Here is a 111,717-nt window from a genome sequence, read left to right as displayed (position 1 = left end):
GGTAACCCCGCCTGACCGTTGTCCGTCAAGCCCTTCCTCGGACGACGGGCAACGGTCAGGCGTCAGCGTCGGCGCGCCCCCGGAAGGAAGCGGACCTCACCCCAGCCCTCGCCGCCAGGCCTCGCCGTCAGGCCTCGCCGTCAGGCCTCGCCGTCAGGCCTCATCGCCCGTCCGTGCCCGTCAGCTCGACGGGCCGCCCGGTGGGGCGCCGCGGAGGGTGGCCAGCCGTCGCCGGTACTCCTCTTCGTCGATCTCGCCGCGTGCGTACCGCTCCGAGAGAATCTGTTCGGGGCCGGGGCCGGGGCCGGGGCCGGGTCCGTGGCGGGTGACCGGGTGCTCGCCGTGCTCGCCGTGGCCGGGGCCCGTGCGGCCCAGGGCGCGGACGGGCCCGCACCCCGCGCCGCGTGGGAGGTGGAGGTCGATGTTGTGCTGGTACGGCCGTCATGGCGGCGGGTGGGCCTGGCTCGCGATGTCGGTCAGCATGTTCCTGTTCCTGGCGCTGCTCTTCGTCATCGCGCTGCTGATCGGCCAGCAGCATCTCGTAGCCGCTCTCCGAGCTGGCGACGACCTTGGCCACACCACGAGTGAGCAAGAGGACATGCCGGCTCTCGTCACCCTGCTGAAGCAGCTGCCGATGAGCGGGATAGACCATCGGGGTCCCCAGGCTCATGAGGTCTTCCAAGGTGCCGCTCTGCAGCCGCCCGAGGAAAGTCGAGTGCGGCCACGCATGCTTCATCCCTACCCCCGCCTGCTTCGCACTGCGCGCCTCGCGCCCTTTCAACTGGGCTGCTCATGCTGCCGCCGGGGCGGGAGAAGGCAAGTGAGCAGGAGGGATCTGGCTTGATACGCCCCTGAGCCGCCCAGTATTGATCGAACGGGTGAACTTCTCTTCGGGCGTCAGTTCCAGGCCGCTGCCGCCCGGACACGAAGGCCCCGGCGGGAACGCCGGGGCCTTCGGTTGCGGGATCGATTCCCGGGCCGGCTGATGGCGACAGCCGGGTGCGAGAACCTGAGGGTCAGGACGGGCAGTTGGTGGGAGGGGCGTCCGCGATGCGGGGCATCACGACGGACTGCTTTCCGTCAGTGCCGTCCTTCACGGGAATGTTCACGGTTGAGGTGTAGGTCCACTGGGTCGGCTTGCCGGCGTCGAAGGTCCACTTGGTCGTCACCTTCTTTTGCAGCTCACCCACCGCTATCCATCCCCACTTACCCGGGGGAATCGTCACCGCCGTCGCGTTGATGGTGGTTGTTGAAACGTTCTGGGTGCGTGTGTAACTGAAAGCCTGGCTCTGGTTGAAGACCAGCTTGGCTCCCAATTCCACCCCTATCTCCATTCCTGTGGAGATCGTGAAACCGAAGGCGTCCGAATGACCCTGGAGTACCGCTTTGCTGTAGGTTTGGGTCTCCGCTTTCGCGGCGTCGGCAGGGGTGGACCAGAGATTGCTCACGCATCGCTGTTCGCCGACCACTGCTTCTTCCTGCTTCACCATCTCCATCTTGCATTTGTCGCTCTTCGGATCCTGGCAGTCCGCTATGGCAGCGTACTTGGCTGCCAGCTCCAGGTACGCGGAGCCGGCGCCCGGGGCCAGGTCATTCAGCTTCCAGCGCTGGTTGTTCTTCTTCGGGTCGCAGTCATACTGACCGACCGATGCGCCGTTGCTGTTGGTGCCGTTGGAGAGGTCCATGCACTTGCCGGACCCCACGTTGCGGATCAGGAACTCGTCGGGCGCGCCGCCCTCGACCTTCTGGAGATACCATTTCTGGTTTCCCTGTCCCTGACAAACCTTCTGATAGAGGGTGTCCGTCCCTTCGATGCACTTGTCCGTCCGGTTGTTCCGGATGGTGAAGCTGCTGTCGCTGTTGCGCTCCAGGTGCCACTTCTGGTCCTCGTATCCAAGGTTGTCCCAGGTGACAATCTTGCTCTCGTCGAACGAGCCACCGTCCACATAGAGGACTCGGTTGGTCGTCGTGCTCGATATCACCAGGCACTGCATGATCTGGCTGCAGTCCGCCGCCTCGGCCTTCCCCGTGGCGAGGGGTGAGGTGGTGAAGCCGAACGCGGCCGCCCAGACTGCCAGGACGGTGAGCACTATCCGCACGCAGGGTCTGCGGGCGGGGGGATCGGTCGTCATGATGGTCGTCCTCTTCCCTTGTCGGGCCCTTTCCCTTGCCGGGCCCTTCCGGTCGCCGTCGCGCGAGGGAATCTGCCGGGCGCCAAGCGGCGGTCCGCCGTGCGCTCCGCGAGAGAAATCGGCCCTCGGGGCCGGCTCCTGAAGAATTGCGGGTGGGCCGGTCCGCGTGGAGGGGAGAACTACGTGTTTCGGTACCTGTGCCGGCCGGGGAGCGGTGGTCGTGCGGGCCCGCACGGCGGCCACCAGGGTTACGCCGGGAGACGGTCGCAGAAGTGCGCCGGGGTGATGGTCACGGAATTGCGCCGGGGTGATGGCGGCCGCGGGGGTTATGCCAGGGCAGTGCGCTGTTCGACTGCCCAGGTCACGATCTGCGTGCGGGAGGTGAAGCCGAACTTCACGAGGATGCGCTGGACATGGCCTTCCGCGGTGCGCGGGGAGATCACCAGCCGGGCGGCGATCTGCTTGTCCGTCAGTCCTTCGGCGACCAGTGCGACCACCTGGCGTTCCCGCCGTGTCAGGGCCGCCGACAGGTCCTCCTGGTGCGGGTGGGCCTCGGGGGACGGGGGCCGGCCCAGGGCGCGGGCGACGGCCTCGTCGAGAGTGAGCGCGGCGCCCGCCCGTACGGCCGTGGCGAAGAGCGCATCGCCGAGTGAGCGCCGCAGGAGTGCCTCGCACTCGGTGTGATGAATCAGCAGGCGTCCGACCCCGGGGAGCGGTGCACCGACCGCCTGCCAGGCCGTCTGTGCCGCGCCGAGGAGCGTGGCGGCCTGTTCGCCGCCCCCGTCGTCCGCCACGGCCCAGGCCAGCACTTCCAGACACTGGGCGACGGCCAGGTGGTTGTGGGCGGGGGCCTCAAGGTGCAGGCCTTCCTGGAGCAGGGCGATCGCCCGGCCGGTCTCCCCGGTGAGCCACTGCTGGAGCCCGAGCACCCACAGGGCGTACGAGCGGGACCAGCGTGCGCCGTGGGTGTCGCACAGCGCCAGGCACTCCCCGCCCAGCGCGGCGGCCCGGGGGTCCCCGGAAAGGCAGCAGGCCAGAGTGAGGAGGAACAGGGTCGTCCACTGGGCGCCGAGCGCCCCGTTGGCACGGTGGCGATCGAGCGCGTCCTCCAGCAGCGGGACGGCGCGCGGGTAGTCGTCCTCGAAGAGCGCCGCCAGACCGGCGAACTGCACGGCGTGCGCACAGGCCCCTTCGTCGCCCAACTCCCGGGCCAGCGCCCCGCATTCGGCCAGGCGGGCATGCGCCGTGGTCATGTCGCCGTGCAGGAGGGCCAGCCAGCCGTCGACCCACAGGGCCTTCGCCCGCTCCGGGCCGCGCTCGGTGTCCCTCGCCAGGGCCCGGCCCAGCCAGTGCCGTTCCGCCCCCTCGAAACCGCCGGAGCCCAGCCAGTGGCTCCAGAGGGAGGAGGCGAGCCGGAGCCCGGCGCGGGTGTCTTCCGGGGTGCTCAGCCCGAACTCCAGGGCCGCGCGCAGATTCGCCCGGTCCAGGCGCAGCCGGGCGAACCACACCAGCTGCTGCGGGCCGAACCACTCGGCTTCGGCACGGGCCGCCAGCTGCTGGTAGTAGTCGCGGTGGCGACGCCGTACGGCACGCTCCTCGCCACGGTCACGGAGGTGGTCACGGCCGTACTGGCGGATGGTTTCCAGCATGCGGAAGCGCACCCTGCCGGGGTGTTCCTCCCGGGTCAGCACCGACTTGTCCACGAGTCCGGCCACCCCGTCGAGGATCCGGGCGGGGACGGTGTCCTCCCCCGCGGACAGCGCTTCGGCACACAGCGCTCCGGCACACACCGCCTCGGCCGCCTCCAGGTCGAAGCCGCCGCTGAAGACGGACAGGCACATCCACAGCCGCTGCTCGTGCGCCGTGCAGAGCTCGAAGCTCCAGTCGATCGCCGCCCGCAGCGTCTGCCGGCGGGGCAGGGCGGCTCGGCTCCCCTGGGTCAACAGGCCGAAGCGGTCGTCCAGGCGGACGAGGATCTGCTCCAGGGACAGTGCGCGGAGCCGGGCCGCGGCCAGCTCGACGGCCAGCGGTATGCCGTCCAGCCGGTGGCAGATCCTGGCCACCGTCACCCGGTTGTGCGCGCCGACCGTGAACGCGGGAAGCACTGCCGCCGCCCGGTCCGCGAACAGCTGCACCGCCTCGTAGCGTGCCTCGGAGTCCGGCGGCGGCAGCCGGTCCGGCGCGGGTGTCGACAGCGGCTCTATGGCCAGCAGGCACTCCCCGTCGATGCCCAGCGCCTGCCGGCTGGTGGCCAGCACCTGCAGTCCCGGTGCCGCGGCCAGCAGAGTGTGGGTCAACAACGCGCAGGGATCCAGGAGATGTTCGCAGTTGTCGAGCACCAGCAGCAGCTGTCTGTCCGCGAGATGGCCGGCCAGCGCCGACAGCGCGGGCCGGGTGGCGTCGTGGTCAAACCCCAACGCGGCCAGCACCGTCTGCGCCAGCAGATCACCGTCCTCCAGCGGGGCCAGGTCCACCACCCACGCCCCGCCCGGGAAGGAACGCCGCACTTCGGAGGCGAGTCGTATCGCCAGGCGGGTCTTGCCGATCCCGCCGGCCCCGGTCAGCGTCAGCAGCCTGGTCCTGGTGAGCAGGTGTCGTGCAGAGCGGAGTTCGCTCCGGCGCCCGACGAAGCTCGTCACCTCCGCCGGCACATACCCCATGTCTCCTCCTGCAGCAGGCGGCGGACGAACCCCGTCAGAGCGGACCATAGAGCACGCGCGTGCGTGCGGAGTCGAACGGTCCGCTTGCAGGGACAAGGGGGAAGAATTTCACCTGTCGAGGCGGTGTACGGGGGCTTGCGGAGGGGGTGTACGGGGCTTGCGGAGGGGGTGTCGTCGTACGGGGCTGGTAGGCGGGGTTTCCTCCGCGTCCGGGGCTGGTAGGCGCGGGGGTTCCTCCGCGCTAGCCGGCTCGCGTCGTCCGGCGGTATCCGACGTACTCGCGCTCGGCGAAGACGGCGACCACCAGGGCGCCGACGAGCAGGAAGGCGGTCCCCAGGCCGGTCAGGGGCAGTACACCGGTGAAGGTGAGCAGCAGGAGCGCCACGCAGGCCAGGGCGTTGGCGGCGACCACGGTCAGGGCGAGGCCGACGGGCCGGCCACCCGGCTGGCCAACGCCGGTGAGGTCCGCGCCCTGCTCCTGGAGCGGCTGCTGCGCCAGGTCCACGCCACCGGGGACGCACAACTGCGCGCGCTGTACGAGGAGGTGTGCGCGCGGAGGCCCCCGGCCCGTAAACCGTCAACGCGCAGCGGCCCCCGGCCCGTAAACCGTCAACGTGCGGAGGCGGCGGGCGGCGGGGGCACGGACTCGCCCTCCTCCTCGCGCTGGACGGCCGCGTCCACCGCCTCGGAGGGCATCGCGAGCCGCACCGCGGTGTAGTGCACGGCCAGGCTGAAGACGATCACGATCACCAGGTCCCACCAGTCGGGGAGCGCCCCGGTGCCGCCGTAGCGGCCGAACCGGCCGATGAGGATCATGCCGCCCAGCCAGGGCCACACCCAGAGGGCCGACCGGGCGCGCAGGTCGCTGCGTTCGGCTGCCGGGATGCCGCGGCGGGTGAGCGCGAGGAAGACGAAGCCGAGCAGGGCGGCGATGCCGAGCTTCCAGTCCGCCTCGTACCCGGACCAGTAGAAGATCAGGTTGGCGAAGACGAAGCCCACCGGGGCCAGCACCGGTCCGGCGGGCAGCCGGTAGGGGCGGTTCCGGCCGCCGTCCCGTACGCGGAGGGCGTGCAGTGACACCGGGGCGAACGCGTACATGATCGCCGCTGCCGAGGTGACCAGGCCCACCAGGGCCTGCCAGCTGGGGAACGGCAGGAGGGCCAGCTCGCCGACCACGAAGGCGAGGAGGGTCGACATGACGGGCACCCGGCTGCGGCCGACCTGGGTGAGGGACTTGGGCAGAACCCGCTCGCGTCCCATGGCGTAGGAGAGACGCGCAGCTCCCGCCATGTAGACGAGACCGGTGCCGGCCGGGGAGATGACGGCGTCGACGTAGAGGACGGTCGCCAGCCAGCCGGCCCCGACGGCGGTCGCCAGGGTGGCGTAGGGGCCGAAGTTGCCCGCGCCGACGGGGGTGTCCCAGCCGCGGGCCAGCGCGGCCGGGTCCAGGGCGGCGATGAAGGCGATCTGGAGCAGGAGGTAGAGCGCGGTACCGATGGCCATGGCGACGATCACCGCGCGGGAGATGTCGCGCTGCGGATTGCGGGCCTCACCGGCCAGCTGGATGGCCTGCTCGAAGCCCAGCAGCGCGAACACCACTCCGGCGGGCAGTGCCGCGAAGACACCGTGCGCCCCGTGCGGTGCGAAGCCGCCGCCCGCGGTGAAGTTCGAGGGGTGGAAGGCCAGCAGCATCAGGACCACGACGGTCAGCAGGGGTACGGCCGTCTTGAACACGGCGGTGACCGAGTTGATCCCGGACATCAGCCGGACCCCGAGGACGTTGATGACCGTGAAGAGCATCATGAAGACGGTCGCGATCACCAGGCCCGCGGCGGTGAGGGTGCCGTTGGCGTGCAGCATGTTCACCCGGCTGTGGATCCAGCCGATGCGGTCCAGGTAGGAGAGCGTGGCCTCGACCTCGATGGGTGAGATCAGCACCGACCGCAGCCAGGACATCCAGCCCGCGGTGAAGCCGGTCAGCGGCCCGAAGGCGAAGAACGGGAACCGGGCGGTGCCGCCCGCGATCGGGTAGGTGGCACCCAGCTCCGCGTGGGCCAGCGCGAGCACGGCGAGCATCGCCGAGGCGAGTACCCAGGAGATCAGCGAGGCCGGGCCGGCGATGACGGCGGTGGTGAGCGCGCCCAGCAGCCAGCCGGAGCCGATGATCGATCCCAGGGAGAGGAACATCAGCCCCCAGAACCCGACCGCCCGGCGCAGATGCCGGGCACCGCCTCCGTTCTCGCTCCCCGCTACGGCTGCCTTGCTCACGCGCGCTCCTGGTTCACCGAGCCATCTGGTCCTGGGACGCGGACCTCGCGCTGCTGGCGCGCGGTGCGTCGCCTCGTATACGGAGAGTAAACGCGTGGATGCCGGTCAGGTTCCGGTTTGGGCGGCGAGTTCCCCCGTCGGGCCGTGTGGGCCGGTGACCGGCGTGCGGGCGCCGTGTGGGCGGTTATGGGGCGTGTGGGCGGTCACCGGAGGGGGGCGCGGGGTGTGCGCGTGGTGGGCGCGTGGGGAGAAAGGGGGGACCCGCGCCGTACGCGAGCTCGGAAGTACTGCCCGTTACCGCCAGTGACTGCCCGAGGGGTGGGCGAGGGGGTACGGAGAGCCGTTGCGGGGTGGCGGGTGGGTGTGGAACAGCGTGGTGTAGAGGCCGCGGCGGGCGAGGAGTTGGGCGTGGGTGCCCGACTCCACCAGGCGTCCTTCGTCCAGGACCAGGATGCGGTCGGCGTCCGTGGCGAGGTCCAGATCGTGGGTGATCACGATGGTGGTGCGGCCCTCGGCGAGGCGCCGTAGTGGCGCGACGATGCGCTGGGTGGCCAACGTGTCCAGGCCGGTGGTGGGCTCGTCGAGAATGAGCACGGGGGCGTCGCGCAGCATGGCCCGTGCGATCGCGACGCGCTGCAGCTGGCCGCCGGAGAGCCGCGAGGTGCCGGGCGCGATGACGGTCTCATAGCCGTCGGGGAGGGCGTCGATGAACACCTCGGCGTCGGCCGCGCGGGCGGCGCGGACGACATCGCCGTGGGTCACGTGGTCGCGGCCGCAGGCGATGTTCTCCTCCACGGTGGCGTGCAGGACGAGGGTCTCCTGGGGCAGCAGCGTGATGTTGCGGCGGAGCCGGTCGAGCGGCATCCGGTTCACGGAGATGCCGTCGAGCCGGATGCTGCCGGCGTCCGGGTCGTAGAACCTCAGCAGCAGGGCGGCGAGCGTCGACTTGCCCGCGCCGCTGGGGCCGGTGATGACCACCAGCTCCCCGGGCACCGCACTGAACGAGAAGTCCTGGAGGACGTCCGTCTCGCTGCCGGGATAGTGGAAGTGCACCCGGCACGCTTCCACCGCGCCCACCGCGCGGTTCGGCGCCGGGACGACGACGGCGTCGTCCGGGTCGGTGACGGCGGGCCGGGCGTCGAGGATCTCCAGCAGCCGCTCGGATCCGGCGGTCGCTTCGGTGACCGTCAGCCCGAGCTGGCCGAGGTCGCGGATCGGCGGGTAGAGGTAGCCGACGAAGGCGGCGAAGGCCAGCAGCTCGCCGAGCGTCATCCGCCCCGTGGAGATCTCCCACGCCCCCAGCCCGATGATCGCCAGGACGCAGAGCGTTTCGAGGACCTCGACGATCTGCTCGTACAGCTCGTTGAGGCGGGCGCTGGTCACCGACGCCCGCAGCCAGCTGCGGGCCTCGCGGCGGAGCCGCTCCTGCTCGTCGTGCTGCCGGTTGTAGGCCTGGGTCAGGACGACATTGACCAGGCCTTCCTCGACCACCGAGGTGATGGCGCCGTCGGCCGCGCGCTCCCGGCGGGACACCTCCTTGACCCGGCCGGTGAAACGGCGGGTGGCGATCCAGAAGAGCGGGGCCAGGGCGAAGGTCACCAGGGCCATGTCCCAGCGGAGCCAGAAGGCGGCGCCGGCGTAGAAGATGACGCCGAATATGGCCGTGGCCGCCTGGACCAGGCCGCTGACGACCAGCGCTTCGATGGCGTCCACGTCGCCGGTCAGCCGCTCCAGCAGGTCACCGCGGCGATTGCGCTGGAAGAAGTGCGGCGGCAGCGTCTGGAGGTGGGCGAAGACGCGGGCCCGGAGCCGCATCACGAAGCGCTCGGCCGTCCATGCGGCGAGCGAGTTGCCCAGATACCCCACCACCCCGCCGGCGACGGCCACGCCCAGCCACAGTCCGGCCGGTGCCCAGAAGGCGCTGACCGAGCCCTTCGTCAGAGCGTTGTCGGTGAGTTCGGCGAAGACCAGGATGGCCACGGTCTCCGCGAACGCGGCCACGATGGCGCTCAGACAGACCAGGAGGATCCAGCGCCGGTCGCCCCTGGTCAGCGGCCAGAAGCGCCGCACCGATTCCTTGAACCCCACCCGCCTGGTGCGGATCGGGGCATCCGTCACGAGGCCGCTCCCGAGGACCCGGTCCGCACCCGTCTCCAGCGCCGGCTGCGCCGCTGTCCGCGGGCCGTCCACAGGGATGGCGGCCGCGTCACCGGCCTGCTTCGACACGGACGAACCCCGTCCAACAGGCGGTGGTTCGGTGCCTTGTTGAGGCGACGCTGCACGGCGCTCCGGGCGCCGGCGTGAGCTGCGGAGGTGCATGATCGCTACGTCATCTCGTCGCTGCTCGGGCGGTTGACCGGGACCGGGAGGGTCCCCTCAAACCAACGAGGCGGACCCGCGCGGTACGCGAGCCTGCCTCGGACTCAGGTTTTTGAGTCAGTAGAAACGACGCCTGCGCAGATACCTGCGTCCGCGCCTCCTGCGGCGGCGCCTGCGGCCGTCGTGGTCGTGGTCGTAGTCGTCGTCGTGCCTGCGCCTTCTAGGGAAGACCTTGCGGAAGCTCATCCTCGCCTCCTAGGGATTTGTGCCTTGTTGTCGAACCGTTACCGGTGACGACAACTCCCAAGCTACGACGCTCACCTGTCTCCAACAAGGAAATTTGCGTGAAAATTCAGACATAAGCCAAGATTCTTAGCAAATGTGTCAAAGGGTTCCGAATCGTCACTCTCTGGATACCGTGGGAGGAGAGCGCGACAGGCCGGAGCGGGCACCCCTCGGTAACGCCCGCTCCGGCCCGTCTCAGCACCGCAGACCAGCACCGCAGACCGGCAGCGCAGACCAGCACCGCCGCCATCGGTCAGGTCGCGCTGAGCGCCACGGTCGGATGCAGCCGGGAGGCCCGTACGGCCGGGTAGAGGCCCGCGACGACCCCGATCACCAAAGTGGCGCCCAGTCCGCCGGCCAGGGCCCAGGGCGGTACGACGGCGGTCCACCCCTGGGCGTGGGCGAAGGCGACGGTGGCGGCGGCGCCCAGGGCCGCGCCCGCCAGTCCGCCGAGGGCCGACAACAGCAGTGACTCCGTGAGGAATTGAAGCCGGATCGAGCCTCTCGTCGCCCCCAGGGCGCGGCGCAGCCCGATCTCCTGGCGGCGCTCCAGCACCGAGATCACCATGGTGTTGGCCACGCCCACACCGCCGACGAGCAGCGCCACCGCCCCCAGGCCGAGCATCAGCGACGTCATCCCCTTGTCGGTGGCGGCCTTGGCGGCCAGCGCGTCGGAGGGCCGGGAGACCTTCACCGAGCCCTCGTCGCCCGGGTTGACCGTACGGGGCAGGACCCCCCGGACCGCCTCCACCGAGGCGTCCGTGGAGCGCTCGAAGAGCATGGTCGGGTGGCCGTCGAAGCCCAAGTAGCGCTCGGCGGAGGGGTATCCGACCATCGCCGTACGGTCCAGGTTCGGCACCAGCTCGATGGGCGCGAGGATTCCGGTGACGACGAACCAGCGGTCGTTCAGCAGGATCTTGGCGCCGGGTTCGGTGATTCCGAGGCGGTCGGCGGCCACCGAACCCAGCACGGTGGTCGGCAGTCGTTCACCGGCGCCCGTCAGCCAACTGCCCTGACTGGTACGGGCACTGAGAGCTGCCAGCAGATCGGGGCGGGCGGCCTGGACCGTGACACCCGCCGCCATCTCCTCCGGCACGGCATCACTGCGCCGCACCCGGGCGTCGACCGCACCGATGGCGGTGGCGTGCTGGACCGGGCCGATCCGCTCGACCATCGACACCGCGTTCTTGGGGAGTTTGGCTTCCTTGCCCATCACGTCCTTGCCCGCCTCGGCGGTCAGCAGATTGGTGCCGAGCCGGTCCAGCCGGGCGAGCAGGTCGGCGCGGCTGGAGGTGGACAGCCCGATGACCGCGACCATCGTGGCGATGCCGATCGCGATGCCGAGGGCGGACAGCACGACGCGGGTGCGGCGGCTGCGCAGGCCCTCGGCGCCGACCCGCAGCACATCGGCCGGGGAGAGCCGGGCCGCCCGGAGTGCGGGGCCGCTCATCGGGTCACCTCCTCGGTGGGCTCCCCGGGGGAGCCGGGTGCGGCAGGGGCTGCACCGGAGTCGTCGACGATCTCACCGTCGCGGAAGCGGATCCGGCGGGGCAGCGAGTCGGCAATGTCGTTGTCGTGGGTGATGACACAGACGGTCGTTCCGCCGGCATGCAGCTCGCGGATGAGGTTCATGACCATGTCACCGGAGGCGGTGTCCAGTGCACCGGTCGGCTCGTCCGCGAGCAGCAGATCGGGTTCGCCGACCAGTGCGCGGGCGATGGCCACCCGCTGCTTCTCGCCGCCCGAGAGCTGGTGGGCGAGGTGGCCGATGCGGTGTCCGAGCCCCACTTCCTCCAGGGCCGTGCGGGCGCGGGCGCGGCGCTCCCGCAGGCCCGTTCCGCCGTACAGCAGACCGTCGGCGACATTGTCCTGGGCGCTGCGGCCGGGCGCGAGGTGGAATTGCTGGAAGACGAAGCCGATGTGCCGGGCGCGCAGCGCGGAGAGCTGGGCATCGGACAGCCGGCTCACGTCGTACCCGGCCACCCGGACCTCGCCCGAGGTGGCCCGGTCGAGGGTGCCGAGCAGGTTGAGCAGGGTGGATTTCCCGGAGCCGGACGGGCCGACGATGGCGGTCAGTTCGCCCTGCCCCACCCGCAGGTCCACGCCCCGCAAGGCGTGCACCCCGCCCGGGTATGACTTGGTGGCCGCCCGTAGTTCGATCACGGCTGGGGTCATTGCTCGGCCGCTCCGACCTTCATGCCCTCGGCCAGGCCGGCACCACTGACCTCGATCCGGCCGTCGGCCGTCAGACCGGTCTGGACCGGCACCATGCGGGTCTTGGAGCCCTGGACCAGCTCCAGCCCGTAGCCGCCCTCGCGCAGCGCGACGACCGCCTCGACCGGCACCGTCAGCACGTCCTTGCGGCTTTCACTGACGAATTTCACGCTCAGCGTGCCCTGCCGGTCCTCCGGCTTGAGTTTGGTTTCGTCGTCGAGCGTGATCTCCACGTTGATGCTGTCGTCGGACGAGCCGCCGGAGCCGCCGGACCCGCTCTCGGCGGACTCGGAGTCCTCAGGGGTCGCCACACCGCTGACCTTGCCGCGCCGGTTGCCTCCGCTGGGCATGGCGATCTCCACCTTGGTGCCGTTGGCGGCCAGCGCCCGGTCGGCCTGTTCGAGGGAGGCCCGTACGACGGGCTTGGTGGAGGCGACCGTCAGGACCGTTTTGTCCGGGCCCACGGTGTCGGCGAGGGCGGCGCCGGCGGACACCACCCGCACGGGGCCGCGCTGGAAGACGACGTCTCCGTGACCGACCTCGCCGTTGGAGGTCACCTTGCGGGACTTCTGCCACGCCTGCACGGCGGCCTTGGTCGCCCCGTCGAAGCGGACGTCCGCAGACAGCCCGGACCCGAAGCCCAGGGCGCGGAGGTTGCGCTCCAGTTGGAGGACGTCCGGGCCGATGGCGCCGACCTTCATCGCGCGGAACATCGGTGTCGAGCCGTAAAGGAGGACCACCGGCCGGGCGTCGCGCTCGTACAGGCGCTGCCCGATCGACACCGTCTTCCCCGGCTCAGCGGCCTTGGTGATCGTGCCGTCCACCGGCGACTTCACCGCCCGTCGCTGCGCGTAGTCCAGCTGCCCGTCGACGGTCTTGCTCTGGACGAGGTCGGCGCGGGTGATCTCGGTCGTGGTGGGCGGCCCCTTCGGCTTCCCGCCGTCGGCCGAGGCGTCCTTGCCGGGGCCGGCGAGGAACACGACCCCTGCGGTCGCTGCGGTCGCGGTGACTGCCACCGCCAGGGCGATGACCCCCCGACGGCGCTTTCGTGCGGGGCTCACTGCATGCCGTCCAATCCATCGAGGAGCTTGTCCTTGCAGGCGTGTCGGGCCTGCTTGTATGCGGGCGAGTCCAGGGAGATCTCGGGCGAGACGGGGTTCGGGTCACCGCCGGGGATGGCATTGCCGTCCTGCAGCTTCGGGTTGGTGAACTTCGATACGCCGTTGGCACGCATGCACTTGGCGTGCGCGAGCATCGACTCGTAGGACTTCTGCTGGTCGCGGGGCGGCTCCAGCTTTTCGGCGTTCTTTGACTCCTCCGCACAAGTGCCGCCCTTATTAAGGGCCCTGGCTCTCTTCGCCTCATCCATCGAGAGCTCGTCGACTTTCTCCCAGTCGATATGGCCACTCACCTTGGGATCGGGGTAATTCTTGTCAACCTCCCTGCGCATGCACTGGACGAACTTCATCTGCGCGTCGTAGAACGCGCTCTTGCCCTGGGCGCCACCCCCCTTGGACCCGTCGGCATCGTCCTTGGACTGGCTGGTGGAGGGCGCGTCCCTGACGGAGGCAACCCCTTCGTCGGACGACCCGGCACCACCACAAGCAGTGGTCAGCGCGACAGCGGGGAGGGCAATCAGCAGCGCGAGGCGTGCGGTGCGAGAGCGGGAACGTCTCTTTGGCATCATGCGGATAATTTCGGGGCGGTAGATGGTGACCGCTCCATGGCTACATGGTGAAGGCGTAACAATGCCGCCGGTCCAGACATATCAATACCGCCGGTCCGCACATTCGCCCTGTGGATAACTGCTGACCTGCGCGGACCCTCGCCCATCATCGGAATCGGCGGTATGCGGCATGTGCTGCTGATCGAGGACGACACTTCCGTACGGGACGGAATGGAGCTGGTCCTGCCCGGAATCGACGGCTTCGAAGCCTGCCGCCGCATCCGCAGCCGGGGCCAGACCGGGTCGGCCTGACCGTCATCAAACACGGCGCCCCGTCCCCCTCCTGCCCACCGAGCTGCGACTACTGCTGGAACTGTCCGCCGCCCCCGGCCAGGTCTTCAGCCGGGAACAACTCCTCGAACTCGCCGGGGAAGCTGCCGCCAGGGCGACGCCCCCCGCGGCGCTTTCGTGCTGTGCTCACTGCATGCCGTCGAGTCCGTCGAGGAGCTTGTCCTTGCAGGCCTGTCGGGCCTGCTTGTATGCGGGCGAGTCCCGGGAGATCTCGGGCGAGACGGGGTTCGGATCACCGCCGGGCATGACATTGCCGTCCTGCAGCTTCGGGTTGGTGAACTTCGATACGCCGTTGGCACGCATGCACTTGGCGTGCGCGAGCATCGACTCGTATTCCGTCTCGGTGTCGCGGGGCGGCTCGACCTTGGTGGCGTTTCGCATCTCGCTCGTGCACGCGCCGTTCTCGCCGCCCTTGTGGATCCAGGTGTTGCCCGTCTTCTCCACGAGTTCGTCGATCTTCTCCCAGTTGAGATAGCCGGTCACCTTGGGATCGGGGAAGTCCTTGTCGACCTTCTTGCGCATGCACTGGACATACTTCATCTGCGCGTCGTAGAACGCGCTCTTGCCCTGGGCGCCACCGCCCTTGGACCCGTCGGCGCCGTCCTTGGACTGGCCGGTGGAGGGCGCGTCGCTGACGGAGGCAACCCCTTCGTCGGACGACTCGGCACCACCACAGGCAGTGGTCAGCGCGAAAGCGGGGACAGCGATCAGCACGACGAGGCGCGCGGCACGGGAGCGGGAACGAGTCTTCTGCATGCGGCCCAATGTCGGGGCCGCAGGTGGTGGCCGCTCCATGGCTACATGATGAGAACGTAACAATGCCGCCTGCTCCACGCATAACAATACCGACGGTCCGCACATTCGCCCTGTGGATAACTCCTGGCTGCGCGGACCCTCGCCCATAATCGGCAGCATGCCGCATGTGCTGCTGATCGAGGACGACACCTCCGTACGGGACGGAATGGAGCTGGTGCTGCGCCGCCACGGCCACGAGGTCGAGGGCGTCGCCACCGGCGAGGCAGGCCTGGAACTGCTGTCCCGCCCACGCGGCGGTGGCATCGAGATCGCGGTGGTCGACCTGATGCTGCCCGGAATCGACGGCTTCGAAGTCTGCCGCCGCATCCGCAGCAAGGGCCAGCTGCCGATCATCATGCTCACCTCCCGCGGCGACGACCTGGACGTGGTCAGCGGGCTGGAGGCCGGCGCCGACGACTACGTGGTCAAACCGATCACCGGCCGAGTGCTTGAGGCCCGCATCCGGGCGGCGCTGCGCCGGGCCGGCCCGGTCACCCGCACGGACAGCGACGACTTCGCCGGGCTCGTCATCGACCGGTCCGGCCTGACCGTCACCAAACGCGGCACCCCCGTCCCCCTCCCGCCCACCGAACTGCGACTACTGCTGGAACTGTCCGCCGCCCCCGGCCAGGTCTTCAGCCGGGAACAGCTCCTTGCACTCGTCTGGGAACACGATTTCCTCGGCGACTCCCGGCTGGTGGACGCGGCGGTCGGGCGGCTGCGCGCCAAGCTGGAGGACCTCCCCGCCAGGCCGCGCTACATCCAGACGGTGCGCGGCTTCGGCTATCGCTTCGGGCCGGTGTGAGCGCGCGATGAGGCTCCCGACGAGGACCACGGCGAAGTCCGTTCCGAAGACGCCCGCGAGGACCGCGGGGCGGGCCCGTTTGCGGCTCCCGCGCCTCGACGGGCTCCGCGGCCGGCTCATCATCACCGTCGTCGTGGTCGCCCTGATCAGCGCGGTCACCGCCACCGCACTGGCATACCGGGACTCGCGCAACGCGGTCCTCAAGCGGGCCCAGAACGCCGCCGTCGATGACTTCCACAACCGCGTCGAGCAGCTGGCGCCGGAGCTCGATGTCCCGCCCGACCTGCGCTCCCTGACCCGGTTCGCCACCGATGTCTCCGCCGGACTGCGCGCCGCGCCGGTCATCGCCCAGTACCGCGACTACACCGCCTCCTCCGACCCGTCCGCGGACCGCACCCGGTTCACTCCCGAGCTGCGCGCGGCCGTGCACACCCACGACCGGGTCTCGCTCCAGCGGGTGGAGTACGGCGGCGCGCCCTGGCTGGTGCTCGGCGCCCCGGTCGGCCTCGACGGCGCGACCCACGACGGCAGCTCCGCAAACCGGTCCGGGGTCGAGATATTCGCGGTCGTCTCCCTGGAGGAGGAGGAACGCGACACCGCCGACCTGGTGCGCAGTGTGCAGGGCGGCCTGGTGCCCGTGGTGCTGCTGGCCGCCGTCCTGGCACTGCTCGCGGCCCGTACGGTGCTGCGGCCGGTGCGCAGACTGGCACGGGCCACCCGCCGGCTGGCCACCGGCGAGCTGAGCACCCGGGTGGAGGAGAAGGGCCGCGACGAAGTGGCCGAACTCGCCCACACCTTCAACGAAACGGCCGGCGCGCTGGAGCGCACCGTCGGCGAGCTGCGCGAACAGGAGGCCCTGGCCCGCCGTTTCGTCGCCGATGTCTCCCATGAGCTGCGCACCCCGCTCGCCGCCATGACCATCGTCTCCAGCGTCCTGGAGGAGGACGCCGACCAGCTCACCCCCGACACCGCGCACGCGGCCCGTACGGTCAGCGCCGAAACCACCAAGCTGGCCCGGCTCGTCGACGACCTCATCGAGATCTGCCGCTTCGACGCCCGCGCCGTGGCGCTCACGGTGCACGGAGTGGACGTGGCCGAGGCGGTGCGCGCCACGCTCGCGGCCCGCGGCTGGACCGGCCAGGTCGAGGCGGATCTTCCCCCGGGCGTCCGCGCACGGCTCGACCGCCGCCGGATCGATGTCATCGTCGCCAACCTCGTCGGCAACGCCCTCCGGCACGGCGCACCGCCGGTGACCGTCACCGTACGGACTGCGGACGACCAGCTGTCCGTCTCGGTCAGCGACCACGGCCCGGGGCTGGCCCCCGAGGTCGCCCGCCATGTCTTCGACCGCTTCTACAAGGCCGACAGCGCCCGTACCCGCTCCGAGGGCAGCGGCCTGGGCATGGCCATCGCCCTGGAGAACGCCCGTCTGCACGGCGGCACCATCGAGCTCGCGCCCCCGGCGCCGGGCGTCGGCGCCGTCTTCACCCTCCGCATACCCCTCCGTACGGAATCCACCTCATGACGCGTCCCCGCACCGCCACCGCCCTCACCTGTTGTGTGCTCGCCCTGGTCGCCACGGGCTGCGGCATACGTCCCACGGGCGTCATGGACTTCGGCACCGCCCCCGCCGGGATCTCGCAGGGCATGCGGGTCTACTTCGCCTCCGACAGCGGTCCGCGCGGGGTGTCCCGGCCCGACGTCCGGATCGACCGGCTCGACGCGGCCTTCAAGCTGTTGCTCTCAGGCCCGACCGAGGAAGAGCGGGCCGAAGGGCTGACCAATCTCGTCACCGTGGACGACAGCCCCAGCGCCACCTCCCGCCACGGCAACGTCACTGCCCATACCCCGGGCCTTTCCACGGACTCCCCCAAGGACCAGAGCATCGGGCAGTTGGTCTGCACCCTCGCCCGCGCCGAGGTCCTCCTCCACCACACCCGTCCGGACAAGGTCCAGGTGACCATCGTCGGCGAAAGCGGACGGGCCGGGCCGTATCAGTGCCAGCAGTTCCTCTCGCGCTGAGCCCCGGACCGGGGCGCTCTCCGAGGGGCCGGGGCGGGCCCGCGGACCCACCGGGCACGCCCTACGGCGTATCGGCCCGCACGCCTCCGACGCCGCCGCCGGCGTCCAGGCGGGGGATGCGCCGCTGTGCGGCGAACGCGGCGGCCGGGTAGCGCGGATCGGGCCGCAGGGCGTATTCGCGCAGACAGGCCTCGGTGAACTTGATGACGTGCTCGTCGCCGTGATCGGCGGCCCGGGCGCCGAGTTCGCCCAGCGGTGGCAGGTCGCCCACCGCCGACCGCCAGGCCGCCGTTCCCTCGTCGCGCCGGTCGGTGGTGAAGGCCAGCAGGAACGCCGTCTGCACCTGCCACAGCCGCTCCAGCGTCGGCTCGTACAGCTCGTGCGGCAGATGCGGGAGCACCAGGCGTACGGCGGCGGGCGCGGTGACGCCATGGATCAGCGGAACCGGGTACACCTCCGGGTGGCCGAGGTAGACATCGGCGAACTGGGCGGTCATCTCGGACAGCATCCGGGGTGCCTGTTCCGCGGCGGGCCACTCCAGCGCGTCCTGGTAGCCGGGCAGTTCGGTGAGGGTGTCCAGACGGTGGCGGGCGGTGCCCGGCCCCAGTCCGCCGTCCTGCGGCACCCGGGGCAGCGCGGCGAACGCAGCCGGCAGGTCGTAGCGGCCGTGCAGCCGCGGCCGGCCGGGAAGCGCGGTGTAGCGGGCGGCCCAGTACGCCAGCCCGCGGGCGAGTTCGTTCAGCTGGAGCTGCGTGGGCTTGTCGGCGGCGGCGTACAGGCCCCGTACCGCGTGGGCGGTGCGGATCAGGCCGTGGGTGAGGCCGGCGAACAGGCCCGGTATCAGGCGCGGCCACCACCGGACGAGGACCTCGCGCCAGTGCGCCTCGGCCAGCTCGCGGACGAAGAGCCACTCCCAGTCCCCGGCCCGGGGGAAGTCCCCGAGGGCGGGGCGCCAGGAGGACTCGTCCGCGGGGTCCAGGGCGAAGCGCGCGGCGGGCGGCTCATGGTGCTCCATGGCCCGCCGGTAGCGCCGGACCCACGAGGCGACCTCGTCCTCCTGCCCCAGCAGGGCGAGCGCTTCGGCGCCCATCGGGCCGTGGTTGGCGAGATCGACTCCCTGCCCGCGCTCGTATCCGAGGTCGTCCATGCGCTCCAGTGCGTCGTTGAGCGCCTCGTGGTAGCTGATCGACGGCATAAGGGCTCCACCTTTCGGATGTCCCAACAGTTTGGAAATCCAAACCATCTACACTGCGCAGTATGCCGCACACGCACGAAACCGGGAAGGCGCCCCGGGTGCCGACCCCGGACGAGGTCGAAGTCGTCGGCCTGGTACCCCTGTTGGAGCCGTTCTTCCGTGGCGGAGTGGTGCGGGATCTGATGCCGGCGCCGCTGCGCGAGGCGATGGAGACGAACGGGCTGACACCGCGCCATGGCGCCGTCCTCCCGCAGCTGCTGGCCGGGCAGCCGCTGACCGTCAGCGAGATCGCCCGGCGGCTCCATGTGTCGCTGCCCACCGCCAGCGAGCTGGTCGGCGGCCTGAGCCGGGCCGGGATCGTGGAGCGCGCCGAGGACCCGGCCAACCGCCGCCGGATCCTGGTGTCCCTGGCCGAGGACTTCCGCCCACCGCTCGAAACCTTCGTCGCCCGCCGGACCGAGCCCCTGCTGCGCGCCCTGGACGGGCTGACGCCGAGCGAACGGGCAGGCTTCCTCGCCGGTCTGACGGGCTGGGTCCGCGAGGTACAGAGCAAGCACTAGGGGGTGTCGCCCCCCTAGAACCACCGGGCGAGCGCAGAAGTACCGGGCGAGCGCAGGAAGTGCCCGGCCAGCACGGGCAGCAGCACCCGGCCGGCACGGCAGAGACCGGGCGCGCACGGCAGAGACCGGGCGCGCACGGGAGGTAGCCGCCCAGCACAGGAGGTACAGGGCGAGCACGGGGGCCGCCGCGCGGAAGGGATCATTCGGCGCATGGTGCTTGCCGAATCCCTCTCCCTGGCCATGCTGCTCGTCGTGCTGGTGTGTGCCGTCATCCGGCCGTTCCGGCTGCCGGAGGCGGTCTTCGCGGTACCGGCCGCGGCCGTGGTGATCGGGGCAGGGGCGATCACGTCCGCCCATGTCCGCGACGAGGCGGAGCGGCTGGGCCCGGTGCTCGGCTTCCTCGCCGCGGTGCTGGTCCTCGCCAAGCTCTGCGACGACGAGGGGCTCTTCCACGCCTGCGGCACCTGGATGGCACGCTGGTCGGCGGGCCGGCCAGGCCGCCTCCTGGGCGCGGTCTTCGCCCTCGCCTCGGCCATCACGGCCGTACTGAGCCTGGACGCCACCGTGGTCCTGCTGACCCCCGTGGTGTTCGCCACCGCCGCCCACATGGGAGCCCGCCCCACCCCGCATGTCTACGCCTGCACCCATCTGTCCAACACGGCGTCGACGCTGCTGCCCGTCTCCAATCTGACGAATCTGCTCGCCTTCACCGCCAGCGGGCTGAGCTTCACCCGGTTCGGCGCGCTGATGGCGCTGCCGTGGCTGATCGCCATCGGCGTCGAATACCTGGTCTTCCGCCGTTTCTTCGCCACCGCGCTGCGGGCCGTGGCGCCCGGCCCGCACCCCGCCGAGCCGCCCGAACTCCCGCTGTTCGCGCTGGTGACGGTGGCCGGCACGCTCGCCGGCTTCGTGCTGACCTCCGCCCTGGGCATCAACCCGGCCTGGGCCGCGGCGGCCGGCGCGCTCGTCATGGCGGTCCGCGCGCTCGCCCGGCGCGACACCACCGCGGCCGCCGTCGTCCGGGCCGCCGGGCTGCCGTTCCTCGCCTTCGTCCTGGCCCTGGGCATCGTCGTCCGCGCCGTCGTCGACAACGGGCTCGCCGACGCGCTCGGACATCTGCTGCCCGGCGGCACCGCGCTCCCCGCCCTGCTCGGCAGCGCCGCGCTGGCCGCCGTACTCGCCAACGTGATCAACAATCTGCCGGCCGTACTGGTGCTGGTGCCGCTGGCCGCACCGAGCGGCCCCGGTGCCGTGCTCGCCGTACTGCTCGGGGTGAACATCGGCCCGAACCTCACCTACGCCGGATCGCTGGCCACCCTGCTGTGGCGGCGTATCGTCCACCACCACGAACACGACGTCGACCTGCGGGAATTCACCACGCTCGGGCTGCTCACCGTGCCCGCCGCGCTGGCCCTGGCGACGGTGGCGCTGTGGGTCTCGCTCCGCCTGATCGGCACCTGACCCGAACGGCCTTGCCTTCCGCGCCTGACCCGAACGGCCCGCCTTCGGTACCCGCCCCGAACGGCCCGCCTTCGGCACCCGCCCCGAACAGCCCGCCTTCCGCACCTGACCCGAACGCCCGCCTCAGGACCGCTTGGTGCGCATCAGGAACAGCCCCACCGCCGACCCGATCACCACGACGCCGCTGCCGACACTGACCAGCACCTGCTGCACCCCGTCGAAGGCGAAGCTGGTGGTGACATTGAAGGCGACGGCGACCACGAGCACGAACCAGAGCAGGGCTTTCACGGGAGTTCCTTCCGAAGGGTCAGGCGCATCACCTTGCCGATGCGCCGCTTCTCTGCGGTCGAGACGGCCCGCCCCGGGGCGCCGGTTCGAGGGAGCGTCCTCCCGAAAGGGGGGTGTAGCGCACTACACCCCGGCCTGGCGGTCCGGACAGGTAACCGACGAGGCCCCTCGGGTGCCGAGTTGAGACGTCGAGCGTCTCTCGGCACCCTTGGGGCCTCGCCGGTGGTGCCGGCCGCGCAGTCACTCAACTGGTGACACCAGGAAAGGCTCAATCGGTGCCGGCGCTGTTTCCGCAGCCGCCGTCGAGCGGCTGCAGCTTGCCCGTGGCGGAGTAGTAGTGGTCAAAATCGTAGGCGCCGGATGCGTGCCACGTTCCGTCCCAGGTGTCGACGGGGGCGGTGGTGCCGCACTGCAGATCGGGCAGCGGTCCGTCTTCCACGGGAGGCGGAGTGAAGTTCGGATTGGTGACGATTCTCACGATCTTGCCATTTTTATCGATGAGACGCGCGGCCCGGATGAAATGAACGGAAATGGGGAGCGCGGAGAGAATTTCGTGGCGGTCCTGGATGGTACGGCCGGCCATCGACTTCGCGAAGTCGATGCCGCCCGGCATGTGAACCTCGTACAGCCATCGATCCTCCGAACTCTCGGGTGTCCACACCGACTCCACACCATTGACCCGCACCGAGCGGGAGGTGCTGAAGAGTTTGAACCGGGCGTCCTTCACGTCCGGATTGGCGCCGGTGTGCGTGTACTGCAGCAGGTCCCACGTGGCGTTCTTATAGGGCCCAACCATCGCGAAGGGAGTCTCACTCTGGTAGCCCCCGATGCCCCATTTGAACAGCACGCCAGGGTCCCTGGAATCCCACCGCCACAAGGATTCCTGCTGGTCTGTCAACTTGTAGCCGGTGCCCTCCTCCTGCAGAGTCCGCGCCCGGCCCACCGGGACCACCTTGCCCTTGTCGTCGGTTCCTTGCGCGTCAACGAACGGCTTGAGGTGGTCAGGTTCGTCAGTTCTGGCACTGGCGAGCGGACCCATAACAGAACGGGTAGTGAGGGGTTCCACGGAGTCACCCAGATGGAACGGCCGGAAAAGCTTCTTGTTCTCGATGACCTTCATCGCCGTAGCGTGCAGTGGTGTTGCGTCAATCGGCTGCGGTTTACTCTCGTTCAGCTTCGTGGCTACAAGATCGACGGTCCGGTCCGCTCTGGCTTCGAAATCAGGGTCTTGTCCACACGGCGACTCTCCAGACTTCGTCACGACGTTTTCGCAGGAGTGTGCGTCTTTCGCCGCCCATTCACGGATGCGCTTACGGTTGGCGTCCATGTACTGCCGGTTGAACTCCCGGAACGACTCGTCGGTGTTGACCTCGTTGACCGTCTTGTCGATCATCGGGTTCAGGCCGTTGACGAAGGTGGTCCGCGCCTTGGCGACCCGGGTGTTGACGGCCTCCCGCAACGTCCGCTTGGACTCGGCCGCCTTCTGCTGGACGGTGGCGTCCTTGGGATGCACGGCCGCTGCGGCATCGATCGCCGCGATGGACAGCATCGCGTCATCCACCACTCGCCGCTGGTACCGCTGGAACAGCTCGTCAACCGAGGTGACCAGCGCCGGAATCAGCGTGTCCCGTATGTGCGCGGGCATCAGCTTGGTCCACGCCTCGTCCCGCCGGGCGATCTCCGCGTCAAAGGCTCCGCCGGCCGCCACGATCTGCCCGATCACCGACACGAACACCGACACCACGGAGAACAGCATCGCCAACTCCGGTTGGCCCGCCACCGCTGAGACACCCGCGAGGAGATTGATCGTGTTGACCGCGATGTCCACCCCCGAACGGCCGTCCACCACATCGTCGGCGATACCCAGTATCGAATTCACCACCGGGACCGGCGCCAGAACCTCCGTCGCCTTGTCCAGTGCAGTCCCATCGTCAGTGGCCGCTGTGATGATTCCCGCGATGGCCTGCACGACAAAGGCCGGATCCTCCACCAGCCCCTGACCCGCCTCCCGCAACGACCGGGTCAGCTCATTCAATTTCCCCGCGGTCTTCGGCGCGGTCAGCAACACCTGGCCCGGCTCGGCCAACGCCGCCTTCAACGATGGCTCAAACGACCCGCCGGACCGCACCATCTCGCGCACATGCACGCGGGCCAGCGCGGCCAACTCCTCCGGCGCCATCTTCACCCCGGCAGCCTCCATGGCCGGAGCCTGCCGAGCCTTCCCCCCGCTGATCGCCTCCTGAAGCCTGTCCGCCTGCTCCCGCTCCTCCGCCGTCATCTCACGTTCCGCCGGTCGAGGCGCACAATAATTCTGTACAACGCAGTCCGTCGATTCCTTCTGCGGGTCCGGGGCCGGGTCCGGGGCGGGGGCCTGGTCCGGGGCCGGGCCCGGACGCAGACTCGTGCTCGGATTCTCCAGGTCCTCCCGGGTAAGCTCACCCTCAGACACACCGTCCTTGGGAAGCCACGCCCCATTTCTTTGTGTCACCCCGTCCGGAACAGGAAAGTGGTAGTCCGCTCGCATAGGAATATCCGCCTCAAGAGCGTAGGCGATATCAGTCACAGGCTCCTTGGTCACCACATCCCAGCGCAGTGCGAGCGCGTCGCTGACCTCCATATAGCGAGGATCCGTCACCGCCAGGCCACGCAACTCCTTCTTTGCGTAGAGGAAGGACTTCTTCCACGCCTCAGGAGCATGGGCAAGGAACGCTCCGGGATTGTTCGACGGACTGACCTCGCCACCATGAGCGGCGGTCATCCCGTAGAGACCACCATGAGTGGTGAGCTCCTCCGCAGTAGTGGTCACAAGCCGCCGCCCATCCGGGCCCCGATGGGGGTCATGAGCCCCTTGGTTGAAGGGATCCGGAATGGAATACTGCACCTTACGCTCATCAAAGCAGCCGCACAGATTGTGCTCGGCATGGCCCAGCTCGTGAAAAAGCGTCGAAGACTGCGTGTGCCCGTACTCCTTGCCTTCCGCCGTATAGAACCTGGCGATCGTGTCATCGTCGCGCGCCATCACCCAGGAAACCGTCCCTCGACCATCCGATCCCGAGGGAGATTTTTTTAGTGCGATACCTTGGGTCCACGCTCCGGGCCGACTTTTATCCGTCATGGCCACTACCGCGTTGATGTCCGAATACCCCCCTTCGGGGAGTCCGAATCGATCGGTCGACAGCGGGACCGCGGCACCCAAACGCCTGATGCGCTCCCTCCCCACAGCTGTCTTTTCGATCACCCTGAGCCGCTGCTCGATCCGGTCAAGGAAAGCCTGCTGAACGGCATCTGTGTCAAGGACTGGCCAAGCATCAAGAAAGTCCCCCCAGTCATCAAACGGACCCGGACCGGGAAGCACGGCGATTCCGGGCCGCAACTCGTATACCTTGAAGGAGGGATAGGAGCGATACGTAATGGTCTTGACGCGAGGATCAGCGGAGTCTCCCACCTTCGGCGGGGCCTGGGCGGCGGGCGCGGCCCCAGGCGGGGCCGGGTCCGCAAACCCGTCACCTTGCAAGAGGGTCGCCATGAGGGCGCCAGCGAGGGTCAGCACAACCGCTACGACCCACCCGGCAAGAGGAGCCCGCCCCCTCCCGCGCCCGCGTCTACCAGTTTCTGACCGCGACCGTCTCGTGCGCATCTGCATCGTCATCATCAGAGTTGAGACTTTCCGGATTCGAAATGAAGATTGACTGTCAACAACCCATGTCGCGACAAGCGCAGGTGAGGAAATCTCCGGGCCCAAAGACCACCGAACTCATCTGACTTGCAGAAATAGACCTTCTCTGGGCCTGTCGGGGACCCGGCACTAACCGCCGGCTCGCACCCGCCCGTTAGCAGAGGGGCCATCCGGGACCAGAAACCGCGGGCCCACGCGGTACCTCATCTCCCTCCCTCCTCACACATCGATCACGAGTTGCGTGCGGGATTCTCGTTGACGTACTGGGCCGCATACATCCGTCACCTGACGGATATTCCGGAACCGGACCTCCAGCGAAGCCCTCCATGCCGTCGGACTCACCCGCGCGCAACTGCAACTGCAACTGCCGGCCATGCCCGATACGGCGCTGTCCCATCTCCGCACCTTCGCCGGCCTCACGGCAGACGAGATCATCCGTTTCCGCATCAAGGGCCCGGACGAGACCTACGGGGTGAAGGTCCAACGGGTCACCGAATACGAGGAAGCTCTGGGCGCCTTGGCCGCGGCACCGGGCGCCCGCCCGAGCATGAGCTTCAACGGCTCAACGGCTCAACGGGCTGTTGTGGCGGCCTCGTACGGGAGGAGGAAGGCTGGGACGCCGAGCCGAGTGCGTGCGCGCTGGATGCGCAGGGCGTCAAACTCTCCGCGGACAAAACACTCCTCAAATTAGCCTGAGCCCCATGGGGGAGACGATGCGGCGGGCGGGGCGGGCCACGGCCCAGCTGATGACGGCGGGCGGGCTGGCGCTGCTGTCGTACCTCTTCCTCGGGGTGCTGTTGTTCACCGCCGTGGCGACGGTCATCGTGATCGGCGCGGGCGTGCTGCCGGAGACGGTCCTGCTGCTGCGCAGGATGGCCCGGTTCAAGCGGCGGCGGGTGGCGGCCTGGTCGGGTACGGCGGTGCCGGAGGCGTATCTGCCGCTCACCGGGGAGCTGTCCGGGCGGGTGCGTACCGCGCTCGCGGACCCGGGCACCTACCGGGATCTGCGCTGGCTCGCCGTCCACTTCGGCTACGGCTGGCTCCTGGCGTATCTCGCGCTGCCGCTGTGGGCCGTCGGGCTGCTGATCGACGGGGTGTGGTGCGGGCTGCTGCGGCAGCGGGCCGTCGTACTGCCACTGATCGGGCGCCTCGCCGACCTCGACGCGGCCTGGTCGCGTGCGCTGCTGCAGCCGTCACCGGACAGCGGGCACCAGGCCCGGCTCGCCGAGCGGGTCGAGGAGCTGACCGTCACCCGGGCCGGTGCCGTCGCCGCGCACGGCGCCGAACTGCGGCGTATCGAACGGGATCTGCACGACGGCACCCAGGCCCGGCTGGTGGCGCTGTCGATGCGGGTGGGGCTGGCCCGACGGGCCTACGACAAGGACCCCGAGGCGGCCCGCACGCTCCTCGACGACGCACAGAACCAGGCCGAGGAGGCCCTCACCGAGCTGCGTCACGTCGTCCGCGGCGTCCATCCGCCGATCCTCACCGACCGGGGCCTGGTGGGGGCGGTGCGGGCGCTCGCGGCGAGCAGCGGCCTGGAGGTGGCGGTGTGCGCGGACGGGCTGGCGGAGGGCCCGCGCGCCCCGGCGGCGGTCGAGGCGGCCGCGTACTTCGTCGTCGCGGAGGCGCTGACCAACGCCGCCAAGCACAGCGGTTCGGACCGGGCCCGGGTGGAACTCGCCCGCGGGCCCCACCGGTTGACGCTGTCGGTACGTGACGAGGGGCGCGGCGGCGCGGAGACCGGTTCCGCGGGGGCTTCGGGCGGCAGTGGGCTGCTCGGCATCCGGCGCCGGGTCGCGGTGCTCGACGGGACAGTGGAAGTGACCAGCCCCGTCGGGGGCCCGACATGTCTTCGCGAAGCTGGGCCTGCCGGCCGGCGACACCGGCCATCGGCGGGTGCTGGCGGTGCTGGCGTACTTGAACGGGGGGGTAGGGGGCGGGCCGGTGGGCTCGTCGGCGAAGACAAGGCCGGGGCCGGTGACCAGGGCCCGCGCGAGCGCGACCAGGCCGCTCAGGCGGCTCAAGCCGCTCAGACCGCTCAGGCCGTCTCCGGGCGCGTGTCGCCGGGGCCGAGGGCGCGCAGCCCCTGGAGCAGCAGTGTCAGTCCGAACTCGAAGTGGGCGGCGGAATCCGTGCCCGCCAATACCGGCAGCGCGGTGGCGAGATGGGGGTACCGCCCCGGCGTCACGGCCTCCCGCAGCCGTTCCGGGTCCGCCGGGCCGTGCTCGCCCGCGCCCTGGCATGCGGCCTGTTCCTCCAGGGTGTGGCCGAGGGTGAAGTGGACGACGGTGAGGGCGGCCCGTGCCGCGTCATCGGCGGCGAAACCGGCCTCGCGCAGGACGCCGATGAGGGCGTCGGCGAAGCCGAGGGTGTGCGCGCCGGTGGCGTGCGTACCGGCGTAGACCCGGGCACCGTCGCGGCGGCCGAGGAGCGCCGTCCGCATCCGCCGGGCCAGTTCGGCCAGTCGCTCGCTCCAGTCCGGTGACGACAGCGGCCGGTCGAGGCAGTCGGCAAGCAGCACTTCGGCCATCGCGGTCAGCAGGTCGTGCTTGGTCGCGAAGTACCGGTACAGCGCACCGGCCCGTACGTCCATGGCCTCGGCCAGCCGCCGCATGGTGAGCGCGTCCAGCCCGGCCTCGTCCAGCAGCGCCAGCGCCACCTCGACGGTGCGCGCCGGATCGAGCTTCGGGGGCCGGCCCCGCCCGGTGGTCGTGGCGGGCCGGGCGCCAGGAGGGCTGGACGGGCTGGGGGTTGACGCGGCACTCATGGACCTCAGTATAGTGAACAGCGTTCACGTGAACAACGTTCACTAAATCGGGACGGACATGCGGGGAGGCAGCTGATGGACGCCGGTGCCGAGGGCGGGGCCCAGGTCGCTACCGAGGTCGATGTGCTCGTGGTGGGGGCCGGGCCGACCGGGCTGCTGCTCGGTGCCGAACTGGCGCTGGGCGGCGTGCGGGTGGAGATCCTCGAACGGCGGACCGGGGCACAGCGGGATTCCCGGGCGCTGACCCTGCATCCGCGCAGTGTCGAGCTGATGGACCAACGCGGCCTGGTGGAGCGCTTCCTGGCGCGGGGGCGCCCCGTTACGGGCTGGCACTTCGCCGGGCTGGACACCCCGCTGGACTTCGGCGCGCTGGACACCCGGCACGGCTACACACTGTTCCTCGCCCAGGCCCGCACCGAACGGCTGCTGGCGGAGCGCGCCCGCGAACTCGGCGTACCGGTCCGGCGCGGCCACGAGGTGATCGGGCTGCGCCAGGACGACGGCGGAGACGGGGACGGGGACGGGGACGGGGGCGAGCACGGCGACGGCCACGGGGACGGTGCCCTACGTGGCGCCGACGGCAGCGACGGCGGGCGGGGCGGACCCGCGCAGGCGGGCCGGGGCGCGGCGGCGGGCGGGGTCGCGGTGGAGGTGCGCGGGCCCGGCGGCGAGGTGCGGACCGTGCGCGCACGGTATGTGGTCGGCTGCGACGGCGGCCGGAGCGTGGTGCGGCGGGCCGCCGGTATCGCGTTCCCCGGCACCGACGAGACCCTGACCGGCGTACTGGGCGACTTCGCGGTGGTCGACCCGGCGGCCCTGGACCGTGCGCGCGCCCATGGCGTCCTCGTCGCCCCGCTGGAGGAGTCGGACGACCCGGCGGAGGGTCGGGCGGACAGCCCGGCGGAGGGTCGGACGGACACCCCCGCAGCCGCGCAAGCGAACGCCCAGGCAGAGAACCCGACCCGCGGCCTCACCCGCATCGTCTTCGTCGACCCTCGGCGGATGCGGACACCGTCCGCCGAGCCGGTGACCCTGGACGAGTTCCGGACCTCCCTCGCGGAGATCTGCGGGACGGACTGCGGAGTGGCGGAGCCCCGTTGGCTGTCGCGGTTCGGCAATGCGACCCGGCTCGCCGCCCGTTACCGCGCCGGGCGCGTCCTGCTGGCGGGCGACGCCGCCCATATCCATTTCCCGGCCGCCGGGCAGGGCCTCAACACCGGACTCCAGGACGCGATGAACCTGGGCTGGAAGCTCGCCGCCGAGATCAACGGCTGGGCACCGCCCGGACTGCTCGACAGCTACCACGCCGAGCGCCATCCGGTCGGACGGGCGGTCACCGAGAACACCGAGGTCCAGACGCTGCTGCTGGAGCTGACCCTGCTCCCGCCGTATCAGCGCCCGGCCGCCGCACTACGCACCCTGCTGACCGAACTCCTGGGCATCGAGGAGGTCAACCGCCGCCTGGCCGCCCGGATTTCCGCGCTCGACACCGTCTATCCGCCCACCGCCACCTGCACCGGCCCCCTGGTGGGACAGCGGATGCCGGATGTCGGCCTGACGGCGGCCGGTTCAGCGGCCGTGCGCGCCCATGAGCTGCTGCTGCCCGGCCGGTTCGTCCTGCTGGACCTCGCGGGCGACGCGCAGCTGAGCCGGACCGTCACCGCGGGCTGGGGCTCCCAGGTGACCCCCTTTCACGTCACCCGGCATGACCACCGCACCGACCTCGACGGGGTACGGGAGATCCTCATCCGTCCCGACGGCCATATCGCCTGGGCCACCCGCACCCCGGCACTGCCCGCCCGCCGCCGCGAACGCCACCACGCCCTGACCGGCTGGGCCGGCACCCCCGTACAGGGATAGCCAAGGGGGAGGCGGCCGCCCCTCCCCTCACCGGCGGCCCGCGCCCTCACCCCGGCTGTAACGCGGCCGCGAACTGCGGAAGGGCCACCAGCAGCAGCGCGGTTCCCGTCTCGATCCAGCGGTACTTGGAGCGGATGATCGCGCTGGTGCGCCGGACGGAGTCCAGGAGCGGGCCGGTGGGGTCGTGCGCGATACGGGCGAAGGCGTGGCTGAGGACGTCGCCGTCCTCCCCCCGTCCGATGTGCTCGAAGTAGCCGGGGCCCGCCGGGCTGGGCTTCCGTCCCCCGCGCCGCCGGGGGGCGATGGCGGAGACGAAGCAGACGATGGCCAGCAGCGCGGTGCCGACCGCACCCCACCACAGCACATCCGCCTTCCAGGCGGCGGCGGCCTGATGCGTCGCCGCGCCGCGGGTCACCGTGATGAAGGCACCGAGCACCGCGCCCATGAAGCCCAGCAGCACCGCCGCCTTGGTGTCCGCCCGTGCGATCTCCACGCCGTTGGCGGCCAGGAAGCGTTCCATCGCCGCCAGGGTCTCCGGGTGCGGCGCCCCCGGAGCGGCGCCGGGCTCGCGGCGGTCACGCAGGGTCCGGTGCGGCTGCCGGTGCGGGCGCGGCGCCGGGCGCCGGCGCGCCACGGCGGTCCCGGCCCGCGCAACCCGCTGCGGCACGGGGCGCACCGAAGGACGGCGGACGGCCGCGCGCCTCACACCGACCACTCCTTCGCCGTCCCGCGCCGGTGGCCGTTCAGCCCCGGGCCCCCGGGCCCCTTGTCCGCCGGTGCTGCCTGCGGTGCCGACGGCGCGGGCACCCGGCGCCCCAGCCCGGCGAGCCGGTCCCGCAGCACTCCGGAGAGTTCCTGCCGCTCCTCCTCCGTCAACTTGCCGAGGAGTCCGGCCATTTCGTCCTGCCAGTTGGTCTCCTCCTTGAGCAGGTCCCGGTGGTGCACCGACCAGTCCAGCACCTGGCTGACCTGGTCGGGGTGGCGGACCAGCCAGAGCGCCGCCAGCGACACCGGGCCGTTGCGCACGGCCTGCTCGCAGAACTGGAACTCCTCCCGCCGGTTGGCGGTCCAGGAGTACGGCAGTCCGGCCGCGCCGGGCTGTCCGAGCCGCAGCTCACCCTCCGATTCCTGCCCGCTGATGTCCGTCACGCGGTAGGTGAGGCCAAAGCCGTCCAGCTCCTGGGGTGCGGCCAGGTCCTGCATGATCTCGGGCGCGCCGAGCGTCTGCCCGTCGGCCGCGTGGGCATCCTCCAGGTGACGCAGCCGCCGGTCGAGTTCCTTGCGGACCGCGTCCCAGCCGTCCGCGGTCCGCGAGCGCACCACCTCCACCGGGTCGTGCACCCACCACAGCACCCGGAGGTCCACCGACTCCGTGCCGTAGGCGGTGGGCAGTGCCACGCTCCGGGTCTCCGACTGCTCGTGGAGCCGGACGTGGAAGGCGCTGTCGTAGCCGCCCAGCAGCCTGGGCGCGGACGACGCCTGCGCGGCCGCCTCGTCGGCCGCCCCGAGCGGTGTCCGCTGCCGGGAGCCCAGTACCCGGTAGGCGCCGCTGTGCTCCCGCAGCACCAGGGCCCGGTCGAGGCGGCCGGACCAGCGGTGCCGCAGGATCTCCCGCCAAGGGGCCCGCGCGGCGGGGGCGTAGACGGGCTGGTTGCTGTCGGTCGTCATGACGTACTCCCGTTCGGGTGGGTGCTGCCGTTCACCGGCTGCCATGGCTGCTCGCCGTTCCGCCAGGTGTTCAGGGCGTCCCGGGCGATGGCGAGTCCGGCGAGATCCGGGATTTCGGCCCGGTCGATCACGACGAAGAGGCGGAGCACCCCGTGCCGGAAGTCCGCCGCGAGCGCGCTCAGCAGGGTCTCCACGGCCGTCCGCGGCAGGTCGCCCCACGTGGCTGTCCGGCACCACCAGAGCACCGCCTGGCAGGTCGCCGCGAAGCGCTCCTCGTCGTTGAGTGTCCGGTGGACGAGGTCGATGATCTGCGCCGCGTATTCGCCGTCGTTGACCAGCTGTTCCTGACACCACGAGGTGTTCTGGAGCAGTTGCGGAAACGTCCAGATCGCGATGTGTGCCAAGGCCCCCTCGCCGTCGGCCCATTCGGCCAGATGCCGGAAGACCGTGGCCTGGCTGCCGGAGGCGAACAGATCGCCCAGCGCGTCACGGACCGCCCGGTCCACGGTGTGCTCGTGCTCGTCGCCCGGGCCGCGGGGCACATTCCGCAACAGCCGCATGGCCACCTCGGGACGGGAGGCACCGAAGTCCGCACCGCAGGTGTAGGCGACGGTGGAGCGCACCTGCCAGCTCTGCTGCGCGCTCCACCGGCTGAGGCGGTACTTGACCTCGCGGGCCAGGACAGGATCTCCGGCCGCCATGCCCAGCGCGTACGCGGCGATGGTGCGGCTGCTCCGGCGGGAAGACCTGGCGAGGGTGCCGATGTGTTCGAGAGCCCGGCGGCCCCCGCCCCAGCCGGCGGCCCGGCCCATCACCCGGCCCACCGGTTCGGTCAGCTCCTGCTCGTTCTTGAGGTCTGCCATCCACTCGGTCAGCAGACCGGAGAGGTGTCCGTACTCCCGCCAGACATGCCGCAGCACGGCCTCCGCCTGCCGGTGACGGGTGAAGCGCACGGCCTCCACGGCGTAGGTGTAGCCGGAGTTGGAGCGGATCTCCCTGGGGCGGCGCTCGGCCCGGACGCTCCACAGGAGTTCGTCCAGCGACCGCCGGAAGACGAACTGCGGATTGGGCCGCGGCTTCCGCTCCCGGTCCCGCCGCCCGTCCTCGTCGGAGCCGTCGGCGCCCTCCGGAAGTACGGAGCTGAGCCGCCCGTCCGCCAGTTCCAGGAGCCGTTCCGCCTCCTCCCGCACGATCCGGTGGTCCAGGCCCTCGAACACGCAGGTCGCGAGCAGGAAGGCGAGCCCGTCGGCGTCGTCCCGCAGCTGGGCGAGCAGATCCGGCACCTCGCCCTCCGCGAGGAAGCTCAGCCTTTTCTGGATGTCGGCGAGGTCCGGCCCGCCGTCCTCCGCGGTGGCCACCGCGGCCACCAGCTCGGCCACCTGGGCCGGCACCAGCTCGGGGGCGAGCAGCTCGTCCAGCGGGCCGGGCGCCAGGAGAGCCAGCCGCCGGGCGCGCTCCGACGGGTCCGGCACCGCGTCCGCGAAGCGGGCGTCGAACACCGCCCGCGCGGCCGGTGGCGTACACCGGACGGGAGTGACATGGAGCTCGCGCGACAGCCGCCGGACCAGCTCCGGGGCGTCCGGCAGCACCACCACCATGCGGGCGTCGGCCGTGCTCAGAAGGCTCTGGAGATGGCGGACCATCCCCGGCTTCAGGGGGTATTCGGGCAGCAGCCCGTCCACCAGATAGCCGCGGGTGTCGCGGTGCCGGGGGCGCCAGGAGGCGAGGTTCATATCGCCGTCGACCGCCCGCAGACTCATGCTGCCGCCGCTGTGCCGGTGCAACAGGTTGAGCGCCGCGGTGCGGCGGCCGGTACCGGGCTCGCCGGTGAGGAACAGCAGCCGGCTGTCGAGTTCGGCCAGGGCCGCGGGGAACCAGTCGGGCTCCGCGAACCCGGCCTTGGCATCGAGGATCTCGACCGCGGAGATCGGCCCCTCGTGCGCCTCGACGCGCCGCCCGCCGGTGCCGATGGCGCCCCCGCCGTTCTCCACCCGCTGGCCACCGTGCACGGAGCCGGTGTTGATGTTGGCGCGCGGAGCGACGATCACCGGGTACGGCTGACGCCCGAACGGCAGACCGGCGAACTCCCCGCCGTGGAGCGCGTACTCCGCCGCCGCCTCGTCGAAGTCCCCGTCGTCCGGGTCCCCGAAGCCGATATCGCCCTCGGGCGGCTCACCGCCCGCTGTCTGCGGTTCCGGTTCCTCGCGGGACGCCCCGTCGTTCTGCTGCGGGATGTCCGGACGCGCGTCCTCGGCGCTCATCGGCGGCCCTCGTGCTTGTCGCCGTGGACCGTGTCGCCCTGATTGCCGTGCACCGTGCCGGCCTTGTTGCCGCCGACGTAGTCCCCACCGAAGCGGTCGCCACCGACGTAGTCGCCGCCGATGTAGTCGCCCCCGGTCTCGACGTTCTGGACGCGCTGACCGCCGTGCACGGTGCCGCTGTTGACGTTCCCGCGGTCGGCCCGGTTCCGGACCTGCGGGGCGGCCGCCCGTCGCGCGCCGCTCCGGGAGTCCTCAGCGGGCTCGTCACGCCCGGACTCGTGGTCCTCGACCACCCGGTCACCGAGAATCCGGCGGTCGTACAGATTGCCCGACGGGGCCGGGACATACAGCCAGGCCGCCTGGTCGAAATGCTTGCCCTCGACGGTGGCCGGCACCTGGAGGAAGTGGTCGGGGTGCCGCCCGGTGTAGCCGCTCACCACCGCGTCCTGGTAGCAGCGGTCGGAGAGGATGGCCGCGACCTGGGTGATGTTGGCGCTGGAGGCCGCCAGCATCGCCTTGACCGGGCGGGAGTCGAGCAGCCGGTGGGTGTCGTTCCGCGGGGTGCCGTTGCCGTCGTACTCCTGCCCCGCGTCGGGCAGCGGCCCGATGTGCAGGCTCACCCTGAGCCGGATGCGCACCGCGCCCGTGGAGTGCAGATGGAACTCGGTCAGCACGTCCTGGAGGGTGCTCAGCCAGGGGTGGATGACGAACGGCATCTTCGCCGGGTCGAACCCGAAGACATATCCGTCGCCGGTGGAGTCGGGGAACCTCCGCTCCGCCCAGACCTCGGCGATGCCGGCCCGCTCGAACGAGGTCTGGAGGAGCTGCGGGATGGCGCGGCTGATCACGCCGTGCTCGATGGCCGGGTATCCGGTGAAGTCCTTGGCGTCGACCGCCAGGATGCCCCGGTAGGGCGGCAGCGGCCGGCTGCGGGAGTAGGGCTGGGCGCTGGCTTCGGGCAGGTCCGGGCGGGACGGTGACATCGGAACTCCTTGGCTTTCCCGTGCGGTCTTCACCGGGTCCATGGCCGGGCGACGGGCCGTCATGAACCGGGGCTGAATCCGTCGTTCAGCTCCGGACACGAGTCTCGCGAGCGACGGCTCCCCGGTCTGCACCCGTAGTGCGGTGACGGCGTGACGCGCGCCACACCGGGCGGGGCGTCAGCTGCCGGGAGCGGCGGCCATCCGGCGCAGGGCGGTGAGATCGCCGAGGACGATGCGTTTCCGTCCGGCCCGCACCTCGCAGGACTCCAGCTCGGCGAGCGTCGACGAGATGGTGTTGCGGGAAATGCCCAGGTACTGGGCCAGTTCATGACGGGTGAGGGCCAGTTCCAGCGGCTCGCCGGGGCGGCCTCCCGTCTGCCCGGCGATATCGGCCAGTCCCACCAGGGTGGCCGCCAGCCGGGTCAGGGTGTCACCACCGCCGCGGGCTTCGTCCGACTCCCGCATCCTGGTGAAGGCGTACCGCACCAGCACCGGAAACAGGTCGTGGTCCACGACGAACCGCAGGAACTCCGCCTTGCCGACGACCCCCACGGTGCACGACGAGATCGTCTCCACGCTCGCCGACCGTACGTCGTCGTCCAGCACCGCGACCTCGCCGAGCAGCTCCCCCGGCCCCCGGAACGCCAGCAGGGTGAGATCCCCGTTCCGCTCGCGCCGGAGTACCTTGGCGACCCCGCTCAGCACGGCCAGCACATGCGTCCCCGGTTCGCCCTGACGGAGCATCATGGTCCCGGCCGAATGCCGGCGCTCGTAGACCTGGCCCAGCAGGTCCCGCCAGACCGCGTCGCCCACGAAGTGCCGCAGTGTCCGGCCTGCCGCGACCGGCGCTCCCCCTTCGCGCTCACCCATGTGCCGAGCCTAGAAGAACCCCTCCCGCCGTGTCGGCGAAAGCCGGTGACGGGAGCCGGTGACGGGAGCCGGTACCCGCCCGGCTCCCTCGCACCTCAGCCCCCTCAGCCCCCCTGAGCCCCTCAGTCTCCTCAGCCGCGCCTCAGCCCGCGCGGACCGGACGCCCCTGCCGTCCCGGACGCCCCGGGCTCCCCGCGTTCACCGGGTCCACGGGGTGCGCGCTCGCCGAACTCGCGGGCCGCTCCCGGCGCTCCGTGCCGTTCGTGTCCTGCGGGTTCTCCGGGTACTCGGAGTGATCCAGGCTGTCGGAGGGGTCGGCGCTGCCCGTGGTGTCCCGGGCGCCGACATCGTCCGCACGGCCCGGGGTGTCGGAGGCATCCGAGGCATCCGAGTCATCCGAGTCATCCGCGCGGTCCGGACGGTCAGAGGGGTCCTGACCGTCGGAACGGTCCGGACTGTCCGAGCGGTCCTGGTCATCACGACGGTCCTGGCCGTCGGGCCGCTCCTGATCGTCACGACGGTCCTGGCCGTCGGGCCGCTCCTGATCGTCACGACGGTCCTGATCGTCACGACGGTCCTGATCGTCACGACGGTCCTGGTCATCGCGACGGTCCTGATCGTCGGGACGGTCCTGGTCAGCGGCGGTTTCCGGCTCCCGGGGCCCGTTCGCGCTCAGCTGGAGGCTGCCGAACTTGGCGTTGCGCCAGCCGCGGGCGGGCACGACGACCACCACGGAACCGGTGCAGTCGCGGCCGGTGTACAGGACGAGGTCGGTGGGGGTGTCGTTGTCCACCTCGCCGTAGCCGTCCCCCACTCCGTAGCAGTGGTCGTCGCCGGGGTCGAGGATCTCGTGCGGCCGGTTCTCGGGCCGGGTGTGGTACGTGATGACACCGGTGACGGCATGCGCGCCGGAGGGAGCGAACGCGACGAGCCCCCCGGTGAGAGCCAGCGCCCCAAGGAAAGCGGTCTTGCGTCGCACAGTCGGAACTCCTGTCAGCCATGGCGGCGGGCCGGTCCAGGTCGGGCCCTTACGGAAGGTCGCCATGTGGGGTTCCCTACGGCCCCACGGGATATTCCGGTCTCATCGGATATTCACCACGCAGCAGGACATTCTCTACGCCGAGGCGGGCCCCCGGCACCTCCGGCACCTCCCGCCCCGCCGGCGACGCCCGCCGTCAGTCCTCCCGGGGCGGCCGGACGCTGCCCAGCCACAGGACGTCACGGGCCCGGGTCATGGCGACGTAGAGCTGACTGCGGGCCAGTTCCGCGCGCTCGTGGGCGGTTTCGGCGGGGGCAGGACCGTCCGGAGCCCCCTTGGGCAGATGGCTGTCGTGCTGCGGCAGATAGACGCGCTTGAACTCCAGGCCCTTGGCACGGCGGTAGCTGCCGAGTTTGACGGCCTCGACCGGGTGTCCGTCGTAGCGGTCCAGCGAGCAGACAGGCAGGCCCGCCCCGGTGAGGAGGCGCTGGTGGTGCTCAAGGGCGCGCTTCGAGGGGCAGAGGACGGCGGAGCCGGCCAGCTCCTGCGGGGTCAGGGCGCGCAGTGCGGTCAGCAGCGCCTCGTCGTGCGCGGCGGGGGTGGGCAGTACGGCGCGCTGCACCTCGCCGTCGTGGTAGGTCAGATCGATGTCCCGCCGGCCCGGGGTGGGCAGGCCGTCGAGGTCCTCGAAGGCGTCGTCGGCAACCACGGAGAGCGCGGTGTCCACGATCTCCTTGCTGTTGCGGTAGTTGGCGCGCAGCACCTGGCCGCGGTCCCCTCGGATGTCGATGCCCGCGTCCGAGAGGCGGAACCCTCCCGGGTAGACGGCCTGTTGGCCGTCCCCGACCAGGAGGAGGCCGTTGGGGGTGTCGCCCACCAGGGCATGCAGCAGGCGCACCCCGACGAGGGTCAGGTCCTGGACCTCGTCCACGACGACGGCCGTGTAGGCGCTGTGGCCGGTACGGCCGGCCGCCTCGGCGAGCGCGAGGGAGAGCACATCGTTGAAGTCGTGTACGGCGCGCTCGGTGCGCTGCGCCTCGTACGCCTCGTACAGGGACCAGACGGCCTGCCGGTGCGGGCGGCGCAGACCGGCGCGGCGGCGGCGACGCAGGAGCGCGGCGTACTCCTCGAAGGAGGTGATGCCGCGGCCCTTGATGACGTAGTCGATCTCTTCGCGCCAATACGGGTGCTGCGGGTCGATCTCGGTCAGACAGCTGTTCCGGCCGACGTGTTTCCAGGCGAAGCTGAAGGCCGTCTCCGCCTTCTCCTTGTGCAGATGGACCGGGACGCCGCGGTCGCGCAGGTACTCCTGTGCCCAGGAGTGCAGGCTGCGGAAGTCGATCCGGTCGGCCACCGCCGGGGCCATGGTCGTCAGGAAGGTGGCCTGTACGCGGGGCAGGTTGTTGGCGAAGGTGACGTACAGGATGCGGCCGTTGGTGCGCTGGGCGAGGTAGGCGGCGCGATGCAGGGCGACGACCGTCTTACCGGTGCCGGCCGGGCCGCTGATCCGGGCCGGGCCGGCCCAGTTGCGCCGTACCAGCGCGAGCTGGTCGGGGTCGAGGAAGGTCATCCACTGCTCGATGGGGGCCCGGCGCGCCTCGTCGAGGGCGGCTTCCCGCAGCCCGTCGAGGTCGAAGAGGCCGTCGGCCCCGGCGGCAGGTGGCCGGGCGGCGCCGTCCGGGGTGCGGGCGCCGTCCGGAGTGCGGGCGCCGTCCGGGGTGCGGGCAGCGCCGTCCTGGGTGCGGGCAGCGCCGTCCGGGATGCGGGTGGCGCCGTCCGGAGTGCCGGCGGCGGGCGGGGCCTCGTACTCGGGGAAGACCCGCTCCAGATGCTCGGCGAGGGCGCGGACGGACTGCGCGGACAGCCGGCTGCGCTCCGACAGCAGCGCCGGCCCGATCTCCCGCTCGCCCAGCAGCCGCACCCGGCCCAGCTCCGCGTCGACCCGGTGCCCCGCGAAGGCCAGCAGCGGGCGCACCGCCACCGGGGACATGCCCAGGGAGGCCACCGCGCTCTCGGCGGCCTTGGTGACCGCGAGCAGTTTGCGCCGGTGCTCGTCGCGGGAGAAGCCCCCGGCCCGCAGCCGGCCGCCCGAGGCCTCCGGTGCCGCCCGCCAGTTCTTGACGTCGATGACGAAGACCCCGCCGGGGCCGATCAGCAGCATGTCCACATTGGCCGCCCGGGTGCCCGGCCAGCGCCGGTCCACGAACAGCCGCCAGCCCCGCTCGGTCAGCATCAGCAGCTGTGCGGCGACCCGCTGTTCCCCCTCGCTCGCCGCCTCCCAGCGCTCGGCCCGCTGGCGGGCCGCCTGCCACTGTTCGCGTAACAGGCGCTCCTGCCGGCGGGCCTGCTGCGCCCGCCGGGCCGCCGAAGCACCTGCCGACCCGCCCGGTGAACTCCCTGCCACCATCGCTCGCCCCCTCACCGCTCGCCCCCGTAGGCATGGGTCATGAACCATAGGTCGATGACACATGACGCGGAAGTGCGCACGGGAGGGGCACGGGAGGGGCACGGGCGCATGGTGCCGGGAGTCGACGGGTCGGCGGGATGGCGGGATGGCGGGACCGGCCCCGCCGCGGACTGCGAGCCGGCGCCCGGCCCCCTCCCCTCGGCGGAAAGGCGGCCCGGGCCGAGCCGAGCCGGCCCGGGTCGCCGCCGTCCTACCCGGCCCGCGCGACCGACCGGAAGAGGCGCGCCGCCGACGTGCCCAGCCCGGTCGGCGCGCCCACCCGGCCCGGCGAGCCCGCCGGGTGGCGCAGCTCGGAGGCCTGGTAGCGCCGGCAGTCCCGGTGCCAGATGAGGATGCCGGCCATCCAGTGCTCCAGCTCGCGGACATAGCCGTCCAGCGCCTCGCGCGCCTCCGCCGGGAGCTGGAAGTCCTCGCAGACGACGGGGAGTTCGTGGGCGGCGACATGCTGGAACTCGTGCATGCGCGACGTCATGAGGTCATTGATGATGTTCAGCGCGGTCGGGTAGTCGCAGCCGAAGAAGGTCTGGACGACCAGGATGCCGTTGTGGACCTCACCCTCGTACTCGATCTCCTTCTGGTACGAGAAGACGTCGTTCATCAGGCCCGCGTAGTCGGCGGCGGCGTTCTCCAGTGAGCGCAGGGTGCCGGTGCGGTAGATCTCCGGCGGGACCTGCCGGCCGTGGCCGATCCGGCACAGGCTCATCGTGAGGTCCGCGCCGAAGGTCGCCCGGCGCATCTCGATGTAGTCGACCGGGTCGGGGATGCGGTTCTGGATCTGGTTGTCGATCTCCCAGAGCCAGCTGGCCGTCATCGTGTCGATGGCTTCACGGAACGCCCGGCGCGCCTCGGGAGCCATGGAGAGCGTCGTACGGGGCCACAGGTCCGCCAGGCCGCGTTCGAGAGCGTTGACCGGCTCCGGTGCGGACGTCGTGGTGTCGAGCGGCATGAAGGCCGACAGCCGCTCGGTGCACACCCTGGCCGCGGCGATGTCGCGGGTCCGGCCGAAGACCTGGGGGTAGTAGTCGTCCGCATAGGTGCCCCAGGCCAGCCACGCGGAGCTCAGGTCGAGTTGGTCCGGGGTGGCGTCCGGGAAGATGCCGGCCGCGCACAGCGCCAGATCGTGCCGGACCATCGCGGGCTCGTCCCAGACGTCGGACAGCGGCACACCGGGCTGCGGCTGGAGGATGCCCATACGGTGCGCCCAGTCGATGACCCGCCGGCGGGCGCCCTCCAGGTGCGGGCTGAGGGTGGTGGTGAACGGCAGGTAGAAGTCCGGCAGTTGGGACGGTCCGACCTTCTGGTGCGGGATGTGGGTGCCGCTGCGGAAGCGGAGCGCACCGGCCGTGGCCAGGGCGGTGTCCAGGTCCGCCGCCGAGGCGCCGAGGCCGCCGAAGGAGAAGGGCGACCAGGGCCGTGAGCGGTCGGCCGCGGCCCCGCCGCCGTTCATGTAGCGGCTGGAGCGCATATGCCATTCGTGGCCGCCGGACTGCCAGTCCTGGAGCCCCTTGGCATACGCCAGTACGTCAGCGCAGGACTGCGGATCGAGCCCCTTCTCCAGGAAGAGCACGGGCAGTTCGGCGACGACGGTGTTCTCGAACTGCTGCAGCCGGGAGGTGATCAGGTCGTTGACGGTGTCCGCCGCCTCCTGGGTGGTGCAGTTCAGGAAGGTCTCCAGCACCAGGACGCCATTGCTCAGCTCGCCCTCCTCCTCCGTCTCCCGCTGGTAGGAGAACAGGTCGTTCCGCAGGTGGACGCCGTCGGAGAAGGTGTCGCGCAGCACCCGCAGCGGCCGGGACGCGGCGACGGCCGCGGGCACCTCGGCACCGGTCGCGTACTCCACCAGGCCCGCTGACCAGGGCGCACCACCGACCTTGCGGCGCATCTCGATGTACTCGACGGGGTTGGGCACCCGGTGGATGTTGATATTGGACAGTTCCCACAGCGACTCGTTGAGCAGATGCTCGGTGCTCTCGGCGAACCGCCGGCGCCAGTCCATGGACATCCGCGGCACCGTCCGCGCCCACAGGTCGGCGAGCCCGGCCTCGACCGGATTGGCCGGCTCGGGAAGAGGCGTGGTCAGGTCCATCGGCATGAAGGCGGGCAGCCGGTCGAGGTACTCCTTGCCGCCCTTGCGGTCCAGCGTCCGCTTGAACTTCTCCAGGAAGTGGTCGTCGAAGAAGAAGACCCAGACATACCAGTCGGTCACCAGCGAGAGCGCGTCGGCGTCGCAGTCCGGGTGGGTGTAGGAGCACAGCAGGGCGTAATCGTGGGCGGCGAGATCCTTCTCCTCCCAGATGTCCGAGCCCTCCAGCATCCCCATCTCGCGGGCCCACTGCGTGGAGTGGGTGCGCGCCGTCTCCAGATGCGGGTTCAACCGCGCCGGATGGGGCGTGTAGAAGTGGGGCAATTCGAATGGCTGTGTCACCGTTGCTGGCCTCTCCCCATACGTACGGAAGGAAGGCGCGCTGCACCACGCCCCCTTGACGGGGCAGCGCTACCCCAGGGGGCGGCGCCTTAGGCCCTATGGAGGAGGAGCTTCCGCCTCCGCTCCCCTTCGGTTCGGAGCGGTCGGAAGTCGCTTCATTTCTCGCCGACTTGTGGCACTTTTCGTTCGTCCGCGCCGCGCGTCCGGCCGCTCACCGCGGTCCGCAGGGCGAGTGCCGCCAGCGCCTCCGGGGCACCGGCCTGGCCGCGGATACCGGGGAAGGCGTTGATGTCCACGATGAGGGGCACACCACCCCCGGCGTCGAGAAGATCCACCCCGTAGACCTCCAGGCCGAAGACCTCGCCGACCCGGAGCGCGGCGGCCGTCCAGCTCGCGGGCAGCTCGCCGACCGGCAGCGGCAGTGTCGGCCCGCGGCCGTCCGGGGCCAGTTCCGAGCGGCGCAGCGCGGCGAAGAGCTGCCCGTCGACCACCCACAGCTTGTGGTCCCAGCCGCTGTTCACGGTGAACTCCTGTACCACGACCGGCTCTTCGGACCAGTCGGCGGCCAGCTCGCGCAGCCGTACGGCGCTGTCGGCGCGGGCCACCAGGTCCCGGCGCCGGCTGAACCGGCTCTTGATCACCAGTGGACCCGCCGGGGCACCGGCCGCGGCCAGCTCCCCGAGCGTGGCCACGGAGCGGGTGCCGGCGAACGGCAGCCCGGCCGCGCGGGCCACTGCGGCCATCTCCACCCGGTCCTGGCACCGGGCGGTCGCCGCAGCCGAGTTGAGCACCACGGCGCCGTGCTCCTCCAGGAGCGCGGCGAGCGCCAGCGCCCGGGGCGTCCGCGCCTTGAGGAGATAGACGTCGGCGAGCGAGGAGAGGTCTGGGCCCGGCCCCTCGGCGCCCGGGTCCAGGGTCGCCACCTGGTGCTCCGGGGTCAGCAGGTCGGTGACCGCGGCGAGCAGCGGATGACCGGGATCCGCGGTGACCAGACAGATCCTCACCGGCCGCCGCCGATGGACGCCGCGGGCCGGGCGGGACGGGGAACGGACGGCACGGCGAACGGGGGTGCCGGGGGTGCTGGGGTTGCCGGGGCGGACGTCGTGCCCGGCTGGCCGGTGGCCGGCCGGGCCGCTGCACCGGGCTGCCCGGTCGCGGTCAGGACAGCCGCACCCGGCTTCCCGGTCACCGGCACGGGCACCGCGCCCGGCCGGCCGGTCATCGGCACCGGTCCCGCCCCGGCCTCCTGCCCGTTCCCGTTCACCGGGCCGGCCTCCCCTACGGCCGTCCGTACGGACGCCTCCCGTACGGATGCCTCCCGTACAAACTCCTCCCGCCCGCTCGTCCCGTTACGGGCGAGGTCCAGGACGGCGGCGGACACCCGGGCGACCGCGTCCGGCACCTGGCGGAAGCTGGGGAAGTCATTGATGTCGACGACCACCGGGCCGTCCGGTCCGAGCAGGATGTCGACCCCGTAGAGGTCGAGGCCGAAGACGGCGCCTATCTCGGCGGTGATCCGGGCGACTTCGGGGGTGAGCGGCACCTGCCGTTCCCGTACGGCGTGGGCGGGGTGCAGCGGGGAGCACCGCTCGGTTGCGTACAGCTCACCGGCGACGCTGTACACCTTCAGATCCGTACCGGAGTTGGGGACATAGGGCTGGGCGATGAGCAGCCCGCCCGCCGCGCCCGCCGGGCCGCCCGGCTCCACCGGATCCAGCAGCCGGTCCGGTGTCGCCACCAGCCGGACGGCACGCCCGGAACTGCCGTCCGCGGGCTTGACCACGAGGGGGAACTCCGCCTCGGCTATCTCCGCGAACTCCTCCGGACGGGCCGCCGCATACGTCACGGGGACGGGCAGCCCCTTGCTGCGGGCGATCACCGCGGCCAGCGCCTTGTCCCGTACGCCACGGATGGCCCGGACGTCGTTCACCGTCGTCAGCCCGACGGAAGCGGCCGCTTCCAGGAGGGTCAGGCCCGGACCGCCGGAGACGGTCTTGAGGACCCAGGCATCGTGGCTGCCCGCCTGTATCGCCTCGGATATCCGGATCAGCGAGCGGCCGGGCCACAGCACGTCCACCTGGTGGTCCCAGGCGCGGAGTTGGTGGATCACCTCCAGGGGCATGCCGTCATGGCGGTACTGCTCCTCCACCAGGAAGCAGAGTCTCATCGGGCACCCTCGTCATCGCCGCACGTCCACCGACCGTCCGGCAGATCCATGACACACCAGGATCCCATGCGGCGTCCGCCGGGGACGGTGGACCCACGCGCCCGGCCCCGGCCCGTGTCACGTCGGACGGCGGGTGGCCGCAGTCCGCCCGCCGCACCCCGGCCACCGGCCCGGCCCCGCTCGGCCGGGCGCCCGGTGTCGCTACCGTGAGGCGACCGCGACGGAGCATGACCGGGATGGACCGGGATCAATCGGGAGGCCCCAGTGACCAACAAGGCGGTGCCCTTCGACGACCTCGACCGCAAGATCGTTGCGGCGCTGATCGACAACGGCCGGGCGAGCTTTGCGGAGATCGGTGCCGCGATCGGGCTGTCGTCCACCGCGGTGAAGCGGCGGGTGGACCGGATGCGGGAGAACAACGTGATCACGGGGTTCACCGCCACCGTCCGCCCGGCCGCGCTGGGCTGGCTCACCGAGGCGTATGTCGAGGTGTACTGCGACAGCGCGGCGCCGCCCCGCCGGCTCGCGGAGGTGGTGCGCAACCACCCGGAGATCGCGGCGGCGATGACCGTCACCGGTGGCGCCGATGCGCTGCTGCACGTACGGGCCACCGATGTGGAGCACTTCGAGGAGGTACTCGAACGCATCCGGGCCGAGCCCTTCATCCGCAAGACGATCAGTTACATGGTGCTGTCCCATCTGCTGCCGGACAGCCCGGAGGCGGGCGCCCGGCAGTCCTCCGGAGGGGCCGCCCGCTGAGGCGGCCGGATCGCGCGGCCCGTCACGGCCGCCGGGAGACCGGCACACAGGCCGCGGAAGCGGAATGCGCCACAGAATCGCGCAGCAAAGCTGCGTGAGACACCGCCACTACGCAGCATTACTGCTTCGCTGAGCAGCATTTGTTGCTTGTGGCCCGAATCCCTCGCTCCTTACCTTGGAAGCACTCCGGGTAACGCTCTGTGACACCCGGTCACCCGCATGCCCCTGAGGAAGCGAAGGGATCGTCCCGTGCCGATGACTCGTGTGTCGCGCCCCCGGCGCTATCTGGTCTGCGAGCCCAGACACTTCGCCGTGCAGTACGCGATCAATCCATGGATGCGTGCCGACGTCCCGGTGGACACCGCCCTCGCGGGGCGCCAGTGGGAGACCCTGATGGGCACCTACCGCGCGCACGGGCACACCGTGGAGACCGTGGCCCCGGTAGCCGGCCTGCCGGACATGGTGTTCGCGGCGAACTCCGCGCTCGTCGTGGACGGCCGGGTCTTCGGCTCGCACTTCCACGCGCCGCAGCGGCGGCCGGAGTCCACGGAGTACGAGACCTGGTTCAAGGCGGCCGGATACGACGTCTACCGGCCGGAGTCGCGGTGCGAGGGCGAGGGCGATCTCGTCCCGGCCGGCCGCTACATCCTCGCGGGTACGGGCTTTCGCACCACTCCGGCCGCGCACCGCGAGGTGCAGGAGTTCTTCGGCGTGCCGACGATCGGCCTGCAGCTGGTGGACCCGTACTTCTACCACCTGGACACCGCGCTCTTCGTCCTGGAGGAGACGGCGGAGACGGGCGAGGCGAATATCGCCTACTACCCCGAGGCGTTCTCGTCCGGCAGCCGTGAAGTGCTGCGGCGGCTGTTCCCCGGGGCGGTGCTCGCCACCCGGGAGGACGCCATGGCCTTCGGCCTCAACTCCGTCTCCGACGGCCGCCATGTCTTCGTCGCCCCGCAGGCGACCGGCCTGATCGCGCAGCTCGGCGCGCACGGCTATGTCCCCGTCCCCGTCGACCTGTCGGAGTTCCACAAGGCCGGCGGCGGCATCAAGTGCTGCACCCAGGAGATCCGCTGATGACCGCTCCCACCCGTACCGTCCCCGTGCAGGCTGCTCCCCGTTCGTCCGCGGAGCTCATCCAGGCCGAGAGCCCGGTGCTCGCGCACAACTACCACCCGCTGCCCGTGGTGGTGGCGCGCGCCGAAGGGGTCTGGGTCGAGGACGTCGAAGGGCACCGCTACCTCGACATGCTGGCCGGATATTCGGCCCTCAACTTCGGCCACCGTCACCCGGCCCTGATCGAGGCCGCGCACCGCCAGCTCGACCAGCTCACCCTCACCTCGCGCGCCTTCCACAACGACCGCCTCGCCGGTTTCGCCGAGGGCCTCGCCGCGCTGACCGGCCTGGACATGGTGCTGCCGATGAACACCGGCGCCGAGGCGGTGGAGAGCGGCATCAAGGTCGCCCGCAAGTGGGCCTACGACGTCAAGGGTGTCCCGGCGGACCGGGCGACGATCGTGGTGGCGGGCGGCAACTTCCACGGCCGGACGACCACCATCGTCGGCTTCTCCGACGACGACACGGCCCGCATCGGCTTCGGCCCCTTCGCCCCCGGCTTCCGCACCGTCCCGTACAACGACCTCGCCGCGCTCGAAGCGGCCCTGGACGAGACGACGGCCGCCGTACTCATCGAGCCCATCCAGGGCGAGGCGGGCGTCCTCATCCCCGACGACGGCTATCTCACCGGCGTACGCGAACTGACCCGGCGCAACGGCTGCCTGTTCATCGCCGACGAGATCCAGTCCGGGCTGGGCCGCACCGGCACCACCCTCGCGGTCCAGCACGAATCCGTGGTGCCGGACATGCTGCTGCTCGGCAAGGCGCTCGGCGGCGGCATCGTCCCGGTCTCCGCCGTCGTCGCCCGCCGCGAGGTGCTCGGCGTGCTCGGCCCCGGCCAGCACGGCTCGACCTTCGGCGGCAACCCCCTGGCCGCCGCGGTCGGTTCGGCGGTGATCGAGCTGCTCGCCACCGGGGAGTTCCAGCGCCGCGCCGCCGACCTCGGCGCCCAGCTGCGCAGCGGCCTGGCCGCACTGACCGGCAAGGGCGTGACCGGCTTCCGCGCCCGCGGCCTGTGGGCCGGTGTCGACATCGACCCCGCCCTCGGCACCGGCCGGGAGATCAGCGAACGCCTGCTGAAGGAAGGCGTCCTGGTCAAGGACACCCACGGCTCGACGATCCGGCTGGCCCCGCCGCTGACCATCACCGCCGAGGAACTGGAATCGGCACTGGGCAGCCTGGAGCGGGCGCTGTCGCTGGGGTAGGGGCGGCGGGCCGGTCCCTGAAGACCTGCGCGGCACCGGCGGGCCGGCCGCTCAAAGCCTGCGCGCGGCCCCGGCAGTTGGTTCACTGCCGGGGCCGCGCGCAGGTGCGTCAGAATCAGCCGCGGTGCGACGAGCCGTCCGAGGACGTGGCCGCGGACGTGGCCTTGGACGTGGCCGAGGTGGCCGTGGACGCAGCCGCTGACGTGGCCCGCCCGGCCGTCACCGTGGCCGGCCGGTTCGCGGGGGACGGGGCCGCCGCGGCGTTGTGCTGCGTGGTCCAGCCGTCCAGCGCGGTGCGGCAGGCGTGGTCCAGGTGCCGCAGGTCCGTCAGGTCCAGCTCGACGGGCTGGTCGCCGGGCAGCGCCTCCAGCGCGTCCAGGATCTTGGGCAGCCGCAGGAAGGTCGCATTGCCGCTGAGCGCGACGAGGGTCCGTCCGCCGGTCAACTCCCGTACGTCGATCTGGACATGGGAGGTCTCCCAGGCAGTCTTCACCACGGCCAGCAGCAGGCCGAGCAGCACGCCCTCGAACATATTGGTGAAGACGATCGCGCCCGCGGTCACCCCGAGGATCACCGCCTCGCCCCGGTGCTCCCGCCACAGCTGCGGCAGCTGCCGGACGGGCACCAGCTTCGCCCCGGCGTGCACCAGGACGGCGGCGAGCGCGGCGATCGGGACGACGCCGAGGGCCGCCGGGAGGAGCGCGGCGAAGACCAGCAGCCAGACTCCGTGCAGCACCCGGGAGGCCTTCGTCCGGGCCCCGGCCTGCACATTCGCCGCGCTGCGGACGATCACGGCGGTCATCGGCAGGGCACCGAGCAGTCCGCAGACCGTGTTGCCCGCGCCCTGCGCCATCAGCTCCTTGTCGTAGTCCGTACGGGCCCCGGTCATCCGGTCCACCGCCGCGGCGCTGAAGAGGCTCTCCGCGGAGGCGATGAGGGCGAAGGCGAGCACCGTGCCGAGGACGGACAGCTGGGCCAGTCCGCCGAGTTCGCCGAGGCCGGGCGGCTGGATCGACGCCAGCAGGCCGTGCACCTCCACCTTGCTGATGGGCAGCGCGAACCCCGCGGTGACCGCGGTGGCGACGGCGATGGCCGCCAGCGGCCCCGGTACCAGACGGACCTTCGCGGGCAGCCGCGGCCACAGCACGAGCAGGCCGAGGGTGCCCACGCCGACCGCGAACGCGGTGAGGGCCTCGGGGCGGCTCGCGATCCCGGCGGCGAGGCCGGGCAGCCCGGTGATCTTGGCGAGGCCGGTGCCGGGCTGGTCGGTGTCGGCCATGGCGTACACCTGGCCGAGGATGAGGATCAGCCCGATCCCGGCCAGCATGCCCTGGACGACGGCGACCGAGATCGCGCGGAACCACCGGCCGCAGCGCAGCGCGCCGAGGGCCAGTTGCAGGAGGCCGGCAGCGAGCACGATCGCGCCCAGGGCCGCCAGGCCGAATTGCTGTACGGCCTCGTGGACGAGCACGGTGAGCCCGGCCGCGGGACCGCTGACCTGGAACGAACTGCCCGGCAGACAGCCGACGACCAGGCCGCCGACGATGCCGGTGATCAGCCCGAGTTCGGCCGGCACCCCGGAGGCGACGGCGACACCGACACACAGCGGGACGGCGACGAGGAAGACGACGAGTGAGGCGAGGACATCACGGCGGAGTGTGCCGGGACTGAGTGCGGGGAGCTTGCCTGTGGTGCGCTTGAGCGCGGTGAGCATGGAGATCTCTCCGGTGGGGTGCGTGGGACGGGACGGGCGGCGGGTCGGTCAGGCGGCGGGCCTGTCAGGCGGCGGGTCGGGCCGACGCCCGCTCACAGCGCCTCAAAGCGCCCCGTCTCCGGCCGGTGCCTGCGCACGGCCCCCGTGTGCACCTCGTAGAACCAGACGTCCAAAGACAGCCGCCCGGCGTCGAGGCCCTCCGCCACGCACGGGTAGGACCGCAGCCGCTCCGCCTGTGCCAGCGCGTGCCGCTGGACGGCGTCGGCGAGTTCCGGCGTGCCGCCGTCGGCCCCCGCGCCGCCCGAGAGTTCCGGTGCGGCGCTCTCCAGCCAGCCCTGGACCGCGGGCACCCCGGTCAGATCCTCCCCGCGGACCAGCGCACCGACCGCCCCGCAGTGTGAGTGGCCGCACACCACGATGTGCGCCACGCCCAGGACCTGTACGGCGTACTCGATGGTGGCGGCCTCCCCGGCGGGCCGCTCGGGGCGGTACTCGGGAACGATGTTGCCCGCGGTGCGCAGTTCGAACAGATCGCCCGGCGCCGCCCCGGTGATCAGCGCGGGCACGACCCGCGAGTCGGAGCATGTGATGAACAGCGCCTGCGGCGACTGCCCGGCTCCGAGCCTGCGGAACTCCTCGCCGCGCTCGGCGCAGCGGTTCTCGAAGGAACGGGCGTGCGCGGTGAGTTGTTGCATGGTGGCCTGCCTCCTACTCGCCCCCCGTGGGCGCGTGGTGTGGTCGGGTCATGGGTGGCGCGCCCGCGGCCTCGACGGTGAGACGGCTGCGCGCCCCGGCGCAGGACGGTTCCCCGTGCCGGGCGTGCTCCCTGAGCACCTAAGGCCACCCTTACGCACCCTTCCTGAAGGCAACCTGAAGACCGACCGAACGGCAGATGTCCCGGCCTGCCGTCAGGCCGGGGTGGCGCCCGCCCTGCCGAGGAGCGGGAATCGGCACGCACGAGCCTGGAGCGGGTGCCGGGCTGCCCCGCCCCGCCTCCGCCCCAGCCGAAACGCCGACGCGGCCACCGAAACGCCGACGCGGCCGCAACTCGGGTGAGCTGCGGCCGCGTCGAGCGGTTCGTCCCCTAGAAGGAGCCGCTCAGAAGGAGCCGTTGCGGTTGATCATCTCCAGGCAGGCCTTGTGCGAGCTGCCCTTGAAGCGGACACAAAGGTCTCCGCTGGACTGCAGCCCCGGGGCGGTGTGGCCGACGAGCTGGCCGCCGGAGCGCTTCGCCTTGAACGAGTAGCTGAAGCCGTCCGGCTCGTAGATGTAGACGGTCGCGGACTTCCGGCTCTTGGGCGGGTTGGTCCAGGTCGCGGTGACCGTGCCGGGTTGGGGCGTCCCGTCCTGGCCATCGGTCTCGATGCAGATCTGCGGGCCCGACCAGTCATGGGTGCAGGCGGACGCGGCGGCGTGCGCGGCCGGGGTGGTGGCGACGGCGCTCAGCGCGATCGTTCCGGCGACGGTCAGCGCGCGAAGCAGCTTCGAACGGGTCATGTGTGGGGGGAATCCTCTCCTCGGTGTACGTGCAGAAGACACAACAGCCCCGCCACGAATGGGGCGTGGCGGGGACGCGGTGTCGTAGTTGATCTTAGTCGGCGCCTCGAACGCATGTGCGCCTGAGGGGTGGTGATCTGCGACTTTCGCCGACTTCCGGCGATCGACACCCCCGGGCACCCCTCCCCGGGGGTACGCCCCCGACGCACCCCGGCACACCCCCGGCACACCCCCAGAGACTAACCACTCACAAACACGTAGCCGGTTGACCGCCCCGACCCCTAACCTCTAAAGTCGCATTCAGTGGTTATAGCGACGGGGCGGTGGCGAAGCCGTCCTGGTCGCCACCGCCACCGCCATGCGTCCCGCGCACCTCTCCCGACCCCCCGGAGGCTCCCGTCATGACCGCCATCGTTCTCGTCCACGGCCTGTGGGCCGACGGCTCCGCCTGGAGCGAGACCCTCACCGCACTGCGCGCTCTGGGCCACGAGCCGGTCGCCGCCCAACTCCCCGTGGACTCACTGGAAGGCGATATCGCGGCCGTACGCCGGGTGCTGTCCACCGTCGACGGGCCGGTGCTGCTGGTGGGCTGGTCCTACGGCGGCGCCGTCGTCACCGGCGCGGCCGTCGGCCAGGACCACGTCAAGGCCCTGGCCTACATCGCCGGGTTCGCCCCCGACCAGGGCGAGTCGGTCCGGGACATCGTGCACCGCCGCCCCGGCAGCGCACTCCCCGAGCACCTCCGGGTCACCGACGACGGACACTCCTACATCGACCGGCCCGCTTACGGGGAGGTCGTGGCCGCCGACGCCGCCGCCGAACGCATCGCGCTCGCCGCGGCCGTCCAGAAGTTCCCGCGCCTGGGCATCGACGGCGCCCCGTCCGGCATCCCGGCCTGGCGCGAGAAGCCCTCGCACTACCTGGTCGCCACACAGGACCGCGCACTGCCCGCCGCCACCCAGCGCGAAATGGCCGACCGCATAGGCGCACAGACCACCGAATGGGACACCGGCCACGGCCCCATGTACGCCCACCCCCAGGACCTGGCCAACTACCTGCACAGCATCGCCAAGGGCCTCTGACGCCCCCTGAGCCCCCACCCCCCTGGGGATCGTGCCCTTCCGCATACACGCGCGGGAGGGCACGGCTGTCGGCTCGCGCAGGAACGGCCGGCGGCGGTCCGTGCCGCCCGGCGGGCTCAGGCCTCGCGCGTCTTCGCGTAGTGGCGGGACGCCTTCGCGCGGTTGCCGCAGGCCGCCATCGAGCACCAGCGGCGGGTGCCGTTCCGCGAGGTGTCGAAGAAGTGCAGGATGCAGGCCTCGTGCGCGCAGCTGCGGATCCGGTCCGGGGCGGTGCGCAGCAGATCCAGGTAGTCCCGGGCCGCAGTCCAGGCCGCACCCCAGGACGGATGCTCGAACTCCGCCTCCTCACCAGGACCCTCGGGGGTCAGGGTGGCGCGGATCCGGCCCCGATCGAGCACGGCGTTGAGGCGCTCGATACCGGCCGGGCCGCCGGGGTCGTCGACGGCGGCAGCGAGGGCCTCGCGGGCGAGCAGCACATGCTCCAGTGCGGCGGCGTCAGCGGGGAAGCGGCGGTCCAGACCGTTGCTCGCGAGCCAGATACGCAGCCCGTCGACTCCGGTGAGCAGGTCCTGGCGTCCGGCCTCGGACACCCAGCGGGTGTTCAGCAGATCCAGCGAGACGGGCTCTCCGGTCAGGGGACGGGGGTCGGGCGCGGGCATCCCTGCCTCCTTCTGACGTCCATGTCCCCTAGGGGCTAACCAGCCAAGAGTACGGAATCGGTTGCACACCCCCGCCCTAACCCTTAAAGTCAATTTTACCAGTTAGATCGGCGGATGGACAGATCCGCCGGAGAGGGGTCTGCCATGACGGCGACCAGCACACTCCGGACCGGCCACATCGGCCTGAACGTCACCGACCTCACGCGCTCCCTCGCCTTCTACGGGGAGGTGCTCGGCTTCGACGTGCTCGGCGAGGGCAACGACGACGGGCGGCGCTTCGCCTTCCTGGGCCAGGACGGACAGCTCACGCTCACGCTGTGGCAGCAGGCCGACGGCGCCTACGCCCCGGGCCTGGCCGGGCTGCACCACCTGGCGTGGGAGGCCGGGACGGTCGACGAGGTGACGGCGTTCGAGGCCCGGCTCCGCGAGCGGGGCATCGACTTCGCGTACGACGGATTCGTCGCCCACGGCGAGGGCGCCGGCTCCGGCGGGATCTTCTTCCACGATCCGGACGGCACCCGGCTGGAGATCTGCGTACCCACCGGCGCGGACGGCGCACCCACCCCGGTGACGGACGCGCCGACCTGCGGATTCTTCTGAGGAGCTGAGGGCTGTGGTGGATCCGTACCACGAGGGCTCACGCGCCGTGCAGGACCGGCTCGGCGTACGCGCGGTGGCCGACCACGTCGGCCGCTCCATCGGGCCGGGCATCCGCGAGGTGGCCGCGGCCTTCCTCGGACTGCAGCCGATGCTGGTGATCGGCGCGGCGGACGAGGCCGGCCGGATGTGGAGTTCGCTGCTCACCGGAACCCCCGGGTTCGTCCGGGCCACGGGCCCCCGCCACATCGCGGTCACGGGCGGCCCGCCGGACGGCGACCCGCTCACCGCGGCCCTCGCGACCGAGGGAACCGACCTCGGCACCCTCGCCCTCGACCCCCGCACCCGCCGCCGTATGCGCCTCAACGGCACGGCCGCACCGACGCCCCGCGGATTCGTGGTGACGGCCGACCAGGTCTTCGCCAACTGCCCGCGGTATCTGCAGCGGCGGACGCTCCAGGCGCCGGTCCCCGGCCGGGCCGGCGCCGTGCGGCGGGGCCGGGAACTCACCCCCGGCCAGCAGCGGCTCGTCCGCGCCGCCGACACCTTCTTCATCGCCACCGCGGCCGCCGACGGCACCGACGCCAGCCACCGCGGCGGCAACCCCGGATTCGTCCAAGTCATCTCGCCGAACGAACTCTGCTGGCAGGACTACCCGGGCAACTCGATGTTCCTGACCCTGGGCAACCTCGAAGGCGATCCGCGCGCCGGCCTGCTGTTCGTCGACTGGAGCACCGGCACCACGCTCCAGCTCACCGGCACCGCCACCACCGCGTTCGGCGCGGCAGGACGCACCACACGCTTCACGGTGGCCGAAACTGTGGAGACCCCGCACGCCAGCCCGCTGCGCTGGTCCGCCCCCGAATACTCGCCCGCCAACCCGCCCGTACGGGAAAGCGCCTGAACCTCCTGGATGCCGCAGCCTCCCGCACGCCGAGTTCTCCCACACAGCAACGAAATGGAGCCCGCAATGGAACCACGCCCCCCGTTCCCGCCGTTCGACGAGCAGAGCGCGATCCAGAAAGTGCAGGCGGCCGAGGACGCCTGGAACACCCGCGACCCTGAGCGCGTCGCCCTCGCCTACACCGAGGACTCGGTCTGGCGGAACCGCGACTCCTTCGTCACCGGCCGCGCCGAGATCGTCGACTTCCTGCGCCAGAAGTGGACCCGCGAACTGGACTACGCGCTGCGCAAGGAACTCTGGTCATACAGCGGCAACCGCATCGCGGTGCGCTTCCAGTACGAGTCCCATGACGCGGCCGGCCAGTGGTGGCGCAGCTACGGCAACGAGCTCTGGGAGTTCGACGAGAACGGCCTGATGCGGCGCCGGGAGGCCGGCATCCACGATGTCGCGATCACCGGCGACGAACGCCGCATCTTCGGCACCCGCCCGGAGGAGGAGCGGGGCCACCCCCTCCCCTTCCGCTGATCAGCCGGAACCTGGGAACTCCCCGTCCTTGAGGGCGTCGACGAAGAACGACCACGCAGGTATCCCGACGAGGAGCGCCGGACCGTGGGGCGTCTTGCTGTCACGGACGGGGACGGCGGAGGGGTGGCCGTCCAGGACCTCGATGCAGCTGGCCCCTTCGTTGTCGCTGTAGGACGACTTGCGCCAACCGGTCAGCGTCGCGGCGTTCGGAATGGTGTGCTCAGTCATGGGATCCGTATTCCTTCGCTGTCGCTCTCATCAGGGCCAGGGACTCTTTCAGCGGCAGTGCATCGCCCATCGCGAGATCGTAGAGACCTTGCAGTCGTTGGACCACAGCCGGGGAGTCGTGGATCTTGCTGACGGACACTCCCTCGGAATAGGCCACCGGGGGCTGATCCTCGAACCACATCAGCGTCAGCATCCCCGCCATGAGCGGATGAGCGCCCAGGCCGAGCGGCAACACATGCATCCGCACCCGCTCGTCCTCGACCAGGCGGACGAGGTGATTGATCTGTTCCGCCATGACACCAGGGCCGCCGACTGGCCGACGCAGCACCATCTCGTCCAGGACCGCCCACACGATCGGCGTCAACGGGTTCGTGAGAATCTTCGAGCGCTCAAGCCGTGATACAGCGAGCCTGTCACATTTCTCTTCCCCCCACGGAGGGAAAGCCGTACTCAAGATGGCCCGCGCGTATCTGTCCGTCTGGAAGATTCCAGGGATAGTGGAAGCTGCGAACTCCCTGATCATCGTTGCCTGTTGTTCAAGCCTCAGCGCATCCTCGAAGCGGTCGGCGACCGTAGTGTCATCCTGCGGCAGAAAGCTGCTGAGCACATTCCCCGTATTCAGCGCCATGTCCAACCGCCGCGCATCCTCCTTCGAAGGGACCCTGCGCCCCGCCTCGATGTGCGCGATGTGCGAGCGGGTCATCACCGCCGCGTCGGCCAGCTGCTGTTGCGTCAGCCCGGCCTCTTCTCGCTGCTGCTTGAGCCAGTCGCCGTAGGTGCTGCCCATGTCGTCAACCCCCCTGTGACCGAAAATTCGTCACCCTCTGTGCACTGGCGAGGCTACTCGCCGTCACACAACGCTAGGAGCGAAAGCCGCCAAGACGCACAGGAGTTGACGACGTGCCCGAGCAGATCGACCCGGACGCCCCCCGTAGTCCCGGCCCAGGACTGCGCCTGTTGCCGTGGGAGACCCCCGCGGGCAACCCGTGCTACCTGAGCACCGACGACAGCGGCGGCTACCTCTCCCGCAAGGCGGACGAGATGGAGGCGGAGCAGATGCGCGACGGCGCCGCCGTACTCGCCGATGCGGAAGAGGTGTTGGACGACCCGACGACCGGGCCGCTCACGCTCCGGGTGACGCTCCAGCAGACCACCCGGGCGCTCGGCGACGTACTGCGCATCGCGGCCAGCAGGGGTGGGCGACTGCCGGTACCGGACGATCTGGATGCCGACAGGTGAAGGCGCCGGCCGTCGGCAGTCGCCTGTGGACGTTTCGCTTCCCCGCGGCCAGGGAACGAAGAAGCCACCGAACCACTGGGCTGCCCATCCCTCCTCGGGGATATGCAGCCCGCCGTGCTGTTGTGACGCGTGGGTCTGTGGTTGTGGTGCCCCGGAGCGGGATCTCTGGACGGCCCCCACAGAAGGGGTCCACATGAGTACGAATGTTCAGTCGCCGTTGCCGGAGCTGCTACAGACAGCCGCGCTCCCCGGCCAGGCCGTGGCGCCCGCCGAGGCGGCGCAGATGAGCCGGGTGGCTGCCCCCGGTCGCACCTTCCTGGCCGTCACGTCGATCCCCGTCGGCAACAACCCGGTCGGGGTGGCCATCACCCCCAACAGCGACCTCTACGTCGCCAACTCCGGATCGGCCAGCGTGTCGGTGATCAACACCACCACGGACACCGTCATCGGCGGCCCCATCGGCGTCGGCGGTACACCGGTCTGGCTGGCGGTCGCCCCCAACGGCAACGCCTACGTCCCCAACAGCGGGTCGAACACCGTGTCGGTGATCAACACTGCCACCAACACCGTCGTCGGCGCCCCGATCCCCGTCGGCGGCCAGCCGGCCGTGGTGGCGGTCGTCCCCGGCGGACGCGTCTACGTCAGCAACTTCTCCGCGAGCACCGTGACGGTGATCGACACCACCACCAACACCGTCATCGGCGCCCCGATCCCCACCGGCAGCGGCCCGGTCGGGATCGCGGTCGCCCCCAATGGCAAGGCCTACGTCGCCAACCGCTTTTCGAATAACGTGACGGTGATCGACACCACCACCAACACCGTCATCACCACGATTCCCGTCGGCACCCAGCCGAACTTCGTGGCGATCGCGCCCAACGGCAACGCCTACGTCGCCAACATCACGTCGAACAACGTGTCCGTGATCGACACGACCACGGACCTGGTCATCGCCACGATCCCCGTCGGCAGCCAGCCGTGGGGCATCGCGGTCGGCCCCAACGGCGACGCCTACACCGCCAACCGGGGGTCGAACGACGTGACGGTGATCGACACCGTCACCAACACCGTCATCGGCACCCCGATCCCCGTCGGCACCCAGCCGATCGCCGTGGCGGTCACCGCCAACGGCAAGATCTACGTCACCAACTTCGCCTCGTCCGATGTCAGCGTCATCCAGCTTCCCCCCAAGCTGACCAGCATCACCCCCACCCAAGGGCCCACCACGGGCGGCACAGTGGTGACGATCACCGGCGAGAACCTGACCGGGGCGAGCGTCACGATCGGCGGGAACCCCGCCACCGGGGTGAGCGTCAATGCCGCCGGCACTGAGATCACCGCCACCACCCCGCCCGGAGCGGCCGGCCCGGCCACCGTCACCGTCATCACCACCAGTGGCGGCGCCGCCCTGGTGAACGGCTTCACCTACGTGCTGCCCGTCCACGCCACCACGCTGACCGCGACCCCGGCGCTGGCGAAGCTGTTCCCGCCGCACGTGTACTTCCCGTTCCTGACCGCCACGCTGACCGACCAGGTCACCGGCCTTCCGGTGGCCGGCCAGCCCATCACGTTCACTGCCGGCTCCCATGTCCTGGGCACCGCCCTCACCGACGCCCAGGGCGTCGCCCGGGTGAACGAGACCCTCACGCTGACGCTCATCCTCCTCAACGGCGGATATGACGTCAGCTTCGCCGGCGCGACCACCCCGTCGGCCACCCTGTCCCCGTCCAGCGACCACGCGGAGGTCATCGAACCCTGACCCCCGCCAGATCACCGGCCGACCGGCCCGGCAGCATCTGCGCCCCGAGCGCCGCCGGGTCCGGGCAGCACCCGCACCCAACCCTTCCGTGCGCTTCGAGAACAGGAGCGCACGGAAGGGTCCGCTTTTGCCCAGGGTGGCGCGCGGCCCCGTCACCCCCCGCTCAACACCTCGCCGACGACGGCCACGCCCTGCGTGATCTCGTCCGGTGTGCGGGCGGCGTAGCCGAGGACCAGGCCCGGCGGGGCCGGGCGTTGGCTGTGCCAGGACAGGGGGTGGACCTTGACGCCGTGGGCGAGGGCGGCCGCGGCCAGATCCGTGTCGGAGCCCCGGTAGCCGTCCCGTCCGAAGGTGAGCGTCAGATGCAGGCCCGCCGCGGCGCCGTGCACGGTCGCGCCCGGCAGACGGTCGCGGATCGCCGCGATCATGGCGTCCCGGCGGCGGCGGTGGCGGCGCCGCAACAGCCTTAGCCGACGCTCCAGTTCACCGGACTCCATCAAACGGGCCAGGACCAGTTGGGGCAGTGCGGCATTGCCGAGGTCGGCGAACCTCTTGGCGTCGACCAGCGCCTTCCGGTACTTCGGCGGCGGCAGCAACCAGCCCACCCGCAGGGCGGGGGCCAGCAGCTTGGAGACGCTGCCGGCGTAGCAGACCTGCTCGGGGAGGAGCGAGCGCAGGGCAGGCACCGGCGCGCGGTCGTAGCGGTGCTCGGCGTCGTAGTCGTCCTCGACGATCAGGCCGCCATCGGCCGCCCAGCGCATCAGCTCACGGCGCCGCGCGCCACCGAGCACCACCCCCATCGGGAACTGGTGCGCCGGAGTGAGCAGAACGGCCCGCGCACCGCTCGCCCGCAGCGCGTCGACACGTATCCCGTCGTCGTCCACCGGGACCGGCGGCGTCGCCATCCGCCAGTGGTGGAGATGCTGTCGCGCGCCGAGCGATCCGGGGTCCTCCACCGCGATCTCCGGAATCCCGTCGCGGTGCAGCACCTGGGCGATCAGGCCGAGCGCCTGGACGGTGCCGACGACGATCACCACCTCGTCCGGATCCGCCCTGATCCCGCGGTTGCGGGCCAGCCAGTTCGCGACGGCCCAGCGCAGTGCGGCGGTGCCGCGCGGGTCCCCGTATCCGAAGTCGGCCGACGGGAGGTCCGCCAGCACCGCGCGTTCGGCGCGCAGCCAGGCCGCGCGGGGGAAGGCGGCAAGGTCCGGCACGCCGGGCGAGAGGTCGATCCGCGCGGGGGCGGTGCGCAGCTCGTCGAAGATCTCCGGGCCGGGCGGTGCGGCGAACGGAGCGGGGGTCCGGCCGGCCCGGGGCGTCGCTCCCCTGCTCGTCGCGGCGGCCGTCACGGGCGCGGCGACGACGATCGTGCCACCCCTCCCCCGCCCGGCGAGCTGCCCGTCCTCCGTCAGCCGCTGATATGCCTCGGTGACCACACCCCGCGATACCCGCAGGTCAGCGGCGAGCGTCCGGGTCGCGGGCAGTCTGCTCCCGACCGGCAGCCGGCCGTCCGCGATGGCCCGCCGCAACTCCTGGGCCAGCCAGTCCGACCGGCCGCCCACGGGCGCGTCGTCGAGATGCAGCTGCAGGAAGTCGGAGGAACCGGGGGCCGCCGAACGGGACGGGGCGGCCGGGGGCGAGGGGGACGGAGGAGCCGGGGACGAAGGAGCTGGCGGTGCCGGGGACGACGGCGTTATGGACCGGTTGGCAGGGCGCTCTTTGGACCTGTGCACCGGGCCATTGTCGCGGCACGGTGAAGGCATGAACACGAACACGGCGTATGTGCACGGCTATTCACCCCAGGAGGCACGTCGGCTCGGCGACCAGGCGGACACCCTGGCCGCGTTGCTGCATGCCGGGACGGCGTACGCCGCCGACAGCCTGGTACTGGAGGTCGGCTGCGGGGTGGGCGCGCAGACCGTGCATCTGGCCAGGAGCAGTCCGGGGGCACGGATCGTCGCGATCGACTGCTCCGCGGAGTCGCTGGCGCAGGCCCGCGCGTATGTGACGGCGCAGGAACCGACCGCCGACGTGGAGTGGTGGACCGCCGACCTGCACCACCTCCCGTTCCGCGCGGCACAGTTCGACCATGTCTTCGCCTGTTTCGTGCTGGAGCACCTCCCGGATCCGCAGCGCGCGCTGGCCGGGCTGCGGCGTGTGCTGCGGCCCGGCGGCACCCTCACCGTGATCGAGGGCGACCACGGTTCGGTGGTCCTCCACCCCGACAGCGTCCACGCCCATGAGGTGATCAGCCACCAGGTACGGCTACAGGCCGCGGCCGGCGGAAATGCGCTGCTCGGACGGGCGTTGCAGCCGCTGCTCAGTGGCGCGGGCTTCGATCAGGTGGTGGTCCGGCCGCGGACGGCCTACGCCGACGCCACCCGGCCCGCGCTGATGAACGGCCTCACCCGGAAGACCTTCATCGCCATGGTCGAAGCGGTCCGCGACGAGGCGCTGAGCACCGGTCTGACCACCGCCGCCGACTGGGACCGTGGCATCGCCGATCTCCGGTTGGCCGCGGACGACGGCGGGACCTTCCACTACACCTTCTTCAAGGCCGTGGCCGTCAACCCGCAGGCGTAGAGCCGTAGAGCCGTAGAGGGGCCGGAGCCCGCCGGCGCGCCAGTGACGGGCGGCCCGTTTCAGGAGCCCGCCAGGACGCCTGAGACGGGCGGCCGGTCTCCTCACGCAGGCGAGACGGCCGGCCCGTCCACCGTTCCCGCGTCCGCGTCCGCCGTTCCCGCGTCCACCGTTCCCCCGTACGCCGCTTCCGCGTCCGCCGCTTCCACGTCCGTCACTTCCGCACCCGGCGACGCCCCGCCCCCCGCACACCGCTGCAACGCGGGCAGCTTCTCCGCCGTCCCGGCATCGGCCGGCATACAGGCGAACAGCTTGATGCCGGGCGCGTCCAGCGCTGCCAGCTTCACATAGTCGAAGGTCAGCGCCCCGACGCGCGGATGGTGGAAGGTCCGGCGGCTGCTGCCGAACTCCGCGATGTCATGCGCCTCCCACCAGGCCCGGAACTCCTCGCTCGCCGCCCGCAGGCCGCCCGTGAGCTGCTCGTGGCGCGGGTCCCCCACGCGCTGCCGGGCATCGGCCCGGAACTGGGCGACCAGATCCCGCGCCTGTCCGTCCCAGTCGGCGAGCAGGGCGCGCATCGCCGGGTCCATGAACACCAGCCACAGCAGATTGCGTTCGGCCGGCTCCAGCTCGCCCGGGTCACCGATCAGGCCCGCCTCGGCGCGGTTCCAGCCCACCAGGTCCCAGTTGGCGTCGAGGAGGTAGGCGGGGTTCGGTTCGAGCGCGTCCACCAGCCGCTGCAGGGCGGGCCCGGGGCCGCGGCCCGGCGGCCGCTCCGGCAGCGGCACCCCGGCCAGCGCGAACAGATGCCGGCGCTCGACCGAGCTCAGCATCAGGGCGCGCGCCAGGCCCGTGAGGACCTGTCCGCTGACGGTGATGTCGCGTGCCTGCTCCAGCCAGGTGTACCAGGTCACGCTGACGCCGGAGAGCTGGGCGACCTCTTCCCGCCGCAGCCCCGGGGTGCGCCGCCGGGGACCGGCGAGGATGCCCGCCTCCTGGGGCGAGAGCCGTTCCCGGCGCGCGCGCAGGAACTCCGCCAGGCTTCGCCGCCGTTGCTGGTCAGCCATCGAGACTCCCGTTCGCCGCAGCTCGCACGGTGCCGGCCGGATGGGGCCCGCTGCACGCGTCTCCGGGCGCAGCACGGATGGGGGTGGTGGGGGCACCAGCATAAGTGGTCTCTGTATGTCCGGCCGGGGCTGTCCGACGCTGGCGGCATGACCCAGACCCCACCCGCAGACGCCACCGCACGGCCTGCCGCGCCGGTCCGGCCGCCCGCCCGGCAGGCCGGTGCGGCGCCGTGGCGGGCCCTGACCATCGTGCTGGTCGGGGCGTTCATGGCCGTGCTCGACACCTTCATCGTGCTGGTCGCCGCCCCCGCCATCCAGGCCGATCTGCACTCCTCCACCGCCGATGTCCAGCTCATCCTGGCGGGCTATCAGCTCACCTACGCCCTCGCCCTGATCACCGGCGCGCGGCTCGGCGACCGCTTCGGCCGCAAGCGGCTGTTCATGACCGGGATGGCGCTGTTCACCCTGTCCTCCGTGGGCTGTGCGCTCGCGCCCGGCTCCGGCAGCCTGATCGCCGCGCGGCTGGTCCAGGGCGTCGGCGCGGCCGCGATGTTCCCGCAGGTCTTCGCGGTGATCCAGGTGCTGATCCCGGAAGACAAGCGCCCCAAGGCCTTCGGAGCGCTCGGCGCGGTCATCGGTATCGCCACGATGTCCGGGCAGTTGGCCGGCGGTCTGCTGATCGCCGCCGACCTCTTCGGCTCGTCGTGGCGGCCGGTCTTCTGGGTCAATGTGCCCGTGGGAGTGGTGACGCTGCTGCTCGCGGGCCGGTTCGTGCCCGAGTCGCGGGCGCCCCGGGCCAGGCGGCTCGATCTGCCCGGCGCCGTGGCGCTGACCGTGGCCCTCTTTCTGCTGGTGGTGCCGCTGGTCGAGGGCCGGGCGTACGGCTGGCCGCTGTGGGCCTGGCTCGGGCTGGCCGCCTGCGTGCCCGCGTTCGCCGTGTTCGGCCTGGTGGAGCGGCGGGTGGACGCCCGGGGCGGCGCCCCGCTCGTGCGGCTGCGGCTGTTCGGCGAGCGGGCGTTCGCGGTCGGGATGGCCCTGGTCGTCCTCACGTACGCGGGCATCAACTCCTTCTTCCTGATCCTGTCGTTGACGCTGCAGGACGGTCTGGGACTGGACGCGCTCGGCGCGGGCCTGGTCTACACCCCGCTCGCCGTCGCCTTCTTCGCCGCCAGCCTGCTCGCCGGGCGGCTGGCCCGCTTCGGGCGGCGGGTGCTGCAACTCGGCGCCCTGCTCGGCGCGGTGGGCTTCCTCGGCACCCTCTTCCTGGCCGTCCACGCCGGTGCCGCACTGACCGCCTGGGAACTGGCGCCGGCCCTGGTCCTGGTGGGTGCGGGCAACGGTCTGCTGGTCACCCCGCTGCTGAACGCGGTGCTCGGCAATGTCGGTCCGGAGGAGGTGGGCATGGCCTCCGGAGTGCTCTCCACCGGCCAGCAGGTCGGCGGCGCGGTCGGCGTGGCCGTCGTCGGCATCCTCTACTACGGCGCGCTGGGCGGCGCCGCGCACCCTGCTCCCGGCGCGTACGGACATGCGCTGGCGGCCGCGGTGGTCCTCAACATCGTGCTGTCCGCGGCGATCTCGGCACTGCTGCCGCTCCTCCCGGACCCGGCCGCGGACCGCCGCGCTTAAGGGCCTGCCCGGCGGATCACGCCTGGAACATGGCGGCCAGGCACCCTCATCTGCAGGGTTGTCGTCAGGTGAGGGGAGGAGAATGAGCGGCATGGCCATGGTGAAAGACATCGATGTCCGCGGCATGCAGCACTGCGAGACGACGGCGCTGGGCGTGCTTCTGCGGCATGAGGGAATCGACTTGTCCGAGCCCATGCTGTTCGGGCTCGGCTCCGGGCTGTCCTTCATCTACTGGGACAGCAAAGCCATGGGTTTTCCCTTCCTGGGAGGCCGGGTCAAGCCGTTCGAGCTCACCAGGAACCTGGCCGCCGCCCTCGGGCTTGAGCTGCTGACCGGGGAGACCGTCTCCCCGCGCAAGGCATGGCAGAACGTGGCGGCCCCCCTTGACGCCGGTCGGCCGGTCGGCCTGCAACTCGACAGCTACCACCTGGACTACTTCACCACCAAGGTGCACTTCGGCGGGCACATCGTGGCCATGTACGGCTACGACGAACACGACGCCTACTTGGTGGACACCGCCCCGCAGGGCGGAGCCGTCTCCACCAGCCTCGCCGGCCTGGCCAGAGCCAGGGCCGAGCGCGGCCCCATGACCGCCAAGCACCGCTCCTTCACCATCACAGCGCCCAGCAGCCCGACGCCCCCACCGGACTGCCTCATCCCCGCGATCAAGACCTGCGCCGACGCCTTCCTGAACCCGCCCATCGCGAACCTGGGCCACCGGGGCATCGAGAAGGCCGCCAAGCAGGTGCCGAAGTGGCTGCAGCGCAGCGACAGTCCGAAGGAAGACCTGCCACGGACCGCCGTCCTCATGGAGCGGGCCGGCACCGGCGGTGCCCTGTTCCGCAATCTCTACCGGGACTTCCTCGCCGAGTGCGCCCAGCTGATCGACAGCAGCCACCTGCGCACCGGCCACACCCTGTATACCGAGGCCGCCACCCTCTGGACACAGGTGGCCGCACTCCTCGCGACCGCAGGCGAATCCGGCGATGCGAAGCACCTCATGCAGGCCGGCTCCGTCCTCCACGAGCTCTCGCGCATCGAACGCGAGGCGATGCAGGCACTCAGCCTGCTCCAGGTGTAGACCCTGCCCTTCCCCAACCCCCTTGCCGGAAGGGCAGGTTCCAGATCCTGTCCTCAGCCGATTTCCCCAACTCCTTGTCAGGAAAGGGCTCTCGACCTATCTTGGAATGACCGTTCCGAGATAGGGGGCGGGATCGACGACCCTGCATGACTTCTCGTGACAACGAAACGAGCAGCCCGGCCATGCCCGACATCAAGCACTTCCATCCCGACCTCGTGCTCGACGAAGCGATCCAGGTCTTCTGGCGCGACGGCCTGCCGACGACCGGCGTCCAGGCGCTGGTGACCGCCACCGGCGTGAGCCGCTCCAGCCTCTATGCGACCTTCGGCAACAAGGACGGTCTCTACGCCGCGGCGCTGGGCCGCTATATAGCGCAGCACTCGACACCGGCCTTCGCCCGGCTGTCGCAGGCGTCCTCGGGGCTGACCTCGATCGAGGAGTTCTTCGCCGGACTGATCGAGGTGCGCTGCTCCGGCCCGGTCGCCGGCTGGGGCTGCATGGTCACCAACGCCCACGCCGGCCCGGAGTGCGCCGACACCGGCATCCGCACCCTGCTCGAAGACCACCACCACATGCTCCAGTCGGCCATGCGCGCGGCCCTGGGCAACGCCGCCGGCCTGGGGCACCTCCAGCCGTCCTGCGATCTCGACGCCTCCGCCGCGGTGCTGGCGACCCTCGCGTACGGCGTCAATCTGCGCTCCCGCGCCGGTGCCGACGCCCAGGCGCTGACCGACACGGTGACCGCTGCCCTCGCGCCGCTGCGCGCCCCCTTCCCACCTCAGGAGCACCCACCGCAATGAGCCTCCACGACGAACTCACCACCTTCTTCCGCACCCGCTACCCCGAACTCCCCGCATCCGCCCGTGAGGTGATGGAGCGGGCCGGCCGCGAGCTCACCGACTCCGGCCTGGCCGCGCAGGCCCTGCAGACCGGAGACACGGCGCCGCGCTTCAGCCTCCCCACCGCGACCGGCGCCACCGTCACCCTGGACGCACTGCTGTCCGCGGGCCCGGTCGTGCTCACCTTCTACCGCGGCGCCTGGTGCCCCTACTGCAACTTCGCGCTGCGCGCCCTCCAGCAGCAGCACGCCGATATCACCGCCCGCGGCGCTCAGTTGGTCGCCATATCGCCGCAGATCCCGGATGAGTCCCTCACCCTCACCGAAAAGCACTCACTCGCCTTCGAGGTCCTCAGCGACCTCGGCTCGCACACCGCCCAGCAGTTCGGCATCAGCTTCGACCTGCCCGACGACCTGGCCGTCGTGTACGAGTCCTTCGGCTTTGACCTGCAGCGGGTCAACGGCGGACATCCGCGCACCCTGCCGCTCCCCGCCACCTACGTCATCGACCGGGACGCCACCATCCGCTGGTCCTTCCTCGACACCGACTACACCGCACGCGCCGAACCCTCCGACATCCTCGCCGCTCTCGACGCCCTGCCCTCGGCACACTGAATTCCCCGCCGATGCCGGGGCACCGACCTCCGCACCGAATCTGCGGCAGACCGGCCCAACGGAAATTCCGCACCGCATTCAGGGCCCTCTTCACGAGAAAAATGACCGGGCGCGAACCGGCGTCCCAACTCGCCAGCATCCCCCCATAGGCCGCCGCGCACCGTAGCGCTAAGGTCGGATTTCCAGGAACGTAAACGGGGGAGGGCAGCCGCCGATGGCGCAGGACGATGCCGTAGTCGGCTGTACGGGAGTGCTTCTGATCGGCACTCGTGGGGCTGCCGGTCCCGGTGAGGTCCTGGTGCGGATCAGGGGTGGCTCCGAAGCCTTTCTCGCCTGGTCCACCGAGCCCCTTCCGGTAGGGGCGACCGTGCTCGTCATCGACTCCCGTGGCAGTCGCCAGGTCGACGTCATGGAATGGGCCGATCCGTTGGACGCGTTGACCGGCGGTGCCGGCAACGCAGGCTGAGGAGACAAAAGATGTTCGGTTACCGCGTTCCTGCCCCCGATCAAGCCATGCTGATTTCGGGCGGCAGGCGTGGACAAGGGGGCGCGCCATTCCGAGTGGTGACCGGGCACGGCAAGTTCGTGCTGCCGGTCTTCCGCAAGGTCCGTTTTCTGACGCTGGCGATGTGTGAGGCGGAGGTCGCCGAGACCTGTGTGACCCGGCAGGGCATTGCGCTGACGGTGCGCGCCGTGATCGCGTTCAAGGTCGGCAACGACACCGAGAGCGTGGTCAACGCCGGTCAGCGATTCCTGTCCGAGCAGGACCAGATGTCGGTACTGACCGGCCGGATCTTCGCCGGTCATCTGCGCTCCATCATCGGTTCGATGACGGTCGAGGAGATCGTCACCGAGCGGCAGAAGCTGGCCACCGAGGTACTGGAGACGTCCAAGACCGAGATGGCGAAGATCGGTCTGATCGTCGACTCGCTGCAGATCCAGTCGATCGACGACGGTGAGACCGGCTACATCGAGGCGATGTCCGCCCCGCACAAGGCCGCCATCCAGCGGCAGGCACAGATCGCCCAGGCCCAGGCCACCCAGGCATCGGTCGAGGCGCAGCAGGAGGCCGCACGTAATCAGGCCGAGTACTCCCGGCAGACCGCCGTGGTGCAGGCCGAGTACTCCGCCGAGGTGGACCGCGCCCAGGCCCGCGCCGCCCAGGCCGGCCCGCTCGCCCAGGCCCACGCACAGCAGGAAGTCCTCGCCGCCCAGACCGAACTCGCCGAGCGCGCCGCCCAGTTGCGCCAGCAGGAGCTGGTGGCCGAGATCGTCAAGCCCGCCGAGGCGGAGGCCGAGCGCATCCGGCTGCTGGCCCTGGCCGAGGCCGAGCGGATGAAGATCCAGGCCGAGGCCGCCGCCTCGCACGACCGGGTGGCCCTGGACCGGATGCTCATCGACCAGCTTCCGGAGATCGTCAAGGAGGCCTCCGCGGGCCTGGCCAACGCCAACGTCAACGTCCTCAACGGCACCGACGGCCTCGGCGAGATCGCCGCCGGCCTGGTCGGCCAGGGCCTGACCATCCTCGACTCGGTCCGCCGCAACCTCGGCACCGCCGACGGGCAGAACCCCCACGCCGACAAGAACGGCGGCTCCGGAGCGGCCAACGGCTCCAGCGGCCGCGTCGAGATCGAGTAGCACCGGCAGAACGGGGCCCGGCCGAGGCCGTACACACGGATCAGGCCGGGCCCACGACGCCCCCGCCCCGGGCGCCCGCACGGCACCTCACTCCGCCCAGGGCCCCCGCACGGCACCTCACTCCGCCCCGGCCCCCGCACGGCACCTCACTCCGCCCCGGGCCCCGCACAGCACCCCACTCCGCCCCAGGCCCCACCCTTCCCCTCCCCCGCTCACCTCCCCGCCCTCACTACCGCTCTTCGGCCGTGAACTTCTCCCGGGCGTAGGCCACCAGATGGTTGAGCACCGCGACGGTGGCGGCGATATCGGCGTCGTCGAATCCGGCGAGCGCCTCATGGAGACCGGCGTGGCTGGTTTGCTGAAGACGGTTGAGGACGGCCTTGCCATGCGGGGTGATCGCCACTTTGCGGGCGCGGCGGTCGGCTGAGTCCGGGGTCCGTTCGACCAGGTCCTGGGCCTCCAACTGGCCGATCTGACGGGTGACATGCGGCGGTTCGACCATCAGCAGGGCGGCCAGATCACCGACCCTGCTGATGCCTCCGCTGTCCTCCAGGGCCATCAGCAGCCAGAGATCGGAGCGTGCCGCGGTGACGCCCGCCTCGGCCGCCTGGCGTTCGTGCGCCCGGGAGCGGGTGAGCAGGTAGGACAGCGTGGCCAGCACTCTTTGCAGTGCGACGGTGGGGTCCTGGTCTCTTCCGGGGTCCGGCATGCAGGCACTTTAGCGGCCCGCGCAACGCCGCGATCCGACCCGTGACCTGCCCGTTCCGTACGGGCGTCCGCCCGGTTTGAGCCAACCTCGTGCGCGCTGCGTTCTCCCCTTCCCTCCCCCTCCGGCATTGAGTTAGCGTAGAACAACTTAGTTGCTTAAGTTAGGTAACTAGTTGTCGCCGACCGTGATCGCCGCTGGTCACCGCGGCCGCCCGAGCCGGCTACCGAGTTCGCATGTCCCGTCAAGGAGTGGCGCTACCCGCACCGTTCGCCACGGCAGTGCCGTGTCCCGATCGTGGAAGGACCAGCCGAATGACGACTGCAGAACGCATCGAGAAGGAGCAGGAGCAGGACACCGGACCGGGCGCTCTCCTCGCCCCCGTCGCCGTCCCGGCCGCACGGGCCACCGGCTGCCCTTTCGATCCGGCACCCGAGCTCGAACGCGCCCAGCGGGAGGAGCCGATCACCCGGGCGACGCTGTGGGACGGCTCCTCCTGTTGGCTGGTGACCCGGCATGAGGACGTACGGGAGGTGCTCGGCGATCCGCGGTTCAGCGCGGATGGCACCCGCCCGGGATTCCCGTTCCTGACCGCCGGCGCACGTCAATTCGCCACCGGCACCCCGTCGTTCATCCGCCAGGACGACCCCGAGCATGCGCGGCTGCGCCGGATGCTCACCGCCGACTTCATGGTGAAGAAGATGGAGGCGATGCGCCCCGAGGTGCAGCGCCTCGCCGACGAGCTGCTGGACCGGATGACCGAGGGGCGCCGGGCGGCCGACCTCGTCGCGGAGTTCGCGCTGCCGCTGCCGTCCCTGGTGATCTGCCTGCTGCTCGGCGTCCCCTACGACGACCATGGGTTCTTCCAGAAGTGCAGCAGCGTCCTGCTCAGCCTCCGCTCGACGGCCGAGGAGGTGCGCACCGCGCAGGAGGAGCTGCAGGACTTTCTGCGCCGGCTCGCCGAGTCCAAGCGGCGCGAACCCGACGACGGCATCGTCAGCCGGCTGGTCGCCCGCGGCGAACTCGACGACGACGCCATCGCCTCCATGGGACGGCTGTTACTGGTCGCGGGTCATGAGACCACCGCCAACATGACCGCCCTGTCCACCCTCACCCTGCTGCGCAACCCCGACCAGCTCGCGCGGCTGCGCGCGGACCCCTCGCTCATCAAGGGGGCCGTCGAGGAACTGCTGCGCTATCTGACGATCGTCCACAACGGTCTCCCGCGGATCGCCGACGAGGACGTCACCATCGGCGGCCACACCATCCGCGCCGGCGAGGGCGTGCTGTGCGCACTCAACGCCGCCAACCGCGACGAGGAGATCTTCCCCGGGGCCGCCGCGCTCGACGTCAGCCGCGATGCCCGCCGTCATGTCGCCTTCGGCTTCGGCGTCCACCAGTGCCTGGGCCAGCCCCTCGCCCGCGTGGAACTGCAGATCGCCCTGGAGACACTGCTGCGCCGGCTGCCCGGCCTGCGGCTCGACATCCCCTTCGAGGACGTCCCGTTCCGTCACGACATGGGGATCTACGGGGTGCACGCCCTGCCGGTCGCGTGGTGAGCCCCCGCGCCCGGCACCGCTGCCCCGGCAGTTCCCGTCATCCCGTTCCGGCCCGTCCGCCCACGGCCTCAGGAAGCCGGGCGGCCCATCATGGAGAGAACCATGCGCGTACACATTGACCAGGACAAGTGCTGCGGCGCCGGAAGCTGTGTGCTGTCCGCGCCGGAGGTGTTCGACCAGCGCGAGGAGGACGGCATCGTCCTGCTGCTCGACGCCGAACCGCCGGCCGCACTGCACGAAGCCGTGCACGAGGCGGCGGCCATCTGCCCGGCCGCGGCCATCACGGTAGAACAGGCGGAGCGGGTGTAGCCGATTCCTTCGGGCCTGGCCCGCGGGGCACGTGCGGTCGCCGTCAGAGGGACGGATTCCTCCTGACGGCGACGTTCACGGGGGCAGTGACCCGGCCCGCCCCGGAAGAGCCGCCCCGGCCGGGCGCCCCTACCCCTGCGGCACCAGCCCGTCCTCGACCAGCCCGTCCTCGACCAGCCCGGCCAGCACCGCCTCGCCCAGCGCATGCACCGCGGACTGCGGCCGCACCATCACCGTGAACTCCTTGATCCGGCCCGCCTCGTCGAACTGCAGCAGATCGATGCCATGGATCTCCTTGCCGTTCACGGTGGCCCGGAAGATCAGGACCGTGGAGTCGGCGGAGCCGCCGTCCGCTCCCGCCGCCGTCTGCGCACTGCCCGTCAGCTCGCCCACGTAGTGGAAGTCCTCGAAGGTGCGCACCAGCACCCCGAAGAGCCCGAGCACCATCGGCCGCCCCTCGAAGGGCGTGAACTTCACCGGGCTGTAGAGGCGGACGTCCTCGGTGAACAGCCCGTCCAGCGCATCGAGTTCCTGTGCCTCCACCGCCGCCTTGAAGCGGTCCGCGGTCGTCCCCATGACTCTTCCTCCTCGCCTCGGCCGGGCAGCCGTCCGAACAGCCGCGGGCGCACCCCGGCCGCGGTTCGGTCCCCGCCCTCTCATAGTCGTGACTATGATTAGTCATATTCTTGAGTATGGGAAGGGGTGGCCGGGCCATGGCTCTCAGGCACGCGGTGCTGGCGGCACTGCTGGACGGCGAGTACAGCGGCTATCAGCTGGCCAAGGCGTTCGACGCCGGGGTCGCCAACTTCTGGCACGCACTGCCGCAGCAGCTCTACGCGGAGCTGACCAAACTGGAGGCGGACGGGCTGGTCGCCGGCCGCCAGGTGATCCAGGAGACCCGGCCGAACAAGCGGCTGTTCCATGTCACCGAGGAGGGCCTGGCCGAGCTGGAGCGGTTCGCGGCGACCACCGCCAAGCCGTCGTTCATCCGCGACGATCTGCTGGTCAAGGTGCAGGCCGTGGACCGGATCGACGCCGCGCCGGTGATCGAGCAGCTGGACGCGCGGGCGCGGACCGCCGCCGCCAAGGTCGAGATCCTCGAACAGCTGGCGGTGCGGCTGCGCGACGGGCGGGACGAGGCGGAGTTCCTGGCCCACGGCGCGCGGCTCGGCCCGTATCTGACCTGTCTGCGCGGTCTCGCCTTCGAACGGGAGACCCGCGACTGGTGCGAGCGGAGCGCCGGCATCCTGCGGGCGCGGCATGGCGGGCACGAAGAGCCGTAGGGCGGCCCGGCATTCAGCGACAGACCCCGGGCCCGAACAACGGCCGAGGGATCGTTTCGCCGCAACTCCTTCGTGTGACGACGCACATCACCGGGCGGAAGGCCGGGAAGCACACATTCCGCACGGAACCGGAATGGAAGGAATATCCGTATGCGTCTTCGTCACACCGCCGCCATCGCCGTCAGCACGCTCGCGCTCGCCCTGTCCCTGCCCGCCGCCCCGGCCGGCGCGGCCACCGGCCCCTTCACCTACATCTACACCGACCAGACCGGCACGCCGCACGTGGGACTGCTGCCGGACCCGGTGAGCCAGGTGTGCATCACCCTCCCCGAAGTGGCCGACCCGGCCGTGCCGCCCGCGCACACCCCGAAGAACTACACCTCGTCCGTCGCGACGGTGTTCGCGGGCGCCGACTGCACGGGCGACTACTTCAGCCTCCGGCCGAACGGCGGTCATGGCTCGGAGCGGCTGAAGGTCCGCTCGGTGGTCTTCTCCTGATCCGACGCCGGCCGCCGGCCACCGGCCACCGGAGCGCTACGGCCGGCCGCGACCCCGGTCCGGCGGGGTAGGTGACCGCCTACTGGCCGGGGTCGGCGGGCAGGGCCAGCTCTCATGGGCCACGGGCCGACGGCCGGCCGACGGATGGCAGATGGCGGAGGGCAGATGGCGGAGGGCGGAGGACCTTGCGGGCCCCCGGGCCCGAGGGGGGTTCGGCCAGTACTAGGCACGCCCCGCATAGGCTGAAGGGGCACTGGTCAGGGCAGGCGGAAGGACGCATTCTCGGTGGCATGACACACACCTCTGTCTCCGCGTACGCCGCGCCCGCCCCGAAGGCACCGCTGGAGCGGATCACGATTCCGCGCCGCGAGTTGGGTGCCCACGACGTCCTGATCGACATCAAGTACGCCGGTATCTGCCACTCCGACATCCACACCGTGCGCGCCGAGTGGGGCGACGGCGGGGCCTTCCCGATCGTCCCCGGCCATGAGATCGCCGGTGTGGTCGCCGAGGTCGGCGCCGAGGTCACCCGCTACCGGGCAGGCGACCGGGTCGGCGTCGGCTGCTTCGTCGACTCCTGCCGGGAGTGCGACAACTGCCGGGCCGGGCTGCAGCAGTACTGCACCGGCGAGCTCGGCAACGTCGGCACGTACAACGCCACCGGCCGGGACGGCGAGACCACCCACGGCGGCTACTCCACCCATATCGTCGTCGACGAGAACTACGCACTGCGGATACCCGAGAGCATCCCGCTGGACGCCGCGGCCCCGCTGCTCTGCGCCGGTATCACCCTCTACTCGCCGCTCGCCCACTGGAAGGCCGGCCCCGGCAAGAAGGTCGCGGTCGTCGGCCTGGGCGGCCTCGGCCACATGGGCGTGAAGATCGCGCATGCGATGGGCGCGGAGGTCACCGTGCTGAGCCAGTCGCTGCGCAAGAAGGACGACGGTCTGCGGCTGGGTGCGGACCACTACTACGCGACGTCCGACCCGGCCACCTTCGAAGAACTGGCGGGCACCTTCGACCTGATCATCAACACCGTTTCGGCCAACCTGGACGTGAACGCCTACCTCGGGCTGCTGCGCACCGACGGCACCCTGGTCCAGGTCGGCGCCCCGGAGAATCCGCTGCCGGTCGCGCCGTTCGCACTGCTCCCGCAGCGCAAGTCGATCGCCGGCTCGATGATCGGCGGCATCCCGGAGACCCAGGAGATGCTCGACTTCTGCGGTGGGCACGGGCTGGCCGCGGACATCGAGGTGATCAGCGCGGACCGGATCAACGAGGCGTACGAGCGGGTCATGGCGAGCGATGTGCGCTACCGCTTCGTGATCGACACCGCCACGATCTGATCCCTCCGGGGGTCTCCTCCCCCTGCGCGATGCCGCCCGGGGTGGCCTGTTGCGGGCCGCCCCGGGCGGATGCGTACGCGGCAGTCGGCGAACGGGGCCGCCCCGCGCTCCCGGACGCCGCACCCCGCACCCCGCACCCCGGAGGTCGCACACCGCACACCGCACACCCCACACCCCACACCCCACACCGCATTATTGAAAATGGCACCCATTTCCATATAGCCTCCCGACGACGCCCCGGTGCACCGCGCCGGCACCCACCCGTCCCGTAGGAGGCCCGTCCCATGGCCGTACCCAAGCGCAAGCTCTCCCGCAGCAACACCCGCCACCGCCGGGCCCAGTGGAAGGCCACCACTCCCCAGCTGGTGCCCGTCACCGTCGACGGCTCCGTGTACCAGGTGCCGCGCCGTCTGGCGAAGGCCTACCGGCTCGGCCTGATCGACCCGAAGGGCTGACCGGCCATGACGCACTCCCGGCTGCCGGTCACCGTCCTCTCCGGCTTCCTCGGCGCCGGCAAGACCACCCTGCTCAACCACATCCTGGGCAACCGGGAGGGCCTGCGCGTCGCCGTCATCGTCAATGACATGAGCGAGATCAACATCGACGCCGCGCTGGTGCGCGGTGGCGATGCGGCGCTGTCCCGCACCGAGGAGCGGCTCGTCGAGATGACCAACGGGTGCATCTGCTGCACCCTGCGCGACGATCTGCTGGAGGAGGTCGACCGGCTGGCCCGGGAGGGGCGCTTCGACCATCTGCTGATCGAGTCCAGCGGCATCTCCGAACCGATGCCGGTCGCCGCGACCTTCGCCTTTCCCCGCGACGACGGCGCCACGCTCGGCGACCTCGCGCGCCTGGACACCATGGTCACCGTCGTCGACGCGGCCGGCTTCCTCCCCGAACTCGCCGGCGGCGACGGCCTCGCCGAGCGCGGGCTCGACCAGTACGAGGACGACGAGCGCACGGTCAGCGATCTGCTCATCGACCAGATCGAGTTCGCCGACGTCATCGTGCTCAACAAGACCGATCTGGTCGACGCCGAGGCCGCCGTACGCCTGCAGGCGACGCTGGCCCGGCTCAACCCGGCCGCCCGCATCGCCCCGGCGCGCTACGGCACGGTGGCGCCGACCGAGGTACTGGGCACCGGCCTCTTCGACCTGGAGCGCGCCCAGCAGGCGCCGGGCTGGGTCCGCGAACTCAACGGTGACCATGTCCCGGAGACCGAGGAGTACGGCATCTCCAGCACCGTCTTCCGCGCCGGCCGCCCCTTCCACCCGGCCCGCCTCTGGCACTTCGTCACCGAACAGCTCGACAGCGGCGCCTTCGGCGACATCCTCCGCTCCAAGGGCTTCTTCCGGCTCGCCACCCGCCCCGGCCTCACCGGGCTGTGGTCCCAGGCCGGTTCGGTCGCCCGCTTCGAGCCGTCGGGCGTGGACGACGCGCGTACGGAGCCCGCCACGGCGAGCGGTGCGGAGCCGGGCCCGGCCGGCCAGGAGCTGGTCTTCATCGGCACCGGTCTGCGCGCCGGGCCGCTGCACACCGCCCTGACCTCCTGCCTCCTCGCCCCCGACGAACCCGCGCCCACGGCGGCCGATGACCCGTTCCCGGCCTGGGGCGTCCACGGCGCCGAGGACCTGTGCGCCCACGAGAGCGCGACGGAGGAGCCGGCCGTGCCGCTCGCCGGGTGACCGGGCCACGGACTTCAAGCTGCAGCGGCATCGCGCGGATGCCGCGGCGCTCGCCGAGTACCGCCGGCTCGCGGAGCGGGTCGCCGCCCAGCAGGAGACGATGAGCGCCCAGTTGGCCGAGCTGGGCGACCGGGTCAAGGCCGTGGAGAAGCTGCTGCAGAGCGTGGGCTGAGGCCCGTCGGCGGGCGGGCGCGGCCCGGCGGAAGAATTCTTGCTCCGCCCGGCAACCCCCGCCCCCGCCGCACGTCGTCAGGGGTGAGGGCGCCATCCGGCGCCGCCCCGTCGATGAACGTGGAGCAGCCGACCGTGAAGTCCACCCGTACCTTCCGCACCACCTCCGCCGCCCGGCCGTACGCCGCCCGCCCCCGTCTGCGCGGTGCGGCCGGCGCCGGGCTGGTCGCGGCGCTCGCCCTGGCCGCGCTGTCGGCCGGCACCGCGCACGCCGAGGACCACACGGCCGCATCGCCGCGCCCGTCCACCGGCCATGCGTCCGCGTCGCCCGTCCCGCAGCCGACCGACGGCAGTGCGCGGCCCGTGCCGGACACCAGCACCCCGCCGGCGGCCACCGCCCCGCCCTCCTCCCCCGGCGCCCCGCGGCCCAGCGCCAGCCCCACCCACCCGGGAACGCAGCCGCCCAGCGCCACGCCGTCCTCCCCCGGCAAACCCAGCCCCACCCCCGCCAACGGACAGGGCAGCGACAAGGAACTCGCCCGCACCGGGGCCTCCTCCGCGACCACCATGGCGCTCGGCGGCGTCGCCGCTGCCCTGATCGCCGCGGGTGGCGGCACCGTCTACGCGGTCCGCCGCCGCCGCGGCTGAGCCGCTCCCCACCGCTCGCCCGAGGAAGCGATGGAGTACTCCGCCGCCCCGCACCACGCCCCGGTACGGTTCGCCCTGCCGGGGCTCCGGCCTGCCCTGTGGCGGTGGCTGCTGCGCACCGCCCGCCCGGCCGCCGCCCACCGTGAGACGCCACGCCCCGGGCACCCGGCCCGGCCTGCCGCGTACGGCCAACCGGCCGGCTCCCAGCTCCGGTTGCCCGACGCCGAGGGCACCGCGCCGCCCGATCCCGCCCCCACGATCAGCGAGCTGTACCACGCACACCGGCTGAACATGGTCCGGCTGGCCGTCCTGCTCGTCGACGACCGCGCCACCGCGGAGGACGTCGTCCAGGACGCGTTCACCGCGCTCTACAAGCGGCACGGCGAGCAGCTCGACGAGGTCGACAACGCGCTCGCCTATCTGCGCACCGCGGTGGTCAACGCCGCACGCTCGGTGCTGCGGCGCCGGCGGACCGCGCGTGCGTACACCCCGCCGTACGAGGCGGACGCGCCGTCCGCCGAGGAGCGGATCGTGCTGGACGAGGAGCACCGGGAGGTGTTCGCCGCACTGAGCGGACTGACCGCCCGCCGCCGGGAGGTGCTCGTGCTGCGCTACTGGGGCGATCTGACGGAGGCGCAGATCGCGACGACGCTGGGCATCAGCCGCGGCTCGGTGAAATCCCTCGCCAGCCGCGCCCTGGACTCGCTGGAGAAGATCTTGGAGGCGCGGTCATGAACGGCCCCGGCACGGGTATCGGCCGCACCGGAGACGGCCCGGGAGACAGCCCGGGAGGCGGTGGGGGTGGCATCGGGTCCGGCCCCGATTTCGGCAGCGTGGCCGAACGCCCCGTGGAGGACCGGCTGCGACGGGCCTTCACCGCGCGCGCCGAGAGCATCGGCATCCGGGATCTGCGGCCCGCCGCGCCCCCGGGGCCCGCACTGCGCCGCGGCCGGCTGCCCGGTCTACGCCAGCCCTGGCTGCGCCGTTTCGGGCTGCCGCTGGCCGCGGCCGCCGCGGGCGCAGCCGTCGCGCTCGGCTATCTGGCGACCGCCCCCGACGGCCCGCCGGACCGGCCGTTGCCCGCGCGGCCGCCGCACTCCGTCACCCCGTCACCGGAGTCGACGCCCACGGAACCGACCCCCGCGCCGTCGCGGGGCGAGCCGTCGGCGGGCGGCGGGCGCAGCGCCACGCCCTCCGGCTCGCCGCCCCCCGCCACCGGCTCGGCACGGCCGCCGCGGAACCTCCCCACGGAGCCCCCCACGGCCCGGCCGTCGGGGCAGCCGGACGGCCGTCCCTCCGGCACCGCCCCGCCGTCCTCCGCGACCCCGTCCGCCACCACCCCCGCACCACAAGGCGGCGAGAAGAACAACTCCCCTACAACATCGTCGAGTTGAGGATGCTACGGACAGTCTTCACCTGCTCCGGGGACACCGGCACGGGGCCGCCGCCCCCACACCCCGAGCGCCACCACGAGCAGCGTCCCGCCCAGGCACAGCAGCGCGAACAGATCACCGGTCCGGCTGTAGAGGGTGTCCGTCCGCGGCTGCACCGGCACCTGGGCGACCAGCGTCTGCCGGTCCGCGGTGAAGTAGTCCGCCATGCCCCGGGTGCGGCCCTGATGGTCCACCGCGGTGGCGACGCCGTGCACGGACTGCCGGACCATGGCATAGCCGTACTCGACGGACCGGAAGACGGCCCGCTGCGCATGCAGCGACTCGAACCCTGCCCAGTCGTTGGCGGGCACCATGATCAGGGCGGTGCCCTTGTCCGCCGCCTGCCGCATCAGCCTGGGGAAGTCGGTGTCGTAACAGATCACCGTGGCCAGCCGCCCGTACGGCGAACCGGCGACGGGTACGGCCCCCTTGCCGGGCGTCATCGGCTCCATCGGGGTGGGGTGCGTCTTGTCGTAGGTCCAGGCGACCTTCCCCTCCGGTGTCACCAGGGCGGCGACATTGCGCACGTAGGGCGGCTGCGGGGTGTAGAGGGCGAAGGCGGTGTTCACGTAGACCTGGCGCTTCCGGGCGATCTCGGCGACCCGGCCGAGCAGCCGCTGCCGGCCGTCGGCCAACACACCGGCCTGGGTCTCCGGCCACACCACGATCCGCGCACCGGCCCGCGCCTCCCCGTCGGTGGCCGCCACCAGATCGTCGGCCACCGGCGCCAGCGCCGCGCGGACCCGGCGCGGATCGGCCCGCACCAGGTTCCGCGGCCGCCACAGCTCCTGCCCGGCCGCGTGCAGCGCCCGTTCGGTGGCCCGCTCCGCGGCACGGCCGGCGCTGATGCCGGCGACCCGAACGGTGTCCGTCGTCGGCGCGAAGCACACCAGCCGTACGCCACCGGCGCCCAGCACCAGGGCCGAGACCCCGGCCCACACCACCGCGCCGCGCCGGATCTCCCGCCACCGGAAGCCGCGCCGCCAGGCCCAGTGCGCGACCGAGGCCGTCCACGCCACCAGGAAGCTGACCCCGTACACACCGGTGACGGAGGCGAGTTGGACCAGCGGCAGAAAGCCGTGCTGGGTGAAGCCGAGCACCCCGTAGTCGCCGAAGCCGGCCAGCTGCGTGAAGAGATACTCACCGCAGACCAGGACCACCGGAAAGACCAGCGTCGAGCGCATCGAGCCGGAGCGCGCCGCGACCAGCCGGTCGGCGGCGAAGGACAGCGTCTGCACCACGGCGAGCACCGCGAACAGCGCCAGTACGGACGGCACGAACGCCATCCCCGTCGAGACCAGCCACACCAACTGGGCAAGGCCCAGGGCACATCCGACGCGCAGCAGCCCGTGACGGGCCGGCCGCAGCCCGGCATAGCGCAGCAGAAAGACCGGAAACAGCCAGGCAGCCGACGCCATATGCCAGTTGCTGTGCACGGCGAGGATCAGCAGCACAGTGCCCGCCCCCCACAGCCACCGCCCGCCCGGCCGGACCCGCACCGCCCGCCCCACCCCGCTCCCCCGGGCCTTCCTCTCTCCCTCTCCCCCGCCCTCTCTCCTGCGCTCCCGTATTCCGAGCACGCCGCTCCCCTCTCGCCCTCCGCGTACGCATCGCTCGACGCGTACCGGGACGCTAGGGGCCACGGCCCCTCGTCACCGCTGCCATTCGGCAGGAACGACCCCCGACTTTCGTCCAGTCCCGGGTGCGGCGGACCGCACGCCGGGGTGCGTTAGCCAGGCGTTAGCCGATCGCCAGCACCCGCACCGAAGGTCGGTACACGCCACCGTCCGGGGAGCCCCTATGCCCATCACTGCCACCACCGCCCGCCGGGCCGCCGCCGCAGCAGCTCTCCTCGTCACCAGCACGCTGGCCCTGACCACCGGCTGCCACGACGACGTCGGCCACAAGGCCGACGGCGCCGCCACGGCCGTATCGCCGGCCCCCACCCCGCCGTCCGCGAACGGCGGCGGCAACCCGCCCCCCGCCGGCCCGGACGGCCTGGTCGCCTGTACCCCCGAGATGCTCACCTTCCATGCCGGCGCGATGCCGCGGCGGAACCACCGCATGCTGCTGACGGTCACCAACTTCTCCGACCGGCCCTGCACCTTCGCCGCCCAGCCCTACCCCTTGCTGCGGTTCGGCGACGACCGGCAGGCCCCCCTCCCGGAGATCGCGGCCAGCGAACCGCCGGCCGTGGTCTCCCTGCCGCCCAACAGGACCGCGTACGCCCTGATCACCACCTCCGCCGCCGGGCCGGACGGCAAGCACCACCGGGGCAGAAAGGTCTCCCAGTTCGGCGTCGCCCTGACGGCCCGTGCCACCCCCACCCAGGTCGGCCTGGACGGCCGCTTCCCGGTCCGTGTCGACCCGCACACCGCCACGGTCACGTACTGGCAGCCGAGCCTGGCGGCCACCCGGAAGTGGTGACGCCCGGACGCGACAGGCGGGCCGGCGCCCGCCGCGACAGGACATTCCCTAGGCCGTTCGGGTCGCATCCGGCCATATCTGCCGGGCCTCCACTCCCCAATGATCCAAATTTGCCGCCAATGATCCTTTTGCACTGCTGCGGCATGGCTGCGCCCGGTGCCGCTCGCCCGGTAGGCTTTCCGTGTGATCTTCAAGCGCATCGGAAACGGCCGGCCGTACCCGGACCACGGCCGGGAGAGCACCCGCCAGTGGGCGGACGTCGCCCCGCGCCCGGTACGCCTCGACCAGTTGGTGACGACCAAGCAGCAGCTCGACCTCGAAACGCTGCTCGCCGAGGACTCGACGTTCTACGGCGACCTCTTCGCGCATGTCGTGAAGTGGGAGGGCGACCTCTATCTGGAGGACGGGCTGCACCGCGCGGTACGCGCGGCCCTTCAGCAGCGCCAGGTTCTGCACGCCCGCGTGCTCGAACTCGACTGACGCCCCGAACCTCCCTGGCCAACAGGCCGGAAATCACCTCTTACCGCCCGGCACCGCCCAACCCACCCTGCCCGAATTGACCCTTTTGGGTTGGGTCTCGCGCCACGCGTTGATCATCTAGTAGGCACGGACCTCCGCCCGCACTACGCTGCGCCCATGAGCATGCTGACGCCCCCAGGCATGGGCGGTAAGAAGTACCGCATCACGGGCGACAGGTATCCGCGGATGCGCCGTCCCCGCCACCGTCGCCGGATCGTTCTTTCCCTCGTCGCCGCCGCCTGCGCCCTCGGTCTGGCCGGCTGGGGGACCCTGCAGCTCATCGACGTCTTCGGCGGCCGGACCCGCACCGCCCACGCCGCCCAGGACAAACAGAAGTGCCCGGACGGCGCCGAGGCGGACGCCGCCCAGGCGAAGACCGCCGCCCGGAAGCTGCCCGCGCCCGGCACGCTGACCGTCAACGTCCTCAACGCCACCCCGCGCTCCGGACTCGCCAAGCGCACCGCCGACGATCTGCAGAAGCGCGGCTTCAAGATCGGCAAGGTGGGCAACGCTCCCGCCGCCTACGACAAGAAGGTCAAGGGCATCGGGATGCTGCTCGGCCCCAAAGCGGCGGTCGACGGCCCGCTGAAGGTGCTCGCCACCCAGCTCACCGGCGCCCAGCAGAAGACCGACGACCGCAAGGGCGCCGAGCTCGACCTGATCATCGGCGACTCCTTCAAGGCGCTGGCCCCTCAGCAGGCCGCCGCCAAGTCCCTGTCCCTGCTGACCCATCCGTCCCCGGTCCCGGCCGCCGACGCCAAGTGCTGACCGCACACGGACGGGCCCTGCACCAACCCGTGGTGCAGGGCCCGAACAATGATCAGGTGGGAAAGGCGGGGCCCGCTCAGCCGGCGGTGCCGTACATCCGGTCGCCCGCGTCGCCGAGGCCCGGCACGATGTAGCGGGCCTCGTTCAGCCGCTCGTCGACCGCCGCGGTGACCACCGTCACCGGCGTCCCGGCCAGCTCCTTCTCCATGACCTCGACGCCTTCCGGCGCGGCCAGCAGACAGATCGCGGTGACATCGTCCGCACCGCGCTTGATCAGCTCACGGATCGCCGCGACCAGCGTGCCGCCGGTGGCGAGCATCGGGTCGACGACATACACCTGACGGCCCGAGAGGTCGTCCGGCATCCGCGTGGCGTACGTGTGCGCCTCGTACGTCTCCTCGTTGCGGACCATCCCCATGAAGCCGACCTCGGCGGTGGGCAGCAGCCGGACCATGCCGTCCAGCATGCCCAGACCGGCCCGCAGGATCGGGACGACCAGGGGGCGCGGGTGCGACAGCCGCACACCGGTGGTCGCCGTCACCGGGGTCTCGATGTCGACCCGTTCGGTACGCACATCGCGGGTGGCCTCGTACGCGAGCAGGGTGACCAGCTCGTCGGCGAGCCGCCGGAAGGTGGGGGAGTCGGTGCGCTTGTCGCGCAGAGTGGTGAGTTTGTGCGCCACCAGCGGGTGGTCGACGACGTGGATCCGCATGACATCGACAGTAACCGAGCCGGAAGGCCCCGGCGCCCGCCGTGCACCTCCCGGCGGGCGAGCGCGACAGCGCGAGGTGGCCGGCATCAAACCACTGAAAGGAGGGAATGTGGGCACGTACGCCCGATTGGCCGTTCCGTCATCGGGCGAAGAGCTCGCCCAAGGTGGTGTGCGTGTGCCCGACCGTCAGCGGACCGATGACACGAATGACGCCGTCTCCGGCAAGCAGGACCCGTCCCCGGACGCCGGGACCGAAGCGGCGCGCCGACGGCGCCGCGCACAATTTCTGCGGGAACTGCACGAGGCCAAGGAGCTGCGGGACCGCGTCCAGCCGCGCCGCGCACGGGCCGAGCGGATGCGCCAGGCCATGCGGATGCGCACATTCCGCTGGTAGCGGAGCCCCTTGCGCCGGTAGCGGAACACCTTCGCGCCCCCGCTCGCGCTGCGGCACGTGAGCGACATCTCTCACAACCTCCGCACGACGCAGCGCCGAAGACCCCGCGCGGACGCGTTGTTTCTGCCACGATTCCGAAGGGGCGGGACCAACGGCGTGCAGCGCCGCCCCGCCCGGCCCGGCACGCCTATGACCAGTGGGAGAGTCACGGTGTACTTCGCCGCACTGCTCGCGCGCACCGAAGACGGGTGGGAAGCGAGCGATACGGAGCTCGACGATGTGGAGACGCTGACCGATCTGGCCGATCTGGCCCGAGAGGCGGCGGTCGACGACGACACGGTGGTGGCCTTCATCGAGCAGGAGGACGCCTGGTTCGGCGTCATCCGCGTGGACGGCGAGGACGACCCACGGGTCTTCCTCTCCAACGCCGCCATCGCCGCCAGAAGCTCGTACGGCGCGATGCTGACCGACGAGCTGCTCGGCCGCGACGAGGACGACGCGACCGACGACCTCGACAGCCTCGACCTGGACGGCACGGAGGACGGCGAACCCGAATCCGACAACACAGTGGAGGACGACAACCCTCTGGAGGCGGTGAACGGCTCGGACGGCCCGCCGCACGGCCCGCTCGGCGATGCCGCCCTGCTGGCCGACCTGGGGGTCAGCGAGAAGGAGCTGCTGGCCCTCGACGGTGATGCGCTGAGCACCATCGCGGACTCGCTGGGCTGCACGGAGGTCCTGGAAGCCGTGCGCTGAGCCGCCCGGCCGGGCTCCTGCCCCCGGGGCTGCCGGCCCTGCCCCGGTCACGTCCCCGACACTGGGGACATGACCGTCCCCCCATCCGCCTCTCTTCCCTCCCCCGCCCCCGACCCGCTGCGCGATCCGTGGATCGCGCCGATGCGGCAGGCGCTGGGCGAGGCCGCCCGCGCCCCCGGGACCGGCGACGTCCCGGTGGGCGCCGTCGTGCTGTCCGCGGACGGCACGGTCCTCGGCACCGGCCACAACGAACGCGAGGCCACCGGCGACCCGACCGCCCACGCCGAGATCCTCGCGCTGCGCGCGGCGGCCCAAGCGGTCGGAGAGTGGCGGCTGACCGACTGCACACTCGTCGTCACCCTTGAACCGTGCACGATGTGCGCCGGCGCGATCGTGCTCTCCCGGATCGACCGCGTCGTCTACGGCGCCCGCGACGCCAAGGCCGGCGCGGCCGGCTCCCTCTGGGACGTGATCCGTGACCGGCGCCTCAACCACCGCCCCGAAGTCATCACCGGCGTCCTCGAAGCCGACTGCGCGGCCCTGCTCACCGCCTTCTTCCGCGAGCGCTGACCGGCGGCCGGAGCCCCCGGTAGCCGCCCTCCGGAATCCGATTTCGGCGCACGGCCACCCTTGGGCTAAGCTCTCTCTCGGTAGCGTGTCCGAGCGGCCGAAGGAGCGCGCCTCGAAAGCGCGTGAGGGGGCAACTCCTCCGTGGGTTCAAATCCCACCGCTACCGCTCAGAGGGCGAGGGCCCCGATCCACACCAGGATCGGGGCCCTCGTCATGTCCGGGGGCCGCGACGACCGACAGACGCCTTCGTCCGCACCGATGTCCGTACCAATTCCCCGAGAAGATCACGTGGTACCGGGACCACCGGACCTGGTGGGAGCCGTGGACAGCGCACACGAAAAACGGCGCGCCCGCCGGGACGGGCCCGCCGCGGGGCCGGGGTGGCCCGCAGGTGTCTACTGGGCGCTGCGCCTGTTGCGCGAGCGGCGGAAGAAGCGCACGAGCAGCCAGACCGCCACGATCACCAGTGCCAGGAAGAGGACGAACAGCACGATCAGGACGATGCCGAGCTTCTTGAAGAAGCTGCCCTTCTTCTTCGCCTTCGACTTCCACTTCGACGCCTTGGACTTGGCGACCGTCGAGAAGTGCGGCGCGTGATGCGCACGGTGAGGGCGGTGCGAGACGGGCTGCGCGGGAGCGGCGGCGAGCCGTACGGAGGCATCGGCGCCCCGGCCCGGAGCGCTCGCGGTGGCCACCGCCCGTGCGGTGTCCCCCGCGCTGCGGCCCGCTGCCGCTGCCGGTGCGACGGCCGCGGCCAGCAGACCGGCCAGCAGCGCCAGCACGACGGCCGGCCGCCGCGTCAGGGGCAGCCGGAGGCCGCCGCGGGCCGGCCGGGCGGCTCGGTGGGACGAATCGGGCGCGGGTGATGCGGAGTTCATGGGCATCCTTCGGTTCCCCCTTGGGACGAGCGTCCCGCCATTATGTGCCGCGGCCCGGCGCCTGTCGCCGCACACGACGGAGCCCCGCCGCCGGGCCGTTTCCTGGCGTCCCCCTTGGTGGCCAGGGACGGCTCGGAGGCGGAGCTCCTGCTCGGCTGGGGAGGCGGCGTCAGAGGACGGCGCTCCCCCCGAGGAGGACCGCGCCTCAAGCCCACGCCGCCGTCAGGGGACGGTACTGGCGCGGACCCCGCAGCGAGGCTCCGGTCCCGGGGGCCGTGGATTCCTGCCAGATCCACCGGCCCACCTCTTTCAGGGTGCCTCCTGGGAGCCGTCCCAACAGGCAGGCGAAGGACCCCCTTTGGTGGGTCTTTGGTCCATAAAGTCCGGATCAGTGCCGGGCGGTGGAGGACGTACCCGGCGGGCGGCCCGCAGCCTCGACTCCCGAGATCGAACACGTGTGGTTACACTCGCCCGACTGCAACCGGGAACTGCAGGCACAGCCGTAGGGGACTGCGTAGGGGAGACGGGACTGATGGCGCAGGCGAAGAAGATCGCGTTGTACATGATCATTGTCTTCGTGCTGTACACGATCATCACCTCCCCGCAGCGGGCCGCCGAAATGGTGCAGATAGGCTTCGAGGGCATCTCGTCCGCCGCTCAGGGCGTCGGCGAGTTCATGACCCAGCTGATCAACTAGGGACCGCCCGCCCCGGCCGGCAGGACCTGGGGGCCGCCCGGCGACCGGACCGGCCCGTGGTCGGCCGGCGCCCCAGCCCCGGCCCAGCCGCCCGACCGGACCGGCTGCGCCTCGTCCGCCGCACGGAGGCTCCCGTGATCCGCCACCTGGTCCTGTTCAAGCTCAACGAAGGTGTCTCCCGCGACGAGGAGCGGGTGCAGGCCGGCGTCCGCGCGTTCGCGGCACTGGAGGGCGAGATTCCGGAGCTGGCGTTCTGGGAGTGCGCCTGGAACATCACCGACCGCCCGATCGCCTACGACTTCGCGATCAACTCGGCCGTGGCCGACCAGGACGCTCTCAAGCGGTACATCGAGCACCCGGCCCACCAGGCGGCCGCTGCCCAGTGGCGTGAATTCGCCACCTGGGTGATCGCCGATTACGCATTCTGAGCCGCGGCACTCCCCCGGCCCGTCCCGCCGAGCCCCTCGCCCCCCGTGGGTGGGGGGCTTTGTCGTACCCCCGGGCCCCCGCCGCCACCCAGCCGCCGGCATGGCGCCCCACACCCACTCAACTCTCTGTTCAACACGGCGTTATGGGGTGCTTGCACACAGTGCACATGTCTTGTGATGCTATGACCGCTTTTGCCGGATACATGCACTGTGAAGGGTGGCGTGACCGTGACGGCCCGTACTGCGCCCAAGGCTCCATCCCGCGAGAGCCGAAGCGCGGACACGCGGGCGCTCACGCAGGTGCTGTTCGCGGAGCTGACGGACCTGGAGCCCGGTACCCCCGAGCACACCCGGGTCCGCGCCGCACTGATCGAGGCCAATCTCCCGCTGGTCCGCTATGCCGCGGCGCGTTTCCGCAGCCGCAATGAGCCGATGGAGGACGTCATCCAGGTCGGCACCATCGGCCTGATCAATGCGATCGACCGGTTCGATCCGGACCGGGGCGTCCAGTTCCCCACCTTCGCGATGCCCACTGTCGTCGGCGAGATCAAACGCTACTTTCGAGACAATGTCCGCACGGTCCATGTGCCACGCCGTCTCCACGAGCTGTGGGTCCAGGTCAACGGCGCGACCGAGGACCTGACGGTGCTGCACGGCCGCTCCCCCACCACCGCCGAGATCGCCGAGCGACTGAAGATCGGCGAGGACGAGGTACTGGCCTGCCTGGAGGCGGGCCGCTCGTATCACGCCACCTCGCTGGAGGCCGCGCAGGAGGGCGACGGTCTGCCCGGCCTGCTCGACCGCCTCGGATACGAGGACCCGGAGCTGGCCGGCGTCGAGCACCGCGACCTCGTACGGCACCTCCTGGTCCAGCTGCCCGAGCGCGAGCAGCGGATCCTTCTGCTGCGTTACTACAGCAATCTGACGCAGTCACAGATCAGTGCGGAGCTAGGGGTGTCGCAGATGCATGTCTCGCGGCTACTGTCGCGGAGCTTCGCTCGGCTGCGATCCGCAAACAGGATCGACGCATAGCCGGGACGGGCGACCCGATCCTGCACAGATATGTCGACATGGCGCTACAGCGTGTTGCCGACATGTGACATTCTGCAGGAACCGCGTTTGCCGCGGCGCTGCCTCCGGTATTCAGGTGGAGGTATCACTCCTCGGTCCACCCCGGTCCGAGGACGCCGCAGCGACCCGACCGCGACCTCAAGGGGGTGGCATGTCCGTAGAACTGGGCAGCTCGAAGGTGCTTCCCGCGATTCCCGCGCCCGCACCGCACGTGCATGACGACGACGCCATCAATACCCGCACGCTCTCCCGCTCCCTGTTCCTGCGGCTGGCCTCGCTCGACAAGGACTGCGCGGAGCGTACGTACGTCCGCGACACGCTCATCGAGCTGAACCTCCCGCTCGTCCGCTATGCGGCCGCCCGTTTCCGCAGCCGCAACGAGCCGATGGAGGACATCGTCCAGGTCGGCACGATCGGTCTGATCAAGGCGATCGACCGTTTCGACTGCGAACGCGGCGTGGAATTCCCGACGTTCGCGATGCCTACCGTGGTCGGTGAGATCAAGCGCTTCTTCCGCGACACCTCGTGGTCGGTGCGGGTCCCGCGCCGGCTCCAGGAGCTCCGGCTCGCCCTCACCAAGGCCAGTGACGAGCTCTCCCAGAAGCTGGACCGCTCCCCGACCGTTCCCGAACTGGCCCTGTGCCTGGGGGTGTCGGAGGAGGATGTCGTCGACGGGCTGGCCGTCGGCAACGCGTACACCGCCTCCTCGCTCGACTCCCCCTCCCCCGAGGACGACGGCGGCGAGGGCTCCCTCGCGGACCGCCTCGGCTACGAGGACAGCGCCCTGGAAGGCGTGGAGTACCGCGAGTCCCTCAAGCCCCTGCTGGCCAAACTCCCGGCCCGTGAGCGCCAGATCATCATGCTGCGCTTCTTCGCCAACATGACACAGTCCCAGATCGGCGAGGAGGTCGGCATCTCCCAGATGCATGTCTCCCGGTTGCTCACCCGCACTCTGGCGCAGCTGCGCGAGGGCCTCATCTCCGACTGAGGAACGGTCCGCCGAGGGGCTGTACGGCGCTTCGTGCCGCTCGGCGGACAGTTGTAAGAGGAGCAGGAGGAGCAGGAGGAAAGCGGGGGTGCCGCGCGGGAGATGCGCGCCCCGGCTGCCCGAAGGGCCTACACGGGCCGTACGAGGCTCGTGCGCCCCGTCCATGGATCCGTAGCCCCGCCGCCCTCGCGGCCTCAGCATGGGTGCCGCCGCATGCGGAATACCGCATACCGCGCCCCCGGGTTCGGCCGACATCGCGGCTCATGCGCGGGACAACGGTCAGCGCCCAGCGACGCACCCCTCGTCCGTGCCGTCCTCGTGGATCTCCGAACGCAGCCCGGCGAACAGGGACTTGATGCGGGCCTTGCCGGACGTCCGTCCGTGCCCGTCGTCCGTTGGCCGCTACCTGTCACCTGTCGCCTGTCGCCTGTCGCCTGTCGCCTGTCGCCTGTCGCCTGTCGCCTGTCGCCTGTGAGCGTCAACCGGCCGACGCTGGAAGCTCGGCCGAAGGTGAGCTCAAGGGCCCGTCGCTGCACGGGTCGCGGGGGTCGCACCGGTCACACCGGTCACACCGGTCACACCGGTCACACCGGTCACACCAGGGTCATCATCCGGCCACACCCGAGCCGCGCGCCCGGCCGCGCCCGGCCTCGTCCGGCCTCGTCCGGCCTCTGTACACCTGACGCACCGTCAGCAACACTGGCCCGATGCGACGGACAACGACTGTTGCCTCCGCCTCCGCGGCCGTGCTGTGTCTGGGTGTCCTGCTGACCGGCTGCGGGAGCGCGGCAGACACCGGCCATGCCGCGGTGGGCGCGGCAGGCCCCGCCGACGGCCGGGTGCCGAACCATGCCGTACCGCCCAAGAACGGCGTCGAGCTGACGCCGCTGGACGGTGACGGGGACCGTGGACGGCACAGCAGCGGCCGAGACGGAAGTGTCGGCGGCAGTGGTAGCGACAGTGGCAGTGGCAGGGAGAGCGGCCGGCCCGGTGCTGGGGCGGCCACCGGCTCCGGCAAGGGGAACGCGGCCGACGGGGTACGGACGTCCGGCAGGCCCGGCGCATCCGGTGCCCGGCCCGGCTCCTCCGCGTCCCCCGCGGGAGCGCACCCCGGCCACGGCGGCGGCACCACGCCCCCGTCATCACCGGGCTCGCCCGATGCCCCCTCGCACCCCGGCGATCCCAGCCCGCCGCACGGCTCCCCCGCCCCCGAACCGCCCTCTCCCACCCTCCCGTCCGGCCCGGACACCCCCGACGGCCTGCTGATCGGCACGCCCGGCCGGTTCGGCACCGACGTCCGCTGGTGCGAGCGGGTCACCCTCGACTTCCTCAACACCGGTGACCGGCCCGTCACCGCCGGCACGGTCACCTTCGGGACCCACATCATCGGCGCCCTCGGCATCGACTGGGCCACGGTCACGTCCACCCACAAGCTTCCGCTGCCGCTCGCCCCGGGGAGGAAGAAGGCCGGCAGCTGGCGGGTGTGCGTGGACGGCTGGCGGGTGCCGGCGGGCATGCACATCGACACCAAGGACGTGACCTTCACCTGGAAGTGAGGCCGCCGGGACGGGCCGCCGGGGCCCCTGGGCTCGCGACCGGGGCCCGCGGCCGGGCCGCGAAAACACCGTCCCTGAATAGCGATGACTTCCGAGCGGTGCGACGGTCTATAGAGGCACAAACGCAGCCACCGGCCGCGAACCGTCTCAGGGAGCAGACCATGCCCAAGATCATCCCCAACCTCTGGTTCGACACCCAAGGCAAGGAAGCCGCCGACTTCTACTGCTCGGTGTTCCCGAACTCGAAGATCAAGACCGTCACCTTTTACAACGAGGCGGGCCCGCGGCCGGTCGGCACCGTGCTGACGGTGGAGTTCGAGCTCGACGGCCAGGAGTACCTCGCGATCAACGGCGGCCCGGAGTTCACCTTCAGTGAGGCGATCTCACTGATGATCAACTGCGCCGACCAGGACGAGATCGACTACTACTGGGCCAAGCTCTCCGAGGGCGGCGAAGAGGGCCCCTGCGGCTGGCTGAAGGACAAGTACGGGCTGTCCTGGCAGGTGGCCCCCGGCGGTATGGCGGAGCTGCTCAACGACCCGGACCAGGAGCGCGCAGCCCGCGCCATGAAGGCCATGTTCGGCATGAAGAAGATCGATATCGCCGCGCTCCAGGCAGCCGCCGACGAGGCCTAGGCGGCCGCCTTCCGGCGACTACCCGCGCGTCACGGGAGTCCCGGACCGATCGTGGCCCGGGACTCGTCGGCGCTCCCCGGACTAGCGGGCCCACGACTACCGCGCCCCGGGCCCACGACCCGCGGCCCACCATCCGCGGCCCACTGCCACCGCAGGCCCGAGGGAATCAGGACCGGCTGGGATTCCGTCCGGTCCGTATCGGGCGCGGGGCGGGGCTGTGGCGCATGTCCACCTCGCGCAGGGCCCGGGTGGCCGCGTTCACGGCCGCGGGGGAGGCCTCGGCGAAGACGGCCTCGTGGGCGTCGGCGTTGGCGCGGACGGCGCGCTCGGCCGTCCGCACCCCGTCCGGGGTCAGCCGGATCATGGTGCTCCGGCCGTCGTCCGGTGAAGGCTCGCGGCGGACGAGGCCACGGTCGGCGAGGTGGTTGACGACGTTGCTGATGCCGCCGGAGGAGAGCAGCAGGGCACGGGCCAGTTCGTTCGGCTTCATACGGTACGGCTCGCCCGCCCGGCGCAGGGCGACCAGGATGTCGAACTCGGCGACGGTCAGGCCGAGTTCGGGCAGCACACCACGGGTGGCCTGGTCCAGGGCGCGGGCGAGCTGGGCTATGCGTTTCGAGAGCTCCGTGGTCGGGCGGAGCACGTCCGGCAGCTCGGTGTGCCAGGCGTCCATCAGCGCGTCGACGGGGTCAGGTCGCGGTCCGGGTGGTGCAGTCACGTCGGCAGGATAGATCAGCACCATGATAGCTTTCTATAAAGCTTTCTTCCGAACGTGTAGAGGGTGACTTGCCATGGGAATCGAGCGCCACCACTCACCGCGCCTGCTTCTGCGCGGCGGCCTGGTCATCGACACCGCCCCCCACCCCGTCGTCCACCCGCACACCGATGTACTCGTCGAGGAGGGCCGGATCGCCGCCGTGGGCCGCGGGCTGCCCTTCGACGAGACCGACGCCGGCCTGGAAGTGGTCGACGCCCGCGATCTGATCGTGCTGCCCGGCTTCGTCGACACCCACCGGCACCTGTGGCAGGCCGTACTGCGCTCCGCCGCGGTCGACGAGAGCCTCGACAGCTATCTCGGCCGGATCCTCGGCGACCTCTCCGGCCGCTTCACACCGGCCGATGTGTACACCGGCAATCTCCTCGGCGCGCTGGAGTGCCTGGACGCGGGGATCACCACCGTGCAGGACTTCTCCCATGTGCAGTACTCCCCGGAGCACTGCACGGCAGCCGTGGAGGCGCTGCGGGAGGCGGGCATCCGCGCCGTCTTCGGCTACGGCTACCCCGTCTTCGACGACACCGCCCGGCAGGCCGACTGGGTACGGCGGGCCCGCACCGACCACTTCGCCGCAGGCGACGGCCTGGTCACCATGGCGCTGGCCCCGGTCGGCCCCTCCTTCACCCCGCCGGAGACCGTACGGGAGGACTGGCTGCTCGCCCGCGAGCTGGAGCTGCCGCTCGCCGTCCACGTGAACGCCGGGCCGGTGGCACAGTGGCCGATCGCCGCGCTGCAGGAGCAGGGCCTGCTCCGCTCCGAGACCCTGTACGTGCACGGCAACGCACTGCCCGACTCCGAGTTGCGGCTGATCGCCGAGTCCGGCGGCGCGGTGGCGATCACGCCGGCGATCGAGGCCTCGATGCGCTTCGGCGCGCCGATGGCGGGCCGGCTGCGCCGGGCGGGCATCCCCACGGGACTGGGCGCGGACGCGGTGACCTCGGCGCCGGGCGACATGTTCTCGCTGATGCGGGCCACGCTGATGAGCAGCCACTTCGACGGTGACGGCGAGACGGGGACCCCCACGATCAAGGCGGCCGATGTACTCCGGATGGCCACCGCGGAGGGAGCCGAGGCCCTCGGCCTGGCCGACGAGGTGGGCTCCCTGGGCGTCGGCAAGCGCGCCGACCTCGTGCTGCTGCGCGCCGACGCCCTCAACCTCGCCCCGGTCGCCCACGATCCGATCGGAGCCGTGGTGACCGCCGCCCATCCCGGGAACGTCGACACGGTCCTCGTGGACGGACGCCCGGTCAAGCGCGCGGGACAGCTGGTCCACGGGCAGCTGGGCGACGTACTGGCCACGGCACACCGGACGGCGGAGCGACTGGTGGGCGCGGGCTGAGCCCGCCGCCCGTTTGGGGGCCCGGAGCGCCGGGCCCCATACGGGGAGCCGCACGGCGAGGCCGGCGCCCCTCGGCTTCGGTGGGCCACTCGCGCACCCCTTACAGATCTGACCCAATTTCAGGCAGAACCGCCTGGTGAGATCCCCTCCAACGCCCTCCTGTCCACCCCTCCTACGGTATGCATGTACGGCGCACTGGTCATGCGCATGGCCATGCGCGGAGAGGGATCGAACACAACGGGGGGCACCAGTGGGTGACATACGGGTGGACACGGCGAAGGTCCGCAGCACCGGCGATGACATGAAGGCGCTGTCGAGCGACACCCAACGGCGACTGTCACACAGCCTCGACAGCTCTCAGGACGTCTACTTCGACGCCATGTTCTGGAAGTCCGGAAACGCTGTGGAGTCGTGCCGCACCGCCTGGCAGGACCACATGATCGAGCTCGCCAAGAGGATGGGCGAACTGGGGCAGCGGCTGCAGGACTCCGCCGACGGCTACGACGCCGCGGACCAGGAAGCGGTCGCACGGCTGAGGGCCGGTGTGAAGGACCTGGGGAGGCACTGACCGTGGTCACGTATTCGGACCTCATCAGCGCCCACCCCCGGAAGTGGAAGGACGCCGCGGACGACTGGGCGGCGCTGGCGAAGTACGCGCTGAACGCCGCGAACGACGTACGCGAGCAGGGAGCCAAGCCCCTCGCCGACAACTGGGCCGACGAGCTCGGCGCGGCGGCGGCCGGCGACTTCGTGAAGCTGGCGAATCAACTGGAGTCGGCGTACGACTTGTTGCTCAGCGTCAAAATGGTCATGGAAGGCATGCACACCAGCCTGGACACGGCGATGAGCCTCGCATGCCAGATCACCGACCTCTCCCGGGCCCACGACCTTCCCGTGGGCGATGACGGCATGCCGCTGGAGTGCCCCGCCCCGAACGCGGGCGCGGACAAGCAGCAGGCGTACAACGACATCGTCGCCCTGCGCGAACAGGCCCTGCGGCAGGCGACGGAAGCGGACGAAAAGACAGCGGCCGAGCTGTACCGGCTGGCAGGCACGGTCGGCATCAGCGACCCGGACAAGGCCCTCAAAGAGCAGAACCGCGCCTCGCATGTCGAGATGGACATGCTCGCCGCCGACATCCCGAAGGCGAACACCGACCCGGCCGCGGTACGTGCCTGGTGGAACAGCCTGAGCGAGAAGCAGCAGTACGACATGATGCGCGCCGAGCCCGTAAAACTCGCGCAGCTGGACGGCATTCCCGAGAGCACGAAGCGTGAAATGCGCGGAACGGATGGGAAGTTCGACCGGGTGAAGATGGTGGAGTACGCGCTGGAGAACTGGAACAAGCAGGATCCGATCCAGTTCGACAACAACTGCACCAACTTCGTCTCCCAGGCGCTGGACCACGCGGGCATGCAGAAAAAGATCGACCCTTGGTCAGGGGCCCGGGGCGACGACACATGGGGAAATACCGGCGGCATCGGCATCGACTCGATCGACACGAAGCTGTACTACTCCAAGACCTGGGCCGGAGCCGAGAACCAGCAGAACATCATGCTCAAGCACGGTGGGGAGGAAGTCCCCCAGTCCCAGGCGCGGCCCGGCGACATCATCTACTACGAGCAGCAGGGGCCCGACGCCGAGAACGAGCGTGGCAACACCCACCACGCCGCCGTCGTCACGGCCGTGATGCCGGACGGCGAGGTCAAGTACACCCAGCACCAAGACTCTTACCAGAACGTGAGTCTGCAGGGCCGGGTCCCGGCAACGGAGAAGGCCGAAGGGCAGCAGAACATCCGCATCGTTCGCCCGCACCCGGATTGGTACTGACAGTGACGACCGAAGCGAGACCGCAACCCGCGACGCCGGCACCACGTCCCTCGGGACGCTGGGCGATGATGATCCTCTCCGTGCCGTTGCTCTCGGCGGCGGCAATCGTCGGCTTCTTTGCGTCGGTGTCACTCTCCAACGGACACCATGAATTCCAGTCGGCGGCCTGCCGTTACACATTGCTGCCGTGGACGAACTTCGCCGCCGCTTACGGCGGCCTGGTGGCGGCCGCCCTCGCGGTGACCGTCCACCTGCTGATGTTCCGGTCCGCACGACGTGCCGGGCAGGACCCCAGTCGTGGCTGGCAGAGCATGGTTTCGACGCTCTTCTTCGCTATCGCCTGCCTCATGGTCCTGCTGACGGCCGGAATGGTGGTCGTGGCCCATATGGACGCCGCCGAGGCAGCCGCGAACATCGGGAAGACGCTGTGTGAGGGCTAGGACCTGACGCGCCCCTGGAATCAGAACGCGAGTTTGCAAGGCCGTCTCCCGGCAGTGGAGAAGGGCGAGGGACAGGCAGCGGGTGCGTATCGTCCGCCCACACCCGGATCGGTACTGATGACTGACACCTCAACCAGCACCCGGCGCTCCCTACTGCTGGTCCCGCTGTTCGCGCTACTCGGCGTGGGCGGTCTCAGTGCGTACAGCAAGGCTGACGACGCGCATATCGCCGCGGAGTGGGCACACTGCGGTGACCTCCCGCTGACCTGGCAGATCTACCTCAGCGCCTACGGCGCGCTGGCCTGCGGGATGCTCGCTTTCGCACTGTTCTGGTGGCTTGCCAGGCGCGCCGGGCGGCGCGACACATGGGTGGGCGACAGCTGGCCGGGCAAGCTCGCGATTGCCGCCCTCGTCGTTGACGTCCCACTGGTGGCACTGCAGTTCATCGCGGTCTGGTACCTGTACCAGCCGTCGCCCGGTGGGCCCATCAGCTGCGTCTAGCAGGGTGTCGCAGGTGCACCGTGGCGGCCCCGTCATGGCGCTGGAAGCCACGAGGGGCGCGAAAGATGGATCGCGTCAGGCGCCCGGTCGCCGCTCCGTGCCTCAGGAGTCGTCGGAGGACCGGGCCGCCGCTTTGAGGATTTCGGCGGCGTTCCGCGAGACGAACGAACCCATGCCGGGTTCGGTGTAGATCAGCCCCTCGGAACGCAGTCCGCGGTGGACCTTTTGGCCCGTGGTCGTGGCGATGCCGAACTCCTCCAGCATCTCGACCACAGACGGGACGCGCGTTCCGGGCGGGTAGGTGCCGTCGGCAATGCGCTGGCGGATCACGTCGGCGACCTGCCGCCACCGAGGCCGGTCCGGTGCAAATTCGATCACGTGAACAAGGTAGGCACGCCACACCATGGCAGGCGAGAGGTACTAAGGGGCGCTAAGAGGTGCCATGGGGTACCAGGCTGCACGAGACTCGATGCCGCAAAGACCCCGGCGGGTGCGCCAACACCCCCGGGGCACGGCCAACGCCGTTCAAGGAGCGTCGACATGCAAAACCCTATGCGCAGCCTCCTCGCCCGGTTAAGGCAGCGCCGGACTCGCCCCGCCCCCACCGTCACATGCCGGCCACAACGGCTGCCCCGCCAGCCCCTCCTCCCCCACCGCCCCGAATCCCCCCTCGACGGCGAGGCCACCCGCCTCGTGCGTCCCTACCTCCTGGCGCACGAGCGCCAAGAGGCGCGGCGCGAGGGGGCGTTCCTGCGTGGGATGGCGGTCGCCTCATGAGCGGCGGGATGCGGCTGCTGCCCTGGAACGGGCCGGACGGGCAGCGTTGTTACCTCTCCAGCGATGAGAGCGGCGGGTATCTGTCGCAGCTCGCTGATGACATGGAAGAGGCTCAGCTCGGCACCGGCGAGGAGCTGCTCCAGCACACGGCTGCGCTGCTGAACGGGCCAGCGGAGGCGACCGCCCGGGAACTCCGGTTCTGCGTCCACAGGCCGTGTGAAGCGCTTCGGGACGCGCTGCGGATCGCGGAGAGCAGGGGCGGGCGGGTGACGTAACCAGCAGGAAGAAGGATCAGAGGCCCGACGCATGACGTAACCGGCGGGCAGAAAGATCAAGGGCCCGGCATCGTGATGCCGGGCCCCGTGCGTTGCGGAGATGTTCAGGAGAGCGCCAGCCACGCCGCGCCCGCGACGACCAGGAGGGCGACGATCACGCCGACGATGACGCCCACGCGGGGGCCGGACGACTGCTGCGGGGCCGGGGCGCGGCGGCCGCCGGTCTGCGGGGTGCCGCCCTCGTCCACGAAGGCGCGGAACATCTGCGTGCTGCCCGCCGGGTCGTAGTTGCCGCCGGCCTGGTTCTGCGGGTTGGTCGCCATGGGGAAGGACCCTAGCGAACCGGGCGCGGAGCGGCACCCTTGGGGCGCGTGCGCAGCGCCCCGGGGGGCGCCTACGGAGCGGGCATCGGCCGCGTACGGGGTGTGGGCGAGGGTGCGGGCGGGTCGTCTGGGGGTGACCCGCTACCGGCCGGTATCGACCCGGTGGCTGCCACACCTCCCCGACCTGCGGCTTTACGGTCACGCCGAGGCCATTGACCAATCCCCTGCCCAGACTTTTGGCTCCCTTTACTTCAAGCCTGGACGAATCGTTTGCCTTCAGCAACCAACATTGCTTATGGTTGCCCCAAGCAACAAAAGATGCGAAGAGTGCGAAGAGTGCGAACGATCGCTTGGAGGAGTCGGTGGCCGCTCAGCGTCAGTACGAGGAGCTGGCCAGGCAACTCAGTGCCATCGGTGCCGTCAAGCGCGAGATGGGGCGGATGCTGCCCCAGGACTGCCCGCCCGCGTCGGCGGGTGTGCTCACCCTTCTCGACCGGCACGGTGAGATGCGGATGAGTCAGCTCGCCGAGCTGCTCGCGATCGACATGTCGGTGACCAGCCGGCATGTCGCCCATGCCGCCGAGCGCGGCTGGATCGAGCGGAAGCCCGATCCGGCGGACAAGCGGTCGCGGCTGCTGCGCCTGACCCCGAGCGGCACCGCGCTCCTGGCGGAGCTCGCCGAGCGCTACACGGCCGCGCTCGCCCGGTACTTGGACGACTGGAGCGACGCCGACGTCGGGCACCTCATCGAACTCCTCGCCAGGCTCCGCACGAGCTTCGGCGACTGCCGCACCCGGGCGCATCACGACTCCACCACCCGTACACCCGCAGGATGAAAAGGAACTACATGGCTACGACCACACCAGCCGGTGTGCGGGGCGGCCACGCCAAGCATGGAGGCGGACAGCACGCCTCCGACGGGGCCCCGATGACGCACCGTCAGATCATGGAGGCGCTGTCCGGGCTGCTGCTCGGTATGTTCGTCGCCATTCTGTCGTCGACGATCGTGTCCAACGCGCTGCCCGAGATCATTCATGACCTCGACGGCGGCCAGAGCGCCTACACCTGGGTCGTCACCGCTTCGCTGCTCGCGATGACCGCGACCACCCCGCTGTGGGGCAAGCTCTCCGATCTGTTCAGCAAGAAGCTGCTGGTGCAGTTCGCGCTGGTCATCTATGTCGCGGGCTCGGTCGTCGCCGGTCTCTCGCAGAACACCGCCATGCTGATCGCCTGCCGTGTGGTGCAGGGCATAGGCGTGGGCGGTCTGTCCGCCCTGGCCCAGATCGTCATGGCCGCCATGATCTCGCCGCGGGAGCGCGGCCGTTACAGCGGCTACCTCGGTGCCACCTTCGCCGTCGCCACCGTCGGCGGCCCGCTGCTCGGCGGCGTCATCACCGACACCGACTGGCTCGGCTGGCGCTGGTGCTTCTACGTCGGCGTCCCGTTCGCCGTCATCGCGCTGATCGTACTGCAGAAGACCCTGAAGCTCCCCGTGGTGAAGCGCGAGGGCGTCAAGGTCGACTGGGCGGGCGCGTTCTTCATCAGCGCGGCGGTCTCGCTGCTGCTGGTGTGGGTGACGCTGGCCGGTGACAAGTACGACTGGATGTCGTGGCAGACCGCCGCGATGGTCGGCGGCGCGGTCGTGCTCGGCGCGGTCTTCGTCTTCGTCGAGACCAAGGCCAAGGAGCCGATCATCCCGTTGCGGCTGTTCCGCAACAAGACGATCACTCTGGCCTCGCTGGCCTCGCTGTTCGTCGGTATCGCGATGTTCGCGGGCACCGTCTTCTTCAGCCAGTACTTCCAGCTGGCACGCGGCGAGTCGCCGACGATGTCCGGGGTCCTGACGATTCCGATGATCGGCGGCCTGTTCGTCTCGTCGACCGTCTCGGGCCAGATCATCACCAAGACCGGCAAGTGGAAGGCGTGGCTGGTCAGTGGCGGTGTGCTGGTGACCGCGGGACTCGGCCTGCTGGGCACCATCCGCTACGACACCGAGTACTGGCACATCGCGATCTTCATGGCCCTGATGGGTCTGGGCATCGGCATGATGATGCAGAACCTGGTGCTCGCCACGCAGAACCAGGTGGCTCCCGAGGACCTCGGCTCCGCCTCGTCCGTCGTGACCTTCTTCCGCTCCCTCGGTGGTGCGGTGGGCGTCTCGGCCCTCGGTGCGGTGCTCGCCAACCGCGTCACCCACTACGTCAAGGACGGCCTGGCCGACCTCGGCCCCAAGGCCGCCAAGGCCGCCGCCCACGGCGCCGGCAACAGCGGCGGCGGCATCCCCGACCTGGACGCCCTCCCGGCGCCGCTGCGCACCGTCATGGAGAGCGCCTACGGCCACGGTGTCGCCGATGTCTTCCTGTACGCGGCGCCCTGCGCGCTGCTCGCCTTCCTCTTCACCCTGTTCATCAAGGAGGTCGCGTTGAAGACGCGTGGCGGACTGGCCCAGAGCTCGCAGGACGCACCGGCCGTGGCCGCCCCGTCGGCCGCCTCGTCGGAGGCCGGGCGCAGCGCGGCCGTCATCCCGGCGCAGGCCGAGGAGCGGGAGCCCGCCCTGGTGGGCGCCGCACCGGTGCCCTCGGACGACGAGGCGCACACGCCCTCCTGGGCGCAGCCGGCCGCAGCCACGGCCACCCAGCCGCTGGCGGCGTACGCCTCGGCCGGCGGCGGGGACACCACCCCGGCCGGGTCCGCGGTCCACGGCTTCGTCCGTAACGCCGAGGGCAGCCCCGTACCGCGCTCCGCGGTGACGCTGATCTCGCTGAGCGGGCGGCAGCTGGGCCGCGCGGTCGCCCAGGCCAACGGCTCGTACGCGCTCGACGCCCCAGGCGCCGGTTCGTACGTCCTGATCGCGGCGGCCGACGGCCACCAGCCGCAGGCGTCCACGGTCGTCATCGGCGACCAGCCGCACGCCTACGACATCCTGCTCAGCGGCACCAGCGGCCTCGGCGGCCAGGTCCGCAGCGCCGCCACCGGCGCGCCGGTCGACGGGGCGATGGTCGTCGTCACCGACGTCCGCGGCGAGGTGCTGGCCACCGGAAAGACCGGCGCCGAGGGGCACTTCACCTTCGACGAGCTGGCGCCCGGCACCTTCACCGTCGCCGTGAACGCCCCGAACCACCGTCCGGCCGCACTGCCCGTCGAGATCGGCGGCCAGGGCACCACCCGGATCGAGGTCGAGCTGCTGTCCGGCGCGCGGGTGCAGGGCATCGTGCGGGCCGGTGCGCACCGCCGGCCGCTGCCCGACGCACGGGTCACGCTGGTGGACGCGGCGGGCAATGTCGTGGCCACCTCGACGACCGGGGAGGACGGCGCCTACGCCTTCACCGACCTGGACGCCGGCGACTACACCGTCATCGCGAGCGGCTACCCGCCCGTCGCCACCGGCCTCGCGGTCGAGGCACGCGGGGTCGACGGCTACGACGTCGAGCTCGCCCACCCCGGGGACTGAAAACCCCCGGGCCCGGGGATCTCACCCGGGAGCAATACCCCGGTCCGGGGCGCGTGTTGAGCGGAGACGCGCCCCGGACCGGACCCAAGGGCTCCGGCGGCGGCGCTGCGCACAGGCAGGGGACGGCCTGCACGCCGCCGTCCGGAGCCCGAGCACTTCCCACGCTCTCGGTTTCTCCCCCGCGCCCGGCTCCGGCCGGGCGGGAGAACCCCCGCGAGCAGGGGACACCCACCAGGCAACAAACGGGAGAGGCAATGACTTCGACGGGCGCGGGAGCTGCGGGACTGAGGGCGCAGGTCCGCACACGGGACGGCTGGGCGGTCCAGCACGCCGTACTGACCGTCACCGACATGACCGGCGCGCAGGTGCTGCGGGCCGCGGCGGACGGCGAAGGCACCATCCGCAGCGCGCAGCCGCTGCCGGCCGGCCCGTACACGGTCATCGTGACGGCCGTCGGCTACGCACCGGTCGCCGCCAGCGCGATCGTGACGGCCAGCGGCCGGATGGACGTGGGCAGTGTCGTCCTGGCGCGACAGGGCGGGGCGGAGCTGCCGCCGCCCGGTGTCTGGACCATCGACCCGATGCACTCGACGGTGGCCGCGGTCGCCCAGCACCTGGGGATCTCCAGCGTGCACGGCCGGTTCACCGAGTTCAGCGGCCGGATCGAGATCGCCGAGGACCTGCACACCTCGCGGGTCGAGGCGGCCATCAAGGCTGCCTCCATCGACACCGGCAACGGGATGCGCGACGGCCATCTGCGCTCCGAGGACTTCCTGAACGTCGAGGAGTACCCGGAGATCACCTACCGCAGTTCGGGCCTGTCGGCGGACGGCCCGGACCGCTGGACGGTGCACGGTGAGCTGTCGCTGCACGGTGTCGTCCGGCCGGTGGACCTCGATCTGAGCTACCTCGGCACCGGCCCGGACCCCTGGGGCGGGGTGCGCGCGGCCTTCCGCGCCACCGCCGAACTGCGCCGCGAGGACTTCAAGATGAACTACAACCAGGTCGTGGCGGCCGGTATCGCGGCCATCGGGACCACCCTGAAGGTCGAGCTGGACATCCAGGCCGTGCAAGGGGAGAGCCTGCCGATGGGGTGAGGCCGTCCGGCCTCACCCGGGCAGCCCACGCCGGTCGGTCCCCCGGCCGGTCACGTCGGCCCCCTGACCGGTCGCGTCAGTCCCCCCGCCCCCCCGCCGGTCGCGTCAGTCCGGGAGCCCAAGGGCCCGGGGCGTCGTCGTGCGGGTCGGTCCCCCGGCCGGTCGCGTCAGTCCGCCGGCCGGTCGCGCATCGCCTCGATGCCTGCGATCTGCAGGTCGAGCGCGAACGCAAAGTCGCGGTCGCGCATCTCCCGTACGGTGGTCCCGCCGCGGGCCTCCATGACCCTGGTGGTGTTCTCCAGCGTCTCCGCGAACTCCGGACGGCTGGAGACCGCGGTCATCACCTGTTGGAAGTACTCGTCGACGGGCAGCCCCGCCTCCGCGCAACGGTCGTTGAACAGGCCCTCGATGGTGGCGAAGCCGTACACGAACTGGAAGACGGCGGACAGCCCGCCGGTGATCTGCTGCAGCGACAGCCCGCTCTCCTTCATCACCCGCAAGCTGGCGTTGGAGAAGGCGATCGAGTGCGGGCCGACGTTGATGTACGTGCCCAGCAACCGGGCCACCCAGGCGTGGCCGGTCAGCAGGGTGCGGTATTCGCCGGCCAGTGAGCGCAGATGGTCCCGCCAGTCCCGGTCGGTGTCGGCCTCGTCCGGCAGCTGCATCTCGCCCATGACGCTGTCCAGGGCGAGTTCCAGCAGGTCGTCCTTGGTGTCGACGTACCAGTAGACGGACATCGCGGTGACGCCGAGCTCGGCCGCGAGCCTGCGCATCGAGAATTTTGACAGGCCCTCGGCGTCCAGCAGCCGGACCGTCGCCGCGACGATCTTGTCGAGGTCGAGTCCGGCCGGCTGGTCCGCCCGCCGTTTGAGCGGGGGGCGTTCGGCCAGCCAGACGCTGTTCGGCCGCTTCCTGGCGCGGCCGTCCGTCGCTGCCATGGCGCCCCTCCCTGCCCTGAGCGTCTTCGACGTCATGGTGTCGTCGAAGACGTGTCGTCGTCGGTGTCATCGTCGGTGCACGGCACGTACGGGTGTCATACGTGCCGTCCGTACGTGCCGTTCACGATCACGTACCCGCCGATGCTATTCCGCCGAGGCGGCCGCCGGTTCCGCACCGGAGGGCGTGGCAGGTGCCTCCGTGTCCTGGCCGGTGCGCTCCGCCCGGCGCAGGAGTACGGCGGCGACCAGCCCGCCGAGGAACACCGCGGCCGCGCCGACCAGCTGGCTGGTGCCGATACCGGTGGCGAAGGCGTCGTGCACAGCGGTGCGTTCGGCGTCCGTACGGGTCCTGGCGAGCGCTGCGGGCAGCGAGCCGGCGCCCGCGGCGACCAGCGGCAGGAGCGCGACGAAGCGGGAGTTGAGGACCGCGCCGAGGACGGCGACACCGAGCCCCTGGCCGAACTCCATCAGCGTGCCGTTGACGCCCGCCCCCACTCCGGCCTTGGCCGGCGGGATCGCAGACATGATGGCGTTGGCCATCGTCGGCATGGCGAGCGCGACACCGAAACCCATCACGATCAGACCGGCCAGCATGCCGCCATAGCTGTCGCCGCCGAGCAGCGAGATCGCGGCGAGACCGGCCGCGAGCAGCGACATCCCCGAGACGATCATTCCGGGGGTGCCGAGCTTCGGCAGCAGGCGGGCGCTCAGACCGGTGAAGTTGATCAGTATGACGGTGACGGCGAGCGGTGCCATCCGCAGCCCGGCGTCCAACGGGCCGTAGCCGAGGACCAGTTGCAGATGCTGGGTGAGCAGGAACATCGAGCCGCCCATCCCGAAGGCGACGAGGATGCCGCCGGAGACGGCCCCGATGAAGCGGCGGTTGCGGAAGAAGTGCATGTCCAGCATCGGATACGGGACGCGCAGCTCCCACAGCGCGAAGACCGCGAGGCCGACGATGCCGAGGGCGGCGGAGACCAGCACCCGGCCGGACAGCCAGCCGGTGACCGGCCCGGAGATGATCGCGAAGACCACTCCGACCATGCCGATCATGGACAGCAGGGCACCCAGCAGGTCGGGGCGCTCGCCCGCGCGGCTCTTGGACTCCGGGACGAGGGTGATGACGGCGGCCAGCGCCGCCACCGCGACGGGGAGGTTGACCAGGAACAGCGAACCCCACCAGTAGTGGTCGAGCAGCACCCCGCCGATCAGCGGCCCGGCCGCGAAGCCGAGGGAGTTGACCGAACTCCAGATACCGATCGCCCGGGGCCGCTCCTCGTCGTCGAAGATCTGCATGACGACGGCGAGGGTGGTGGTCATCAGCAGGGCGCCACCGACGCCCATGCCGGCGCGGGCGGCGATGAGCTGGCCGGGTGACTGCGCGAGGGCGGCGCCGAGAGAGGCCAGGCCGAACAGCACCAGGCCGACGGCGAGCATCTTCTTGCGTCCGTAGCGGTCCGCGGAATTGCCCGCGGTGAGCAGCAGACCCGACTGGACCAGCGAATACGCGTTGATCATCCACTGGACGTCGGCGGTGGTGGCGCCCAGGTCGGCGGTGAGGGACGGGATGGCGACATTGAGGACGGTGTTGTCGAGGATGACCGTCAGCTGGGCGATGCAGATGACGGCCAGGATCAGCCAGCGGGCGGCGGTCCGGCCCGGTGGCTGAAGGGTGGTGGTGGCGTCGGAGGCCACGGGGGACATACGGGCTCCCTGTACGGTCGCAAGCGGATGACTTACACCGTACAGGGAGCGTTATACGCCGTACATTTCTTTTCGGTCGACCGGCGGGGCGGGGGCTTCGGAGCGGCTTCGGGGGTGGCTTCGGGGGTGACTTCGGGGGCGCGCCTGCCGGTCCGGGGCGCGCCCCCTGGTCACGGCTGCCCGGTCACGCCTTCCGGGTCAGGTCGTAGAAGGTGGCGCTGCCGACGGTGACCTTCGAGAAGGTCTTCGCCACCCAGGACGTGATCTCCGACGAGCCGCCCCGGCCGCCGCCGGGGCCGCCCTGCCCGCCCGCGAGGAAGTAGTGGATCTTCCCGTCCGCGACATACTCCTTGAACCGGGCCAGGGTCGGCGACGGGTCGCTCCCGTTGAAGCCGCCGATCGCCATCACCGGCTTCCCGGTGGCGAGTTGGTAGCTTGCGGCGTTCTGGGAGCCGATGGCCGCGGCGGCCCAGGTGTAGTCGTCCGCGTCCTTCGACAGCAGCGCCTTGGCCTGCTCGCTCACCTTGGCGCCGTTGAGCAGACCGCCCATACCGCGCATCCGGCCGGTACCGCCCACACCGAAACCGCCCTTGCCACCGGTGAAACCCGGCCGGGCGCCCGGCCTCCCCTGGGTGCCCGGGGAGGGGAACCCCCGGGCCTGGCTGCCGGCCCTCATCCGGCCGCCCGGGAAGCCGCCACCGGGGCCGCCCATACCGCCCCGTACCGAGGGGCCGGCCGTGATGATCGAGCCGCTCTTGGCCGTGTTGACCGTATTGAGCGTGTACGCGACCGGACCCGCCAGCGCCGTCACCACCCCGAGCCCGGCCGCGAGCACCGCGCACCGCCGGCGCGCCCGTACCGGCGTTCCATCCCGTACGGGCGCTCCATCCCGTACGGCCGCTCCGTCCCGTACCCGCGCTCCCTCCCCTACGGGTGCTCCGTCCGCCGTCGCTGCATCCTCCTTCTTCCGTGCTGTCGCTCCCGCCCGTACCGGCAGCAGCAGACCCAGCGCCGCCAGCAGACCGAGCGCCACCACCGTCCAGCGCAGCCACGGCAGCCAGTCGGGCGACCGGTTCAGCAGCACGAACGACCATCCGGCGGTCACCGCGACCGTCCCGGCCAGTACGTACGCGGCGAGCCGTCCGCCGCGCCGCCACAGCAGCGCCGCACCCATCCCGACCAGCGCCGCGATGTACGGGGCCAGCGCGATGTTGTAGTACTGATGGAAGATCCCGGACATGAAGCTGAAGGTCACGAAGGTCATCAGCAGCGCGCCGCCCCACACCAGGAACTCCGCCCGCTGCCCGGCCTGTTCGGCGGCCGAAACCCGCTGACCTGACCGTTCGGCGGGCGAAACCCGCTGACCTGACCGTTCGGCAGCCGACACCGGCTGACCTGCTCGTTCGGCGGCCGACACCGGCTGACCGTCCTGTTCAGTGGCGACCGCCCGCCGCGCCCGCCACAGCACCGCCACCCCCGCGACCAGCAGGATCAGCGCCGCGGGCAGCAGCCACGAGATCTGCCCGCCCATGTCGGACGAGAACAGCCGGGTGATCCCGGTCTCCCCCCAGCCGCCACCGCCGCCAGCACCGTCACCGGGACGGCCACCGCCCCCGCCGACACTCCCGGTCTCGTTGCCGCTGATCCGCCCGAAGCCGTTGTAGCCGAAGGTCAGCTCCAGAAAGCTGTTGTGCTGCGAGCCGCCGATGTACGGGCGCGAGGACGCCGGCCACAGCTCGACGATCGCCACCCACCAGCCACCGGACACCACGATCGCCACCCCGGCGAGCAGCAGCTGGCCGAACCGCCTGCGCAGCGCGACCGGCGCACAGCACGCATAGACCACGGCGAGCGGCGGCAGGATCAGCCACGCCTGGAGCGTCTTGGTGAGGAACCCGAGCCCGAAGCAGACCCCGGCCAGCACCAGCCATGCCGTCCGGCCGCCCTCCAGAGCACGCAGTACGGCGGCGACCGCACAGACCATCAACAGGCACAGCAGCGCATCGGGGTTGTTGAACCGGAACATCAGCGCCGCGACCGGCGTCACCGCCAGCGCCGCGCCCGCGAGCAGCCCCGCGCCCGCGCCGAACCGTCGCCGGACGGCCCCGTAGAGCACCGCGACCGTCGCCACACCCATCAGCACCTCGGGCGCCAGGATCGCCCAGGAGCCGAGCCCGAAGAGCCGTACGGACAGCGCCATCGGCCACAGCGCGGCCGGCGGCTTGTCGACAGTGATGGAGTTCGCCGCGTCGGACGAGCCGAAGAAGAACGCCTTCCAGCTCTCGCTGCCGGCCTGTACGGCGGCCGAGTAGAACTGGTTGGCATACCCGGAGGCGGACAGGCTCCAGAGGTAGAGCACCGCCGTGACCAGCAACAACACCAGAAGTGCGGGCCGCGCCCAGCGCGCTGTCGGCTCCGGTGCCGCGGGCGCCCGGGGATCGGTGACCGACGCCGGCGCGCCCTCCTGTGAGGTGGACGGCGGCTGGGCCGGCGGGCCGGGCCGGTACTGCGGGGTCATCGGGTGCTCCTGGTGAGATCGTTCCGGTCGGAGGAGGGATGCGGCGGGGTGGCGAGGTGCGGCGGGGTGGCGAGGTCGTCCCGTCGCTCGCGGTCCGGGAAGACCCAGGCGCGGAACAGCAGGAACCGCAGCACCGTCGCCGCGAGGTTGGCGGACACCAGCACCGCGAGTTCGGTGCCGTGCGACGGTGTGCCGCTGGCCGCGTCGAGCGCGGCGAGCGAGCCGCTGGTCAGCACCAGCCCGACGGCGAAAACCACCAGCCCCTGGGCCTGATGGCGGACCGCCCGGTCCCGGCCCCGAACCCCGAAGGTCAGCCGCCGGTTGGCGGCCGTATTGGCGAGCGCCGACACCAACAACGCTGCCGCATTGGCCAGTTGGGCGCCCACTCCGAGGCGGAACAGGGAATAGAGGGCGAGATAGAACAGCGTGCTCAGCCCGCCGATGGCACAGAAGCCGACCAGCTGACGGGCCAGCCCGCCGGGCACACCGGCCAGCTCACGGTCCCGCGGATCGTCCCCGAACGGCCGGGCGAGCCGGTCCAGCGGCAGCCCGCCGGCCGCCAGCGCCCGCCCCACCCGCCATACGCCCTTGAGGTCGTCGGTGGCCGTCCGCAGCAGCTGCACGGTGCTGTGGGGGTCGTCGACCCAGTCCACCGGCACCTCGTGGATCCGCAGCCCGGCCCGCTCCGCGAGCACCAGCAGCTCGGTGTCGAAGAACCATCCGGGGTCCTCGATCATCGGCAGCAGCCGCTCGGCGACATCGCCGCGGACGGCCTTGAACCCGCACTGCGCATCGGAGAACCGTGCGGCGAGCGAACCACGCAGGATGAGGTTGTACCCACGCGAGAGGAACTCCCGCTTCGGCCCGCGCACCACCCGTGCGCCACGGCTGAGCCGGGTGCCGATCGCCAGATCCGAGTGCCCGGAGATCAGCGGCGCCACCAGCGGCAGCAGCGCGTTGAGGTCGGTGGACAGATCGACGTCCATATAGGCCAGCACCGGCGCTTCGGAGAGCGACCACACGGTGCGCAGCGCCCGCCCGCGCCCCTTCTGCTCCAGCCGTACCGCGGTGACCTCGTCGAGCGCATCGTCGAGCCGGGCGGCGACCTCCGGGGTCCGGTCCGTGCTCGCGTTGTCGGCGATGGTGATCCGGAAGCCGTACGGGAAGGTGCGGGCGAGGTGCTCGCGCAGCCGCCGCACACAGGGCTCCAGGTCGCGCTCCTCGTTGTAAACGGGGAGCACCACATCGAGGACGATCGCGATCTGGCCGAGCCGCAGATGCTCGCGCGCCGGCAGGGAGCCCAGCGGTGTGCCGGGCGGCTGTTTCGTCGTCATGCGACGACATTCGCCAACCCCGCTGTTACGGCCGTGTGCTGAGCCTGTGTCCGGGCTATGAGTCCGCAGCGGGCGGCGTGACGTGGGGTTTCGTGGGTGCGGGCGAGGGTGTGATCTGGAGATGCGTGGCGGCGGTCGAGGGTGCGGGCGGGCCCGTGGGCGGGACGGGCGGGCCCGCGGGCGGGACGGGCGGGCCCGCGGGCGGTACGGCCGGACTCGCGGGCGGTACGGCCGAGCCTGCGGGCGGTACGGCCGAGCCTGCGGGCGGTACGGCCGAGCCTGCGGGCGGTACGGCCGGGCCCGCGGGCGGTACGGCCGGGCCCGCGGGCGGTGCCTCCCGCCCCGTGGCCGGTGCGTTCCGGCCCGTGGCAGGTGCGCTTCGTCCCATGGCAGGTGCGTTCCGTCCCGCCGCATCCCATGCCGTCGATCCCGCCGCATCCCATGCCGTCGAGGTGGCCGCCGCCGTCGGCAGGGTCACCGTGAAGACCGTCCGCCCCGGCACACTGCCGACCCGGACCGTGCCGCCGTGCGCGGCCACCACCGCCTGCACAATGGCGAGACCGAGCCCCGTGCTGCCGGCGCCGCGCGATCGCGAGGCATCACCCCGGGCGAAGCGCTCGAAGACATGCGGGAGAAGACCCGCCGGAATCCCCGGCCCGTCGTCCTCCACCGCCAGCTGAACGGCCCCGTCGCGAGCGCCGGCAGCGTCTGCGGCGGCCTGCACCCTGGCGGTCACCGTGGTCCCCTCCGGCGTATGCGTACGGGCGTTGGCCAGCAGATTCACCAGGATCTGGTGCAGCCGCCCCGCATCCCCGCACACCATCGCCGGCTCGTCGGGCAGCTCCAGCCGCCACCGGTGGGCGGGCCCGGCCACCCGCGCATCGCTCACCGCATCGACCACCAGCGGCGACAGATCGATGTGCTCGTACGCGAGCGGGCGCCCGGAGTCGAGCCGGGCGAGCAGCAGCAGGTCCTCCACCAGCCCCGTCATCCGCTCCGCCTCCGACTCGATGCGCCCCAGGGCGTGCCGGGTCTCCGGTCCGGGCTGCTCCCGCCCGCGGCGGGTCAGCTCGGCATAGCCGCGGATCGACGCGAGCGGGGTACGCAGCTCATGGCTGGCGTCGGCGACGAACCGCCGTACCCGCGTCTCGCTCTCCTGACGGACCGCGAGCGCCGAACCGACATGCCCCAGCATCCGGTTCAGTGCCGCCCCGACCTGCCCCACTTCCGTCCGCCCGTCCGACTCGGACGCCGGGACCCGGACGTGCAGCGCCACCTCGCCCTGGTGGAGCGGGAGTTCGGAGACCCGGGTGGCGGTCGCGGCAACCCGGCGCAGCGGCCGCAGCGCGATCCCGACCATGGCGGATCCCGCGATCCCGGCCGCGACCAGCCCGGCGACCGTCACACACGCCTCGATGAGGACGAGCGTGCCGACCGTCCTCTGCACATAGCCGAGCGGCAGACCCAGCACCAGAGAGCCGTCCTTGGCGGATGCCACCCGGTAGTCACCGAGTCCGGGCAGCTCGGCGGTGTGCGAGCGGCCGTCCCGCGGCACCGTGTTCAGCGCCGCGACCTGCACACCGGTCAGCTCCGTCAGCCGCTGCTCGGGGAGCCGGCCGGTCGGGTGGTCCAGCTTCGCCCCCTCCTTGACGGTCCCCTCGGGCCCGACCCGCGCGCCCACCGCGCCAAGGGGCTGCCCGCCCATCGCCACAAACTCCAGACCGTCCTGCGTATGCCCCGGTTCATGGGGGCGCGGCATCTGGGCGCGTACCACGAAATCGCGCACCTGCCGGTCCAACTGCCCCTGCATATAGGAGTGCAGCGCGATGGTCGTCACCGTCCCGATGACGGCCCCGACGACGGCGATCAGCGCCACCGCGGACACCACGAGCCGGGTCCGGAGCGACCAGCGGCGACGGGGGGCGGGGGCTGGGGAGGGGGGTGCCGGTGTGGCGGGTACCGGCGTGGCGGGCTGCTGGGGTCGGCCCTGGTCGGAGGGCAGGGCCTGCCGGGATCTGCCCGGTTCCGACTGCTCGGGCCGCTCGGGCTCGGGCTCAGGCTGTTCCGGCTGCTCCGGCCGCTCGGGCCACTCGGGCCACTCGGGCCGCTCGGCCCCCGCAGAGAACTTCCCGCTCACGGCCGGTTACCCACCGGGCTTGATCAAATAGCCCGCGCCCCGGCGGGTATGGATCATCGGCTCCCGTCCCGCGTCGATCTTCCGCCGCAGATACGAGATGTACAGCTCCACGACATTGGCCTGCCCGCCGAAGTCATAGCTCCAGACCCGGTCGAGGATCTGGGTCTTGCTCAGCACCCGCCGCGGATTTCGCATCAGATAACGCAGCAGCTCGAACTCGGTGGCCGTCAGATGGATCTCCTGACCGTCCCGCCACACCTCGTGACTGTCCTCGTCGAGCACCAGATCACCCACCGTCAGCCGCGAGGCGCTCCGCGCGGCGGCCGCCCCGGCCCTGCGCAGCAGCCCCCGCAGCCTGGCCACCACCTCTTCCAGGCTGAACGGCTTGGTGACGTAGTCGTCACCGCCCGCCGTCAGTCCGGCGATCCGGTCCTCGACCGCGTCCTTGGCGGTCAGGAACAGCACGGGCACATCCGGCAGTTCACGTCGCAGCCGGCCGAGCACCGTCAGCCCGTCCATGTCCGGCAGCATCACATCGAGCAGCACCGCATCCGGCCGCCAACTACGGGCGCAGCGCAGCGCACCGGCGCCGTCCCCCTCCGCGCGGATGTCCCAGCCCTCGTAGCGCAGCGCGAGCGACAGCAGGTCGGCGAGCGAAGACTCATCGTCCACGACCAGCACCCGCACGGGGCTGCCGTCGGCCCGCAACAGCTCCGGCTGCTTCCCCGGCGCGCCCCTGGAGGACGACGTCGGAGCCGGCATACGAAACGACACTGAGGACGAGGAAGTCACGGTCATGCCCTGGAGCCTGGCCCGCCCCCGTGAGAGCTCTCTTGCGCCTTTCTGTGAATCTCCTGAGAAACCCCCATGTCTCTCCCCCCTCCCCGGGCCCCCGCCCACCAGCGGTCAGCGGTCGACCGTCAGCGGTCAGCGGTCGACCGTCAGCGGTCAGCCGCACCCTTCCAACGCCGGGTCGGGGCCCCAAGCCGACCCGCCCCGTGCCGTACTTCGCCCCCGTCCGAGCCGACCTGTCGTCCCCGGCGCCGGACCTGGCCTGCCCCCGCTCGGCCTGGCCCGCTCCCCCGTTCCCCCGTGCCCGGCCGAGCGGCCGAGCGGCCGTGGACCGACCTGGGCCGCCCCCCGCGCGGTCCAGGTCGATCACCACTTCTTAAGCATCGCACCTGCCACTGACAATCGCCCTGACCAGCACTTTCCCCTGCCCCTGACCGCACGGCAGACTCCCTCGGACGCCCTCGATTGGCTGGTCAGCAGCGGCGAATGCGTCAACAAACCGGTCGCGGTGATCACCGCCTCACCGTTCCCCACCGGCGGTGACCACGCCAACGCCCAGTTGCGCGAGGTCCTGCGGATGATGACCGGCGAGGTCGTGACGGCTGCCTGCCTCGAAATCCCCGCCATCAGCCCGAAGGTCGACCGCACTACGGAACGCGTGGCGGACGAGGCCACCCTCGCCGATCTGGGTGTGGCCCTGTCTCAGCTGGCCACGGCCGCCGCCTCACGCACGCCCTGAGAGCCCCCGCCCAGAAACCCCCGCCGTGAAGCCCTGGCTTTGAAGACCTGGCCCTGAAGCCACTGAGCGCCCTCAACTCCATCCCGCCCACGGCACCTTGAAAGGGCCCCGCACAGCCCCCCACGCACCCCTCACGACACCATGATGAAGGCGGCCCGCACAGCCCTCTCTCCCCCCGCTCACATGTCGAACAGCCGCGCCGCGTTCCCGTAACAGACCCTCCGCAGCCAGTCCTCCCCCAACTCCAGCGCGGTGAGCACCTCCAGCGCATGCGCGTAGCCGTAGGGGATGTTGGGGAAGTCGCTGCCGAACAACACGCGTTCGCCGAGGTCTGCGAGCCGGCTCCGTTCCGCCCGCGGGAACGGCGCGATCCGCTCGGCGAAGTCGGTGAACGACATGGTCGTATCGAGGTGCACGCCCGGATAGCGCTGCGCGAGGTCCAGGAAGTCGGCGTACTCCGGCATCCCCATGTGCGCGATGATCAACCGCAGCCGGGGGTGGCGGGCCAGCAACCGTGCGATCGGCTCGGGCCCGGTGTGCTTGCCCGGAGCCGGGCCCGAGCCGCAGTGGATGACGACCGGCACCCCGGCCTCCGCGAGGGCTCCCCACACGGGGTCGAGCAGCGCATCGGCCGGGTCGTACCCGCCCACCTGCACATGCGCCTTGAAGACCCGCGCCCCGTCGGCAAGTTCGGCGCGCACATACTCCCCGGCGCCGTCCTCCGGGAAAAACGTCGCGGTCCGCAGACAGTCAGGCGTACGGGATGCGAAGTCGGCCGCCCAGCCGTTCAGCCACTGCGCCATCCCCGGCTTGTGCGGGTAGATCATCGAGGTGAAGGCGCGTACGCCGAAGCCGCGCAGCACCGCCAGCCGCTCGTCCTCCTCGAACCGGTACGTGATCGGCCACGCCCGGCCCACCAGCGGCCCGGCCGAGTCGAAGTACGCCCAGACCTTCGCCATCACCCGCTCGGGCATGAAGTGCGTATGCACATCGATCAGCCCCGGCAGCCCCAACTCCCGCCAGAACGCGCCGACCCGCTCATCACCGTCCGCCACGCCGGGCCCCTCCCTTACGGTTCGACCACTACGGCCTCGCCCCTACGGCCGCGCCCCTACGGCCCCGACCAGCACGGCCCGACCACTCGCCGACAGCCGTTCCGACGCCTCCCAGCCGAACACCTCCGGCAAGCGGCACCCCGGCACTGCCAAGCCCGGAATCCACGCGACCCGACGACCGACGACCGGCATCCGGCGCCCCGGGCATCCCAGGTAGGCCCCTGGGCCCCTGGGCCCCTGGGCCCCTGGGCCCCTGGGCCCCTGAACCCACCCGGCCCGTATGGCCAGCGCACCCGTGCAGCCCAGGTAGCGGCCGGCACCCGTGCAGCCCACGTAGCGGCCGGCACCCGTGCAGCCCACGTAGCGGCCCGCTGAGCCACCAACCCCCCGCCACCTACCTGCACACAGCATCTAAACGCCCCCACCCGGCCCGGAACAACCCCCTCAGCCGCTTCCGATCAACTCCAGCGCACCACTGAGCCGGACGGGGCAGCGCCAAGCCGGAAGGGCTACCACCGATCCGAAAGGGCCACCACCGTGCGGGAAGGGCCACCACCGACCCCGAAGTTCCCGGCGAGCGAGCCCGGACAGCTCCGGACAGCCCCGGGCCGGCCGACGGCCCCAGGCAGCCACCTCAGAACAACCCCTCCTGCCCGCCGTTCCCCGCCCCCGCCCGCTCCCGTTCTCCCGCCCCGCGCGCCGCGGCCCGCACCGGCACCGTCGTCGCCTCTCCCGCAGCCGCCCCCAACACCCACCCCGACAGCAGCCGCGCATCCATCACCGCCACCACACCCGAATCCCCACCCGACCCACCAACCCCAGCAGCCCCCTCCCGCTCCCCAGCCCCGGCCCCGTCCCCAACCCCGGCCAACCGCAGATACACATCGGACCCCACCCCGGTCAGCACCTCCCCCACGATCTCCGCCCCGGACGTCATCCCGCCCAGCTCCGCCACCTCACCCGGAATCCGGTCGAGCCCGAACAGTTCCGTATGGTCGGCACAGGCGAACTCCACCGGCTCCAGCGTCTCCGGCCAGCCCGCCAATTTCCGTGCGGTGCGATGCAGTTGAGCCAGCTCGGCGGCCCGGTCCGGCACCGGGGGCAGCGCCCCGCGCGCCGCCCGTTTGGCCGCCTTCGCAAACCGGTCGGGCACCGCCAGCGCACTCCCGAGCAACGCCTCCGCCCGCCGCGCCGCCATCAGGGGCCCCCGCCCCAGCCAGGTGTACGCCACCGCCCCCTGCTCCACGAGCCGGGCCGGACCGCGCTCGACGGCCGTGATCCCCACCTTGAGGAGACCGGGACCGAAGTACGCGAGATAGACGCCGTACGGACGCGGATCGTCGGCCATGGTGTCCGCGGCCACCGAACGCGACCGGTCCAACTGGGCGCACCGCGCACACTGATCCCTGGCACTCGCACCGTCGAGCACCGCACCATACGGGCACACAATCCAGCGGCCGGCCCGCCACACCCCCAGACACAGCCGCTCCCCCTGCGCGGCGAAGGCCAGCGCCTTCCCCGCGGGGAGCATGCTCACCCGCGCCTCGCCCCGCTCGGCGCAATACCAGCCGAGCCGCTGCCCGAACCGCTCCTCCGGCCCCGACCCCGGCCCGCCGCCTGACCAGCGCGGTCCCGTACATCGCCACACACCGCCAGCGTACGACCGCCCACTGACAACGCCACCCGCCCACACCCGGCACTGAAGCCCCGCACAGCCCCGCACCCCGCACTCGCCCGGGGCCCCGCACCCCCACGCCCCGTCCCCGTCCCCGACGCCGACCC

Annotated in this window: 102 protein-coding genes, 1 tRNA gene and 5 pseudogenes; 58 read left to right on the top strand and 50 right to left on the bottom strand. The window is 71.3% G+C overall.

Going from position 1 to position 111,717, the window contains the following annotated elements; all coding sequences use genetic code 11:
* Positions 1 to 180: 180 nt before the first annotated feature.
* The 11 genes and pseudogenes from AB0C46_RS04390 to AB0C46_RS04340 form a co-directional block, all read right to left on the bottom strand.
* Positions 181 to 297: pseudogene (locus AB0C46_RS04390) on the bottom strand (SHOCT domain-containing protein); the annotation flags it as partial.
* Positions 298 to 1,016: 719 nt separating this feature from the next.
* Positions 1,017 to 2,132, bottom strand: coding sequence for an RICIN domain-containing protein (locus AB0C46_RS04385; protein ID WP_362825587.1), 1,116 nt, complete (start codon positions 2,130 to 2,132; stop codon positions 1,017 to 1,019).
* Between the two features lie 326 nt (positions 2,133 to 2,458).
* Positions 2,459 to 4,792 (bottom strand): LuxR C-terminal-related transcriptional regulator, encoded by a 2,334-nt coding sequence (locus AB0C46_RS04380; protein WP_362825585.1) that lies wholly within the window; start codon positions 4,790 to 4,792, stop codon positions 2,459 to 2,461.
* A gap of 241 nt (positions 4,793 to 5,033) precedes the next feature.
* Positions 5,034 to 5,297, bottom strand: a complete 264-nt coding sequence (locus AB0C46_RS04375) for a hypothetical protein (RefSeq protein ID WP_362825584.1) — start codon at positions 5,295 to 5,297, stop codon at positions 5,034 to 5,036.
* Between the two features lie 104 nt (positions 5,298 to 5,401).
* Complete coding sequence (locus tag AB0C46_RS04370) at positions 5,402 to 7,060, bottom strand: APC family permease (RefSeq protein ID WP_362825582.1); 1,659 nt, start codon at positions 7,058 to 7,060, stop codon at positions 5,402 to 5,404.
* 294 nt (positions 7,061 to 7,354) lie between these two features.
* The gene (locus AB0C46_RS04365; protein ID WP_362825799.1) at positions 7,355 to 9,148 is read right to left on the bottom strand and encodes an ABC transporter ATP-binding protein; all 1,794 of its coding nucleotides are present in this window, start codon (positions 9,146 to 9,148) and stop codon (positions 7,355 to 7,357) included.
* 348 nt (positions 9,149 to 9,496) lie between these two features.
* Positions 9,497 to 9,625 carry a hypothetical protein gene (locus AB0C46_RS04360; RefSeq protein ID WP_362825581.1) on the bottom strand — a complete coding sequence of 43 codons (129 nt, stop codon included), beginning with the start codon at positions 9,623 to 9,625 and terminating at the stop codon, positions 9,497 to 9,499.
* A 292-nt stretch (positions 9,626 to 9,917) separates the two neighbouring features.
* On the bottom strand, positions 9,918 to 11,114 hold the full coding sequence (locus AB0C46_RS04355) for an ABC transporter permease (protein ID WP_362825579.1): 1,197 nt from the start codon (positions 11,112 to 11,114) through the stop codon (positions 9,918 to 9,920).
* Positions 11,111 to 11,839 (bottom strand): ABC transporter ATP-binding protein, encoded by a 729-nt coding sequence (locus AB0C46_RS04350; protein ID WP_362825578.1) that lies wholly within the window; start codon positions 11,837 to 11,839, stop codon positions 11,111 to 11,113. Before AB0C46_RS04350 ends, AB0C46_RS04355 begins: the two co-directional genes overlap by 4 nt.
* Positions 11,836 to 12,939: a peptidoglycan-binding protein gene (locus AB0C46_RS04345; protein ID WP_362825576.1), complete on the bottom strand. Its 1,104-nt coding sequence runs from the start codon at positions 12,937 to 12,939 to the stop codon at positions 11,836 to 11,838. The genes AB0C46_RS04350 and AB0C46_RS04345 overlap by 4 nt, the downstream gene beginning before the upstream one ends.
* Positions 12,936 to 13,565: a hypothetical protein gene (locus AB0C46_RS04340; protein WP_362825574.1), complete on the bottom strand. Its 630-nt coding sequence runs from the start codon at positions 13,563 to 13,565 to the stop codon at positions 12,936 to 12,938. Before AB0C46_RS04340 ends, AB0C46_RS04345 begins: the two co-directional genes overlap by 4 nt.
* 162 nt (positions 13,566 to 13,727) lie before the next feature.
* Between AB0C46_RS04340 and AB0C46_RS04335 the strand changes: the two are divergent.
* Positions 13,728 to 13,962 (top strand): annotated as a pseudogene (locus AB0C46_RS04335) (hypothetical protein); the annotation flags it as partial.
* Positions 13,963 to 14,021: 59 nt separating this feature from the next.
* On the opposite strand, the gene AB0C46_RS04330 reads toward AB0C46_RS04335, so the two are convergent.
* Positions 14,022 to 14,651, bottom strand: coding sequence for a hypothetical protein (locus AB0C46_RS04330; protein WP_362825573.1), 630 nt, complete (start codon positions 14,649 to 14,651; stop codon positions 14,022 to 14,024).
* Positions 14,652 to 14,808: 157 nt separating this feature from the next.
* Here AB0C46_RS04330 and AB0C46_RS04325 point away from each other — a divergent pair, with 157 nt between their 5' ends.
* The 3 genes from AB0C46_RS04325 to AB0C46_RS04315 are packed head-to-tail and all read left to right on the top strand — an operon-like array spanning position 14,809 to position 17,517.
* Positions 14,809 to 15,495 carry a response regulator transcription factor gene (locus AB0C46_RS04325; protein ID WP_362825571.1) on the top strand — a complete coding sequence of 229 codons (687 nt, stop codon included), beginning with the start codon at positions 14,809 to 14,811 and terminating at the stop codon, positions 15,493 to 15,495.
* Positions 15,496 to 15,502: 7 nt separating this feature from the next.
* Entirely contained in the window at positions 15,503 to 17,020 is a 1,518-nt protein-coding gene (locus AB0C46_RS04320) for a HAMP domain-containing sensor histidine kinase (RefSeq protein WP_362825570.1), read from the top strand.
* Complete coding sequence (locus AB0C46_RS04315) at positions 17,017 to 17,517, top strand: hypothetical protein (protein WP_362825568.1); 501 nt, start codon at positions 17,017 to 17,019, stop codon at positions 17,515 to 17,517. The genes AB0C46_RS04320 and AB0C46_RS04315 overlap by 4 nt, the downstream gene beginning before the upstream one ends.
* 61 nt (positions 17,518 to 17,578) lie before the next feature.
* Here the strand turns inward: AB0C46_RS04315 and AB0C46_RS04310 are convergent, their stop codons facing one another.
* On the bottom strand, positions 17,579 to 18,712 hold the full coding sequence (locus AB0C46_RS04310) for a hypothetical protein (RefSeq protein WP_362825566.1): 1,134 nt from the start codon (positions 18,710 to 18,712) through the stop codon (positions 17,579 to 17,581).
* 62 nt (positions 18,713 to 18,774) lie between these two features.
* Between AB0C46_RS04310 and AB0C46_RS04305 the strand changes: the two genes are divergently transcribed.
* On the top strand, positions 18,775 to 19,272 hold the full coding sequence (locus AB0C46_RS04305) for a MarR family transcriptional regulator (RefSeq protein ID WP_362825565.1): 498 nt from the start codon (positions 18,775 to 18,777) through the stop codon (positions 19,270 to 19,272).
* A gap of 210 nt (positions 19,273 to 19,482) precedes the next feature.
* Positions 19,483 to 20,733, top strand: a complete 1,251-nt coding sequence (locus tag AB0C46_RS04300; protein ID WP_362825564.1) for an SLC13 family permease — start codon at positions 19,483 to 19,485, stop codon at positions 20,731 to 20,733.
* A gap of 123 nt (positions 20,734 to 20,856) precedes the next feature.
* On the opposite strand, the gene AB0C46_RS04295 is transcribed toward AB0C46_RS04300, so the two are convergent.
* Positions 20,857 to 21,021: a hypothetical protein gene (locus tag AB0C46_RS04295; RefSeq protein WP_362825563.1), complete on the bottom strand. Its 165-nt coding sequence runs from the start codon at positions 21,019 to 21,021 to the stop codon at positions 20,857 to 20,859.
* 268 nt (positions 21,022 to 21,289) lie between these two features.
* Complete coding sequence (locus AB0C46_RS04290) at positions 21,290 to 24,547, bottom strand: hypothetical protein (RefSeq protein ID WP_362825562.1); 3,258 nt, start codon at positions 24,545 to 24,547, stop codon at positions 21,290 to 21,292.
* An 851-nt stretch (positions 24,548 to 25,398) separates the two neighbouring features.
* Between AB0C46_RS04290 and AB0C46_RS04285 the strand changes: the two are divergent.
* Both AB0C46_RS04285 and AB0C46_RS04280 read left to right on the top strand, forming a co-directional pair.
* Positions 25,399 to 26,553: pseudogene (locus tag AB0C46_RS04285) on the top strand (histidine kinase); the annotation flags it as partial.
* Positions 26,543 to 26,626 (top strand): annotated as a pseudogene (locus AB0C46_RS04280) (DNA-binding response regulator); the annotation flags it as partial. The pseudogenes AB0C46_RS04285 and AB0C46_RS04280, both read left to right, overlap by 11 nt.
* A gap of 112 nt (positions 26,627 to 26,738) precedes the next feature.
* On the opposite strand, the gene AB0C46_RS04275 reads toward AB0C46_RS04280, so the two are convergent.
* Complete coding sequence (locus AB0C46_RS04275; protein WP_362825560.1) at positions 26,739 to 27,467, bottom strand: TetR/AcrR family transcriptional regulator; 729 nt, start codon at positions 27,465 to 27,467, stop codon at positions 26,739 to 26,741.
* 75 nt (positions 27,468 to 27,542) lie between these two features.
* Here AB0C46_RS04275 and AB0C46_RS04270 point away from each other — a divergent pair, with 75 nt between their 5' ends.
* On the top strand, positions 27,543 to 29,327 hold the full coding sequence (locus AB0C46_RS04270; protein ID WP_362825559.1) for an FAD-dependent monooxygenase: 1,785 nt from the start codon (positions 27,543 to 27,545) through the stop codon (positions 29,325 to 29,327).
* A gap of 46 nt (positions 29,328 to 29,373) precedes the next feature.
* Here AB0C46_RS04270 and AB0C46_RS04265 read toward each other — a convergent pair whose 3' ends face one another.
* From AB0C46_RS04265 to AB0C46_RS04220, 10 genes are all read right to left on the bottom strand, one after another.
* Entirely contained in the window at positions 29,374 to 29,994 is a 621-nt protein-coding gene (locus AB0C46_RS04265) for a Pycsar system effector family protein (RefSeq protein WP_362825558.1), read from the bottom strand.
* A 35-nt stretch (positions 29,995 to 30,029) separates the two neighbouring features.
* Positions 30,030 to 30,995, bottom strand: coding sequence for a hypothetical protein (locus AB0C46_RS04260; protein WP_362825557.1), 966 nt, complete (start codon positions 30,993 to 30,995; stop codon positions 30,030 to 30,032).
* Positions 30,992 to 33,256, bottom strand: a complete 2,265-nt coding sequence (locus AB0C46_RS04255; RefSeq protein ID WP_362825556.1) for a hypothetical protein — start codon at positions 33,254 to 33,256, stop codon at positions 30,992 to 30,994. Before AB0C46_RS04255 ends, AB0C46_RS04260 begins: the two co-directional genes overlap by 4 nt.
* The gene (locus AB0C46_RS04250; protein WP_362825554.1) at positions 33,253 to 34,239 is read right to left on the bottom strand and encodes a hypothetical protein; all 987 of its coding nucleotides are present in this window, start codon (positions 34,237 to 34,239) and stop codon (positions 33,253 to 33,255) included. Before AB0C46_RS04250 ends, AB0C46_RS04255 begins: the two co-directional genes overlap by 4 nt.
* 177 nt (positions 34,240 to 34,416) lie before the next feature.
* Positions 34,417 to 35,109: a Crp/Fnr family transcriptional regulator gene (locus tag AB0C46_RS04245; RefSeq protein WP_362825553.1), complete on the bottom strand. Its 693-nt coding sequence runs from the start codon at positions 35,107 to 35,109 to the stop codon at positions 34,417 to 34,419.
* A 142-nt stretch (positions 35,110 to 35,251) separates the two neighbouring features.
* Entirely contained in the window at positions 35,252 to 36,088 is an 837-nt protein-coding gene (locus tag AB0C46_RS04240; protein WP_362825551.1) for a chitin-binding protein, read from the bottom strand.
* Positions 36,089 to 36,284: 196 nt separating this feature from the next.
* On the bottom strand, positions 36,285 to 38,495 hold the full coding sequence (locus tag AB0C46_RS04235) for a UvrD-helicase domain-containing protein (protein WP_362825550.1): 2,211 nt from the start codon (positions 38,493 to 38,495) through the stop codon (positions 36,285 to 36,287).
* Positions 38,496 to 38,745: 250 nt separating this feature from the next.
* Entirely contained in the window at positions 38,746 to 40,980 is a 2,235-nt protein-coding gene (locus tag AB0C46_RS04230; RefSeq protein WP_362825549.1) for a family 2 encapsulin nanocompartment cargo protein terpene cyclase, read from the bottom strand.
* Between the two features lie 155 nt (positions 40,981 to 41,135).
* A complete protein-coding gene (locus AB0C46_RS04225; RefSeq protein WP_362825547.1) occupies positions 41,136 to 41,984 on the bottom strand; it encodes an alpha-L-glutamate ligase in 849 nt (282 codons plus the stop codon).
* Positions 41,981 to 43,147, bottom strand: coding sequence for a hypothetical protein (locus AB0C46_RS04220; RefSeq protein ID WP_362825546.1), 1,167 nt, complete (start codon positions 43,145 to 43,147; stop codon positions 41,981 to 41,983). The genes AB0C46_RS04225 and AB0C46_RS04220 overlap by 4 nt, the downstream gene beginning before the upstream one ends.
* A gap of 264 nt (positions 43,148 to 43,411) precedes the next feature.
* Here AB0C46_RS04220 and AB0C46_RS04215 point away from each other — a divergent pair, with 264 nt between their 5' ends.
* The 3 genes from AB0C46_RS04215 (at position 43,412) to rocD (ending at position 46,227) form a co-directional block, all read left to right on the top strand.
* Positions 43,412 to 43,906, top strand: a complete 495-nt coding sequence (locus AB0C46_RS04215; RefSeq protein WP_362825544.1) for an Lrp/AsnC family transcriptional regulator — start codon at positions 43,412 to 43,414, stop codon at positions 43,904 to 43,906.
* Between the two features lie 249 nt (positions 43,907 to 44,155).
* Positions 44,156 to 44,983 carry a dimethylargininase gene (ddaH, locus tag AB0C46_RS04210; RefSeq protein WP_362825543.1) on the top strand — a complete coding sequence of 276 codons (828 nt, stop codon included), beginning with the start codon at positions 44,156 to 44,158 and terminating at the stop codon, positions 44,981 to 44,983.
* A complete protein-coding gene (rocD, locus tag AB0C46_RS04205; RefSeq protein ID WP_362825541.1) occupies positions 44,983 to 46,227 on the top strand; it encodes an ornithine--oxo-acid transaminase in 1,245 nt (414 codons plus the stop codon). The genes ddaH and rocD overlap by 1 nt, the downstream gene beginning before the upstream one ends.
* Before the next feature lie 115 nt (positions 46,228 to 46,342).
* On the opposite strand, the gene AB0C46_RS04200 is transcribed toward rocD, so the two are convergent.
* From AB0C46_RS04200 to AB0C46_RS04190, 3 genes are all read right to left on the bottom strand, one after another.
* On the bottom strand, positions 46,343 to 47,941 hold the full coding sequence (locus AB0C46_RS04200) for a SulP family inorganic anion transporter (RefSeq protein ID WP_362825539.1): 1,599 nt from the start codon (positions 47,939 to 47,941) through the stop codon (positions 46,343 to 46,345).
* Between the two features lie 92 nt (positions 47,942 to 48,033).
* Complete coding sequence (locus tag AB0C46_RS04195; RefSeq protein ID WP_362825538.1) at positions 48,034 to 48,636, bottom strand: carbonic anhydrase; 603 nt, start codon at positions 48,634 to 48,636, stop codon at positions 48,034 to 48,036.
* A gap of 403 nt (positions 48,637 to 49,039) precedes the next feature.
* Entirely contained in the window at positions 49,040 to 49,438 is a 399-nt protein-coding gene (locus AB0C46_RS04190; protein ID WP_362825536.1) for a hypothetical protein, read from the bottom strand.
* A gap of 401 nt (positions 49,439 to 49,839) precedes the next feature.
* On the opposite strand from AB0C46_RS04190, the gene AB0C46_RS04185 reads away from it, so the two are divergent.
* Complete coding sequence (locus AB0C46_RS04185) at positions 49,840 to 50,520, top strand: alpha/beta hydrolase (protein ID WP_362825535.1); 681 nt, start codon at positions 49,840 to 49,842, stop codon at positions 50,518 to 50,520.
* 116 nt (positions 50,521 to 50,636) lie between these two features.
* On the opposite strand, the gene AB0C46_RS04180 is transcribed toward AB0C46_RS04185, so the two are convergent.
* Positions 50,637 to 51,179: a CGNR zinc finger domain-containing protein gene (locus tag AB0C46_RS04180; protein WP_362825533.1), complete on the bottom strand. Its 543-nt coding sequence runs from the start codon at positions 51,177 to 51,179 to the stop codon at positions 50,637 to 50,639.
* Positions 51,180 to 51,323: 144 nt separating this feature from the next.
* Between AB0C46_RS04180 and AB0C46_RS04175 the strand changes: the two genes are divergently transcribed.
* From AB0C46_RS04175 to AB0C46_RS04165, 3 genes are all read left to right on the top strand, one after another.
* The gene (locus AB0C46_RS04175) at positions 51,324 to 51,779 is read left to right on the top strand and encodes a VOC family protein (protein ID WP_362825532.1); all 456 of its coding nucleotides are present in this window, start codon (positions 51,324 to 51,326) and stop codon (positions 51,777 to 51,779) included.
* A 16-nt stretch (positions 51,780 to 51,795) separates the two neighbouring features.
* Positions 51,796 to 52,680 carry a pyridoxamine 5'-phosphate oxidase family protein gene (locus tag AB0C46_RS04170; protein ID WP_362825798.1) on the top strand — a complete coding sequence of 295 codons (885 nt, stop codon included), beginning with the start codon at positions 51,796 to 51,798 and terminating at the stop codon, positions 52,678 to 52,680.
* 66 nt (positions 52,681 to 52,746) lie between these two features.
* A complete protein-coding gene (locus AB0C46_RS04165) occupies positions 52,747 to 53,205 on the top strand; it encodes a nuclear transport factor 2 family protein (RefSeq protein ID WP_362825531.1) in 459 nt (152 codons plus the stop codon).
* On the opposite strand, the gene AB0C46_RS04160 is transcribed toward AB0C46_RS04165, so the two are convergent.
* Both AB0C46_RS04160 and AB0C46_RS04155 read right to left on the bottom strand, forming a co-directional pair.
* Entirely contained in the window at positions 53,206 to 53,433 is a 228-nt protein-coding gene (locus tag AB0C46_RS04160) for a DUF397 domain-containing protein (protein WP_362825530.1), read from the bottom strand. It abuts the gene before it with no gap.
* Complete coding sequence (locus AB0C46_RS04155; protein ID WP_362825528.1) at positions 53,426 to 54,220, bottom strand: helix-turn-helix transcriptional regulator; 795 nt, start codon at positions 54,218 to 54,220, stop codon at positions 53,426 to 53,428. The genes AB0C46_RS04160 and AB0C46_RS04155 overlap by 8 nt, the downstream gene beginning before the upstream one ends.
* Positions 54,221 to 54,333: 113 nt before the next feature.
* Here AB0C46_RS04155 and AB0C46_RS04150 point away from each other — a divergent pair, with 113 nt between their 5' ends.
* Positions 54,334 to 54,672 (top strand): hypothetical protein, encoded by a 339-nt coding sequence (locus AB0C46_RS04150; protein ID WP_362825526.1) that lies wholly within the window; start codon positions 54,334 to 54,336, stop codon positions 54,670 to 54,672.
* Positions 54,673 to 54,865: 193 nt separating this feature from the next.
* Positions 54,866 to 56,428, top strand: coding sequence for a YncE family protein (locus AB0C46_RS04145; protein ID WP_362825525.1), 1,563 nt, complete (start codon positions 54,866 to 54,868; stop codon positions 56,426 to 56,428).
* A 152-nt stretch (positions 56,429 to 56,580) separates the two neighbouring features.
* Here the strand turns inward: AB0C46_RS04145 and AB0C46_RS04140 are convergent, their stop codons facing one another.
* On the bottom strand, positions 56,581 to 58,191 hold the full coding sequence (locus tag AB0C46_RS04140) for a PLP-dependent aminotransferase family protein (protein ID WP_362825796.1): 1,611 nt from the start codon (positions 58,189 to 58,191) through the stop codon (positions 56,581 to 56,583).
* Here AB0C46_RS04140 and AB0C46_RS04135 point away from each other — a divergent pair.
* Complete coding sequence (locus tag AB0C46_RS04135; RefSeq protein ID WP_362825524.1) at positions 58,190 to 59,011, top strand: methyltransferase domain-containing protein; 822 nt, start codon at positions 58,190 to 58,192, stop codon at positions 59,009 to 59,011. The genes AB0C46_RS04140 and AB0C46_RS04135 overlap by 2 nt on opposite strands.
* Before the next feature lie 101 nt (positions 59,012 to 59,112).
* On the opposite strand, the gene AB0C46_RS04130 is transcribed toward AB0C46_RS04135, so the two are convergent.
* Positions 59,113 to 60,075: a helix-turn-helix transcriptional regulator gene (locus AB0C46_RS04130; RefSeq protein WP_362825523.1), complete on the bottom strand. Its 963-nt coding sequence runs from the start codon at positions 60,073 to 60,075 to the stop codon at positions 59,113 to 59,115.
* 147 nt (positions 60,076 to 60,222) lie between these two features.
* On the opposite strand from AB0C46_RS04130, the gene AB0C46_RS04125 reads away from it, so the two are divergent.
* From AB0C46_RS04125 to AB0C46_RS04100, 6 genes are all read left to right on the top strand, one after another.
* The gene (locus tag AB0C46_RS04125; protein WP_362825522.1) at positions 60,223 to 61,701 is read left to right on the top strand and encodes an MFS transporter; all 1,479 of its coding nucleotides are present in this window, start codon (positions 60,223 to 60,225) and stop codon (positions 61,699 to 61,701) included.
* A gap of 91 nt (positions 61,702 to 61,792) precedes the next feature.
* Complete coding sequence (locus AB0C46_RS04120; RefSeq protein ID WP_362825521.1) at positions 61,793 to 62,782, top strand: BtrH N-terminal domain-containing protein; 990 nt, start codon at positions 61,793 to 61,795, stop codon at positions 62,780 to 62,782.
* Positions 62,783 to 62,928: 146 nt separating this feature from the next.
* Positions 62,929 to 63,582: a TetR/AcrR family transcriptional regulator gene (locus AB0C46_RS04115; protein ID WP_362825520.1), complete on the top strand. Its 654-nt coding sequence runs from the start codon at positions 62,929 to 62,931 to the stop codon at positions 63,580 to 63,582.
* On the top strand, positions 63,579 to 64,235 hold the full coding sequence (locus AB0C46_RS04110; RefSeq protein WP_362825518.1) for a peroxiredoxin-like family protein: 657 nt from the start codon (positions 63,579 to 63,581) through the stop codon (positions 64,233 to 64,235). Before AB0C46_RS04115 ends, AB0C46_RS04110 begins: the two co-directional genes overlap by 4 nt.
* A gap of 214 nt (positions 64,236 to 64,449) precedes the next feature.
* Positions 64,450 to 64,701, top strand: coding sequence for a hypothetical protein (locus tag AB0C46_RS04105; protein ID WP_362825517.1), 252 nt, complete (start codon positions 64,450 to 64,452; stop codon positions 64,699 to 64,701).
* An 11-nt stretch (positions 64,702 to 64,712) separates the two neighbouring features.
* A complete protein-coding gene (locus tag AB0C46_RS04100) occupies positions 64,713 to 65,873 on the top strand; it encodes an SPFH domain-containing protein (protein ID WP_362825516.1) in 1,161 nt (386 codons plus the stop codon).
* 229 nt (positions 65,874 to 66,102) lie between these two features.
* Here AB0C46_RS04100 and AB0C46_RS04095 read toward each other — a convergent pair whose 3' ends face one another.
* A complete protein-coding gene (locus tag AB0C46_RS04095; RefSeq protein WP_362825515.1) occupies positions 66,103 to 66,582 on the bottom strand; it encodes a MarR family transcriptional regulator in 480 nt (159 codons plus the stop codon).
* A gap of 311 nt (positions 66,583 to 66,893) precedes the next feature.
* On the opposite strand from AB0C46_RS04095, the gene AB0C46_RS04090 reads away from it, so the two are divergent.
* Positions 66,894 to 68,138 (top strand): cytochrome P450, encoded by a 1,245-nt coding sequence (locus AB0C46_RS04090; protein ID WP_362825514.1) that lies wholly within the window; start codon positions 66,894 to 66,896, stop codon positions 68,136 to 68,138.
* Between the two features lie 102 nt (positions 68,139 to 68,240).
* The gene (locus AB0C46_RS04085; RefSeq protein WP_362825513.1) at positions 68,241 to 68,447 is read left to right on the top strand and encodes a ferredoxin; all 207 of its coding nucleotides are present in this window, start codon (positions 68,241 to 68,243) and stop codon (positions 68,445 to 68,447) included.
* Positions 68,448 to 68,576: 129 nt separating this feature from the next.
* On the opposite strand, the gene AB0C46_RS04080 is transcribed toward AB0C46_RS04085, so the two are convergent.
* Positions 68,577 to 69,023, bottom strand: coding sequence for a nuclear transport factor 2 family protein (locus AB0C46_RS04080; RefSeq protein ID WP_362825512.1), 447 nt, complete (start codon positions 69,021 to 69,023; stop codon positions 68,577 to 68,579).
* Positions 69,024 to 69,160: 137 nt separating this feature from the next.
* On the opposite strand from AB0C46_RS04080, the gene AB0C46_RS04075 reads away from it, so the two are divergent.
* The 8 genes from AB0C46_RS04075 (at position 69,161) to AB0C46_RS04040 (ending at position 75,472) form a co-directional block, all read left to right on the top strand.
* On the top strand, positions 69,161 to 69,730 hold the full coding sequence (locus AB0C46_RS04075; RefSeq protein ID WP_362825511.1) for a PadR family transcriptional regulator: 570 nt from the start codon (positions 69,161 to 69,163) through the stop codon (positions 69,728 to 69,730).
* A gap of 150 nt (positions 69,731 to 69,880) precedes the next feature.
* On the top strand, positions 69,881 to 70,228 hold the full coding sequence (locus AB0C46_RS04070; protein WP_362825509.1) for a hypothetical protein: 348 nt from the start codon (positions 69,881 to 69,883) through the stop codon (positions 70,226 to 70,228).
* Positions 70,229 to 70,518: 290 nt separating this feature from the next.
* Entirely contained in the window at positions 70,519 to 71,574 is a 1,056-nt protein-coding gene (locus tag AB0C46_RS04065) for an NAD(P)-dependent alcohol dehydrogenase (protein ID WP_362825508.1), read from the top strand.
* A gap of 284 nt (positions 71,575 to 71,858) precedes the next feature.
* Positions 71,859 to 72,029, top strand: coding sequence for a 50S ribosomal protein L32 (gene rpmF, locus AB0C46_RS04060; protein ID WP_085928160.1), 171 nt, complete (start codon positions 71,859 to 71,861; stop codon positions 72,027 to 72,029).
* Between the two features lie 6 nt (positions 72,030 to 72,035).
* A complete protein-coding gene (locus AB0C46_RS04055; protein ID WP_362825507.1) occupies positions 72,036 to 73,259 on the top strand; it encodes a GTP-binding protein in 1,224 nt (407 codons plus the stop codon).
* Between the two features lie 306 nt (positions 73,260 to 73,565).
* Positions 73,566 to 74,078, top strand: a complete 513-nt coding sequence (locus AB0C46_RS04050; RefSeq protein WP_362825505.1) for an LAETG motif-containing sortase-dependent surface protein — start codon at positions 73,566 to 73,568, stop codon at positions 74,076 to 74,078.
* A 30-nt stretch (positions 74,079 to 74,108) separates the two neighbouring features.
* Positions 74,109 to 74,813, top strand: coding sequence for a sigma-70 family RNA polymerase sigma factor (locus AB0C46_RS04045; RefSeq protein WP_362825504.1), 705 nt, complete (start codon positions 74,109 to 74,111; stop codon positions 74,811 to 74,813).
* Positions 74,810 to 75,472, top strand: coding sequence for a hypothetical protein (locus AB0C46_RS04040; RefSeq protein WP_362825503.1), 663 nt, complete (start codon positions 74,810 to 74,812; stop codon positions 75,470 to 75,472). Before AB0C46_RS04045 ends, AB0C46_RS04040 begins: the two co-directional genes overlap by 4 nt.
* Positions 75,473 to 75,477: 5 nt before the next feature.
* Here AB0C46_RS04040 and AB0C46_RS04035 read toward each other — a convergent pair whose 3' ends face one another.
* Positions 75,478 to 76,965 (bottom strand): nitrilase-related carbon-nitrogen hydrolase, encoded by a 1,488-nt coding sequence (locus AB0C46_RS04035; protein WP_362825501.1) that lies wholly within the window; start codon positions 76,963 to 76,965, stop codon positions 75,478 to 75,480.
* Between the two features lie 346 nt (positions 76,966 to 77,311).
* Here AB0C46_RS04035 and AB0C46_RS04030 point away from each other — a divergent pair, with 346 nt between their 5' ends.
* The 3 genes from AB0C46_RS04030 to AB0C46_RS04020 all read left to right on the top strand — a co-directional run bounded on the left by AB0C46_RS04030 (position 77,312) and on the right by AB0C46_RS04020 (position 79,225).
* Positions 77,312 to 77,938, top strand: coding sequence for a DUF4232 domain-containing protein (locus tag AB0C46_RS04030; RefSeq protein ID WP_362825500.1), 627 nt, complete (start codon positions 77,312 to 77,314; stop codon positions 77,936 to 77,938).
* A gap of 183 nt (positions 77,939 to 78,121) precedes the next feature.
* Positions 78,122 to 78,418, top strand: coding sequence for a type II toxin-antitoxin system VapB family antitoxin (locus AB0C46_RS04025; RefSeq protein WP_006604254.1), 297 nt, complete (start codon positions 78,122 to 78,124; stop codon positions 78,416 to 78,418).
* A gap of 156 nt (positions 78,419 to 78,574) precedes the next feature.
* Complete coding sequence (locus tag AB0C46_RS04020) at positions 78,575 to 79,225, top strand: LytR C-terminal domain-containing protein (RefSeq protein ID WP_362825499.1); 651 nt, start codon at positions 78,575 to 78,577, stop codon at positions 79,223 to 79,225.
* A 76-nt stretch (positions 79,226 to 79,301) separates the two neighbouring features.
* Here AB0C46_RS04020 and upp read toward each other — a convergent pair whose 3' ends face one another.
* Positions 79,302 to 79,937, bottom strand: a complete 636-nt coding sequence (upp, locus tag AB0C46_RS04015; RefSeq protein ID WP_127152181.1) for a uracil phosphoribosyltransferase — start codon at positions 79,935 to 79,937, stop codon at positions 79,302 to 79,304.
* A 175-nt stretch (positions 79,938 to 80,112) separates the two neighbouring features.
* Here upp and AB0C46_RS04010 point away from each other — a divergent pair, with 175 nt between their 5' ends.
* The 4 genes from AB0C46_RS04010 (at position 80,113) to AB0C46_RS03995 (ending at position 81,823) form a co-directional block, all read left to right on the top strand.
* On the top strand, positions 80,113 to 80,331 hold the full coding sequence (locus AB0C46_RS04010) for a hypothetical protein (protein WP_362825497.1): 219 nt from the start codon (positions 80,113 to 80,115) through the stop codon (positions 80,329 to 80,331).
* Positions 80,332 to 80,541: 210 nt separating this feature from the next.
* Positions 80,542 to 81,087 (top strand): hypothetical protein, encoded by a 546-nt coding sequence (locus AB0C46_RS04005; RefSeq protein WP_362825795.1) that lies wholly within the window; start codon positions 80,542 to 80,544, stop codon positions 81,085 to 81,087.
* A 69-nt stretch (positions 81,088 to 81,156) separates the two neighbouring features.
* Positions 81,157 to 81,657: a tRNA adenosine(34) deaminase TadA gene (gene tadA, locus AB0C46_RS04000; protein ID WP_362825496.1), complete on the top strand. Its 501-nt coding sequence runs from the start codon at positions 81,157 to 81,159 to the stop codon at positions 81,655 to 81,657.
* Positions 81,658 to 81,736: 79 nt separating this feature from the next.
* Positions 81,737 to 81,823, top strand: a tRNA-Ser gene (locus AB0C46_RS03995).
* 229 nt (positions 81,824 to 82,052) lie between these two features.
* On the opposite strand, the gene AB0C46_RS03990 is transcribed toward AB0C46_RS03995, so the two are convergent.
* Positions 82,053 to 82,535: a hypothetical protein gene (locus tag AB0C46_RS03990; protein WP_362825494.1), complete on the bottom strand. Its 483-nt coding sequence runs from the start codon at positions 82,533 to 82,535 to the stop codon at positions 82,053 to 82,055.
* 532 nt (positions 82,536 to 83,067) lie between these two features.
* Between AB0C46_RS03990 and AB0C46_RS03985 the strand changes: the two genes are divergently transcribed.
* The 6 genes from AB0C46_RS03985 to AB0C46_RS03960 all read left to right on the top strand — a co-directional run bounded on the left by AB0C46_RS03985 (position 83,068) and on the right by AB0C46_RS03960 (position 87,910).
* Positions 83,068 to 83,232, top strand: coding sequence for a hypothetical protein (locus AB0C46_RS03985; protein ID WP_018089850.1), 165 nt, complete (start codon positions 83,068 to 83,070; stop codon positions 83,230 to 83,232).
* Between the two features lie 134 nt (positions 83,233 to 83,366).
* Positions 83,367 to 83,660, top strand: a complete 294-nt coding sequence (locus AB0C46_RS03980; RefSeq protein WP_018089849.1) for a Dabb family protein — start codon at positions 83,367 to 83,369, stop codon at positions 83,658 to 83,660.
* 222 nt (positions 83,661 to 83,882) lie between these two features.
* A complete protein-coding gene (locus AB0C46_RS03975; RefSeq protein ID WP_026169670.1) occupies positions 83,883 to 84,692 on the top strand; it encodes an RNA polymerase sigma factor SigF in 810 nt (269 codons plus the stop codon).
* A gap of 190 nt (positions 84,693 to 84,882) precedes the next feature.
* The gene (locus tag AB0C46_RS03970) at positions 84,883 to 85,719 is read left to right on the top strand and encodes an RNA polymerase sigma factor SigF (protein WP_026169669.1); all 837 of its coding nucleotides are present in this window, start codon (positions 84,883 to 84,885) and stop codon (positions 85,717 to 85,719) included.
* A 707-nt stretch (positions 85,720 to 86,426) separates the two neighbouring features.
* Positions 86,427 to 87,275, top strand: a complete 849-nt coding sequence (locus AB0C46_RS03965) for a hypothetical protein (protein ID WP_362825492.1) — start codon at positions 86,427 to 86,429, stop codon at positions 87,273 to 87,275.
* Between the two features lie 161 nt (positions 87,276 to 87,436).
* Positions 87,437 to 87,910, top strand: coding sequence for a VOC family protein (locus tag AB0C46_RS03960; protein ID WP_362825491.1), 474 nt, complete (start codon positions 87,437 to 87,439; stop codon positions 87,908 to 87,910).
* 166 nt (positions 87,911 to 88,076) lie between these two features.
* Here the strand turns inward: AB0C46_RS03960 and AB0C46_RS03955 are convergent, their stop codons facing one another.
* Positions 88,077 to 88,628 (bottom strand): MarR family transcriptional regulator, encoded by a 552-nt coding sequence (locus tag AB0C46_RS03955; protein ID WP_362825489.1) that lies wholly within the window; start codon positions 88,626 to 88,628, stop codon positions 88,077 to 88,079.
* Positions 88,629 to 88,701: 73 nt separating this feature from the next.
* Between AB0C46_RS03955 and AB0C46_RS03950 the strand changes: the two genes are divergently transcribed.
* The 5 genes from AB0C46_RS03950 (at position 88,702) to AB0C46_RS03930 (ending at position 92,795) form a co-directional block, all read left to right on the top strand.
* Positions 88,702 to 90,024, top strand: coding sequence for an amidohydrolase family protein (locus AB0C46_RS03950; protein WP_362825487.1), 1,323 nt, complete (start codon positions 88,702 to 88,704; stop codon positions 90,022 to 90,024).
* Positions 90,025 to 90,274: 250 nt separating this feature from the next.
* Positions 90,275 to 90,592: a type VII secretion target gene (locus AB0C46_RS03945; RefSeq protein ID WP_362825486.1), complete on the top strand. Its 318-nt coding sequence runs from the start codon at positions 90,275 to 90,277 to the stop codon at positions 90,590 to 90,592.
* Positions 90,593 to 90,594: 2 nt separating this feature from the next.
* Positions 90,595 to 91,854, top strand: coding sequence for an amidase domain-containing protein (locus tag AB0C46_RS03940; protein WP_362825484.1), 1,260 nt, complete (start codon positions 90,595 to 90,597; stop codon positions 91,852 to 91,854).
* A gap of 80 nt (positions 91,855 to 91,934) precedes the next feature.
* Positions 91,935 to 92,294 (top strand): hypothetical protein, encoded by a 360-nt coding sequence (locus AB0C46_RS03935; protein ID WP_362825483.1) that lies wholly within the window; start codon positions 91,935 to 91,937, stop codon positions 92,292 to 92,294.
* 117 nt (positions 92,295 to 92,411) lie between these two features.
* Positions 92,412 to 92,795 carry a hypothetical protein gene (locus AB0C46_RS03930; protein WP_362825481.1) on the top strand — a complete coding sequence of 128 codons (384 nt, stop codon included), beginning with the start codon at positions 92,412 to 92,414 and terminating at the stop codon, positions 92,793 to 92,795.
* A 102-nt stretch (positions 92,796 to 92,897) separates the two neighbouring features.
* Here AB0C46_RS03930 and AB0C46_RS03925 read toward each other — a convergent pair whose 3' ends face one another.
* Positions 92,898 to 93,173: a GntR family transcriptional regulator gene (locus AB0C46_RS03925; RefSeq protein WP_362825479.1), complete on the bottom strand. Its 276-nt coding sequence runs from the start codon at positions 93,171 to 93,173 to the stop codon at positions 92,898 to 92,900.
* A gap of 395 nt (positions 93,174 to 93,568) precedes the next feature.
* Here AB0C46_RS03925 and AB0C46_RS03920 point away from each other — a divergent pair, with 395 nt between their 5' ends.
* Complete coding sequence (locus AB0C46_RS03920) at positions 93,569 to 93,847, top strand: hypothetical protein (RefSeq protein WP_362825477.1); 279 nt, start codon at positions 93,569 to 93,571, stop codon at positions 93,845 to 93,847.
* A 104-nt stretch (positions 93,848 to 93,951) separates the two neighbouring features.
* Here the strand turns inward: AB0C46_RS03920 and AB0C46_RS03915 are convergent, their stop codons facing one another.
* Positions 93,952 to 94,170, bottom strand: a complete 219-nt coding sequence (locus AB0C46_RS03915) for a hypothetical protein (RefSeq protein WP_362825476.1) — start codon at positions 94,168 to 94,170, stop codon at positions 93,952 to 93,954.
* Between the two features lie 362 nt (positions 94,171 to 94,532).
* Here AB0C46_RS03915 and AB0C46_RS03910 point away from each other — a divergent pair, with 362 nt between their 5' ends.
* From AB0C46_RS03910 to AB0C46_RS03900, 3 genes are all read left to right on the top strand, one after another.
* Positions 94,533 to 95,006: a MarR family transcriptional regulator gene (locus AB0C46_RS03910; protein WP_362825474.1), complete on the top strand. Its 474-nt coding sequence runs from the start codon at positions 94,533 to 94,535 to the stop codon at positions 95,004 to 95,006.
* Positions 95,007 to 95,017: 11 nt separating this feature from the next.
* Positions 95,018 to 97,621: an MFS transporter gene (locus AB0C46_RS03905; protein ID WP_362825473.1), complete on the top strand. Its 2,604-nt coding sequence runs from the start codon at positions 95,018 to 95,020 to the stop codon at positions 97,619 to 97,621.
* Positions 97,622 to 97,875: 254 nt separating this feature from the next.
* Positions 97,876 to 98,718, top strand: coding sequence for a YceI family protein (locus AB0C46_RS03900; protein ID WP_362825471.1), 843 nt, complete (start codon positions 97,876 to 97,878; stop codon positions 98,716 to 98,718).
* 167 nt (positions 98,719 to 98,885) lie between these two features.
* Here AB0C46_RS03900 and AB0C46_RS03895 read toward each other — a convergent pair whose 3' ends face one another.
* The 6 genes and pseudogenes from AB0C46_RS03895 to AB0C46_RS03870 form a co-directional block, all read right to left on the bottom strand.
* Entirely contained in the window at positions 98,886 to 99,656 is a 771-nt protein-coding gene (locus tag AB0C46_RS03895; protein ID WP_362825469.1) for a TetR/AcrR family transcriptional regulator, read from the bottom strand.
* Between the two features lie 144 nt (positions 99,657 to 99,800).
* Entirely contained in the window at positions 99,801 to 101,360 is a 1,560-nt protein-coding gene (locus AB0C46_RS03890; protein WP_362825468.1) for an MFS transporter, read from the bottom strand.
* A 184-nt stretch (positions 101,361 to 101,544) separates the two neighbouring features.
* A complete protein-coding gene (locus AB0C46_RS03885) occupies positions 101,545 to 103,878 on the bottom strand; it encodes a glycosyltransferase family 39 protein (RefSeq protein WP_362825466.1) in 2,334 nt (777 codons plus the stop codon).
* Complete coding sequence (locus AB0C46_RS03880; RefSeq protein WP_362825464.1) at positions 103,875 to 105,212, bottom strand: bifunctional glycosyltransferase family 2/GtrA family protein; 1,338 nt, start codon at positions 105,210 to 105,212, stop codon at positions 103,875 to 103,877. The genes AB0C46_RS03885 and AB0C46_RS03880 overlap by 4 nt, the downstream gene beginning before the upstream one ends.
* Positions 105,213 to 105,678: 466 nt before the next feature.
* Positions 105,679 to 107,100, bottom strand: a pseudogene (locus AB0C46_RS03875) (HAMP domain-containing sensor histidine kinase); the annotation flags it as partial.
* Between the two features lie 255 nt (positions 107,101 to 107,355).
* The gene (locus tag AB0C46_RS03870; protein WP_362825463.1) at positions 107,356 to 108,111 is read right to left on the bottom strand and encodes a response regulator transcription factor; all 756 of its coding nucleotides are present in this window, start codon (positions 108,109 to 108,111) and stop codon (positions 107,356 to 107,358) included.
* 538 nt (positions 108,112 to 108,649) lie between these two features.
* Between AB0C46_RS03870 and AB0C46_RS03865 the strand changes: the two genes are divergently transcribed.
* Positions 108,650 to 108,880: a hypothetical protein gene (locus AB0C46_RS03865; protein ID WP_362825461.1), complete on the top strand. Its 231-nt coding sequence runs from the start codon at positions 108,650 to 108,652 to the stop codon at positions 108,878 to 108,880.
* A 179-nt stretch (positions 108,881 to 109,059) separates the two neighbouring features.
* Here AB0C46_RS03865 and AB0C46_RS03860 read toward each other — a convergent pair whose 3' ends face one another.
* Entirely contained in the window at positions 109,060 to 109,935 is an 876-nt protein-coding gene (locus AB0C46_RS03860) for an amidohydrolase family protein (protein WP_362825459.1), read from the bottom strand.
* 634 nt (positions 109,936 to 110,569) lie between these two features.
* Complete coding sequence (locus AB0C46_RS03855) at positions 110,570 to 111,583, bottom strand: DUF2797 domain-containing protein (protein ID WP_362825458.1); 1,014 nt, start codon at positions 111,581 to 111,583, stop codon at positions 110,570 to 110,572.
* Between the last annotated feature and the right edge of the window lie 134 nt (positions 111,584 to 111,717).

This window comes from Streptomyces sp. NPDC048637, from assembly GCF_040650675.1.
GTDB lineage: Bacteria > Actinomycetota > Actinomycetes > Streptomycetales > Streptomycetaceae > Streptomyces.
Note: the sequence above shows the minus strand (reverse complement) of the source record. Positions and strands in the feature narration are given on the sequence as shown.

Excerpts from the sequence above, each read along its gene's own strand:
- AB0C46_RS04385 (WP_362825587.1), bottom strand. The coding sequence starts at position 2,132 with ATGACGACCGATCCCCCCGCCCGCAGACCCTGCGTGCGGATAGTGCTC.
- AB0C46_RS04380 (WP_362825585.1), bottom strand. The coding sequence starts at position 4,792 with ATGGGGTATGTGCCGGCGGAGGTGACGAGCTTCGTCGGGCGCCGGAGC.
- AB0C46_RS04360 (WP_362825581.1), bottom strand. The coding sequence starts at position 9,625 with ATGAGCTTCCGCAAGGTCTTCCCTAGAAGGCGCAGGCACGACGACGAC.
- AB0C46_RS04355 (WP_362825579.1), bottom strand. The coding sequence starts at position 11,114 with ATGAGCGGCCCCGCACTCCGGGCGGCCCGGCTCTCCCCGGCCGATGTG.
- AB0C46_RS04350 (WP_362825578.1), bottom strand. The coding sequence starts at position 11,839 with ATGACCCCAGCCGTGATCGAACTACGGGCGGCCACCAAGTCATACCCG.
- AB0C46_RS04340 (WP_362825574.1), bottom strand. The coding sequence starts at position 13,565 with ATGATGCCAAAGAGACGTTCCCGCTCTCGCACCGCACGCCTCGCGCTG.
- AB0C46_RS04330 (WP_362825573.1), bottom strand. The coding sequence starts at position 14,651 with ATGCAGAAGACTCGTTCCCGCTCCCGTGCCGCGCGCCTCGTCGTGCTG.
- AB0C46_RS04325 (WP_362825571.1), top strand. The coding sequence starts at position 14,809 with ATGCCGCATGTGCTGCTGATCGAGGACGACACCTCCGTACGGGACGGA.
- AB0C46_RS04320 (WP_362825570.1), top strand. The coding sequence starts at position 15,503 with ATGAGGCTCCCGACGAGGACCACGGCGAAGTCCGTTCCGAAGACGCCC.
- AB0C46_RS04315 (WP_362825568.1), top strand. The coding sequence starts at position 17,017 with ATGACGCGTCCCCGCACCGCCACCGCCCTCACCTGTTGTGTGCTCGCC.
- AB0C46_RS04310 (WP_362825566.1), bottom strand. The coding sequence starts at position 18,712 with ATGCCGTCGATCAGCTACCACGAGGCGCTCAACGACGCACTGGAGCGC.
- AB0C46_RS04305 (WP_362825565.1), top strand. The coding sequence starts at position 18,775 with ATGCCGCACACGCACGAAACCGGGAAGGCGCCCCGGGTGCCGACCCCG.
- AB0C46_RS04300 (WP_362825564.1), top strand. The coding sequence starts at position 19,483 with ATGGTGCTTGCCGAATCCCTCTCCCTGGCCATGCTGCTCGTCGTGCTG.
- AB0C46_RS04290 (WP_362825562.1), bottom strand. The coding sequence starts at position 24,547 with ATGGCGACCCTCTTGCAAGGTGACGGGTTTGCGGACCCGGCCCCGCCT.
- AB0C46_RS04275 (WP_362825560.1), bottom strand. The coding sequence starts at position 27,467 with ATGAGTGCCGCGTCAACCCCCAGCCCGTCCAGCCCTCCTGGCGCCCGG.
- AB0C46_RS04270 (WP_362825559.1), top strand. The coding sequence starts at position 27,543 with ATGGACGCCGGTGCCGAGGGCGGGGCCCAGGTCGCTACCGAGGTCGAT.
- AB0C46_RS04260 (WP_362825557.1), bottom strand. The coding sequence starts at position 30,995 with ATGACGACCGACAGCAACCAGCCCGTCTACGCCCCCGCCGCGCGGGCC.
- AB0C46_RS04255 (WP_362825556.1), bottom strand. The coding sequence starts at position 33,256 with ATGAGCGCCGAGGACGCGCGTCCGGACATCCCGCAGCAGAACGACGGG.
- AB0C46_RS04250 (WP_362825554.1), bottom strand. The coding sequence starts at position 34,239 with ATGTCACCGTCCCGCCCGGACCTGCCCGAAGCCAGCGCCCAGCCCTAC.
- AB0C46_RS04245 (WP_362825553.1), bottom strand. The coding sequence starts at position 35,109 with ATGGGTGAGCGCGAAGGGGGAGCGCCGGTCGCGGCAGGCCGGACACTG.
- AB0C46_RS04235 (WP_362825550.1), bottom strand. The coding sequence starts at position 38,495 with ATGGTGGCAGGGAGTTCACCGGGCGGGTCGGCAGGTGCTTCGGCGGCC.
- AB0C46_RS04220 (WP_362825546.1), bottom strand. The coding sequence starts at position 43,147 with ATGAGACTCTGCTTCCTGGTGGAGGAGCAGTACCGCCATGACGGCATG.
- rocD (WP_362825541.1), top strand. The coding sequence starts at position 44,983 with ATGACCGCTCCCACCCGTACCGTCCCCGTGCAGGCTGCTCCCCGTTCG.
- AB0C46_RS04200 (WP_362825539.1), bottom strand. The coding sequence starts at position 47,941 with ATGCTCACCGCGCTCAAGCGCACCACAGGCAAGCTCCCCGCACTCAGT.
- AB0C46_RS04195 (WP_362825538.1), bottom strand. The coding sequence starts at position 48,636 with ATGCAACAACTCACCGCGCACGCCCGTTCCTTCGAGAACCGCTGCGCC.
- AB0C46_RS04190 (WP_362825536.1), bottom strand. The coding sequence starts at position 49,438 with ATGACCCGTTCGAAGCTGCTTCGCGCGCTGACCGTCGCCGGAACGATC.
- AB0C46_RS04185 (WP_362825535.1), top strand. The coding sequence starts at position 49,840 with ATGACCGCCATCGTTCTCGTCCACGGCCTGTGGGCCGACGGCTCCGCC.
- AB0C46_RS04180 (WP_362825533.1), bottom strand. The coding sequence starts at position 51,179 with ATGCCCGCGCCCGACCCCCGTCCCCTGACCGGAGAGCCCGTCTCGCTG.
- AB0C46_RS04175 (WP_362825532.1), top strand. The coding sequence starts at position 51,324 with ATGACGGCGACCAGCACACTCCGGACCGGCCACATCGGCCTGAACGTC.
- AB0C46_RS04165 (WP_362825531.1), top strand. The coding sequence starts at position 52,747 with ATGGAACCACGCCCCCCGTTCCCGCCGTTCGACGAGCAGAGCGCGATC.
- AB0C46_RS04160 (WP_362825530.1), bottom strand. The coding sequence starts at position 53,433 with ATGACTGAGCACACCATTCCGAACGCCGCGACGCTGACCGGTTGGCGC.
- AB0C46_RS04155 (WP_362825528.1), bottom strand. The coding sequence starts at position 54,220 with ATGGGCAGCACCTACGGCGACTGGCTCAAGCAGCAGCGAGAAGAGGCC.
- AB0C46_RS04145 (WP_362825525.1), top strand. The coding sequence starts at position 54,866 with ATGAGTACGAATGTTCAGTCGCCGTTGCCGGAGCTGCTACAGACAGCC.
- AB0C46_RS04135 (WP_362825524.1), top strand. The coding sequence starts at position 58,190 with ATGAACACGAACACGGCGTATGTGCACGGCTATTCACCCCAGGAGGCA.
- AB0C46_RS04140 (WP_362825796.1), bottom strand. The coding sequence starts at position 58,191 with ATGCCTTCACCGTGCCGCGACAATGGCCCGGTGCACAGGTCCAAAGAG.
- AB0C46_RS04130 (WP_362825523.1), bottom strand. The coding sequence starts at position 60,075 with ATGGCTGACCAGCAACGGCGGCGAAGCCTGGCGGAGTTCCTGCGCGCG.
- AB0C46_RS04125 (WP_362825522.1), top strand. The coding sequence starts at position 60,223 with ATGACCCAGACCCCACCCGCAGACGCCACCGCACGGCCTGCCGCGCCG.
- AB0C46_RS04120 (WP_362825521.1), top strand. The coding sequence starts at position 61,793 with ATGGCCATGGTGAAAGACATCGATGTCCGCGGCATGCAGCACTGCGAG.
- AB0C46_RS04115 (WP_362825520.1), top strand. The coding sequence starts at position 62,929 with ATGACTTCTCGTGACAACGAAACGAGCAGCCCGGCCATGCCCGACATC.
- AB0C46_RS04110 (WP_362825518.1), top strand. The coding sequence starts at position 63,579 with ATGAGCCTCCACGACGAACTCACCACCTTCTTCCGCACCCGCTACCCC.
- AB0C46_RS04105 (WP_362825517.1), top strand. The coding sequence starts at position 64,450 with ATGGCGCAGGACGATGCCGTAGTCGGCTGTACGGGAGTGCTTCTGATC.
- AB0C46_RS04100 (WP_362825516.1), top strand. The coding sequence starts at position 64,713 with ATGTTCGGTTACCGCGTTCCTGCCCCCGATCAAGCCATGCTGATTTCG.
- AB0C46_RS04095 (WP_362825515.1), bottom strand. The coding sequence starts at position 66,582 with ATGCCGGACCCCGGAAGAGACCAGGACCCCACCGTCGCACTGCAAAGA.
- AB0C46_RS04090 (WP_362825514.1), top strand. The coding sequence starts at position 66,894 with ATGACGACTGCAGAACGCATCGAGAAGGAGCAGGAGCAGGACACCGGA.
- AB0C46_RS04085 (WP_362825513.1), top strand. The coding sequence starts at position 68,241 with ATGCGCGTACACATTGACCAGGACAAGTGCTGCGGCGCCGGAAGCTGT.
- AB0C46_RS04080 (WP_362825512.1), bottom strand. The coding sequence starts at position 69,023 with ATGGGGACGACCGCGGACCGCTTCAAGGCGGCGGTGGAGGCACAGGAA.
- AB0C46_RS04075 (WP_362825511.1), top strand. The coding sequence starts at position 69,161 with ATGGCTCTCAGGCACGCGGTGCTGGCGGCACTGCTGGACGGCGAGTAC.
- AB0C46_RS04070 (WP_362825509.1), top strand. The coding sequence starts at position 69,881 with ATGCGTCTTCGTCACACCGCCGCCATCGCCGTCAGCACGCTCGCGCTC.
- AB0C46_RS04065 (WP_362825508.1), top strand. The coding sequence starts at position 70,519 with ATGACACACACCTCTGTCTCCGCGTACGCCGCGCCCGCCCCGAAGGCA.
- rpmF (WP_085928160.1), top strand. The coding sequence starts at position 71,859 with ATGGCCGTACCCAAGCGCAAGCTCTCCCGCAGCAACACCCGCCACCGC.
- AB0C46_RS04055 (WP_362825507.1), top strand. The coding sequence starts at position 72,036 with ATGACGCACTCCCGGCTGCCGGTCACCGTCCTCTCCGGCTTCCTCGGC.
- AB0C46_RS04045 (WP_362825504.1), top strand. The coding sequence starts at position 74,109 with ATGGAGTACTCCGCCGCCCCGCACCACGCCCCGGTACGGTTCGCCCTG.
- AB0C46_RS04040 (WP_362825503.1), top strand. The coding sequence starts at position 74,810 with ATGAACGGCCCCGGCACGGGTATCGGCCGCACCGGAGACGGCCCGGGA.
- AB0C46_RS04030 (WP_362825500.1), top strand. The coding sequence starts at position 77,312 with ATGCCCATCACTGCCACCACCGCCCGCCGGGCCGCCGCCGCAGCAGCT.
- AB0C46_RS04020 (WP_362825499.1), top strand. The coding sequence starts at position 78,575 with ATGAGCATGCTGACGCCCCCAGGCATGGGCGGTAAGAAGTACCGCATC.
- upp (WP_127152181.1), bottom strand. The coding sequence starts at position 79,937 with ATGCGGATCCACGTCGTCGACCACCCGCTGGTGGCGCACAAACTCACC.
- tadA (WP_362825496.1), top strand. The coding sequence starts at position 81,157 with ATGACCGTCCCCCCATCCGCCTCTCTTCCCTCCCCCGCCCCCGACCCG.
- AB0C46_RS03990 (WP_362825494.1), bottom strand. The coding sequence starts at position 82,535 with ATGAACTCCGCATCACCCGCGCCCGATTCGTCCCACCGAGCCGCCCGG.
- AB0C46_RS03985 (WP_018089850.1), top strand. The coding sequence starts at position 83,068 with ATGGCGCAGGCGAAGAAGATCGCGTTGTACATGATCATTGTCTTCGTG.
- AB0C46_RS03970 (WP_026169669.1), top strand. The coding sequence starts at position 84,883 with ATGTCCGTAGAACTGGGCAGCTCGAAGGTGCTTCCCGCGATTCCCGCG.
- AB0C46_RS03965 (WP_362825492.1), top strand. The coding sequence starts at position 86,427 with ATGCGACGGACAACGACTGTTGCCTCCGCCTCCGCGGCCGTGCTGTGT.
- AB0C46_RS03960 (WP_362825491.1), top strand. The coding sequence starts at position 87,437 with ATGCCCAAGATCATCCCCAACCTCTGGTTCGACACCCAAGGCAAGGAA.
- AB0C46_RS03950 (WP_362825487.1), top strand. The coding sequence starts at position 88,702 with ATGGGAATCGAGCGCCACCACTCACCGCGCCTGCTTCTGCGCGGCGGC.
- AB0C46_RS03930 (WP_362825481.1), top strand. The coding sequence starts at position 92,412 with ATGACTGACACCTCAACCAGCACCCGGCGCTCCCTACTGCTGGTCCCG.
- AB0C46_RS03920 (WP_362825477.1), top strand. The coding sequence starts at position 93,569 with ATGAGCGGCGGGATGCGGCTGCTGCCCTGGAACGGGCCGGACGGGCAG.
- AB0C46_RS03915 (WP_362825476.1), bottom strand. The coding sequence starts at position 94,170 with ATGGCGACCAACCCGCAGAACCAGGCCGGCGGCAACTACGACCCGGCG.
- AB0C46_RS03905 (WP_362825473.1), top strand. The coding sequence starts at position 95,018 with ATGGCTACGACCACACCAGCCGGTGTGCGGGGCGGCCACGCCAAGCAT.
- AB0C46_RS03900 (WP_362825471.1), top strand. The coding sequence starts at position 97,876 with ATGACTTCGACGGGCGCGGGAGCTGCGGGACTGAGGGCGCAGGTCCGC.
- AB0C46_RS03895 (WP_362825469.1), bottom strand. The coding sequence starts at position 99,656 with ATGGCAGCGACGGACGGCCGCGCCAGGAAGCGGCCGAACAGCGTCTGG.
- AB0C46_RS03890 (WP_362825468.1), bottom strand. The coding sequence starts at position 101,360 with ATGTCCCCCGTGGCCTCCGACGCCACCACCACCCTTCAGCCACCGGGC.
- AB0C46_RS03885 (WP_362825466.1), bottom strand. The coding sequence starts at position 103,878 with ATGACCCCGCAGTACCGGCCCGGCCCGCCGGCCCAGCCGCCGTCCACC.
- AB0C46_RS03880 (WP_362825464.1), bottom strand. The coding sequence starts at position 105,212 with ATGACGACGAAACAGCCGCCCGGCACACCGCTGGGCTCCCTGCCGGCG.
- AB0C46_RS03870 (WP_362825463.1), bottom strand. The coding sequence starts at position 108,111 with ATGCCGGCTCCGACGTCGTCCTCCAGGGGCGCGCCGGGGAAGCAGCCG.